General features: G+C 52.1%; 109 protein-coding genes and 2 pseudogenes (2 of these 111 running past the window's edge). 34 read left to right on the forward strand and 77 right to left on the reverse strand.

Going from position 1 to position 115,343, the window contains the following annotated elements:
• The 3 genes from gatA to DVH26_RS32235 all read right to left on the reverse strand — a co-directional run.
• Window positions 1–489, reverse strand: partial view of an Asp-tRNA(Asn)/Glu-tRNA(Gln) amidotransferase subunit GatA gene (gene gatA, locus DVH26_RS32225; RefSeq protein WP_239629533.1) — the start only. The gene continues 969 nt to the left of window position 1, outside the view; only the first 489 of its 1,458 coding nucleotides appear in the window; its start codon is at window positions 487–489; its stop codon lies off the left edge, out of view.
• 30 nt (window positions 490–519) lie between these two features.
• Window positions 520–807: an Asp-tRNA(Asn)/Glu-tRNA(Gln) amidotransferase subunit GatC gene (gene gatC / locus DVH26_RS32230; RefSeq protein ID WP_239629536.1), complete on the reverse strand. Its 288-nt coding sequence runs from the start codon at window positions 805–807 to the stop codon at window positions 520–522.
• 253 nt (window positions 808–1,060) lie between these two features.
• Window positions 1,061–1,441: an ATPase gene (locus DVH26_RS32235; protein ID WP_239629538.1), complete on the reverse strand. Its 381-nt coding sequence runs from the start codon at window positions 1,439–1,441 to the stop codon at window positions 1,061–1,063.
• Between the two features lie 198 nt (window positions 1,442–1,639).
• Here DVH26_RS32235 and DVH26_RS32240 point away from each other — a divergent pair, with 198 nt between their 5' ends.
• Window positions 1,640–2,638 carry a HupE/UreJ family protein gene (locus DVH26_RS32240; RefSeq protein WP_239629541.1) on the forward strand — a complete coding sequence of 333 codons (999 nt, stop codon included), beginning with the start codon at window positions 1,640–1,642 and terminating at the stop codon, window positions 2,636–2,638.
• 66 nt (window positions 2,639–2,704) lie between these two features.
• On the opposite strand, the gene DVH26_RS32245 is transcribed toward DVH26_RS32240, so the two are convergent.
• The 4 genes from DVH26_RS32245 to DVH26_RS32260 form a co-directional block, all read right to left on the reverse strand.
• Entirely contained in the window at window positions 2,705–3,085 is a 381-nt protein-coding gene (locus DVH26_RS32245) for a carboxymuconolactone decarboxylase family protein (RefSeq protein ID WP_239629543.1), read from the reverse strand.
• Between the two features lie 51 nt (window positions 3,086–3,136).
• Complete coding sequence (locus tag DVH26_RS32250; protein WP_239629547.1) at window positions 3,137–4,780, reverse strand: thiamine pyrophosphate-binding protein; 1,644 nt, start codon at window positions 4,778–4,780, stop codon at window positions 3,137–3,139.
• 7 nt (window positions 4,781–4,787) lie between these two features.
• A complete protein-coding gene (locus DVH26_RS32255) occupies window positions 4,788–7,034 on the reverse strand; it encodes an EAL domain-containing protein (RefSeq protein WP_239629549.1) in 2,247 nt (748 codons plus the stop codon).
• Window positions 7,035–7,223: 189 nt separating this feature from the next.
• A complete protein-coding gene (locus tag DVH26_RS32260; RefSeq protein WP_239629552.1) occupies window positions 7,224–8,285 on the reverse strand; it encodes a MerR family transcriptional regulator in 1,062 nt (353 codons plus the stop codon).
• Window positions 8,286–8,341: 56 nt separating this feature from the next.
• Here DVH26_RS32260 and DVH26_RS32265 point away from each other — a divergent pair, with 56 nt between their 5' ends.
• The gene (locus DVH26_RS32265; RefSeq protein ID WP_239629555.1) at window positions 8,342–8,671 is read left to right on the forward strand and encodes a hypothetical protein; all 330 of its coding nucleotides are present in this window, start codon (window positions 8,342–8,344) and stop codon (window positions 8,669–8,671) included.
• A 134-nt stretch (window positions 8,672–8,805) separates the two neighbouring features.
• Here the strand turns inward: DVH26_RS32265 and DVH26_RS32270 are convergent, their stop codons facing one another.
• The gene (locus DVH26_RS32270; protein WP_239629558.1) at window positions 8,806–11,319 is read right to left on the reverse strand and encodes an O-antigen ligase family protein; all 2,514 of its coding nucleotides are present in this window, start codon (window positions 11,317–11,319) and stop codon (window positions 8,806–8,808) included.
• A gap of 191 nt (window positions 11,320–11,510) precedes the next feature.
• Window positions 11,511–12,491, reverse strand: coding sequence for an ABC transporter substrate-binding protein (locus DVH26_RS32275; RefSeq protein ID WP_239629560.1), 981 nt, complete (start codon window positions 12,489–12,491; stop codon window positions 11,511–11,513).
• Between the two features lie 185 nt (window positions 12,492–12,676).
• On the opposite strand from DVH26_RS32275, the gene DVH26_RS32280 reads away from it, so the two are divergent.
• Together DVH26_RS32280 and DVH26_RS32285 are read left to right on the forward strand one after the other, a co-directional pair.
• Window positions 12,677–13,288, forward strand: a complete 612-nt coding sequence (locus DVH26_RS32280; protein ID WP_239629562.1) for a TetR/AcrR family transcriptional regulator — start codon at window positions 12,677–12,679, stop codon at window positions 13,286–13,288.
• A 27-nt stretch (window positions 13,289–13,315) separates the two neighbouring features.
• Window positions 13,316–14,548, forward strand: coding sequence for a cytochrome P450 family protein (locus tag DVH26_RS32285; RefSeq protein ID WP_239629564.1), 1,233 nt, complete (start codon window positions 13,316–13,318; stop codon window positions 14,546–14,548).
• A gap of 61 nt (window positions 14,549–14,609) precedes the next feature.
• Here DVH26_RS32285 and DVH26_RS32290 read toward each other — a convergent pair whose 3' ends face one another.
• Window positions 14,610–16,349 (reverse strand): CotH kinase family protein, encoded by a 1,740-nt coding sequence (locus DVH26_RS32290; RefSeq protein ID WP_239629566.1) that lies wholly within the window; start codon window positions 16,347–16,349, stop codon window positions 14,610–14,612.
• A 269-nt stretch (window positions 16,350–16,618) separates the two neighbouring features.
• On the opposite strand from DVH26_RS32290, the gene DVH26_RS32295 reads away from it, so the two are divergent.
• From DVH26_RS32295 to clpP, 3 genes are read left to right on the forward strand one after another with little or no spacing between them, the layout of a single operon-like run.
• Entirely contained in the window at window positions 16,619–17,230 is a 612-nt protein-coding gene (locus tag DVH26_RS32295) for a winged helix-turn-helix domain-containing protein (protein WP_239629569.1), read from the forward strand.
• Window positions 17,227–17,577, forward strand: coding sequence for a hypothetical protein (locus tag DVH26_RS32300; protein WP_239629571.1), 351 nt, complete (start codon window positions 17,227–17,229; stop codon window positions 17,575–17,577). Before DVH26_RS32295 ends, DVH26_RS32300 begins: the two co-directional genes overlap by 4 nt.
• A 32-nt stretch (window positions 17,578–17,609) precedes the next feature.
• Entirely contained in the window at window positions 17,610–18,197 is a 588-nt protein-coding gene (gene clpP, locus DVH26_RS32305; protein ID WP_239635559.1) for an ATP-dependent Clp endopeptidase proteolytic subunit ClpP, read from the forward strand.
• Between the two features lie 126 nt (window positions 18,198–18,323).
• Here the strand turns inward: clpP and DVH26_RS32310 are convergent, their stop codons facing one another.
• From DVH26_RS32310 to DVH26_RS32375, 14 genes are all read right to left on the reverse strand, one after another.
• The gene (locus DVH26_RS32310; RefSeq protein WP_239629574.1) at window positions 18,324–19,514 is read right to left on the reverse strand and encodes a M24 family metallopeptidase; all 1,191 of its coding nucleotides are present in this window, start codon (window positions 19,512–19,514) and stop codon (window positions 18,324–18,326) included.
• 13 nt (window positions 19,515–19,527) lie between these two features.
• Window positions 19,528–20,295 (reverse strand): alpha/beta hydrolase, encoded by a 768-nt coding sequence (locus DVH26_RS32315; protein ID WP_239629577.1) that lies wholly within the window; start codon window positions 20,293–20,295, stop codon window positions 19,528–19,530.
• Window positions 20,296–20,707: 412 nt separating this feature from the next.
• On the reverse strand, window positions 20,708–21,352 hold the full coding sequence (locus DVH26_RS32320) for an S-layer homology domain-containing protein (RefSeq protein ID WP_239629579.1): 645 nt from the start codon (window positions 21,350–21,352) through the stop codon (window positions 20,708–20,710).
• Window positions 21,353–21,384: 32 nt separating this feature from the next.
• Window positions 21,385–23,220: a hypothetical protein gene (locus DVH26_RS32325; RefSeq protein ID WP_239629581.1), complete on the reverse strand. Its 1,836-nt coding sequence runs from the start codon at window positions 23,218–23,220 to the stop codon at window positions 21,385–21,387.
• A 29-nt stretch (window positions 23,221–23,249) separates the two neighbouring features.
• On the reverse strand, window positions 23,250–23,744 hold the full coding sequence (locus DVH26_RS32330) for a hypothetical protein (protein ID WP_239629583.1): 495 nt from the start codon (window positions 23,742–23,744) through the stop codon (window positions 23,250–23,252).
• Between the two features lie 5 nt (window positions 23,745–23,749).
• Window positions 23,750–24,148 (reverse strand): hypothetical protein, encoded by a 399-nt coding sequence (locus DVH26_RS32335; RefSeq protein WP_239629585.1) that lies wholly within the window; start codon window positions 24,146–24,148, stop codon window positions 23,750–23,752.
• Window positions 24,145–24,387 (reverse strand): hypothetical protein, encoded by a 243-nt coding sequence (locus tag DVH26_RS32340; RefSeq protein ID WP_239629587.1) that lies wholly within the window; start codon window positions 24,385–24,387, stop codon window positions 24,145–24,147. Before DVH26_RS32340 ends, DVH26_RS32335 begins: the two co-directional genes overlap by 4 nt.
• Before the next feature lie 156 nt (window positions 24,388–24,543).
• Window positions 24,544–25,437, reverse strand: a complete 894-nt coding sequence (locus tag DVH26_RS32345; protein WP_239629589.1) for a hypothetical protein — start codon at window positions 25,435–25,437, stop codon at window positions 24,544–24,546.
• A gap of 23 nt (window positions 25,438–25,460) precedes the next feature.
• A complete protein-coding gene (locus DVH26_RS32350; protein ID WP_239629591.1) occupies window positions 25,461–26,456 on the reverse strand; it encodes a hypothetical protein in 996 nt (331 codons plus the stop codon).
• A 1-nt stretch (window position 26,457) separates the two neighbouring features.
• On the reverse strand, window positions 26,458–28,119 hold the full coding sequence (locus tag DVH26_RS32355) for an ATPase, T2SS/T4P/T4SS family (protein ID WP_239629593.1): 1,662 nt from the start codon (window positions 28,117–28,119) through the stop codon (window positions 26,458–26,460).
• A 5-nt stretch (window positions 28,120–28,124) separates the two neighbouring features.
• Window positions 28,125–29,468 (reverse strand): P-loop NTPase family protein, encoded by a 1,344-nt coding sequence (locus DVH26_RS32360; RefSeq protein WP_239629595.1) that lies wholly within the window; start codon window positions 29,466–29,468, stop codon window positions 28,125–28,127.
• A 25-nt stretch (window positions 29,469–29,493) separates the two neighbouring features.
• On the reverse strand, window positions 29,494–30,192 hold the full coding sequence (locus tag DVH26_RS32365; RefSeq protein WP_239629597.1) for an SAF domain-containing protein: 699 nt from the start codon (window positions 30,190–30,192) through the stop codon (window positions 29,494–29,496).
• An 18-nt stretch (window positions 30,193–30,210) separates the two neighbouring features.
• Window positions 30,211–31,854, reverse strand: a complete 1,644-nt coding sequence (locus DVH26_RS32370; protein ID WP_239629599.1) for a serine/threonine protein kinase — start codon at window positions 31,852–31,854, stop codon at window positions 30,211–30,213.
• A 263-nt stretch (window positions 31,855–32,117) separates the two neighbouring features.
• On the reverse strand, window positions 32,118–32,657 hold the full coding sequence (locus DVH26_RS32375) for an MOSC domain-containing protein (protein WP_239629601.1): 540 nt from the start codon (window positions 32,655–32,657) through the stop codon (window positions 32,118–32,120).
• Between the two features lie 329 nt (window positions 32,658–32,986).
• Between DVH26_RS32375 and DVH26_RS32380 the strand changes: the two genes are divergently transcribed.
• Complete coding sequence (locus DVH26_RS32380) at window positions 32,987–33,712, forward strand: polysaccharide deacetylase family protein (protein WP_481857627.1); 726 nt, start codon at window positions 32,987–32,989, stop codon at window positions 33,710–33,712.
• A 57-nt stretch (window positions 33,713–33,769) separates the two neighbouring features.
• Here DVH26_RS32380 and DVH26_RS32385 read toward each other — a convergent pair whose 3' ends face one another.
• Genes DVH26_RS32385 through DVH26_RS32395 form a run of 3 tightly spaced genes read right to left on the reverse strand, consistent with a single transcriptional unit; the run spans window position 33,770 to window position 36,717 of the window.
• Window positions 33,770–34,672, reverse strand: a complete 903-nt coding sequence (locus DVH26_RS32385; protein ID WP_239629605.1) for a glycine betaine ABC transporter substrate-binding protein — start codon at window positions 34,670–34,672, stop codon at window positions 33,770–33,772.
• Window position 34,673: 1 nt separating this feature from the next.
• Window positions 34,674–35,519 carry an ABC transporter permease gene (locus DVH26_RS32390; protein WP_239629607.1) on the reverse strand — a complete coding sequence of 282 codons (846 nt, stop codon included), beginning with the start codon at window positions 35,517–35,519 and terminating at the stop codon, window positions 34,674–34,676.
• On the reverse strand, window positions 35,491–36,717 hold the full coding sequence (locus DVH26_RS32395; protein WP_275590436.1) for a quaternary amine ABC transporter ATP-binding protein: 1,227 nt from the start codon (window positions 36,715–36,717) through the stop codon (window positions 35,491–35,493). Before DVH26_RS32395 ends, DVH26_RS32390 begins: the two co-directional genes overlap by 29 nt.
• A gap of 259 nt (window positions 36,718–36,976) precedes the next feature.
• Here DVH26_RS32395 and DVH26_RS32400 point away from each other — a divergent pair, with 259 nt between their 5' ends.
• Window positions 36,977–37,552 (forward strand): GbsR/MarR family transcriptional regulator, encoded by a 576-nt coding sequence (locus DVH26_RS32400; protein WP_239629610.1) that lies wholly within the window; start codon window positions 36,977–36,979, stop codon window positions 37,550–37,552.
• 88 nt (window positions 37,553–37,640) lie between these two features.
• Here the strand turns inward: DVH26_RS32400 and DVH26_RS32405 are convergent, their stop codons facing one another.
• Window positions 37,641–38,243 (reverse strand): TetR family transcriptional regulator, encoded by a 603-nt coding sequence (locus DVH26_RS32405; RefSeq protein ID WP_239629612.1) that lies wholly within the window; start codon window positions 38,241–38,243, stop codon window positions 37,641–37,643.
• A gap of 237 nt (window positions 38,244–38,480) precedes the next feature.
• Here DVH26_RS32405 and DVH26_RS32410 point away from each other — a divergent pair, with 237 nt between their 5' ends.
• Window positions 38,481–39,452: a hypothetical protein gene (locus DVH26_RS32410; RefSeq protein ID WP_239629614.1), complete on the forward strand. Its 972-nt coding sequence runs from the start codon at window positions 38,481–38,483 to the stop codon at window positions 39,450–39,452.
• A gap of 13 nt (window positions 39,453–39,465) precedes the next feature.
• Here DVH26_RS32410 and DVH26_RS32415 read toward each other — a convergent pair whose 3' ends face one another.
• Window positions 39,466–40,635, reverse strand: coding sequence for a YhgE/Pip domain-containing protein (locus tag DVH26_RS32415; protein ID WP_239629616.1), 1,170 nt, complete (start codon window positions 40,633–40,635; stop codon window positions 39,466–39,468).
• A 224-nt stretch (window positions 40,636–40,859) separates the two neighbouring features.
• Window positions 40,860–41,129: a hypothetical protein gene (locus DVH26_RS32420; RefSeq protein ID WP_239629618.1), complete on the reverse strand. Its 270-nt coding sequence runs from the start codon at window positions 41,127–41,129 to the stop codon at window positions 40,860–40,862.
• Window positions 41,130–41,470: 341 nt separating this feature from the next.
• Between DVH26_RS32420 and DVH26_RS32425 the strand changes: the two genes are divergently transcribed.
• Window positions 41,471–41,695: a hypothetical protein gene (locus DVH26_RS32425; RefSeq protein ID WP_239629621.1), complete on the forward strand. Its 225-nt coding sequence runs from the start codon at window positions 41,471–41,473 to the stop codon at window positions 41,693–41,695.
• A 129-nt stretch (window positions 41,696–41,824) separates the two neighbouring features.
• Here DVH26_RS32425 and DVH26_RS32430 read toward each other — a convergent pair whose 3' ends face one another.
• The 9 genes from DVH26_RS32430 to DVH26_RS32470 form a co-directional block, all read right to left on the reverse strand.
• On the reverse strand, window positions 41,825–43,066 hold the full coding sequence (locus tag DVH26_RS32430; RefSeq protein WP_239629623.1) for an anhydro-N-acetylmuramic acid kinase: 1,242 nt from the start codon (window positions 43,064–43,066) through the stop codon (window positions 41,825–41,827).
• The gene (nagZ, locus tag DVH26_RS32435; RefSeq protein WP_345774020.1) at window positions 43,063–44,694 is read right to left on the reverse strand and encodes a beta-N-acetylhexosaminidase; all 1,632 of its coding nucleotides are present in this window, start codon (window positions 44,692–44,694) and stop codon (window positions 43,063–43,065) included. The genes DVH26_RS32430 and nagZ overlap by 4 nt, the downstream gene beginning before the upstream one ends.
• A 2-nt stretch (window positions 44,695–44,696) precedes the next feature.
• Complete coding sequence (locus DVH26_RS32440; protein WP_239629625.1) at window positions 44,697–45,881, reverse strand: exo-beta-N-acetylmuramidase NamZ family protein; 1,185 nt, start codon at window positions 45,879–45,881, stop codon at window positions 44,697–44,699.
• 6 nt (window positions 45,882–45,887) lie between these two features.
• Window positions 45,888–46,598: a hypothetical protein gene (locus DVH26_RS32445; protein WP_239629627.1), complete on the reverse strand. Its 711-nt coding sequence runs from the start codon at window positions 46,596–46,598 to the stop codon at window positions 45,888–45,890.
• A 22-nt stretch (window positions 46,599–46,620) separates the two neighbouring features.
• A complete protein-coding gene (locus tag DVH26_RS32450; RefSeq protein ID WP_239629630.1) occupies window positions 46,621–47,739 on the reverse strand; it encodes an ABC transporter ATP-binding protein in 1,119 nt (372 codons plus the stop codon).
• 12 nt (window positions 47,740–47,751) lie between these two features.
• Complete coding sequence (locus DVH26_RS32455) at window positions 47,752–48,495, reverse strand: carbohydrate ABC transporter permease (RefSeq protein WP_379461345.1); 744 nt, start codon at window positions 48,493–48,495, stop codon at window positions 47,752–47,754.
• A gap of 101 nt (window positions 48,496–48,596) precedes the next feature.
• Window positions 48,597–49,532, reverse strand: coding sequence for a carbohydrate ABC transporter permease (locus DVH26_RS32460; RefSeq protein ID WP_239629635.1), 936 nt, complete (start codon window positions 49,530–49,532; stop codon window positions 48,597–48,599).
• Window positions 49,533–49,625: 93 nt separating this feature from the next.
• Window positions 49,626–51,002 carry an ABC transporter substrate-binding protein gene (locus DVH26_RS32465; protein WP_239629637.1) on the reverse strand — a complete coding sequence of 459 codons (1,377 nt, stop codon included), beginning with the start codon at window positions 51,000–51,002 and terminating at the stop codon, window positions 49,626–49,628.
• Window positions 51,003–51,026: 24 nt separating this feature from the next.
• A complete protein-coding gene (locus DVH26_RS32470; RefSeq protein WP_239629639.1) occupies window positions 51,027–51,896 on the reverse strand; it encodes a MurR/RpiR family transcriptional regulator in 870 nt (289 codons plus the stop codon).
• Between the two features lie 283 nt (window positions 51,897–52,179).
• Here DVH26_RS32470 and murQ point away from each other — a divergent pair, with 283 nt between their 5' ends.
• Window positions 52,180–53,118, forward strand: coding sequence for an N-acetylmuramic acid 6-phosphate etherase (murQ, locus tag DVH26_RS32475; protein ID WP_239629641.1), 939 nt, complete (start codon window positions 52,180–52,182; stop codon window positions 53,116–53,118).
• A 1-nt stretch (window position 53,119) separates the two neighbouring features.
• The gene (locus DVH26_RS32480; RefSeq protein WP_239629643.1) at window positions 53,120–54,262 is read left to right on the forward strand and encodes a GNAT family N-acetyltransferase; all 1,143 of its coding nucleotides are present in this window, start codon (window positions 53,120–53,122) and stop codon (window positions 54,260–54,262) included.
• Between the two features lie 460 nt (window positions 54,263–54,722).
• On the opposite strand, the gene DVH26_RS32485 is transcribed toward DVH26_RS32480, so the two are convergent.
• Window positions 54,723–54,986: a DUF6171 family protein gene (locus DVH26_RS32485; RefSeq protein WP_239629646.1), complete on the reverse strand. Its 264-nt coding sequence runs from the start codon at window positions 54,984–54,986 to the stop codon at window positions 54,723–54,725.
• A 5-nt stretch (window positions 54,987–54,991) separates the two neighbouring features.
• The gene (locus tag DVH26_RS32490; RefSeq protein WP_275590437.1) at window positions 54,992–56,488 is read right to left on the reverse strand and encodes an alpha-N-arabinofuranosidase; all 1,497 of its coding nucleotides are present in this window, start codon (window positions 56,486–56,488) and stop codon (window positions 54,992–54,994) included.
• A 222-nt stretch (window positions 56,489–56,710) separates the two neighbouring features.
• On the opposite strand from DVH26_RS32490, the gene DVH26_RS32495 reads away from it, so the two are divergent.
• Window positions 56,711–57,616 (forward strand): ArsR/SmtB family transcription factor, encoded by a 906-nt coding sequence (locus DVH26_RS32495; protein WP_239629651.1) that lies wholly within the window; start codon window positions 56,711–56,713, stop codon window positions 57,614–57,616.
• Window positions 57,617–57,763: 147 nt separating this feature from the next.
• Here DVH26_RS32495 and DVH26_RS32500 read toward each other — a convergent pair whose 3' ends face one another.
• On the reverse strand, window positions 57,764–58,180 hold the full coding sequence (locus DVH26_RS32500) for a GNAT family N-acetyltransferase (protein ID WP_239629653.1): 417 nt from the start codon (window positions 58,178–58,180) through the stop codon (window positions 57,764–57,766).
• A gap of 233 nt (window positions 58,181–58,413) precedes the next feature.
• Between DVH26_RS32500 and DVH26_RS32505 the strand changes: the two genes are divergently transcribed.
• Entirely contained in the window at window positions 58,414–59,454 is a 1,041-nt protein-coding gene (locus DVH26_RS32505) for a hypothetical protein (protein WP_239629655.1), read from the forward strand.
• Between the two features lie 33 nt (window positions 59,455–59,487).
• On the opposite strand, the gene DVH26_RS32510 is transcribed toward DVH26_RS32505, so the two are convergent.
• The 8 genes from DVH26_RS32510 to DVH26_RS32545 all read right to left on the reverse strand — a co-directional run bounded on the left by DVH26_RS32510 (window position 59,488) and on the right by DVH26_RS32545 (window position 68,933).
• Window positions 59,488–59,916 (reverse strand): NUDIX hydrolase, encoded by a 429-nt coding sequence (locus tag DVH26_RS32510; RefSeq protein ID WP_239629657.1) that lies wholly within the window; start codon window positions 59,914–59,916, stop codon window positions 59,488–59,490.
• 245 nt (window positions 59,917–60,161) lie between these two features.
• On the reverse strand, window positions 60,162–61,841 hold the full coding sequence (locus DVH26_RS32515) for an ABC transporter substrate-binding protein (protein WP_239629660.1): 1,680 nt from the start codon (window positions 61,839–61,841) through the stop codon (window positions 60,162–60,164).
• Between the two features lie 56 nt (window positions 61,842–61,897).
• Window positions 61,898–62,794, reverse strand: coding sequence for a carbohydrate ABC transporter permease (locus DVH26_RS32520; protein ID WP_239629662.1), 897 nt, complete (start codon window positions 62,792–62,794; stop codon window positions 61,898–61,900).
• Between the two features lie 24 nt (window positions 62,795–62,818).
• Window positions 62,819–63,793, reverse strand: a complete 975-nt coding sequence (locus tag DVH26_RS32525) for an ABC transporter permease (protein WP_239629664.1) — start codon at window positions 63,791–63,793, stop codon at window positions 62,819–62,821.
• A gap of 372 nt (window positions 63,794–64,165) precedes the next feature.
• The gene (locus DVH26_RS32530; RefSeq protein ID WP_239629666.1) at window positions 64,166–66,496 is read right to left on the reverse strand and encodes a helix-turn-helix domain-containing protein; all 2,331 of its coding nucleotides are present in this window, start codon (window positions 66,494–66,496) and stop codon (window positions 64,166–64,168) included.
• 260 nt (window positions 66,497–66,756) lie between these two features.
• Window positions 66,757–67,239 (reverse strand): NUDIX hydrolase, encoded by a 483-nt coding sequence (locus DVH26_RS32535; RefSeq protein ID WP_239629668.1) that lies wholly within the window; start codon window positions 67,237–67,239, stop codon window positions 66,757–66,759.
• Window positions 67,240–67,484: 245 nt separating this feature from the next.
• Window positions 67,485–67,805: a Dabb family protein gene (locus DVH26_RS32540; RefSeq protein ID WP_239629670.1), complete on the reverse strand. Its 321-nt coding sequence runs from the start codon at window positions 67,803–67,805 to the stop codon at window positions 67,485–67,487.
• Window positions 67,806–67,820: 15 nt separating this feature from the next.
• On the reverse strand, window positions 67,821–68,933 hold the full coding sequence (locus tag DVH26_RS32545; RefSeq protein ID WP_239629673.1) for a Gfo/Idh/MocA family protein: 1,113 nt from the start codon (window positions 68,931–68,933) through the stop codon (window positions 67,821–67,823).
• 295 nt (window positions 68,934–69,228) lie between these two features.
• Here DVH26_RS32545 and DVH26_RS32550 point away from each other — a divergent pair, with 295 nt between their 5' ends.
• Window positions 69,229–70,203, forward strand: coding sequence for an aldo/keto reductase (locus tag DVH26_RS32550; RefSeq protein ID WP_239629676.1), 975 nt, complete (start codon window positions 69,229–69,231; stop codon window positions 70,201–70,203).
• A gap of 53 nt (window positions 70,204–70,256) precedes the next feature.
• Here the strand turns inward: DVH26_RS32550 and DVH26_RS32555 are convergent, their stop codons facing one another.
• From DVH26_RS32555 to DVH26_RS32570, 4 genes are all read right to left on the reverse strand, one after another.
• A complete protein-coding gene (locus tag DVH26_RS32555; RefSeq protein WP_239629678.1) occupies window positions 70,257–71,498 on the reverse strand; it encodes an MFS transporter in 1,242 nt (413 codons plus the stop codon).
• A gap of 207 nt (window positions 71,499–71,705) precedes the next feature.
• Window positions 71,706–72,587, reverse strand: a complete 882-nt coding sequence (locus DVH26_RS32560) for a carbohydrate ABC transporter permease (protein ID WP_239629680.1) — start codon at window positions 72,585–72,587, stop codon at window positions 71,706–71,708.
• 40 nt (window positions 72,588–72,627) lie between these two features.
• Window positions 72,628–73,584, reverse strand: coding sequence for an ABC transporter permease (locus DVH26_RS32565; RefSeq protein WP_275590438.1), 957 nt, complete (start codon window positions 73,582–73,584; stop codon window positions 72,628–72,630).
• Between the two features lie 114 nt (window positions 73,585–73,698).
• Window positions 73,699–75,195, reverse strand: coding sequence for an extracellular solute-binding protein (locus DVH26_RS32570; protein ID WP_239635563.1), 1,497 nt, complete (start codon window positions 75,193–75,195; stop codon window positions 73,699–73,701).
• A 342-nt stretch (window positions 75,196–75,537) separates the two neighbouring features.
• Here DVH26_RS32570 and DVH26_RS32575 point away from each other — a divergent pair, with 342 nt between their 5' ends.
• From DVH26_RS32575 to DVH26_RS32585, 3 genes are all read left to right on the forward strand, one after another.
• A complete protein-coding gene (locus tag DVH26_RS32575) occupies window positions 75,538–77,037 on the forward strand; it encodes a spore germination protein (RefSeq protein WP_239629682.1) in 1,500 nt (499 codons plus the stop codon).
• Window positions 77,038–77,049: 12 nt separating this feature from the next.
• Complete coding sequence (locus tag DVH26_RS32580; RefSeq protein ID WP_239629685.1) at window positions 77,050–78,252, forward strand: Ger(x)C family spore germination protein; 1,203 nt, start codon at window positions 77,050–77,052, stop codon at window positions 78,250–78,252.
• Window positions 78,253–78,514: 262 nt separating this feature from the next.
• The gene (locus DVH26_RS32585) at window positions 78,515–79,618 is read left to right on the forward strand and encodes a GerAB/ArcD/ProY family transporter (protein WP_239629687.1); all 1,104 of its coding nucleotides are present in this window, start codon (window positions 78,515–78,517) and stop codon (window positions 79,616–79,618) included.
• On the opposite strand, the gene DVH26_RS32590 is transcribed toward DVH26_RS32585, so the two are convergent.
• The 3 genes from DVH26_RS32590 to DVH26_RS32600 form a co-directional block, all read right to left on the reverse strand.
• A complete protein-coding gene (locus DVH26_RS32590) occupies window positions 79,612–80,877 on the reverse strand; it encodes a hypothetical protein (RefSeq protein ID WP_239629690.1) in 1,266 nt (421 codons plus the stop codon). The genes DVH26_RS32585 and DVH26_RS32590 overlap by 7 nt on opposite strands.
• Window positions 80,861–81,454, reverse strand: coding sequence for an RNA polymerase sigma factor (locus tag DVH26_RS32595; protein WP_481857564.1), 594 nt, complete (start codon window positions 81,452–81,454; stop codon window positions 80,861–80,863). The genes DVH26_RS32590 and DVH26_RS32595 overlap by 17 nt, the downstream gene beginning before the upstream one ends.
• Window positions 81,455–81,595: 141 nt before the next feature.
• Window positions 81,596–83,131 carry an extracellular solute-binding protein gene (locus tag DVH26_RS32600; protein ID WP_239629696.1) on the reverse strand — a complete coding sequence of 512 codons (1,536 nt, stop codon included), beginning with the start codon at window positions 83,129–83,131 and terminating at the stop codon, window positions 81,596–81,598.
• A gap of 145 nt (window positions 83,132–83,276) precedes the next feature.
• Between DVH26_RS32600 and DVH26_RS32605 the strand changes: the two genes are divergently transcribed.
• Window positions 83,277–85,595 (forward strand): AraC family transcriptional regulator, encoded by a 2,319-nt coding sequence (locus tag DVH26_RS32605; protein WP_239629699.1) that lies wholly within the window; start codon window positions 83,277–83,279, stop codon window positions 85,593–85,595.
• 21 nt (window positions 85,596–85,616) lie between these two features.
• Here the strand turns inward: DVH26_RS32605 and DVH26_RS32610 are convergent, their stop codons facing one another.
• The 5 genes and pseudogenes from DVH26_RS32610 to uptA all read right to left on the reverse strand — a co-directional run.
• Window positions 85,617–86,375 (reverse strand): lipase family protein, encoded by a 759-nt coding sequence (locus DVH26_RS32610; protein WP_239629702.1) that lies wholly within the window; start codon window positions 86,373–86,375, stop codon window positions 85,617–85,619.
• Window positions 86,376–86,504: 129 nt separating this feature from the next.
• Window positions 86,505–87,140 (reverse strand): MBL fold metallo-hydrolase, encoded by a 636-nt coding sequence (locus tag DVH26_RS32615; protein WP_239629705.1) that lies wholly within the window; start codon window positions 87,138–87,140, stop codon window positions 86,505–86,507.
• Window positions 87,141–87,154: 14 nt separating this feature from the next.
• On the reverse strand, window positions 87,155–87,721 hold the full coding sequence (locus DVH26_RS32620) for a thioredoxin family protein (RefSeq protein ID WP_239629708.1): 567 nt from the start codon (window positions 87,719–87,721) through the stop codon (window positions 87,155–87,157).
• Between the two features lie 197 nt (window positions 87,722–87,918).
• Window positions 87,919–88,329: a nuclease-related domain-containing protein gene (locus DVH26_RS32625; RefSeq protein ID WP_239635564.1), complete on the reverse strand. Its 411-nt coding sequence runs from the start codon at window positions 88,327–88,329 to the stop codon at window positions 87,919–87,921.
• Window positions 88,330–88,410: 81 nt separating this feature from the next.
• A pseudogene (gene uptA / locus DVH26_RS32630) lies at window positions 88,411–89,001 on the reverse strand (undecaprenyl phosphate transporter UptA); the annotation flags it as partial.
• A gap of 180 nt (window positions 89,002–89,181) precedes the next feature.
• Between uptA and DVH26_RS32635 the strand changes: the two are divergent.
• Window positions 89,182–89,655, forward strand: a complete 474-nt coding sequence (locus DVH26_RS32635) for a cupredoxin domain-containing protein (RefSeq protein WP_239629711.1) — start codon at window positions 89,182–89,184, stop codon at window positions 89,653–89,655.
• Between the two features lie 127 nt (window positions 89,656–89,782).
• Entirely contained in the window at window positions 89,783–90,097 is a 315-nt protein-coding gene (locus DVH26_RS32640; protein WP_239629714.1) for a dehydrogenase, read from the forward strand.
• Window positions 90,098–90,456: 359 nt separating this feature from the next.
• Here DVH26_RS32640 and DVH26_RS32645 read toward each other — a convergent pair whose 3' ends face one another.
• Complete coding sequence (locus tag DVH26_RS32645; protein WP_239629717.1) at window positions 90,457–91,122, reverse strand: NAD(P)H-binding protein; 666 nt, start codon at window positions 91,120–91,122, stop codon at window positions 90,457–90,459.
• A gap of 156 nt (window positions 91,123–91,278) precedes the next feature.
• Between DVH26_RS32645 and DVH26_RS32650 the strand changes: the two genes are divergently transcribed.
• The 3 genes and pseudogenes from DVH26_RS32650 to DVH26_RS32660 form a co-directional block, all read left to right on the forward strand.
• The gene (locus DVH26_RS32650; RefSeq protein WP_239629719.1) at window positions 91,279–92,127 is read left to right on the forward strand and encodes a nucleotidyltransferase domain-containing protein; all 849 of its coding nucleotides are present in this window, start codon (window positions 91,279–91,281) and stop codon (window positions 92,125–92,127) included.
• 216 nt (window positions 92,128–92,343) lie between these two features.
• Window positions 92,344–92,661 carry a transposase gene (locus DVH26_RS32655; protein WP_239629721.1) on the forward strand — a complete coding sequence of 106 codons (318 nt, stop codon included), beginning with the start codon at window positions 92,344–92,346 and terminating at the stop codon, window positions 92,659–92,661.
• Window positions 92,649–93,533 (forward strand): annotated as a pseudogene (locus DVH26_RS32660) (IS3 family transposase); the annotation flags it as partial. The gene DVH26_RS32655 and the pseudogene DVH26_RS32660, both read left to right, overlap by 13 nt.
• Before the next feature lie 474 nt (window positions 93,534–94,007).
• Here DVH26_RS32660 and DVH26_RS32665 read toward each other — a convergent pair.
• Complete coding sequence (locus tag DVH26_RS32665; protein ID WP_239629724.1) at window positions 94,008–94,394, reverse strand: VOC family protein; 387 nt, start codon at window positions 94,392–94,394, stop codon at window positions 94,008–94,010.
• Window positions 94,395–94,570: 176 nt separating this feature from the next.
• Window positions 94,571–96,130: a sensor domain-containing diguanylate cyclase gene (locus DVH26_RS32670; RefSeq protein WP_239629726.1), complete on the reverse strand. Its 1,560-nt coding sequence runs from the start codon at window positions 96,128–96,130 to the stop codon at window positions 94,571–94,573.
• Between the two features lie 154 nt (window positions 96,131–96,284).
• On the opposite strand from DVH26_RS32670, the gene DVH26_RS32675 reads away from it, so the two are divergent.
• Window positions 96,285–97,049, forward strand: coding sequence for a sulfite exporter TauE/SafE family protein (locus tag DVH26_RS32675; protein ID WP_239629728.1), 765 nt, complete (start codon window positions 96,285–96,287; stop codon window positions 97,047–97,049).
• 198 nt (window positions 97,050–97,247) lie between these two features.
• Here the strand turns inward: DVH26_RS32675 and DVH26_RS32680 are convergent, their stop codons facing one another.
• Window positions 97,248–97,538, reverse strand: coding sequence for a hypothetical protein (locus DVH26_RS32680; RefSeq protein ID WP_239629730.1), 291 nt, complete (start codon window positions 97,536–97,538; stop codon window positions 97,248–97,250).
• 197 nt (window positions 97,539–97,735) lie between these two features.
• Between DVH26_RS32680 and DVH26_RS32685 the strand changes: the two genes are divergently transcribed.
• Entirely contained in the window at window positions 97,736–98,314 is a 579-nt protein-coding gene (locus tag DVH26_RS32685) for a TetR/AcrR family transcriptional regulator (protein ID WP_239629732.1), read from the forward strand.
• Window positions 98,315–98,470: 156 nt separating this feature from the next.
• Here the strand turns inward: DVH26_RS32685 and yyaC are convergent, their stop codons facing one another.
• Window positions 98,471–99,043, reverse strand: a complete 573-nt coding sequence (gene yyaC, locus DVH26_RS32690) for a spore protease YyaC (protein WP_239629734.1) — start codon at window positions 99,041–99,043, stop codon at window positions 98,471–98,473.
• Window positions 99,044–99,183: 140 nt separating this feature from the next.
• Between yyaC and DVH26_RS32695 the strand changes: the two genes are divergently transcribed.
• The 4 genes from DVH26_RS32695 to DVH26_RS32710 all read left to right on the forward strand — a co-directional run bounded on the left by DVH26_RS32695 (window position 99,184) and on the right by DVH26_RS32710 (window position 103,490).
• On the forward strand, window positions 99,184–100,410 hold the full coding sequence (locus tag DVH26_RS32695) for a glycosyltransferase family 2 protein (protein WP_239629736.1): 1,227 nt from the start codon (window positions 99,184–99,186) through the stop codon (window positions 100,408–100,410).
• A 432-nt stretch (window positions 100,411–100,842) separates the two neighbouring features.
• Window positions 100,843–101,523 carry a response regulator transcription factor gene (locus DVH26_RS32700; RefSeq protein ID WP_239629738.1) on the forward strand — a complete coding sequence of 227 codons (681 nt, stop codon included), beginning with the start codon at window positions 100,843–100,845 and terminating at the stop codon, window positions 101,521–101,523.
• The gene (locus DVH26_RS32705; protein WP_239629740.1) at window positions 101,520–102,902 is read left to right on the forward strand and encodes a sensor histidine kinase; all 1,383 of its coding nucleotides are present in this window, start codon (window positions 101,520–101,522) and stop codon (window positions 102,900–102,902) included. Before DVH26_RS32700 ends, DVH26_RS32705 begins: the two co-directional genes overlap by 4 nt.
• Before the next feature lie 141 nt (window positions 102,903–103,043).
• On the forward strand, window positions 103,044–103,490 hold the full coding sequence (locus tag DVH26_RS32710) for a hypothetical protein (protein WP_239629742.1): 447 nt from the start codon (window positions 103,044–103,046) through the stop codon (window positions 103,488–103,490).
• Here DVH26_RS32710 and DVH26_RS32715 read toward each other — a convergent pair.
• The 6 genes from DVH26_RS32715 to DVH26_RS32740 all read right to left on the reverse strand — a co-directional run bounded on the left by DVH26_RS32715 (window position 103,487) and on the right by DVH26_RS32740 (window position 108,950).
• Window positions 103,487–104,170: an aspartate/glutamate racemase family protein gene (locus DVH26_RS32715; RefSeq protein WP_239629744.1), complete on the reverse strand. Its 684-nt coding sequence runs from the start codon at window positions 104,168–104,170 to the stop codon at window positions 103,487–103,489. The genes DVH26_RS32710 and DVH26_RS32715 overlap by 4 nt on opposite strands.
• 29 nt (window positions 104,171–104,199) lie before the next feature.
• Window positions 104,200–105,612, reverse strand: coding sequence for an LCP family glycopolymer transferase (locus DVH26_RS32720; RefSeq protein ID WP_239629746.1), 1,413 nt, complete (start codon window positions 105,610–105,612; stop codon window positions 104,200–104,202).
• Between the two features lie 143 nt (window positions 105,613–105,755).
• Window positions 105,756–106,949, reverse strand: a complete 1,194-nt coding sequence (chrA, locus tag DVH26_RS32725; RefSeq protein WP_239629748.1) for a chromate efflux transporter — start codon at window positions 106,947–106,949, stop codon at window positions 105,756–105,758.
• Between the two features lie 96 nt (window positions 106,950–107,045).
• Complete coding sequence (locus tag DVH26_RS32730) at window positions 107,046–107,837, reverse strand: SDR family oxidoreductase (protein ID WP_239629751.1); 792 nt, start codon at window positions 107,835–107,837, stop codon at window positions 107,046–107,048.
• Window positions 107,838–108,034: 197 nt separating this feature from the next.
• Window positions 108,035–108,361: a hypothetical protein gene (locus tag DVH26_RS32735; RefSeq protein ID WP_239629754.1), complete on the reverse strand. Its 327-nt coding sequence runs from the start codon at window positions 108,359–108,361 to the stop codon at window positions 108,035–108,037.
• 85 nt (window positions 108,362–108,446) lie between these two features.
• The gene (locus DVH26_RS32740; protein WP_239629756.1) at window positions 108,447–108,950 is read right to left on the reverse strand and encodes a dihydrofolate reductase; all 504 of its coding nucleotides are present in this window, start codon (window positions 108,948–108,950) and stop codon (window positions 108,447–108,449) included.
• A gap of 675 nt (window positions 108,951–109,625) precedes the next feature.
• Between DVH26_RS32740 and DVH26_RS32745 the strand changes: the two genes are divergently transcribed.
• Window positions 109,626–110,540, forward strand: a complete 915-nt coding sequence (locus DVH26_RS32745) for a helix-turn-helix domain-containing protein (RefSeq protein WP_239629759.1) — start codon at window positions 109,626–109,628, stop codon at window positions 110,538–110,540.
• Between the two features lie 87 nt (window positions 110,541–110,627).
• On the opposite strand, the gene thyA is transcribed toward DVH26_RS32745, so the two are convergent.
• Window positions 110,628–111,422: a thymidylate synthase gene (gene thyA / locus DVH26_RS32750; protein WP_239629761.1), complete on the reverse strand. Its 795-nt coding sequence runs from the start codon at window positions 111,420–111,422 to the stop codon at window positions 110,628–110,630.
• A gap of 88 nt (window positions 111,423–111,510) precedes the next feature.
• Window positions 111,511–112,236, reverse strand: a complete 726-nt coding sequence (locus DVH26_RS32755; protein ID WP_239629763.1) for an SDR family NAD(P)-dependent oxidoreductase — start codon at window positions 112,234–112,236, stop codon at window positions 111,511–111,513.
• A gap of 159 nt (window positions 112,237–112,395) precedes the next feature.
• Between DVH26_RS32755 and DVH26_RS32760 the strand changes: the two genes are divergently transcribed.
• A complete protein-coding gene (locus tag DVH26_RS32760) occupies window positions 112,396–113,199 on the forward strand; it encodes a Cof-type HAD-IIB family hydrolase (protein ID WP_239629765.1) in 804 nt (267 codons plus the stop codon).
• Window positions 113,200–113,291: 92 nt separating this feature from the next.
• On the opposite strand, the gene DVH26_RS32765 is transcribed toward DVH26_RS32760, so the two are convergent.
• Both DVH26_RS32765 and DVH26_RS32770 read right to left on the reverse strand, forming a co-directional pair.
• A complete protein-coding gene (locus tag DVH26_RS32765) occupies window positions 113,292–113,963 on the reverse strand; it encodes an MBL fold metallo-hydrolase (RefSeq protein ID WP_239629768.1) in 672 nt (223 codons plus the stop codon).
• A 2-nt stretch (window positions 113,964–113,965) separates the two neighbouring features.
• Window positions 113,966–114,649 carry a TetR/AcrR family transcriptional regulator gene (locus DVH26_RS32770; RefSeq protein ID WP_239629770.1) on the reverse strand — a complete coding sequence of 228 codons (684 nt, stop codon included), beginning with the start codon at window positions 114,647–114,649 and terminating at the stop codon, window positions 113,966–113,968.
• A 274-nt stretch (window positions 114,650–114,923) separates the two neighbouring features.
• On the opposite strand from DVH26_RS32770, the gene DVH26_RS32775 reads away from it, so the two are divergent.
• Window positions 114,924–115,343, forward strand: partial view of a hypothetical protein gene (locus DVH26_RS32775; RefSeq protein ID WP_481857565.1) — the 5' portion only. The gene runs 999 nt beyond the window's last position; the window shows 420 of its 1,419 coding nt (coding positions 1–420); it begins with the start codon at window positions 114,924–114,926; its stop codon lies beyond the right edge, outside the window.

The raw sequence follows: 115,343 nt of genomic DNA on the forward strand, positions 1-115,343 counted from the left end.
AGCCACAGCTGCAGCGGAGCCGCCGCTGGAACCGCCCGGAACATATTCCAGGTTCCACGGGTTATGCGTCGCCTGGAAGCTGGAGTTCTCGTTCGAGCCGCCCATGGCGAACTCGTCCATGTTCAATTTGCCGATGCTGACGGCTTGCGCGTCTTTCAGCTTTTTCACAACCGTTGCGTCATAAACCGGATCGAAGTTGCGCAAAAATTGGCTGGCGCAAGTGGTTTTCACGCCTTCGGTAACGATGTTGTCTTTAATGCCGATAGGCAGGCCGAACAGCAAGCCTCTCGTATCGCTCTTGCCCAGCTGCTCGTCCAATGCTTTGGCAGCGGCGCGGGCGTTCTCCTCATCCAGCGTCAGAAACGCTTTCACCTTGTCTTCCACTTGGCCGATCCGCTCATAGGATGCGTTCACCAGGTCGGAGACGGATAGTTCTTTGGCGCTAAGCCGGTTATGTAATTCCTGCAATTTCAAATCAAATAAAGACAAAACAGCATCCTCCCTTCATATGAATGACAGCTATTCCAGTACGGCAGGCACCTTGATTTGCCCGTCCTCTTCGTCCGGCGCGTTTAGCAGCACCTTCTCGATCGGCAGGGAAGGCCGCGATACGTCCTCGCGCATAACGTTCGACAACGGCATCGGATGGCTCGTAGGCTCTACATCGTCTGTATTCAGCTCATTCAGTTTTTCCGCATATTTTAAGATGGCGTTCAATTGCCCGGTAAACGTCTCTTTTTCCTGCTCACTCAGTTCCAGTCTGGCCAGCTTGGCTACATGCTCAACATCTTTAATCGTAACGCTCATCGACTGCCCCCCGCTTCGTAATCGTCCTCATTTTCGACATCATAACCGAAAACTCATCCTTATATTATAGACCAGATGCATATTGAACTCAATTCCAATCCCCCAAAAAAGAAGTACCGTGCCCCGAGCGGCCGCACCTTGCCGGACCAACAGAAAAAAAGCCCGCTGCCGGGGCCAAAAGCTCCGAAAGGGGCTGTCCTGTATAGTGCTAATGCAGATGACATGCTGCCAAGCTGCCTGAAGCTGGCTCGGATTAGATCCAGGCCTTTAGATTGACTTGTTTGATGAAGTCCTCTTGAGACATCACTTCTTTGGCGGATTCTGTCGATTCCTCCGGCTCCTCGTCCCCGTTCATAATGCGGCGGAACAGCTCTTCGTTCCTGGTGGCAAGAGCGAAGTCGATCAATGCCTCCCGCTCCAAACGGTCAACCTCTTGTTGAATCAGTACTTCCTCCAGCTCAATATCATCGCCGGTTACGAAAAAGTGTTTATTTATTTTAGGAACACGCACGACATAATCAAATACATTATCCGCATTCCGATCATAAGCGATGATATAACCGTAATCTCCAACGGGCAAATTTTGCTCAAATTTGTCTGCGACGATATAAACCTTTTGTCCCAAACGAAGCATATGCCATTCCTCCCAAGACTAACGCGCCTATTTGATTCAAGCCCGAAATTCGTTATGATGTGTTAGTAATAACATCCTTACTAGAGGTATATGATGAGTCGAGCTATGAATGTCAACATACGTTTATGTTTAATTCTATTAATCTTAGCATTTTTTTGGTTCGTAAGCAATGATAGACAAGAGGTCTCCGCACATCCGTTGAATAACGGCTATTCCGAATTGACTGTCACCCGGGAAGAAGGCGTCCAATACGACTTGTTCATACCGGAACTCAGCCTCTCCAGGTTCGACACGAACGGCGACGGAAGCCTTTCCTCTCAAGAGCTGGAAGGACAGACTGGGCAAATCATGCGATATTTGCAGGACGGCATCCGGCTCCAGCAGAACATGGAGGATATGGGTTTCCACCTTCAATCCATGAACAAAAATGTGAAGGAATCAGTCCCGGGGGTCAGCTTTCAACTCTATTATACTAGCAGCCAGCCTATCACCGGCTTTACTATTCAATATAACCTGCTTTTTGACGATTCAGACCCGAACCATCTGAATTTTGCAATCATGGTGGACGGAAACGATTCGGATCAAACGGTATTCGACGCCTCTCACCGCAGTTACCATTTTGAATCGTCGCATGCCGCGTCACTTGGCACTACCCTATGGCGTTATTTTACGCTGGGAATCGAGCATTTCGCGACAGGCTACGATCACCTGCTCTTTCTCTTGTCCCTGCTTGTCATCGCAGACAGCTACAAGCGTATCGTTCAGATCGTCACTGCCTTTACGATTGCGCACAGCGTAACGCTTCTGTTAACCGCGCTGGGTTACGTTAACGTGAATCCAGTGTGGGTGGAAGCGGCAATCGCCTTGACGATAGGTTACGTAGCCATAGAAAATATAGTGTCGCCAAAGCATTCGCTTCGTTCGCTGCTGACTTTCCTATTCGGACTTGTTCACGGGATGGGATTCGCCGGGGCGCTGGGGGAAATCGGTCTGCCCGCCAACTATTTCGTCAGTTCGCTGGTGGCTTTTAATGCGGGAGTGGAGGCTGCACAGCTGATCCTCGTCATAACGATCATGCCGATGATCTTATGGCTGCGGAATAAAGCGGGATACAAAAGTATTGTCGTTGGAGGATCGGCAGTGATTGGAGTTCAAGCGCTTTGGTGGCTGTTAGAACGTACGGGGGTCATTGGATAGGATGGGTACTTGCGGACTGGCCGATACTTACGCAGGCTGTGGGAGAATCCCCCACAGCCCCCTTTTTCACAATTGGATTTCTCTCTCTTTAAAAATTCTCATCACAACATCCATCGAGCTAATCGCTTTCGGGAATCCTACGTAGCCGCTTAAATGCATGACCAGCTCTACAATTTCCACAGGTCTTACGCCTACATTCAACGCTGCATGGACATGAAAATTCAGTTGATCGATCGCTCCCTGAGTAATTAAGGAGGAGAGCGTGATCATTTCCCTCTGCTTATGGTCGAGCTCAGGACGGCAATATATATCGGCAAAGCCGTTCGTAACAATCATATTGGCGAAATCAGGGTAAAAGCTGCGGATCGCTTCAAGCGGCGGGAACTGCTCCCCTCCGACCATTTTCTTCAATACATCCATACCTTGCTCATAACGGTTGTCAGACATTCGAATTCATCGCTCCAGTCAAAATAGTTATCGGTATCGCTCCTGCCGGTGCTAATCGAGTGAAAGCAAACGGCTAAGAATCGGAGGCGTCTCCAGCGGATCTACCATAATCTCGATGACCGTAGGGACATCGGCCTTCACGGCGTCGGCCACGGCAGCCCGGATCTCCTCGCTTGTCCGGCAGCAGACTCCCTCCGCTCCCAATGAACGGGCAAACATCGCCGTGTCGAGAGGATTCCGATAGATAGCGCCTACGCTGCGGCCTGTATTATGGGACATCCCTTTATCAACCATATCAAGTCTTCCGTTGTTCAAGACGACAAAAATAACAGGAATCCGGTGGTTGACCGCCGTCGATATTTCCATTCCGTGCATCATGGCGCAGCCGTCACCGGTCAAGCAGACTATCGTACGGTCCGGCCGGGCCGCCTTCGCGCCGATCGCATAACCGATCGCATGGCCCATAGCTCCGAACACGTCGTCGAAGTGGAACGTGCCCGGCTCGACGATGTCGAAATGACGAATCGCGTAAAAGGTATGACTCCCGTCGTCCCCAAATACGACAGCGTCATCGGGCAATGCAGAGCGAAGCGCCTTCACGGCAAAAGCGGCGGATAGCTCGCCGAGCGCATTATACTCCGGCACAGCTGGGGGCGGAGATTCCAGTGTCGCGGCCGCTTCGTACATCCGGCTGCTTGCCTTGGCTGTTGCAATCAGCCGCTGCAGGTTCCCTTTGGCATCTCCAAGAACAGGGAGTGTCGGAACGTCGAGCGTTTTGCCAATGAAAGTAATGTCATAGTCGAAGTGAATGACCTGCTTCGGCATCATGTCCGCGGTGAACCCCGATAAGGTCATGTCGCTTAGCTTGGTGCCAACAGCAATAAGAAGATCGACGCCGGATTTCAAATAATCGCGCGCTTGCGCCGTCCCGCCCAAGCCGAAGTTGCCGAGGCACAGCGGATGCTTCGTAGGAAATACGCCTTTGCCGCCCGGCGTAGTGATGACGGGAATGTTCCAGTGCTCAGCCAGTATGCGTACCTCTTCGTACGCATCGGCTGCGTTGACTCCCTTCCCGAGGAACAGCACCGGTCTTTGGGCCGCGTTCAACAGCGGAATCGCCTCTTCCGCATTCGGGGAAATGGCTTGAGGGATGTTGATCGGCAGCGATAAAGCAAACGGCTCCACCTGGGACATTAAGATATCGAACGGAATGCACAGGTGCACAGGACCTTTGGGACCGGTCAATGCTCTTTCCAGCGCGTGGCGAAGATACATGGAGAGCAGGTCGGCCCTCTCCACCCGGGCGCTGAACAAAGTAACCGGCTCGAACATCTTCACCAGATCGGTACCGAAATAGCTTGAATCCTGCCCCAGCGCTTTGCCCGAATCACTTGCCGAAGGCTGGCCTGTAAGGATAAGAAGCGGCAAATTGTAAGCCTTGGCTTGACCTGCCGCCGTCAGCAAATTGGTGCCTCCCGGTCCCGACGTCCCGAGCGCGACTCCCAGCTTGCGGCTGCCCATCGCATACCCAGCAGCCGCAAATCCGGCTCCCGCCTCGTGACGTGTCAGGACAAACTCGATACCTTCACTGTCAAGGTCGAGCATCATAGGGGAAATCGGTTTCCCCGGTATGCCGAAAACACGATCGATGCCCCATGTCTTCATATTGGAAGCAAGAACTTGCGAAACTCTCATCACTCTTTCATCTCCACCCCATGATTGTTCTGTTCTTAAAATATTTCTCTTCCAGCTCTTCAGCTGTCAGCGGCTTACTGAAATAGTAGCCCTGAATCTCGTCACACTGCTGCTCCTTCAAGAAAGCAACCTGCTCTGCTGTCTCTACTCCCTCGGCTATAACGTTCAACCCCAGATGGTGTGCCATGGAAATGATAACTCCTACGATTCTTGCGTCGCTCTCGTCGCTTGTAATGTCCCGGACGAAAGAACGGTCGATTTTCAGACGGTGAATGGAGAACTTTTTCAAGTAATTCAACGAGCTGTAGCCCGTGCCGAAATCGTCTATGCTGATTTGAACTCCGAGCCGGCTAAGCTCGTCCAAAATCTGGCTTGACCTCTCCACATCCATAGTCATGGTTTCGGTAATTTCGAGCTCCAAATATTTCGGATCAAGCCCGGTTTCCGCCAGCACGTGTGCGACGGTCTGATCCAGATTTTTCTTCATAAACTGGGCCGTTGATAAATTGACCGCGACGCGTACCTGCGGATACCCTGCGTCCTGCCACTTTTTATTTTGCATGCACGCTTGCTTCAACGCCCACTCTCCAATAGGGACGATCAAACCCGTTTCCTCGGCAAGCGGAATAAACTCGGCAGGAGAAACCATCTTGAACTCCGGATGCAGCCACCGGATTAACGCCTCGACTCCGACCACTTCGCCTGTGCGGATGTCAATTTGAGGCTGATAATGAAGCACCCATTCCTCACGCTCAACGGCTCTGCGCAGCGAGCTGTCCAAGGCAAGCTTTTCATGCGACGACTGGTTCATGGACGGAACGTACAGCATATAGTTGTTTTTGCCCGTTTCCTTCGCTTTGTACAGCGCCGTATCCGCATGAATCATCAGCGTTTCCGCATCCTGGCCGTCGCTTGGATACAAGGAAATGCCGATGCTCGCCGTAATGTGAAAATCGTGCCCCTGAATCGTAAAGCTGCGCTTGAACTTCTGGATGATGGCATCGGCTATGGAGACGGCCACCTCCGGTCCCGAGGCGTCCGGCACGATAATCGTGAACTCGTCTCCGCCCATACGGGCCAGCATGCAATCCGTCTCCAGGCAGTTTTTCAGCCGTTCCGCGACTTCCTGCAGCAAAATGTCGCCGTTGCGGTGTCCCAACGTATCGTTGACCATTTTAAACCGGTCCAAATCGATGTACAGGATCGCGAACGAATTTTGATTTTGCTCCGCACCCTCGAACATTTCGTTGATTTGCTTGTAGAACAGCCTGCGGTTCGGCAAGCCGGTCAAATCGTCATGATAAGCCAGATGATTATATTTTTCCTCGGCCTCATACAGCTGCGTCACGTCCCGGAATTGGCCGAAGGCTCCAATGATATCGTAGTGCTCGTCATAAATTGGGAGAGCGTCGAACAAGCACACAAACTTGCTTTTGCCATTCTGCCGCTCGAACATGAGCTGAATGTTTTCGTATTTGCTGCCTTTTTCGATGACATCGGAAATATATTGGCCCATCGGCTTGAACTGGCGCACCGCCTGGTGGCGGATCAAGCCTTTTTTCAACCCGGTCAGCTGCTCGGCTACGTCGTTGAATTCAATAATGAAGCCTTCTTTATCGGTCATAATAATGCCGCTGCGGGTCGAATTGATCATGATCTGATTCAACACGTTCAGCTTCTGATTCTGCTTGACCAGGAGCAATTCCCTCTCAATGGAATCCACCGCCATCGTCAATAAAGTCAAGTAAAACGGATCGGCCAGTCCGACGGAGGTCATAATGGAGATGCTGCCCAGGAGGTTGTTTTTATCGGTATAATGGAACGGTACGGAGTAGCAAGCGCTGGAGAATAAGCAGGAATGGTAATGGTCGTCGCCGATCAGTTCGATGGGCACACATTGGGAAAGCGCCAAATTGATGACATTCGTGCCGCACGTCTCCTCCGTAAACCTAACGCCGACGCGAATTCCGAGCTGATTCACCGTTTGCTTGATCGTCTCGTCGCCCTCCATGTCCAGCACCACGCCGTTTTCGTCGGAGACGACTATAAGAATCGGGTTTCCTTTCAACGAATCCAGCAATTTTTTGACAAAAAATCGTACTACCTTCAGAACGTCCTCATATTCCGAAAACTTGCGCAATAGGTCTTTGTGCGACAAATTTTCTTCAAAAATCGGGATCGTATCCGGATCCAGGCAATATTCCCGGGACTTGTTATGCGAGTCCAAAATATATTGAGGTTTGGAGTTGGCCATGAATTCCCTCTCTTCTCACATCTTCTTCCTTTGATTATTCGGTTTGGCTGTCAGAAAATCCTTCTTCATCCAAAATAAAATACCCTTAACAATTAGGCCCCTCGGCCCATCGTTTGTCGAGATCTTCCCGGATAATTGAACCATTGTCAAATGAGATCGAATTTTCGCAAAGCTGTCGTTCTATGACAATTAATGCTTGCGTACCGCATAAACCATATGGATCCACTCGTTCAGCTGCTGCTGGATAGTAATAAAACCATGGCTTCGGAACCATTCGAGCAGCCCAGACCTGTCTGCAGGATACCGGCTCGTAAGCTCGGACAGCCGCTCCCGGTCTCCTTCACGTTCCAGCCTCGACATAAGAACTTCACGTGCTTCCGCATGCTCGAACATAAGACCCGTTATGACGATCCGGCCCTGCGGCCTCAACACCCGGTTCATCTCCTCCAAGGCTAGCCGCTGTTGACCCTCGTTCAAATGATGAAAGGCAAAGTGCGTCGCAATAAAATGAAATTCACCTTCAAAAAATGGCAGCGCCATAAAATTGCCCAGCTTGGATTGCACGTCCGGATAATTGCCGCGGCAGCGCGCGAGCATCTGTCTCGATTGCTCCACTGCGTACATGGCGGCTCCTTCCTGCTGAAGGCGCCCGGCCAAAACACCCGTTCCGGTGCCAACGTCCAATCCGGTCTCTCCCGGCTGAGGGGCTATCCACTGCACGGTAAAAGCAAGCGCCTGCTCATATTCGTCCGCCGTTGCCATAAAGCCTACGGGACTCATTCTCTGGCTCGACAAGCGGTCGAACCGTTCGGCAAGACCGTCGTAATCCCACCGGTCCTCCCAAGTGGACCGCGCATGCTTGAGCTGCCTAATGTTATCAGCCAGCTCGAACAGGTCGTCCAGCTGCAAAGGCTTTTGGCCGTCGGCCCGGTCAATCAGCCTGTCCAACGCGGCAAGCAGCTGCTTCCACTCCACCCACCGGGAGAACAGAACGGCCCGCTGCAGCTCCAAATAATGCCGGAACGTATCCCGGTCTCCGCTGTCCACATAAAGGAGCAGCTTGGCGATGGCTTCGATCCCGAATCCGATCTCCCGGAAAGCCGTAATGGTTTGCAGTCTCCATGCGTCATCCTCCGTGTAGAAGCGGTAGCCGTTATCCGCATAGCGCGGATGCAGCAGTCCTTTTTCCTCATAAAAACGAATCGCTCTAGGCGTTACGTCCAGCCGCCCTGCCAGCTCGTTGATTTTCATTCACTCGACCTCCGTAGCACTTATTGTAAACTATGACGTTAGGGAAAGGTACAGATGTGAACAAATTGTTGCAACTGGATGGGAAGATGCTCAGCCAATTGGATGGTTACGAATGGAGCGATTTGAGGTACAATAACTATGTCGATTATCAATGCCACATTAATGAAGGTGATGACATGAATCTTACCGTTCTTTATGTTCTTATTTTTATTGTCGCCATGTTCGGATTAACTGCGACTATCGCTGTCGGCGTTTCCCAGAAAAACAAAGAAGGAAACCCGACATACGATAAGAGCACGGGAAAAATCTTTCTGCGACTTGCGATATACTACGTAATCGCCATTGCAGGCGGTTATTTGGCTTATGTGCTATGGGCGTTCAGCTGATTACCTTCAGACCACCCCGCCCGCTGCGTATGCATTAACGGGAAGGCCGGCCCTTTTTCGAATTGTCTGGATTCGAAGAAGGGCTTTTTACTTTGCCTGTGTCTCTTTTAAGCGAATCGCAGCATAACGTGGCCTTACTTCGCTTGTCCGGCAGTCAAAGCGGCTAAAGCGGCTATGCTCTCCTTTTCCTCCGGGAACTTCGTTGTCAGCTGCGCATAAACGGCTGCATCGCTCTCTCCCTTCATCTGAAGGGCCGCGAGATACCACCGGGCAATCATCCGGTTGATCTCGATCCCATAGTCTGCCGAAACGTTGAGGCCCAGCGCGTCGGCCGCTCCTGCATAGTCTTTGTGCGCAAATTTCGCCTGGCCTATGAACAAGGACATGACCGGCGTTACACCGAACGGTTCTCCCTGCATTTGCCCTTTGGGCAGCAGCTTGAGCGATTCGGTTTTGGCCGTCACCGTATCATAAAGCGAATATGCCCGGCTCCAGTGGGCATTCGCCGAATCCGTCTGATTGGCTGCCCTTGCCCTGCTGCCTAATTCGTAGCAAAGAGCGATGGCGCGCTCGTACCAGTTCGGTCTTTCCTTATACACCGATACGCCCCACGGATTCAGCTCCAAGCTGCGCAATGCCACCTTCAACGCTTCATCCAGCCTGCCCGATTGGACATATTGGTCGTACTCCGTTTCCAGCCTTTCCTTATCGTAAGGCTCGTATTGGTCCAGCAAGGCCAGACTGCGGTTAGCTTCCTGCTCGAACGAAGCTTCTTTGGTTTGATTGTATGCCTGATGAAGCAGCTGAATTTTGAAATTTAAATAGTCCGGATGGCCCGGAGCATACTTTAGCGCCGCATCAAGCGGCTCCATTACTTCATCAAAGCTCGGCTTGGAGCTTGCGCGCACCAGTTCATTCGCCTGAATAAACAGCTGGTTCGACTTCAGCTGAACGGCAGCGGAGTAAAACAGATACACCGAAGCAACTCCTATAAGGACAGGGACAGCCCACCGGATACGCTTGCTTCCAGCCGAATCCGGCTTGAATAGAGCCATCGGCTTATCCGCTTGCGACGCCATTCCCCCGAGGCACAAAAATACGAGCGAAGCCAAATACACATAGCTCATCTCAAAATCCAGCATGCTGTGAATGAGGATACTAACCACCACGATATAAAAAATATGATGGCTCGCCCTGTCCTCCTGCCGGCTCCTGAAGTAATGCCGGATGTAGCCGTAGAGCACGCAGCCTAGCAAGCCTACCAAGCATAGCAAGCCAACCAGCCCTGTCTCTATCAAATATTGCAAAAAGAAATTATGCACCTGCTTTACCACGTACGGGTTGTTCTGATACTTCTGGTACATGCTGATCCAAGCTCCTCCTCCGGCTCCTGTTACCGGATAATCGGAGGCGATTTTCAAGGAATCCTTATACATGGTAAACCGTTCGAGAACGCTATGCTGCTGGAAATTAATCGATGACAGCCTTTGCTGCAGCGAGTCGGGAAGAAGCTTCGTGAGCGGCGTATTGCCGGATAGAACCGCCGCTCCGAGAATACAGGCTGCGATCATCAGCGCCGGAAGAAGCAGCGGCATGAACCGCTTGTCCAGCTTGTCCGCGTACCGTTTCTCCGTCCGCGGCACCAGCCAATAGTGGAGGCATACCAATAGCAGAGCCGTCAGCAGGGAAACCCCTCCCAGCAGCAGCCATCCGGAGATGGAATCCGGAGTAAAAAAGCCGATCCGCTGCTGCTCAGGCTCAGCACTCGAAACTACGCGGCGAACGATGGCTTCCGCTTTGCTTCGTATCGGCTCCAGGATGAGAAGAGAGCCTGCCGTTACGATGGCGAGGTAAACGAAAAAAGCGATTTGGCGGATCAGCGTAAAAAAGGGAAGGATCGCAAGCAATATCAGCGGTAGCACCACGATGCCTCCCCGCGATAGCGTCAATAGAAAGGACAGCATGATCGGAAGCAGCATGATGCCGTGCAAAAGCATCAAATACGGCTTGCGAGTATTCATGAACGTCCAAATGCATGACAACAAAAGCGCCAGTAAATACGCGGCATACGCGTTGGCATACTGGAACACGGACGTCAGCCGCAAGCCTTGGTCCGTCAGCATGACGGCGTCGCGGTAATATGCATTTCCGAACATATTCATGAAGCAGTAAACCACGATAATATAACCGGAGAAAACGATGCCCTGCTGCAAAATGCCCGCTGATGATTTGTTCGCGGCTAAGAAGACGGCTATAGCAAAAAATGCGGCATACATCATGTTCATTTCGATCATATTGGCTGAAAAATGAGAAGACGCTGCGGAAATCGAGGACAACGCATAGGAGAGCGGGATCGTCCATACGGCCAGCGCCAGCCAATCTCTCATTTGTTGAAAACGCCAATGATAGAAAGCATAGAAGCTTAGCAAAAGTAAAAGCACTCCGGACAGCATGACGGCGGAATGGATGTTCACCTCATATTGAACCGTATATCCGTAAAATAATGCAGCATGAAACGGCGCGACGACCATAAACAGCGTTATGCCTATCAGCATCAGGCCGCTGAGAATGGAATGCTTCTCTGCCGCCCTCTCCTCCAGCCTGCTCCTGCCGGCACCGTACACAGGTGCTCTCTGTCTAGTAATCATGTTCTAGCGAAACCTCCAATTACCAATTTTCACCCATCATCTCCTACATTAGGATTATACATCCAAAATTTAACAATGTCACTTTGTAGGATTTCAAATGATAGATTGGCATCGGAAAACAGCAAAGAACCCCTGTATAGACGTTATACCTCCAGGGGTTCTATTCGATAATAGCCGCAGCGGACATCCTTTTATTGGGACATACTGCTTACGACGTCGTCCATCACCTTGGTGCCGGCAATCAATCCGTTATACAGCCAGCTGCGGTTTCTGTCCATTTCGTATACACGGCCCGCTTTGACCGCCGGGATATTTTTCCACAACGGCTCCTCCAGATTGCCTGCCTGGCCCTTATCGCTATTGACCAGATAAATATAGTCGGCGTCGAGCTCCGCCAGCTTCTCGAGGGATATCGATACCCAGTTGGCTTTGGCCTCGGGCAGCACAGCCAAAATATTGGGCATCTTCAGGCCCAAATCGCCATAGAGCACGGCACCGCTGGCAATTTTTCCGTTGACGACATAAAAGGTTTTCTTGGTCACCCACAAGATAGCGACCTTCTTGTCCCCAAGCTTCGGACCCACCTTCTCTTTGGTTGCCTTCACTTTCTCTTCATAGCCGGCAAGCGCCTTTTCGGCAACATCGGATTTGTTCAGCAGCTCGGCGATTTTCCGCAATGTCTTGCGCCAGTCATTGTTAATTTCGCTTCCCAGCACGTAGGTGGGAGCTATTTTGGAGTATTGCTCGTACAGCCCTTTGGCAACCGCCGATTCATTGCCTATAAGCATGAGATCGGGAGCAAAGCTCAGCACCGTCTCCGGAGGCAGGTCCGAAGGGATCGTCGGCACACCGCTCAGCTCTTTCTCCAAATACTGCTGCGTGCCGCTGGCAACCGACCATTGGGCAACCGGCTTTTCGCCAAGTACAAGCAGCGGGTCCTCAAGATACGAGCCCAGAATCCGTTTCGGCTGCGCCGGAATGGTCACCTCGTGGCCCATCCCATCCTTGACGACTTTCTCCTTCGCCGTCGTACCGGACGAAGCCGGGGCCGAAGAATTGGCTTGCTCCCCCGTTTGGCCGTCAGGGCTCGAACCGCACGCCGAGAGCGCTAACGCTAATGCCGCGACGGCAGGCAGCAGCCATTTTCGCTTGTTCATTTGAATTTTTTTCATCTTTAATTTCCTCCATTGCTGCATAATTTCCGATAATGGTTCCGCTTAATGAATGATAATGAATATCATTTTCAAAGTCAACCCATCAACTCCATTTCAAATTAAACAGCGCATATTGACCATTCGGTCAGCATATATTATAATCTAGCTAACCGATCGGTCAGCATAATGGGAGGTGATGCTTTTTGCCGCTGCAGCTCTACGAAAAAGAAAAGATGCTGGAGGCCTGCTTGTCCTTGTTTGCACGCCACGGGTATAAACAGACTTCGACGGAAATGCTCGCGGAGGCGGCCGGCATTTCCAAAGCCTTGATCTTTCATCATTTCAAAAGCAAGAAAAAGCTGTATTTCAGCTTGCTTGAACACTGCTCCGAAAAAATCGGGGCCGAGCTGAAGATGGATTCGATTTTGAAGTACGATGATTTTTTTAAAGCCCTGGACGAGTTCGGCCGACTGGAGTTCAATTACTTTCGAAATTCACCCGATGAGTACAAATTAGTGTATGAGGCTTTTTATTTGACGCCGGACGAATTGATACCGGATATTGAGGCAAAGTATGGTGACGTTATCACATCGAGAAACAAATTGTGGAGAAGATTGTTTGACAAAGTTCCGCTTCGGGACGGGCTGGACCGCGATCAAGCATTTGAGCTGATCATGATTGCATTAGAGCACTTTGAGAAGAAGTTCCTGTTGGATGTCTCTCAAATTGAGGCTGTCGACGACGAGTATGTTCAGCACTATTTCGATAAAATGAACCGTTTTTGCAATATGATCCGCTTTGGTATTGAACAATAAAACGAGGTAATGGGAAGGGGTAAGAGCATGGAGAACATCACCAGCAGCGATTTTACTTCGCCGGAAACGATGCGAGATTTCTTTGCCTTCTATCATCGGCTTGTTGAACAACAGGAGCCGCTCTACCGTCTGGACGACTTTTTCGGTATGGGGGGCGCATGGATCGCCTTTCGGCACGACGATGCTGCCGCCGTATTGAAGGACCCCCGTTTTCTAAAAGATATGCGGAAGCTCATGCCGCAGCAGGATCAAGCGGGTTCAGCCGCGACGAATGCATCCGTCAATAAATTGATTGAATGGATGAAGCATATGCCCAACATGCTGTCGGTCGACCCGCCCGATCATACCCGCCTCCGCCGATTGGCGTCCAAAGCGTTCACGCCGCAAATGATCGAGGGGCTTCGCCCGCGCATTCAGCAAATTGCGGATGAGCTGCTGGATCGTGTAGAAGGCCAAGGCAGGATGGAGCTGGTCGCGGACTTTGCCTATCCCCTCCCCATTATGGTCATCTCCGAAATGCTGGGGATTCCCGCTTCAGACCAGAACCGGTTTCGGGAGTGGACGCAAAGACTCGGAAAAGCGGCATTGGATCCCCGCGATTCGGATGCAGTGACAACGGCTCTCGATGAGTTTATTCAGTATATTAAAGGTCTGCTCGACGATAAGCGGCGAAATCCCGGGAATGATGTGACAAGCGGCTTGGTTCAAGCCTTTGACGAAGGTGACCGGCTAAGCGAGAACGAGCTGCTCTCGACCATTTGGCTGCTCATTACCGCCGGTCACGAAACGACGGTCAACCTGATCGGCAACGGTGTGCTTGCTCTTTTGCAGCATCCCGAGCAAATGAATTTGCTTCGGGAAAATCCGTCCTTGCTCCCTTCCGCCGTCGAAGAGCTGCTGCGCTATGCCGGCCCTATCATGATCACGAGCCGTTTTGCCGGCGAGGATGTCATCATTCACGGCAAGACCATCCGCAAAGGGGAAATGGTGGTCGTCTCCATTGCCGGCGCCAATATCGATCCGCACAAGGTTGCCAATCCCGAGACGCTCGATATCACTAGAGAAGAGAACGAGCATCTGGCCTTTGGCAAAGGGATCCATCACTGCCTGGGGGCGCCGCTGGCCCGTTTGGAAGGACAAATCGCTTTCGGCACGCTGCTGCGGCGGCTTCCCAATCTGCAGCTCGCAACCGGCTCAGAGCCGCTGGAATATCATTTCAGCACCTTGAGATCACTTGTAAGATTGCCTGTGACTTTTTAAATGGAGCGTAAATAGGAAGAAGCCCCAAGCTCGGCTAACAGCGGCTTAGGGCTTTTTCACGTTAGTTTGCAGGTGCCGAAGTTGTCTGGCCGGCCGAATCGCTTCCTTGCTCCGTCTCGATTTGGTTGCCGCCATTCATCCCGTTCGGGAATCGGCCTGGCCCGCCTCCGAAGCCGTCTTTGCCGGGACCACCCTTGCCCATCCCGTTGCCCAGCTTCGACAGATCCACCGCAGAGGCATCGACCAGTGCGCTTGCGTCGGCTTTTTGCCCCTCGGTTGTTGAAGGGATTTCGCCTTTGAGCTGCCCTTGAATGCTCTCCGACCGAAGCGTGCCCAGCTTCGTTAACTCGGCAACCGCCGATTTGTATTCTTCGTAGGTGTTGAAGGCGCTCGGATCGTTTTGCACATGGCTGGAAATCAATTGATCGAGGTTCGCAACCGTTTGTTCAAATTTGCCGTCAGCAAAGTAACCATTCACGATTTCTTGCAGGTAGGCATGATACTTCTCCTTGTATTCCGGCACTTCGAGCAGCTTGCCAAGGATCGGACGATCCTGCAGGCTTACGCCGGAGAGCGGCGTGTCAATCGCCAGATTGACAACCTCGGATGCGTTACCCGCCTGAAATCCTCCGAACGCCATATTGTAATCCCAAGGCAGCATGCTGAGCTGACCGTCGTTTTCATAGAGGTAATAGTTATGCCCCATATTGGAGGTGTAGCTGTCCATGTTCACAACGACGGTATGCGCGGCAAAATATTTCAACACCGCGTCCACATCCACCGACGATGCCAGATCCGTGCCTGTGCTCAGATTTTTCAGCGCGGCGATAACGCGCTCGTAGTCGGTTTCATCCGTTTTCGTTTCAGCGTTATCAAAAATGGCGGAATAGCTGCTGGCCTTATCGTCCGTATACACGAGGGAAACGCCGTTCTGCGCGCTATTCATGCCTCCGCCTGGACCACGGTTCCCGATGCCGTCAGCCGGGGGCATGCCGGTTGGTGCCGTCACAGCGTCTCTCGCCGGTCTCTGCGGTGGCGAGCCTTCTGTGCCGGCATTCCCGGAAGCGCCCTGCGCACCGGCCGCCGCTGTGTCGCCGTTTGCGCCCGCCGGGACTCCGCGCATGTTGCCCATGCCCGCCATCATCTTGTCATCGTTGTTCGGTTTGTACAGCTCGCCCTCACCGTCTTTCGTTCTGTCGAGGTAGCTGCCGTCCATCACTTCAACGGCCAAGTAGAAGCCCCATGCCTCTCCGTTCACTTGGATATCCGCAAAAGCATACAGCGGAGCGTCGACTCCAATGTAGCTCATGATGTCATAGCTTAAATACTCTTTCATATAGCTGTTGTCGGACTGCATATTGTTGACGACGATTTTGTCGAGACCCATCCATGTTTGGCAGTCTACATACTCATCGAATTTGATTTTAAAACTGTAACGGTCTGTAGTATCATCTGCTACAACTTGCTTCAGACTGGAATTGCCTTTGGGCCGGATCCCGACATTCTTGATCGTCGTTCCGTTAATCGTTACATCGGCTGAAATGTATTCCTCTTCCGCTGCGGTTTCCAGCATCTCCTGCCACTTCGCTTCATCGACATTGATGGAGAACGTCATGATCTTGGTTTTATCCATTTCCTTGACGTACCCCAGCGTTTGCGTACTTGAAGCGATCGCTCCGTTCGTTGCTGCGGCTTCGGTCGACGTACCTGACGTTTGCGTCGTTCCTGGGCTGCATGCCGTCAGCAGGGCTGAGCACAATAACACATAGCTGGCTTGTTTGACTATCATTTTTATATTCATATCGGCATCTCCTTATCTATGCGGGTCGTTGCAAGATTAACTGTGACGTTCTTAGTTTAAGAAAGAAACCTTTAATGAAACTTAAACGGAGGCAGACCCGTGATAATTCGGCGTGGCTAACAGGCGTTCACTCAATGAGTGCACGCCTATTTACTTAAAAACCAATTTGTCACCTCAAAAAAAAGAGGCAAATGCCCTTTTGACAAAAAACAAAATACGTAATAAAATATTTTTACGTTAGTATAATGTTGTATGGAGGTCGGTATGGTGTGCAGCAACCTATAATGGAAAGCTGTCTCGTGCAATCGCCGGAGCAGGCGGTAGCTCTGCTTAATCCACTTCGGGCGGATATCGTGTCCCGGTTGGCCGAACCCGCTTCCGCCGCGGAGCTGGCCAGAATGCTTCACGAGCCGCCGCAGCGAATGAATTACCATATTAAGGCGCTGGAGAAGACGGGACTCATCCGCAAGGTCGGAACAAGACAAGTGCGCAATCTTGTTGAGGTTTTATACCAGGCCATAGCCAAAACCTTCGTTCTCGCCGAATCGCTCAGCTTATCGGAAGAGACCATCGAGCGTTTGAAGGAGCACGGTTCCTTAGCCCAGCTCATCACGACGGCCGAACAGATGAAAAAGGACGCCGTAACTCTCATGGACCATTCGGAGAAAGGCACGGAAATTCCAAGCGCCACCCTGCAGCTTCAAATCCCGCTCAAGGACCAGGATGCACGAGAGGCATTTATCGCCGATTACGTCGATACGATGAAGAAGCTGGTTGCGAAATACGCGAAGGCGGCTGAGGGCAGCGGAGACAACACCGCACAGTATCAGATTATGCTTGCCGTTTATCCTAAAGCTGCGGAAGGAGATCGATCCGAATGAGCAATGAGAAGAAGGAAACAGCAGCCCAAGAGCTGCGGAACAATGAATGCGCCGCCGGACAAGAGCAGATTCAGCCCGTTTCATCCCCTCTATTGGTTATAAGAAAGCAGGCTGATCGTGTGGCCGGAGCTTCATCAGCTGCCGGTAAAGAGCAGGTAGTGGATCTCGACGCCTATCGAGCCGGTCAAGAAAAGGCATCAGAGGTCGAAGAAACACTCGTCAATGAATGGCATCTAAGTCCTGGAAACACCGAACCGTTAATTAAGCTGATTATGGTGTCGTCCGGATTTGGAGGCAAAAGGGGCGTACGTCCTCGCAGCACCGATATTCAATGTCTTGCGGCATAACATTATAAATCCGTTTGGAGGGATATCAGATGATGAATTATGTTCCGGTTGTTATCGAACAGGACGGTCGCGGAGAGCGCTCCTATGATATTTATTCGCGTTTGTTGAAGGATCGCATCGTGTTTCTTGGATCCGAGGTCAACGATCAGGTGGCTAACAGCATCATTGCACAGCTGCTCTTTCTGGCCGCAGCCGATCCGGAGAAGGATATTCATCTGTACATTAACTCCCCGGGCGGTTCCACCACGGCAGGTTTGGCCATCTATGATACGATGCAGTTCATCCAGCCGGATGTTTCCACGATATGCGTCGGCTTCGCTGCGTCCATGGGCGCCATTCTGCTGACCGGCGGAGCCAAAGGCAAGCGGTATGCGCTGCCGAATTCGGAAATTATGATCCATCAGCCATGGGGCGGTACCCAAGGCCAGGCGTCGGATATTCAGATTCGTGCCAACAATATTATGAAAACCCGCCGTGTGCTATACGGGATCATCGCGGAAACGTCGGGCCAGCCGTACGAGAAGGTAGAACGCGACTCGGACCGCGATTATTTTATGACCGCTGCGGAAGCCAAAGAATACGGGCTGATCGATAAAGTGATCGAGCGCGTACAGGGCTGATGGTTACGGCATAGGCTGAATGCTTGCACGAGCTGTGCTCCGCATCGGCAGCCGATAACAATAAAGCCGATATGACGGCGCAATTCTCCGTCATATCGGCTTTTACTGTTATGCATTACGCTCTCGCTACACGACAATGAGCCCTTCCCTCGATACGGTCAGACGCTCAAAGCCTGAATCGGTGATCGCGTAGCTGTCTTCAATGCCGACCACGCCGCGCTGCGGAAATGTGAACTTGGGCTCGATAGCAATGACCATACCGGGCTGCAGCGGATAGCTGAAGCCTTTGGCCAATACCGGCAGCTCATCGATTTCGAGGCCGATGCCGTGGCCGAGGAACTTGACCTGATCGTCGCCATAGCCCATGAAATGGTCGCTTAGCCCTGCATCAAAGGCCAGCTGCAAAGAATGCATATACAGCCGCTCGCATATTTGGCCCGGCTTCAGCATCGCCTCTACGCTGCGCAGTATTTGTTCGGACGTATCATAGGCTCGAACCAGATCGTCAGGCAGCGTTCCTATAACCGCGGTACGTGTCTGGTCGATGACGTACCCGTCGATGCAGCAGCCGATATCGATTAAGATCGGCTCATTGGCTTGAATCGGGCGGCGGCTCACGCTTTGCGGCACGGCGGCACTCAAGCCTTGTCCACCAGCCGGACCATCAAAATAGGTCGGCATAGCGGCCGCCTCCCCGGCTCCAACCATCCCGGTGATGACCTCCTGATTGTAACCGCGCATCCGCATGACTCCGATGTGTCCGTGCCGGCGGATGAACAGCTCGATGCCGCTTATTAGCTCCAGCTCGGTCATGCCCGGCTTTAGCGCTGCTATCGCCTGTTCGAACGCCAGATCGATGATTCTCGCCGATTCACGAATAAGCTTGATCTCGGATGACGACTTGATCATGCGCAGCTCGCGAACGATCATCGAGCCGTCTACCCAGTCGACGTCCGGAAGCACCGTTTGCAGCCTCTGCAGCTGCTGCACCGGCAGTACGTCGAATTCGGCGGCCAGCTTCAGACGCCGCGATGCGGCCTGTCCGAATGGCGCAGCGAACATGGAGGCAAGCCGTTCTCCGAAGGTGCGAAACGAGCCCAGCGGCTCTACTTGGAGGGCCGATTCATCCTGAGCGCGCACGACGCTCCGCCGCACGAAAAATACCGCCTCGCCCTCGCTCGGAACAAATAAATACCCGGTTTGCATCGAACCGGTAAAATAATACAGATCTATGTTTTGCGTGATCATGCAGCCGTCCAACCGCTGCTGCACCAGCCGCTCCTGCAGCCGTTCCACCCTCTGTATGTATTCGCTCATGCTGTACTCCTTTCTATCTAACCGGCAGCCAATTCAAAACCGATTGGATTTTGCAGTCCCAATATGCCCAATCATGGCTCCCCGGCTCCTCCTCGTACGTCAGCTCCAGGTTCAAACTATGGCAGTGATCGCGAAAACGGACGTTCGCTTCATACAGAAAATCTTCCGTTCCGCAGCACTGATACAGCAGCGGTCTTGGGCCGTTATGACGACTGAGATCCTCCGCGAGACGGAACACATCGTGACGGCTGCCCTCCACCTGCTCCAAATCCCCGAATACGTGCTGAAACTCTTGTGAGCGCTGTCCGACGAACTGGGCCACATCCGTGACACCGGATAAGCTGGCTGCAGCGGCAAACCGTTCCGGATAAGTTAAAGCGAGCTTCAACGCACCATAACCACCCATCGAATTGCCTGCAACAAAGTTGTCTTCGCGCTCCTCGGATAACGGGAAAAAGGATCTCGCCAATGCTGGAACCTCTTCGCTAATAAAGGTCCAATACTTATACCCGTGAACCATATCCGTATAAAAGCTGCGGTTCACCGCCGGCATAACGACGGCCAAGCCGTGCTGCGAAGCAAAGCGTTCGATGGATGTCCTTCTTAGCCATATCGTATGATCGTCCGACAAGCCGTGAAGCAAAAACAAGGTAGGATGCTTGCTCTTCACACGTTGAGCGGTCATTCCGATCTGTCTTGTCGTCGGCTGCGGCAGGATCACATACATCGAGGCTGTGACCCCAAGCGTCTCTGAGAAAAAATGGCAATCTATAAAAGCCATTGCGTGTCACTCCCTTCCGTTTGCCTTGAAGCTTCGTCTCTTTTGTAAGAGTACCCCATCTCTCCACCGCTTTCAATATTGATATCCCAATGAGTAACGTTCCTTGACGGTGAATAAAACCGCTAAGTAAAAGCCTCTGCCAACCTTCACTAAAAAGCGACCGCATTAGAGGTAGTTTTTATCTCCCAATGTAATTTTGTATCCGATGAATCGGTTGTGATAAAAGAGAAAAGCCCTGTGCCGCGCTCCGGCGCGAAACTCAGGACTTCCTTCTGCTGCCTCACTTGTGTTTCCTACAATTACTATTATGGATGCTTCCATTTATACTCCATTCGCAGCACTTATCGCACCGACGATAAGGCTGCATTTTAAGCAGTTAATCCGATTCCAAAGATCCACAATCCAGCCGGCACTAGGCAGGATGTACGGCCTGCTGCAGACGCTGCAGCACAACTACGGCTTCCGCCCGTGTAACCGCACGGTCCGCCACCGCTTCTACCTCGCTCCCTCCATCGATTAGCCCTGCAGCCGCCGCTTTAGTCTTCTGATTATCGGGCTCTGGCTCGACCGCTGCAGGATCAAGAGCGGCAAGCGAGAGCCGAATCATCTCCGAGCGGTACAGCTCGCTGTCCAGCTTCTCGGCAGAAGCCCAAGCATCATCAATAATGCCAATATCTCGAAGAGACTGAAGATATGCCGATTGGACATTTTCGTCCGTCGTTTCCGCAGCGACGGGAATGTGCAGCGATGCTGCGAGCATCGCTGCAAACTGACCGCGGGTAACCGAACGGTCGGGCTGAAAGGATCCATCCTCATAGCCTGACACCATCCCTTCGGATAAAGCCTCCAATATCGGCTTTTCCGCCCAATGTCCCTCTATATCGCTGAAGCTGCTGTCTTTTGAGTCCGCATATGCGTGCTGGCTTACCTGAGGCATAGTGGTGAAAGGCAATGTAATGAATGCCAGTACGTATGCCGTCCGGCGAAGAACAACGATGAAGGCTGTGGCAAACATCAGTTTCACTTTATTTCTTTTTCTGCGTAATATCGGAAACATAGTGGTCAGATTCTCCTTTTCAAGCATTTCGTTTATTCAGCTTCATAGACTTTTAAGGTCCGGCCGCTCTCCCGGCGCTCTATGGACGTAACCGTCACGTATAGAGTACCTCCAGCGGATTTAAGGGGCAGCCTGCTAATGGTTGCTACAGACGAGCCTTCGCTAACGGTCGCTACAGCATCGGTACCGAGCAAAGTCTGCATCGGTGTCAGGCTCGTCGCATCCCAATAAATCTTGACCGTGTCACCGGCTTGAAGACCCAGAACCGACACTTCATCGCTGCCGCTCGTATCCGTGCTGTTCACTACTCGAATAAGATTCGCTGATACGGGGAGCGTAACCGGTTCTGCATTATAAATTTTGGGCGTTCGCGCGCTTTCTTCTTCAAGTGCCCGAGTAACCGTAACATATACAATCCCGTATCCGCTGCTTGGCAATGCAGTGCTGACAACCGCCGATGTAGAGCCGTTGGCCGCAACAGCGCTGCCTATCGCTCCGGATGCCGTCTCATCCGCATATACTTTCACTAGATCGCCTGGTTGAAGACCTGTTACGGTAACCGTATCATTCGCTCCGACCCCGTTGTTGACTCGAATATCCTCTCTGCTAGGTGCCGCGCTTGCCTGTTCGGCAGCGTACACCTTCATAGTGCGTCCGCTCTCGGTCTTTCCTTGGGAGGTGACGGTTACATACACATAGCCTGCCTCCCTCCCCAATTGGGATATCCGAATGACCGCCCTGGACGAATCGGCTCCTACGCTGGCTGATCCGATGACAAGCGAGTCGGTCGGACTGCCGTACACTTTGACAACGTCCCCGTACTGTAACCCTATGACTTCAATACGGTCCTCCGTCCCCGCTTCCTCATTCGTTACAACGATCGTTCCTGGGGCTACGGCGGATGTTACCGGCTCAAGGCGGTACTGCTTGGCTACCCGGCCGCTTTCGCGCAGCAGCGGGCTTGTCACGCTGACATATAGGCTTTGCTTGCCCGCGTCCGTCGAAGGAATAGCCACGGGTACGTCCGCTACCGTAGAACCTGGCGCAACCGTCTTTTGAGCCAACGGAGTGGCTGAACGGTCGGATTCATATACTTTGACCGTATCGCCCGGTTTCAATCCCGAAACGATGACACGGTCGCTCGATCCCCCCAGTTCGTTAACGACGTTGATTTGACTAATGAGCGGTTTAGCCGAAACTGCCTCTCCCTCGTAAGCTTTCTCCGTCGGCCTGCTCTCTCTCTTCCCCTGCTCGGTCACCGTTACGAAAATGACTCCGCCCGCAGAATCCAGCGGACTTACGGAAATAACGGTTCCATCGGTTGTAGCCCTCGATACTGTGCCTGAACCCAGCATGGTTCTTTTCGTAGAATCGGAGTACACTTTCACCTGATCCCCTGTATGCAGCCCAAGCACGGTCACCTGGTCACCGGAACCGCCTGCCTGATTGGACACGCGAATCGAAGTCGCTGCCGGCGCTGTCGATATCGGTTCGGCGGGGAACGATTTGACAATACGCCGGCTCTCCGAATAGGACGGCTGTGTCAGCGTCACATAGATGTGCCCTCCGAGGGCACCTAATTGATTAACAGATACTGTAGCACTCGTAGAGCCGGAGCTTACTGTGGCCGTTCCGAGCGGGGCGGCCGCCCCGCCGTCCGCATACACTTTGACGACATCTCCCGGCGATAAACCGCTAACGACTACCGTATCAACGGAAGGCGCCAGCTTATTGTCAACGCGAATAGCGCTTGGAGCGGGGGGGACGGACGAGGCCGCATAAGCTAAACCCGTGGGCAGTATCGGCAGCAGCAGCGTTCCGCTTAGCAGCAGCCGCACCAACGTTCGCTTACCTTGCATTCGTATCAAATCATTCACCTCTACTTTTCTATATCCGGTCATTCTAACGGATACTCATAGATAACGTTCTTGTAAACATCGCCAACATAAGACCAGGCATGAGTTCTGGGGAGCCTCACCTTCACTCTGTAAATGACGGCGGGGCCTTTCAGCACTTGGTATATGTGCTCGCTTTCACGTACATAGCTGAAGGGGAACGCTACTCCCGGCGTGCTGTCATCTACATAATCCTCGAACACAATGACGGGCTTCCACTGAAGAAGCGTACTAGCCCGGGGATTGCCGCTGGAATCCAGCTGCAAATTATGCTCCAGCCCTTTCTCAAACACCGCTCGCGCCAAACCGCGCTCGAATACAATGTCCCCCTCCGCCAGCCGTTCCTTGTCCACTTGCAGCGCCGCATCGTGAGCTCCCCGGTTCAGCGAGAATTTAAGCCGGTTGTGGGTCGTTGTGGTTACATAGCGGTCGGCTTCGTAGCCGGTTGTGTATAAAAACATCAGAACAACAAACATCAGCAAAAGCACACGATTCATTTACATCACCGGACCCACGCTTCGCTCATTTGCTTGGCATAGCGGACAATTTCCGGGGGGTCCCGGTCGGCGCTCCCGAACATGCTGCGAAACAGCCAACGGGGCGTGCTCTTGACCGCAAGCGTCCCTTCGATATATTCCCCGCGCGGGGTCAGCTCCGTAGTTCCGCTAAAACGGATATCGCTCTCGTCCAGCAAAAAGGTGTGCACGAGCGTCCCCCGCATTTCCTCAACGATTTCGGGTGTAAACCTGCCGTGATCCGAGCTCGCCGCTTTTTGAATCGCACTGTCGAGCACCATTTCCACGGCATTCGCCCGAGTCGAGTAAATATCGTGCAGCACCGGCTGAAACAGCAGCAGCATAAGGATGTACACGGTCAGCATCTCCACCAACGCCTGCTTCATGTAATTAACGTGCCGGTATCATTGCTTGAAGGGAGCGTGTCATTCTCAATAAGTCCGGCGTATTCCGGTGCCGTCTTCATCTGGTAATGGAAGCTTGTCGGGACGTTTGTATTGTTGAACAGATCGTCCATTTGCGTCTTCTTCTCCTTGATCGAGCTCCACAATGCAACAAAAATAAATATACCTATGGCGGCCAGTGTAGCCGCGATAATTAAAAACTTTTCCAATGCCGGTTTCATTATTGATTCGCTCCTCGTTTCCACATCGAATGGGATCAGTTTATTAATAAGATCGGGCTCAGCGCTATCACCACTCGCCTATCGCTTATATCTAATTGGTACCAATAGACGACCTACGATGCTTAAGCCTAGCCCCGGAACTACCAGTGAATCTTCTCAGCCAAAATGGTTCGTGCTCCGCGCCAAGTCCGTAACATATTGCTGAGCTATGTTCAGCGCATTCCACAAATAAATGAGCAGCGGGCTGAAGGCCGCCCCGTATGCTAAGCTTCCGAAAAATTTGCGCTGCCTTCGGCGGTTTTCCCGCAGCATCTGCGTGTAGCTCTCTTCCCTTGTATCGACTAAGGCGGATACATCCTCGGGGGGCGTGAGCTCCAAATCGGCAAGCAGCTTGCACAGCTCCCTGGCCTCCCTCGTTCCGATATCGTCGGCTATGACCTGAAGCGCGGTTTGCGCTCCCTCATCGAAGAGACGCAGCCCTTTATTCAAGGAAGGTCTAATACGAACCGTATAATCGCGCAGCTTCGTCAACAGCGTATGTAAATTCAGCCTTCGCCTTCCGTTGCTCTTCAGCTCGTCGGCAATCATGCTGTAGATCATGAACAGCTCCCTGTTTTTCTCGCCGTCATCGACTTCCTTCCATTTGCTCAGCGCATAGGTAAGCAGGGATGCCTTTGTATTGGTGGCAAGCAGCATAACGACCGGTCCCCAGAACGTAAGCACAATACCCGCTGCATCCAGCTCCTCCCAATTGGAAGCCGCATCGTACAAGCTGTTCATCATCCATACGAACGCGGTGCCGTAGCGAATCGATTGGATTTTCCAGGCATTCAGCCTAAGTGGATATCCCGTCTGCTCTAACCTTCGTTCAAGCTCGGGATGATGCAGCCACCGTCTCAGCTGCATATACTGCAGCCGGGTCATATGTTGAAGAGAAACCGGAGAACGGAGTCGACGGTGAACCAAATACGCCGCATAGGCGTAAATAAGACAGATCAGCACTCCTAACAATCCGCCTGCTATGGCATATAATTGCTGCTGCAGCTGCATGAAACGCATCACCTCACTTCCGGTCAATAATCATTGGGCGGACGGCGGAACCAAAGCGCAAGCAGCAGCGAGCCTCCGATGAAGCAGAGCGTAACCGTAAGCCAAAATCGCCCTTGCTCCGTCCCGAGCTGGTAATGAATCGTACTGTTATACCCCATAAAAATAATCATAATGACAATAAGCAGAGGAAACAGAATGACGTGCAGCCAGCTCAGCTGCAAAACCTCGGAGCTCGAATCTCCTTCGTCCCGGAGCATATCGATCTGCTTGTGAATGTTCCTGTCGATGGCGGTAAGAGTGCTCTCGACGTTCTCGCTGCGCAGCAACCCTTTGAGCACGGTCAGGCCCAGCTGCTTGGCGAACGACGTTTGGATGCTGTAGATGAATTCTTCAATCGCCTTCTCCATCTCCCGCGAATCTACATAATTCAGCTCCTCCCGAATCCAGTTCATAAAATGCCGCCGTATCGGCACAGAGGTGATCTCCAGACTCGCAAGCTGCAGCGCGTTTCGCATGTTGCCTCTGGTCACCTTGTACTTGCTGGATAAAATCCCGACCGCTTCCGCCAGATCGTAACCGCTCTGGATTTGGATATTACGCAGCTTCAGCCGGTAATACGCCCATGGTGCAGCAGCAACAAGTACGCTCAGAAAACAGCTGAACCGTAAGTCGGAAGTAACAAAAAACACGATGATGCCGGACGAGACGGCAGTGGATACATCCAGTAAAACAAAACGTTGGACCGTAAAATCGTGGAATCGCTCACCCTGCACAGCCTTCAGCAATAATTCCAGCTCCCTGTACATCCTGTGCCATAGGACAAGCATCCACCCGGGTTCATGAAGCTCTTCGCTCTGCTTGCGCAGGAGCCTCATTTCCGCTCTATGACGCCGCTCCGTGCGCTTCAACGCGCCCAGATAACGAAGAAGCGGCTGTAGCGTTTTGTACAAGCCATGGGTGAACAGCCATGCGGACAAGCCAAGCACGGTCATATGAACGAGCGGGTATACGGCCGTCATCCTATCCTCCCCCGCAGAACGCAGAATCTGCTGCTGGCTTAGCAGCAGACGCTTTATCCGCAAATGGCGCTTCGCGCATTCGCTCCAAAGTTACGCTTATACGATGGAGCGGGTCGGCATCCGCCGGATTATACACCGTGATCCCGACGTCATCCGGTATAGGTGAAGCTTGGGCCAATCGATTTAACGTCTTCTCCGTAATCTCGGCCCATTCTTGATGCACCTCGCGCATCTCGCTGCGCAAGCGGTCACTCAAATCCATACGGTACGACCACGTATCGTCCCTCTCGTTCCAGCGCATCAGCTCATGCGTGCTAATCTGGCCGTTCAGCCGGTTGTAGCGCAGCTCCATAACGCTTTTGATTCTTTTGCGGGTTCGTCCCGGATCCTGCGTCTGAACGATCAGGATATCGATATTTTCGGCGACCCGCTTCTCCTCTTCCTCGAATCTGACGCCGGGATTCAAGCCGCACAGCAGCCTTGCGAACTGGGAAGGCACCGTCTCGGGCTTCCATGTATGGAACGTGCTGCCGAACCCTTTGAGCAGCCGTTCGCAAGCGAGCATCGCCCCTTCCGCCTCTACCCGCCTCACTTCTCCGATAATGGCGTAATCGACATCGAAACGGAGCACCTGATCCATGGCATGATGGAACGTATTTTCGTGCGTGACGCGTTCAATCAGCTTTTTCTCAGGGAAATCGCGGCTTGCCGCCAGCTCGTAGTGCTTCTCAATAATCGCCCCCGTATAATAATCCGCCCGCTCGGCGATCAGAGCCTTGAGCGTAGTGGACTTACCCGTCCCTGGCGGGCCGATTACCAAAAAGTTGCAGTGTGTCTTGGAAATTCCCCTGAACAAGTCTGCCGCTTCCGGAGGAATCGTCCGGCGCCGGTCGTCGGCCAAATCGTCCACCGTCACTCTGCCGATCAAAAACCGGCGGAAAGTAATGACATCGTGGCGAACATCCGGTTTTACCGTAAGCGTCACCCGCTCCCCGGTGTACAGATCGACCTCCAACGTCGTATGGTACAGGTTAACGATGGCGTCTTCTTTTTGCCGGGTTAGGGCTCGGATAATTTTATCCACCTCCTGGGTGGAGGAAAACTGAAACGGCATCTTCCGGTGACGGCCGTTATGATGAATCCATATCGAGGTGCCGATAATCTGGGCCGCATAGCTGTCGGGGTACGTCTGCCAGTGGGCTAGCGCCTTGAAGCCGTATATTTCGTGAAACATCGCATGCGTAATATCGGAATAGCGCCTCTGTTCCTCCCTCGCATATTGCTTGAGGCCGATATAATAGTCGGGCAGCTCGACCTGGTACAAGCCGTTCTGATCGACGTACGATTGTATTTGCTCCATAATGGCCGATACGGTTTCCGGAACGCCGATAATCGCTTTGTTCTCCAGCTCGACGAATGCTTGCGCCTCATCCGTGCGAGCCTCGTCCGTCAACATTTCGCCCCGGTGCACGGCTCCTGCGAACCGTTCGCCGACCAGTTCCTTGTAAGCTCTGCACACCTGCTCGAATTGCGGCTTGCCTCCTTTGCCAGCCGATACGTCCGCCGAAGGCGGTGCCGGCACCGGAGGTGCTGGATCCGCTGCCGTGTCCAGATGAAATTGCCCGATATGAAATCGCCGCCGGTCGCCCATAGACAAAGCCACAGCTATCAAGCCCCCTTAACCGGCTTCATCCAGCGCAGCCATGACCCTTTGGGCGAATTCAGCGTAGCAGGAGCAAGTGCTTCCTTGCTCTGAACGGCCGCGAGCGGAACATCATAATAGTGCAGTATCGCTTTAGACACTTTTTGCAGCTCCTTCTCATATTCTGGCCACTGCTGCACCAACAGGCTTCGTTCCGTCTCGCACCGGTAAAAGCTCTCGACCTGAGGCAAGCTTCCGATATAAGGCATGTTCAGCTGACGCGAAAGCTGCTTCTCGTTCTCCATTTCCGGAGATCGGAGCATCCGGTTAAACACGAGCATAGTTTGCCGTTCCTCCAGATGGAACACCGGCTGCAAAATATGCTCAAGCATTCGATTCCACTGCTCTCTCGCCTGCAAGCTCTGATTCGTCTGCACGAGCAGGAGGTCGGCGGAGTGGATGCTTTGCGCCGCCAGCGCATGATCGGGATAGCTGCCCGCATCGAGCAGAACGAGGTCGAAGCACTCCCGGGCTTTCTCTATCAGCCAGGAGATCCCATCCGTATGATAATAGTAGAGCTTCTTCATATCCCGGTTGCCGGCCAAATAATGGACTCCAGTTGCAATTTGCTGCATTTTGCCGCGAAGCTCCCCGCCTTGCAGCTGCCGGCCCTGCAGGCCGCCCCACAGCTCGTCCAAATATTTGCCTGAATAGTTCAGCCCGCTATCCCCCGGATTCCAGCCGTTCAACCCCAAGATGCCGACTCGAATCCCCGACAATCGGGAGAGCGTCGTCCCAATGCGTAACAAACTGGAGGTCAGTCCCATTTGCGGCAGCATTCCTATCGCCGTTATCACTTTGCTTGTCCGCTGTTCCCGCGCAAAGCAGATAGACCCGACTTGACCTGCTACCTGCTCGGGCGTATGAAACGGCAGAACGTATCTTATGCCGTGGGCGGCACACAGGCTTTGCGTCGCCTTCATGGAATGGGAATCGGAATGGTTGCTTAACAAATACAGAAATTTATTGTTGAGAAAGCATAGGCGTAAAGCTACCGCCTCGTGAATATCGAGCTGTTCGTCGCTTACAACCCAGACATCACCCGGCGACATTACAGTCTCGGTCAAGCAGTCCTGCCCTGGAGTTCGATGCTCGCCGCCGCCATAGCGCAAAGCCTTCTCGGCCGTGCCTGCCGAGGTCTTAGCCGGCTGAGGATGTGCTTTCGAGCCGGCCGCTCCTCCCCGCTCCTCCGTTTCCAGGAGCAGAACGGCAATCATTTCCTTGGATACCGAAATGACCGCGCCGTAATCGCCGGACTGCTTCAGCGCTTCTATCAGCCTGCGGTCGGCGGATACTACATAAGCATTCAATGTTCAACGCCTCCTTCAAGATGGATCATCGATATACAATCAAAAACCGGTACCCCTTCGATCCGTATTTGCGGATCAGCTCCTTTTGCTCCTCGTTCACAATAATTTCCACCGTATTGACGACACCGGTTGTTTTCTTGCGGTCGTCGGAGGAAGACACCTCCTGGTTGTTCGTTCCTTTAGCGTAGCTAACGACCATTTTCTGCAGCTTCTTCTCCTCTTCGAACGGAATATTGAGCTGCTCCAGCTTCTCCCGGGTCAGCTCCTGGCCTGATTTATCGTCAGCCTTCTTGGCCTCCTCCTTCTGCACGAGCAGCAGGGAAATCCGGTCGCCGCGCAGCAGGCTGCCCGGAGGCTTGCCGAACATCCATTCTGCAGGCAGCGGCATGTTCCACTGGCCCGGAGCGGGGAGAAGATGCTCCGTATTCAGCATCGCATCCGTTATTTGCTCGTTCGCCCGGATGGCCCGGGTCGTTTCCTGCTGAAGGGCATCCGACAGACGAACGACGGCGCCGCCGACCAGCAGCTCTTTTTTCACCTTCACCGTCTTCAGGTCGGCTTCGGTTAGGCGGGCTCCCCGGTCAACGGTACGCGCCGCCTGAATGACGTCCACCGTACCCCAACGCGGCTCGATTCCCCACTTCCAGACTATTAACAGAGCAGGACCCGACAAACATAAACCGACAACCAGAACGTAATAAACGCATTTATACCAAAAATTCATCGTGCCCCTTCTTCCGTATTAACCGTTTTTCCAAAGCTTGCGCAGCGTTCGTTTGGCCCCGCCGGCATCGGCCGCATAAGCCTCGTGCGGCAGCCAGCTGCGCAGCCAAGGGTACACCGCCCGTGCCAGCTGCTGCTGAATGCCCGGCCGGTCCTGCACGAGCTGGCCGAGCCAGCTTGCCTCCGCGACCTTGAGCGCGTCGATTGCAGGCAGCAGACAGGCAGGCGGCTCCGGCAGGATGCCCAGCCACTGGCCCGTATGCTTCGACGCGACGGTCTTGTTGGCGATGCCGTGCACGCGTTTGCCTGCGGCCCGCAGCTCATGAAGCAGCTGCAGACGGCTGCGCGTCGCAGCAAGATCCAGCTTGTGGACCATCGGGTCCACAACGTATACCACCTCCGCCGCGACGCTGAGCAGCTCGCGGACGTCGTGCCTGTGCCACTCGTCGCCGATGTCGACGAGGACGAGCGGCCGCTCCAGCGCGAGCAGCTTTCGCAGCCAGCGCGCGGCTGCGGCTGCAGCGGGCTGCGCCGGAGCGCGCGCCGCTTCCGCGGCCGGGGCGGCCGGCAGCCACAGCGTGCAGCCGTCCGCCCACGCCGCCTCGCGCAGCGCGGGCTCGCCCGCTGCTTCGGTGTAGCAGCGGTAGCCCGCAGGCGCGTGCTTCTCGCCGAACAGCAGCGCGTACAGCTCCGGCTGCTGCTTCGGCGGCTCCGCCAGCGCGTGCGGCACGCCGAGCCCATGCAGCGCGCGGGCCAGGGCGAGCGCCGCGAACGTGGCGCCTGCGCCGGCGTACAGCGCGCCTACGGCGACGAGCAGCGGCTGCCGCTCCCGCCGCCGGCTGTCCTGCGCCCGCTGCTCCGTGAGCAGGCGCTGCAGCTCGCCGCGCACCTCCGCAGCGCTTTGGCAGCGCGAGTCGGGCTCGGCCTGCAGCAGCTTCTCCACCAGCTCCGCAAGGCCCGGAGGCAGCCCGGCATCGAGCTCGCGCAAATGCTTGCCAGCGGCGTGCCGGTATTGCCCGCCGCTCATCAGGTAATACATCAGCGCGCCAAGCCCGTATAAGTCGGTCCGCGCATCCGTCTGCCGTCCGGCAAATTGCTCCGGCGCGGCAAAGCCGATCGTACCGATCGGAACCGTATCGGCATCCTGCCCGATTCGATAGCTGCGCGCAATGCCAAAATCGATCAGCCACAACCGCTCATGCACATCGATCATCAAATTCGACGGCTTCAAGTCCCGATAAATGATCGGATCCTGCAAATGCCCGTGCAAATAGTCCAGCACATCACACAGCTGCAAAGCATATTCGCTCACTTGGCTTGCCGGCATACGCCGACCTTGCCGCTCGAATCGCTGCAGCAGCGTTTCCCCCTCGATATAATCCATCACCAAATAGTTAAAGCGGCCTTCCCGTTCCGCCCCGTAGTAGTCGACGATATCCGGCAGATTGGGATGGTTCAGCTTGACCAGCATATTGGCCTCGGCGAGGCTGGCGCGGACTCCCTCCTCCTGCCGGGATTGCTTGACGGCGCGCTTCTTGCCTGGCAAGCGCATATCCTCCGCCAAGTAAACGGTGCTCATTCCTCCTTGTCCGATAAGCGCCTCGATCCGGTATCGCCCTCCAAGCACATCGCCCGGCTTCAGCCTTTGCGGCAGTTCATCCATGCAGATCGCCTCCATCATGTTCTAGTTCCAGCCTTTGATTGTACGGATTCAGCCTGTTTACAGGCTGAACAACCATTTCTGAACAGCAAAAAAACCGCCCCTCCATGCGACATGCGCATGGCAGAGGCGGTTCTTCCGCTCACGTTTACCAAATGTTGTATATAAATTACCATATATTCCTTACAAATGCAATAAAAAACTCTTTCATGCCCACTGCCGTTCTTTCTCGGTCTTGCAGCAAGACAGCTAACCTGCCGCTTTGCTTATGTATAAATTCGGACGGTATCGCCCGCATTAACCGTTCCTTCCCGTTCTACGGAACAAACGATGCCCCGCTTCTTCTTGGCTGCCTTTACGAAGGCCGCGGCAATCTCAGGCTTGCCCGTCGTCCGTGCGATCGCTTCCCCCGGACCGATACAGGGCAAATTCTCCCCTTCGCAAATCAGTCCCGTCCCATCGGGGAATAAGAGCCTTGCTCCCTGAGGCAGCAGCGTTAACCCCTCGTACCCGCTTAGCAGCATATTGGCTCCAAGCCATTCCGGAAGCACCTGCTCAATCCCCAGAGCCTCCGCAATTTGGGCGCACTCTTCTGCGGAAACGATACTGATTTGCCTCCGGTTCGCAATCATCGTCCCCCGAGGATAAATGCGCTGTCTCGAATCTGCCGGCCGCAATAGCCCAAAGTGCCGGTCGCCGGGAATCCCTCCAAGCTCAATTGTAATCCGAGGCTCCCGCGACGTAATAAAATGATCGGTATCTCGTGCCGCCAATACCGCATCGGTAACCGCTTCATATACTTTCATTGGCTTCCCCTCCTTAACCATGCCTTTCAGTCGACAAGCATACGGATTCTGTTCCCCCAACGCCCCAACGCATAATTTAAGCTCCGTATTTGTATACCGAACCGGTCATCCCTCTATTATAACTTATCGAATCAGGACGATACTATCCAATGGTCAGTTCCGGATAAAGTTCTGCGAATGATCACTTTTTAGGAAATAATGGGAATTGGATGGATGGGTAATTTTATGCTATTAGGGAAGCCTATGAAGCAATGGAATGAGCACGAAATTACAGGAGGCCATGGGTTATGCATCGTTCAAAAGTGAAAGTATTCGTGCTTTCAAGCTGCATGCTGCTTGCTTTTGGGTCCGCTATAGCGGCGGCGCCGAGCAAAGGGAAAGGACGCCAGTATTACGAAAAAAGAGGCGAAGTCGTCTGGGAGGTTCCGACCGAAGAGAAAGTCATTGCTCTGACCTTTGACGACGGCCCCGATCCGGAGGATACGCCGTATATTCTGGATTTGCTGAAGGAATACGATGTCAAAGCGACCTTCTTCATCATCGGCAATAAAGCCGAAAGATACCCCGACTTGGTCAAGAGAGAAGCCGACGAAGGGCATGAGCTCGCCAATCATACGTACAGGCACTTGTATTTCAGCAACAAAGTATCCGAGCGGCAATTCAAAGAGGAATTGAGCAAGACGCAGGAGGCTATTTTTAAAGCAAGCGGGCTTAGACCTCATCTATTCCGGCCGCCTGGCGGGTACTACAACGACACGCTCGTACGAATCGCCAAAAAAGAAGGTTTCAAGGTCGTCATGTGGTCTTGGCATCAAAATACTAACGACTGGAACACGCCAGGCGTTGGCAAAATAACGTCCACCGTGCTCAACAATGCCCGCAATGGCGACATTGTCCTGTTCCATGATTATGTAGAAGGCAAAACGCAAACGATCCCTGCGTTGAAACAAATTTTGCCGGAGCTAAGAGACAGAGGCTACCGGTTCGTCACCATTTCCGAGCTTTTGACTTACAGCAAGCATACCCCTGTTAAGCAGGCCGACGATCTGAAATAATGGGCATAAAAGAGAGCAGCCGCCGAAAAAATCGGACAAGCTGCTCTTTTCTTCGTTTTATTTCGTTTTCAAATCTTCAATCGATTCGAGGTTCACATACGAAGGGACGACAAGACCAGTCTTGGTTCCGTTCAAGTTCGGGCCCAAATCTTCAAATTTTCCTTTATACTTGTCGTAATAGTCTTTATGCGTCGTCGGCAGCCAAGCCGCTACAATCGCGTCCGCATCGCCGTTTGAGACTCCGGCCCACATCGGTCCCGCTTCAACCTGAAGCAAATCCACCTTGTAGCCAAGCTTCGTTTCGAGCACCTGCTTGATCACATTCGTGCTTGCGATCTCCGAATCCCATGCGACGTAAGCGAGCTTCAGCTTTTTGCCGTCCGCTTTGGCCGCATCTTTGCTCCAGGCATCGACTTTGGCCGCGTTGCCTTTAACCCATTCCGCAGCCGCTTCCTCCGGCTTTTTCCCGTTCTGGATGTCCACCATCACTTTCGCCATATCCTCAGGCGTCCATTCGAACTTATCCAGCACGCTGTAGGCCGAAGGCTCATCCGTCTTAAGGCCGCTGCGCACAATCGTATGAATTTGCTCGTCTCCGCCGAACACGTTTTTCGGATCCTTTAAATATTTCAAATCGTATTTGCCGAACATCCAGTGCGGAGTCCAACCCGTGATGACAATCGGCTTTTTATCCTTGATCGCTTTGTCCAAAGCCGCCGTCATGGCTGCGCCCGAGCCCTCGACAAGCTTCCAGTCCTTTAGATCGTAATCCTTGAGCACCTGCGCCGTCGATTTCATAATTCCGGCTCCAGGGTCGATTCCGATAATTTCGTGCTTCACCTGATCTCCGACCGTTTGCGAGGCATTCGCATTCGAATTCGTACTTTTGGAACAACCGGATACAATAATAAGTGCAGAAATACTTAGTACTAATATCGATTTAATAGGTTTTATTTTCATATTACCCTCTCCCTTTTCTTTTTCTTTTCATTAAATGCTGTGTCATCCGGTCCAAAAAGATGGCCAAAATGACAATCGCCAGTCCGGCTTCAAACCCTTGCCCCGTTTTAATTTGCGTAACGGCCCTGTAGACGTCGGCGCCAATTCCTTGTGCTCCGATCATGGACGCAATGACGACCATGGATAGAGCAAGCATAAGCGTCTGATTGATGCCTGCCATGATGGAAGGCACCGCTAGCGGCAGCTGAACCTTGAACAGCATTTGCCCGGATGTCGAGCCAAATGCGTCGGCGGCTTCCACCAAATCGGCTGGAACCTGCCTTATACCCAGATTGGTCAGCCGGATCGTTGGCGGAACGGCGAAAATAACGGACGCGATCACTCCGGGTACGACCCCCAAGCCGAAAAAGGTAACGGCGGGAATCAAGTACACGAACGCCGGCATTGTCTGCATGAAATCGAGCACAGGCGTTAATATATTTTGTACTCTCTGGTCTTTGGCGCACAGGATTCCGCTAGGCACTCCAAGCGCTATCGAAATGAGAGCGGAAGTCAGCACCAACGCCAGCGTGTCCATCGTGTGCTCCCAGTAGCCCAGATTGACGATCAAATACATCCCGATCACGGTAAACAGCGCCAGCGGCAGCCTCCCGAACCAATAGGCCAATCCCCCCAGCAAAACTATCATGATAAGTGCCGGAGGCAGGTGCAGCAAGAAGGAGAAGCCTTCAACAATCCCTTCAATGCACCCCGAAACGCCGTCGAAGAAAAACGATAATGACGAGCCCAGCGCATCGACTCCGCTCTCCACCCATTCATCAAGAGGTAGCTTCGGCAGCATGCTCATCCGCCGTCACCTCCTTCACCGGTGAATATTGCCCTGCTAATGCCCCCAGCACGGCTCCGCGCACAATGACGCCGACAATACGGCCAGTCTCATTAATAACGGCAACGGGATATTTGGCCGTCCCGCTTATTTCAAACAATTCGTTCAGCAGCATCTCCGGCGCTACGGTAGGAACGTTCCGGATGACGATATCCTCCAGCGTCCGGCCTTCCCGCGCAGCCGCGGAAGCATCCTCCGCCGTAATAACGCCGATCAGCCGCTTGGACCGGTCAACGACGAACAAGTTCGATATGCCGCTTTCGCGCATAAGCTGAAGGGCAACGCGCGGCCCGCGGTCCAGAGCGATCGTTTCCGGTCTCCGCATGACGTGCGCCGCTGTCAGCACTTTCGACAAATCCACATCTTCGACGAACCGTTCCACGTATTCGTTGGCCGGATTGATCATAATCTCTTCCGGCGTGCCGATCTGTACGATGGCTCCGTCCTTCATAAGCGCGATCCGGTCTCCGATTCGCAGCGCTTCATCCAGATCGTGCGTAATGAAGACGATCGTTTTTTTCATCGTTTCCTGAAGCTCCAGCAGTTCGTCCTGCATATCCTTGCGAATAAGCGGATCCAACGCGCTGAACGCCTCATCCATGAACAAAATATCCGGGTCGTTGGCAAGCGCTCTCGCAAGACCGACCCTCTGCTGCATGCCTCCGCTCAACTGGTCGGGATAGCTGTGCTCCCAGCCCTTCAAGCCGACCAGCTCCAGCGACGCCATCGCCTTTTCCCTGCGGACCGCTTTGTCTATGCCCTGAACCTCCAGGCCGTATTCCGCATTTTCAACAACGGTGCGATGCGGGAACAAGGCGAATTTTTGAAATACCATACTGATCTGCTCTCTCCGTACCCGCCTTAGCTCCTCTTGATTCATCTTGACGATGTCTTTGCCGTGCACGGCAATCGATCCGGCCGTCGGCTCAATCAGACGGTTTAAGAGACGGATGAGCGTGGACTTCCCGCTTCCCGACAAGCCCATAATGACGAAGATCTCCCCGGGCTCGATCGTAAAGCTGACTTTGTTGACCCCTATCGTATGCTTCGTTTCTTTGTAAATCTGCTCTTTCGACTTCCCATTCGCAAGGTGCATCAGCGCACTTTCCGGATTAGGGCCGAACACCTTCGTTAGCTCCTTCACCTCGATAATGGCCAAGGTATCACCTCATTCCAGTTTGTTTCCAGTTCACTTAACTAAGTGTAAAGAAAGCAATCTGATGAGTCAACACTTTTTTTAGTTTATTTCGTACGTACAGAAAAAACTGTACAATGTTTTATTTCATTTCCTCCCGTATGCTCCGTTATGTTTGCTTAACGGCCGCTTTACAATCGTTGCATTGTTTTTTACAATAGTCGTGAGTTCTAATCAGGCGGGCGATCCGGATTTAGGACATCGACAGAGGAGAGTGTGCAATATGGACGGGCTCGAAGGAATGACACCCGAGCAGGAAATCGCGATTCAGAAAGCGCGTAAGCGCGTCATTGAGTCCATCGGCAAAAATATGGATTTGTACGGGATCACTCTGTCCCACGGACTTTTATACGGTTTGATGTTCTTCCAAAATAAACCGATGACGCTTGACGATATGGGCAAGGCCATGGAGATGAGCAAGACGAGCATGAGCATGGGGATTCGTACGCTGCTCGATCTGAAGATGGTCAATCAGGTGTGGGAAAAAGGATCGCGGAAAGATCTTTATGAGGTGGAATCGGACTGGTATCAAACCTTCGCCGATTATTTCGGAATCAAGTGGCGCAAAGCGGTGGAAATTAACCAGCAGTCGCTGCGCAAGTCATTGGCCGAGCTGCGCGATTTGACGGACCGTTATCCGGACGATGAATCGTTTCAAGCCCAGCTGGCCGCCGATACGCATAAAATCAAAGAAGCTCTTGCCTACTACGCTTGGCTCGGAAAGCTTATAGATTCGTTCGAATCCGGAGACATTTATCAGTTTATTCCCAAGGAAGCGCCCGACAACGACGGCAAATAAGCCAACCATAGAGCGACGTACTTCAAGAGTGAGGAAAAACAAAAAAGCCAAGCGATCGATAAGATCCTTGGCTTTCTATTTTACCGCATCAGCCCTCGCCGCCATCCGCCGCACCGAGCGCCCTCATGATAAACAGACAGGCGTATTCCGCCGTTTCCTCTACGGTAGCTTCCCGCCCGGCTAAGAGCGGCTGAAGCATGGTCGCTTTTTTCATCGACAAGGCCGTGCTTACAACGAAAATCAAAGTGTGGTCCAACGATTCATAGCGAAACCGTCCGGCCTGCTTTCCCTTTTCGAGCATCTCCCTTATTTTCATCCAGAAGGGTAACGTCCGCTCTTGAATTTGCGGCGCACGCTGCGAGTTCGCAGCAAACTCCTGCTGAATGATGGAAGCCAGCTCCGGGTCGTTCATGCAAAACCATACGATCTCCCGGATCAGCAGCCCTAGTCCTTTCACCGGCTCTCTTAGCTGCTCCTCCACCTCATGCAGGCGATGACCGACGAAAAAATAATCGAACAAGGCATGGAACACTTTTTCCTTGCCGCCAAAATAGTACGAAACCAGCGCTACATTCGCGCCCGCTTCTTCACAAATTTGCCGGACGCTTGTTCCGTCAAACCCTTGCAGAGCAAACAGCTTTTTGGCTGCCAGCAAAATGCGTATTTTCATATCCGATTCCGCGTGTGCCATTGGTATCTCCTTACATATTCCTTTATGAGAGCTCCCAGCTGCAAGCCATGCTCTTTTCTTATTGCTGCATTTCTTCTATTATGAAACTTTATTGGGCGGAGCGCAAGCGATTGCAAAGCAGCTCCATTCACTCCCGTACGGTACTTATTTATCCTAATTGATGCAACAATAACCGCCCGTTCGTCGTCGATCATTCCGGGAGAGGTAATCCCATCATTGTAGAGAGGACCATGCATTGTGTACGACATAGCGATTTTAAGTTATACCGGTATTGTCATTCAGACCGTAGCGCTTATCGGGCTCTATTTCATCTACCGGAAACGGGAACACCTGGAAAATGGATTTGCCTTGAAGCTGTTAGGCTATTTTATGCTCGGCTGCTTCTCCTTCAGCTGGAACTCTCTGTCCATCCCGCTTGGAATAGCGGCATATTTGTTGTGTTTCCGCCCGGTATTGAATCCGGCTCCGAAACGCAAAGCCGTATTTGTCGGCTTCCTGGTGTTTTTGAGCGGCTTCGTCTATCATCTGCTGCCGGACCATTATGTGTCCAGCCACCAAGTGGACGTTCCTGCATCCGACTCGAACATTTACCAGATGAACTGGAAGAGCGACTGGAACGAAATATCCCGCTACACCGGAACCGATGCCATCGTACAGGACGTCCGCGTCAACTTCGAGCCTGACGGGACGCTCGAGCAGTTAAACATGAATCTGGTCCGCGATTCGAATACGGATCATGCCGTTTACTATGCCATCACACTTGACCCGGATCAATCCGAATATCGTATTCAGTACAGCCAGACGCACCCTAAAGATCCGAGGAAGCCTTCCGTCTCAACGAACGGCGGCACAGGCCCGTCTCGTCCGCTCTCCGTTCAGCATGTACGAATGGCTTCCCTGATCCAAACGTTGACCGATCATTCCGTTAAAGACCTGCTGCCTCCCGGGCAAGCCGATGGAGACGGATTCGGCATTTCGGTAGACGGGCAGCTTTGGAGCAGCCATGTCCCCGGTCCGTCCGAAACGGCTTTTGCGATCGACAAAAAAAAGATCCAGCCGCTGGAATCCGGACAGCCGGTTCCGCTGCCTTCTTTTTACCGGATTCTCTTTTACCGTATGGTGAAAGACCCGCCGCAATATACCAAAGACGGATCATACACAGTGAGCAGCCGCAGCGAGCAGACCCGTCATTGCTACGTTGCTCCTTAATCCGGCGGGCGGGTTAGGCTCGGGATAATTCCGGCCGGGAAGGAGCGGTACGTGCGCCCGTTTCCTTGCGCAAGCCGACTGCCGCGGTAGCCAGCCCCCCGCATACCAGAGCGATGATCGCCAGCGCCCCTGCATCGGAGCCTGCTCCCGGTCCACCGAACAAGATGTTCATCATTCCTTCGACGGCATACGTAGCAGGCAAATAATCGCTAAGCGTCAAATAGAAGCTCGACAGCAGCTCCCGCGGCACCATCGCTCCCGAAGAGACGAGCTGAACGGACAGCATCGCTATGTTAAACAGCATTCCCGCCATGCCGAAAGCAAGCAGGAACAGCTGGGAGAACAGCATAAACGTGAACAAAAATAACGTCTGGAACAGCCACATCGCCACAAAACCCCCGGCCGATTCGCCTCCAAGCGCCATCACAAGCGAGCAGCCTACCAATGCAATTACGACGGATGAAGCGATGTTGATGATCATTCTCGCACCAAATTTACCCCATTTGCCCGTCAATTCGGTGGATGGGATCGATAGCGTCGACTGCTGCAAATTCATCCCCATAATCATTGTGCCGACGAAGGAAGCTAGCACCAGCATCATAGGAATCATTTGATTCGCCATATTGCGGACCGGATGCGTATATTCGATGGCCCCCTGCACTTTGTCCGCGATCCCCTGAGCGATCCCTTGGGCTTGCTGCGGAGCCATATTCGTTTGCGCCAAAACAGCCTGCGCTCCCGCCGCTGCAGCTTCTTTGTTCACCGTCGTGGTGATGCCATTGGCGACACCTTGCATGATGCTTTTGATTAAAGCAGGATTGGATTCGTTGATCGTGTAGCCGATCTGCCCTTTTTGTCCGGCGGATTGAAGCTGCCGGGTAAAATCGGCCGGTATGTGAAGCACCATTTGCACGTCTCTCCGTTCCAATTGGGCCAGCGCTTCCGTATGGGACGCTTCCTCACGGATCTCGAAAGGCAGGCTTGCCTTTACTTTCTCAGCGATGGTACGACCCATTCCGCTGTCCTCGTTCACTACAGCAATTTTCAGATGCCTGGTATTGTCCGTAACCCCTGCGTATCCGGTCATCCAGATGACGCTAAAAATAATTTGGAACATCATGGCCGTAACGATCCCTATGATCGTCGTCGGTCTTTTCAAATACTCGCGCAGCGCAGGCAGCATGTATGAATCTCTCCTCTATGTAGGTCTTAAACGTTTATTTTAATTAAACGTTTGTTTAAATTATAAAAGCTATATGTCGGTCCTGTCAACAGCTTCTCGGTTTCATGGCTCGCCGCCGCCGAAGGCCACCCGCGAAAGGCTCCCCACCCCCACCCGAAAGAGTAAGGAGCCTTCCCATCATGGCAGTAGCAGCGCGTTAATCAGCACGCGCATTACCTACTGTGTCATTTTAAGCCGCAGCGCAAGATGATCACGAGCAGAATGAACAGAACCAGAATTGTTCCTGCTGATGATACCCCGCCTACATGGCAACCATGATGGTGATGTTTTTTCGGCCCGTAAATGTTGATTTCTTCGTAGCTGGCATGAACATTAACCGGTCCCATAGGGTAAGACATTGGCGCAGTCATTGGTGCAGATATTGGCGCAGGACCCATAGGCATTTGCATCGCAGGGGAAGTCATTGGCATTGGCATCGGTTTGTATTTTTCCATGAGGACACCTCCGTAATTTGTAGGGCGTGCTCCTATCGAACACACCAACAGTCTATGGCAATACACCTACTTGGAACACGGCTATTCACCCATATCCCGAAAAATTAGACGCTAGCCCTTGAAAAAGCGGTACAAACGCAGTTTCGTACAAGCAACTTTTGGGAATAAAATGCGTCAAAATAGTTAATAAATATTTCCACAGATGGAAAAGCGCTAGCAAGCTTGTCCCCTTTTCCTCTGGAGGCTAAGCATCATGCTTTCGAAGTAAGTTTTGCTCCTCGCAAAACTCAGTAATGCTTTCGAAGCCAGCTTTCCTTCGGAAAGCTCTTAGGAGGGATCCCATGAAAAAAACGCACGAAACCAAGCCGGAGCCGGCACGAACCGATTCCGAAGCCGAATACGTCAATCCTCTAATGCTGGATATGCAAAAAATCGAAGGCGGCGGAACGCCGAAAAAGGCCGACTTGGATTCCATGCCATCCCCAATCCGATATTTCGGCTACTTTTTCTTTGCCTCGGCAACCATCATGCTGATCGTCGGGTTATGGATGCAATTTATGAAGTAAAGCGGCTGCAGCAGCTTGATTGAAGCCTTAAGCGTTAGCATCATTTATAAGTCAAAGCCTGAACGACATGCGAAATATGCGCAAAAAGCAGGGAAGCCCGCACTGCCGCGGACTTCCCTGTAAGCGCTTTTATAGCGTTAAATGGCCCAATATCACTTGCTTATCCGCACCCGTCACCGCCGGCAAATTGCCGGGCTTGCCCATCAGCGACTGGTGCCCCAGCACGGCAAAGGCAATCGCCTCGCGCGCATCGTCCTGCATGCCGTGTTCGGCAGTGGTCGAAAGCTTCGTGCTGTCCGGGAGCATGCTGCGCATCATGGAGAGCATCGTCTTATTATGCGCGCCTCCGCCCGAAACAATCACTTCCCCGATCCCCGTTGCCGGAAAAACAAATTGCTCGTACGACTGTACGATCGATCGGGCCGTCAACGCGGTCGCCGAGGCGGCAATATCTTCAAAGCGGAGCTGCCTGCGTCTGCCTTCCGCCAAAAAACGTGCAGCGTAATCGGAGCCGTATACTTCCCTGCCCGTGCTTTTGGGAGGAACCCGCCGATAAAACTCGTCGCTGTCGTAAAACAACGCAACCAGCTCCTCGCAAACCTCGCCCGAGGCGGCAATGGCTCCGCCTTCATCGTACTGCAGCCTGCCTCCGCTCTCTTCACGGACCAATGCGTCGACGACCATATTGCCCGGCCCGGTATCGTAAGCGTACACCTCTTCACCGGTTGAACGTGCCGGAATGACGGTGGCGTTGCCGATGCCGCCGATATTTTGCACGATGCGCCCCTCACCCGGATGCCCGAACAGCAGGCTGTCCAGATATGGAGCCAGCGGTGCTCCTTCACCTCCCGCAGCCATATCGCGGGCACGCAGATTGCCAATGACGTGGATGCCCGTTCGTTCGGCGACCACGGCGGTTTCGCCAATCTGCAGCGTCGAGCGGACAGCTACAGGTCCGGTCGGACCCGGGAAATCGCTCCGCTCCGGCGCATGCCAAATCGTCTGGCCATGCATGCTTATCGCATCGACCTCCGACGGCTTCATCCCCGCCGATTGCAATAGAAGCTGAACCGCATGGGCATACCATTCGGACACCCCGAAGTGGGCCGTTACAAGCTCATCCAACCTAGCGGTGTCGACCGCGCACAAGCGGATGAGCCTATCGCGAAGCTCCTTAGAGAACGGAACGTATTGGAATGCTGCCATGGTTAAAGACTTGATAGTGCCTCCTGAATCAGCACCGGTATCCGTATCGATTTGAACCAAAGCCGCATCCACACCGTCCAGCGATGTTCCGGACATAATGCCGATAACAAAATGCCGTTGTTTGGCTCTATATGACGCCCACATCGGAAAACTGCCTTCCCTCACAACCGACTCCCTCCCCATCCTGCTTGGTATTCGGGGCCGAGCGTTACAGGCAGCCGGCCTTTGGCCGGAATAACCCCGGTCAAGCATCTAGCGATGCTTTGCAATGCCAGCGGCCGCGATTCATAGGCGGCGAGATACGTTGATATATCCGGGAATTGTTTTATATCGTAAGGATTACGAAGAGCTACAACAATCAGCCGTTTCCCCGTCCTCTGCAGCTCCTTGACCAGCTGTACTTGACCGGGATGGAACGATGCATTGTAGGTGCCGACGACGATTTGCTCGAAGCGTTCCGCCAGCTCGTGCAAGACTTCAAGCTCTTCGCCTGCTTTCGAGGCGGGAATCATCCGTTCTTCGGTCCGAATTCCGGCGGCCGATAACGCTCTGCCCAAGGTCAGCGGCATATGAAGCGTTTCGTCGACAACGGACGAAACCGCCGCCTCCATCTGGATCACCAGCGTATCCGCATGCTGCAAGGGCAAATAGCCGTTGTCGTCCTTCACTAGAGTCATGCTGGCCTCACTTATCACTCTTGCCTTCTCCCTGTGCTCCCAGCTCCCTACCTGCTCGATCGCCATAGAGGCAGTCGCCTCTGCGAGCCGTTTTCTCTTTAGTGCCAGCAGCCGTTCTACAGAGCGGTCGATCCGCTCCTCGCTGATTATTCCGGACTCCACCGCCGCAACAATCGCTTCGATAGCGCCTATCTGCAGCTCGTAGCGATGGCTGATCAAGATGCTGTCGGCCCCCGCCTCCACGGCCATGACGGCCGCCTGCACCGTTCCGAAATGGTCCGAAATCGCCTGCATTTCCATGCAATCCGTGACGATGACGCCGCCAAACCCCAGCTCCTCCCTCAGCAAGCCGGTTAATACGGCAGGCGACAGCGTGGCCGGAAGCTTACTCGATTCGAAGGCCGGAAAAACGATGTGCGAGGACATAATCGCCTCCACGCCGGCATCTATCGCCTCATGGAACGGCAGCAGCTCCACCTGATCAATCCGTTCCCGCGGGTGGCTGATCGTCGGCAGATCGAGATGCGAGTCGACATTCGTGTCCCCGTGCCCCGGGAAATGCTTGGCGACAGCCACAACACCGGCATCCCGATAACCTCGTATTGCCTCAGCTCCAAAGTCAGCCACTGACTGCGGAGACTCGCCGAACGAGCGAACACCGATAACCGGATTGTCCGGATTGACGTTCACGTCCAAATCCGGCGCAAAATTCATATTAATCCCAAGCGTCCTTAGCTCTTGGCCGCATAGATTCGCCGCATCGTATGCCGCACCCGGATCGCCGCCCGCCGATATCGCCATTTGACCCGGCATCAAGGCGACTCCTTCGGTAATCCGCGCTACCATGCCGCCTTCCTGATCGATAGAGATCCACAGCGGGATGTGGCCGGAGTTTAAGGCAGCCTGTTGAAGCTTATCCGTCAAAGCTGCGACCTGGTTCACGTCTTGAACGTTGCGGGCGAACAATATGACCCCGCCCAAGTGATGCTTTTCGATCAGCTCTATTATTTCCTTGCTTGGCTCCAAGCCGTCGAAGCCGGCCTGAATCATTTGTCCGACCTTTTGCCTCAAGTCCATTGCAGCCAATGCCGTACTGGTAATATGAGCCTTTTCCACCACTATGCATCCACTCCATATAAAAGATAGGGCTGCCGGGTTCGCTCCCATTCGCCAGCTTGACTGTCCCATGCAGAGATGATGCCCTTAAGCCCCTCCGGCTTATGGATAGCGGTCCGAACCGCGTCGCTTCCCGACAAATAATCGATGAAAGGTTTGCGCCCTTCCTTGAACGGAGCGATCCATTCAAACTCCGTCGGGTGCATGTCGATCACCGTATGCAAAAGATACAGCGCGCTCATTACGGACCGGTACGAGCCCGGAGAAGTCACGAATGCCTGAACCCCGCCACACAGCTGCCCTTGATGCTTGGAGAACATCGGCGTAAATGTTACCGGATGGTAATGCACGCCGGGAAGCTGCAGACGGCTCATACGCTCGCACAGACGGCGGCCGTCGATCCATGGCGCTCCGATCAATTCGAAAGGACGCGTCGTTCCTCTGCCTTCCGAAACGTTCGTTCCCTCGAACAAGCAATGCCCGGCATACACTCTTACCGTATCCATCGTCGGCATATTAGGCGAGGGCATCAGCCACGGCAAGCCCGTTGCAGGATATTCCATCCCGCGCCGCCAGTTCAGCATCGGGATGACCTGCAGCTCACAAGGCTTCTCGAGCCGCGAATTGAAATAACGGGCGAACTCGCCGATGGTCAAGCCCGTGCGAAACGGAACGGGCCCGGCGCCTACCATCGACTCGAACCCCGGCTGAAGCAGCCCGCCCTCACAGACGATGCCGCCGAGCGGATTCGGGCGATCCAGCACAACGAGACGCTTGTCATACTGCGCACATGCCTCCATCATATAAGCAAGCGTGGTCACATACGTATAAAAACGCACGCCCAAATCTTGAATGTCAAAAATGACGGCGTCGACCGTGCTCATCATTTCTTCGGTCGGCTTTTTGTTCGTTCCGTACAGGCTGAACACGGGGATGCCGAGCAGCGGATCCGTCTCATCCTCGAACAGCACCCCGGCCTGCTTCTCTCCGCGGATTCCATGCTCGCAAGCGAACAACGCTGTCAACACGGCAGAAGACGCGCTTCCGCATACATCGATGAGCGATTCGAACCGGCTCGTTATTCCGGTAGGATTGGTCAGCAATCCGATCCTTAGCCCGCCGATGACCTCCTTTTCCAGCGACAGAAGCCGGTCTGCCCCTGTCACTACCTCGCAAGTGTACGTCATACAGCACTATCCCTCCCTGGGAAACAGCTTCGAGGCGTCGGCAGACAGCCTGCCGTTCTCGCTCCCGACGGCTTCGGCTTCCTTGCCTGGCAGCACGTTAGCCGTAATTTGATTCAGGAACATGCCGAGCATGCCCAAGTACAGGCAGCCGAAGCCGATTACGGTAAGCCCCAGCAGCAGCGCCATGCTGACCGCCTGAATGAAGGCGCCGATCGTATACATGGGGTGGGCGACGAATAGCTTCATGCTCCTGCCCATAGCGGTAAATATGCCCGCCTTCTCCTGTACAACCAGTGGAAGCACATACAGCTGCGATACGAAAAACATCGCGACAAAATACGTCTGAAACACAGCCAGGGTCAAATACAGCGTGCCGTTTTTGCTGCCGTAATACCACCAGGACGATACGAGGATCAGCACGAATAAAGCGCAGACGAGCCCGAACAGCAGGGAAGGAAGATAATATTTCCCGGCTCCGGCCAGCATCGCACGAATTCCCGCCCGCTCCCCCTGCAGCTTGCGGTGACAGGCGTAAATGACGCCGGTGCATAAAGGAACATACAGAACAATAAGCGCGATGAAGGCGAAAGCGACAGGGAGCAGCAGCACAACCGGAACAAGCACGGCCGAGCTGATCATGCTGAGAAGAAAGACGAATATGATTTCGCGATATACCTGCACCCCGGTTCGGGCTACCATTTCGCTAAGCTTACGCATACCGGACACTCCTTTCTAGCGCTTAAGGCAATTTGCCGATGATAATTCTCGCTTCCGTCTCCGGATCGAAAAAATGCAGCTTGTTGCGATCGAACGCGAACAGCTTCATTTGTCCTACGGCGGCGTCCGTTTCCGGATGTACCCGGGCCGTGACCATACGCTGGCCGACTTTGAAATAAAGCAAGTTTTCCGCGCCCAAATTTTCCACAACCTGTACGACGGCGCGGATTTTATGCTCGCTTGCCGATGGCGGGGCGAACTCTTCGCCGTAAACATGCTCGGGACGTATACCCATAACGATGCTTTTCCCTTCATAGGCTTTCAAGCCTTTTGCCAGCTCGTCACTCAGAGCGAACGAAGTTCCCTCTACATGCGCTTTGCCGTTATCGATCCGCGCATCTATGAAATTCATCGCGGGCGAACCGATAAACCCTGCGACGAACATATTGTTCGGTTCATTATACAGCACCGTAGGCGATGCGACTTGCTGAATCAAGCCCTGATTCATGACGACAATCCGCTCGCCGAGCGTCATCGCCTCGACCTGATCGTGCGTCACGTACACAATCGTCGCTCCCAGCCTTTTGTGAAGCTCCGCCAGCTCCACCCGCATTTGAATACGCAGCTTCGCGTCCAGATTGGACAGCGGCTCGTCGAACAGGAATACCTGCGGATCACGCACGATCGCCCGTCCGACCGCGACCCTCTGCCGCTGGCCGCCGCTTAATTCCTTCGGCTTGCGATCGAGCAGCGCATCCAGACCGAGAATCGTTGACGCCTCATTCACTTTGCGTTCGATCTCGTCCTTGGGACGCTTCAAATTCCGCAGCCCGAACGATAAATTTTCCTTGATCGTCATATGCGGGTACAGGGCGTAATCCTGAAACACCATGGCAATATCCCGGTCTTTGGGATGCATTTGGTTGACGACCCGGTCTCCGATGTAAATATCTCCGCTCGTCTGCTTTTCCAATCCTGCAATCATGCGAAGCGAGGTCGTTTTTCCGCAGCCGGAAGGGCCGACGAAGACGACGAATTCTTTATCTTCAATGACGAAATTCGAATCGGCTACCGCTGTGAAGCTTCCTCTTTTTTCATCTACATATTCTTTGCGGACGTTTTTGAACACCACTTGTGCCATCGTTTCCTCCCCCTAGCCTTTCACAGCTCCGATAGTAATGCCTTGCAAGAAATATTTTTGCAGCGAGAAAAACAAGATGATCATCGGCAGCGCCCCGATGGTAGCTCCCGCCATGATTGCGCCGTAATCCGTCGATTCCGCAAATTTGAAGCTGGCCAAACCTACCTGAATCGTCCTCATATCGTTGCTTCGGGTAACCAGGAAAGGCCAGAAAAAGTCGTTCCAGTTGGCGACAAACGTGAAAATCGCAAGAACCGCAAGCCCGGGCTTAGCCATAGGCAGGATCACCTTCGAGAAAATACCGAATTCGCTGCAGGCATCGATTCGGGCAGCATGAATGAGCGACGTAGGCAAGGTGGACATATACTGCTTCATCAGAAAAATATTCCCTACGCTGACGAGCGTCGGCACAATCATCGCCGTATACGTATCCGCCAGATCGAAGACGTTAATGACAAGAACATAAAGCGGAATCAAGGTCACCTGCGCCGGAATCATCATCGTGCCGAGCAGTACCCAGAAGATCGCATTGCTGCCCGGAAACTTCAGCTTGGCGAAGGCATATCCCGCAAGAGATGCGAACAGCAGGTTCGATACCGTCAGCACCGAGGAGACGAACAACGAGTTCAACAGCCATTTGATCGCCATCGTCTTGGAAAAGAACCGCTCGTAAGGAGCGATCGACCATATGTCCGGGATCATCTGGGGCTTGAACGAGGCGGAAGCCATGGAATCCTGAAATGAACCGATAACCATCCAGTACAGAGGGACGATCGTAATGAACGCCCAGAACGAGAGCACGCAGACGGTAATGCTTATGAAAATCACTTTGGCTTTGGTACTCAATGCGTCACCCCCTAGTACTCAATGTCCGATGAGAAATATTTGAACTGCACGATGGATATGAGAATGATGATGGCAGCGAGCACGAACGATTGAGCCGACGCCAATCCGAAATCGTAGAACACAAACGCGGTTTGGTAAATCAAATACGCAATCGTCGTCGTGGCAAAGTTCGGACCGCCCTGCGTCATCAAATAGACGCTAATGAACACCTGGAACGATGTAATGACCCCTGTCACGAGCAAATAAAGCGTCGTCGGCTTCAAGAGAGGCCAAGTAATCTTGGTAAACTTCGCCCAGCCGCTGGCATGGTCGATATCCGCCGCTTCATACAGCGATTTCGGAATGCCTCCCATAGCTGCCAAATATAAAATGATCCCGCCCCCGTGGGAGCCGAGGTAAGTCATCAGCATGAGCGAAAACAGGGCGCTGTTCGACTTTCCCAGCCAAATGACCGGATCGAGTCCGAACCAGCTTAATACGGTATTCATAAGCCCCGTAGGGGTCGGATCGAAGATGGCCAGCCAGACGAGCGAGATCGTAACGCCGGAAGCGACTCCCGGCAAATAGAGCGCCGCTTTGAAGAACGTCTGCCACGACTGCTTCATCTGAAAAATAAAGAAGGCCAGCCCGAAGGTAATGATAATATTAACCGGAACGGTGCCTACCGTGAAAATAACGGTGTTTTTCAGCGACTTCCAAAACACCTCGTCCATGAACATATACCGGTAATTGTCCAGTCCCACCCATGTCGTCTTCATGACCGTGTGCTTTTGGAAGCTCATCATAAACGCCGAAATGACCGGGTAGAGCGTAAAGATGAGAAACAGCAGCACCGGGACAAGAATGAACAAATAAGCCCAGCCGTATTCCCTTATAAACTGCCTGACGGGAGAAGCCGTTCGTTGGTCCTTGACGGAGCGATTCGGTACCGGATGTGAATTGTGCATCGCCATTCTCCTTATTCCTTATTTCTTGTAAGCCACCCCTTGCACAGGGAAAAAAGGAGCCCCATATGAGCTCATATAGGGCCGCCGGATTTCTTACTGACCAAAAATTTGTTTCCCTTTCGCCTTGAATTCCTCGGCAATCTGCTCAGGCTTCTTCTCGCCTGCGAACAATGCCTGGAACGCCGGCTTCTGCACCTGCTCTTGGAACTGCTTCAGCTTCGTCGATTTGTCGACATCCAGCTCGCTCTCGATGGAAGTAACCGTGCTCTTGGTAAAGTTTTGCGCTGCTGCCCAGTTGTGAGGCGTCGCCTTGCTTTTGCCCTCGAACAGTTTGGCTTGGGATTTGCGGACGAACGGCAGATTCAGCTCGTTAGAGGAATTGCCGGCCTTCGCTCCGCTAAGTGCCTCCATGACGAGGAAGGCGTTTTTGGCGTGCTGCTCGCCTTTATCGTTCTTCTGTTTAAACATCACGTAGCCTTCGCCCATGACGTACGTTTTGCCCGGAGCGCTCTCATGGTGAGGAACCGGCAGGTAAATGTAGTCGATCTTCTCGCCCTTCACTTTGCCTGCGTCGATATCCTTGTTGCGGTTCGCAATGATCGTATCGTAATAAGGCAGCGCCTTGCTGATGACAGCCGCTTTGCCGTCATACAGCATTTGCGTTCTTTGTTGCGGAGACAATGCGCCGGTTTCCTTCGGCATGATGCCTTCCTTCATCAGCGTATCGATGAATTTCAAGGAATCGAGGATTTTATTGTCGTTCCAAATAAAGTTGCCTTTGGCATCAACAACTTCGACCAGTCCGGCATTTTTCGTAATCATTTGGCTGAAGTCGAGACTCGTGCCGTCGGTAGCAAGCCCATATTGCATCGATCCGTCAGGGAGCTTCTTCGTCAGCTTTTTGCCGATTTCAATAAACTCCGACCAGGTCCAGCCCTTCTCCTGAATCTTCTTCCAATCGACTCCTGCTTCCTCCAGAATTCGCTTGTTGCCGCCCCAAGCCCATTGTCCCTGCGTCAAAGGCAGACCGTATTGCTTGCCTTGAATTTTACCGAGTTCGAGAGTGCCGGGCAGGTAGTCGTCCTTAATTTCCTGAGTCAAATACTTGTCGAGCTGGATAGCCAAGCCCGTATTCACGTAATGGCCGGATACGGCATGATAATACAGATCCGGCGGATCTCCGGCGTTCAGCGCCACGTCGAACTTCTTCGGTCCTTCCGCCCAGGAGAGCATTTCCGTTTCCACCTTGATGTGCGGATACTGTTTATTGAAATCGGCAACCAATTCCTTCAAGTCTTTCTCATAATCCAAATGAACGGGATAAGTCCATACCTTAACTACGTCAGGCTTGTTGTCGTCCTTGGCCGGCGGAGCCGCCGTATCGCCCTTCGGCTGTTCCGTCTTTGAGCAAGCGGATACGACTACAAGACTCCCGGCGAGCGTTAGTGCCAATAATTTACTAACCTTCATACGTCCATCCCCCAGTACATGGTTTTATTTATGATATTTCGTAAAACCGTTCTCCAGCTCGCGTATCGCCTGACGACTTCTATCCAGGAACATGACGGACTTCTCGTAATTGTCGCTGGCTACGGCGAGATACAAAATGTCGATGACATTCAGCTGAGTCATTCTTGATGCCATAGCTCCGCTGCGGATTTCGTTCTCCGTGGACGAAATGCATAGCGGAATATCCGTGAACGCTCCGAGCGTCGTGGCGCCGTATTTGGAAATGCTAATGGTCGTCGCTCCATTCTGCTTCGCGGCTCGGAGTGAAGCAATGACCTCCCGCGTCTCTCCCGAGTAGCTGATGCCTACGGCGACATCGTCCTCTGTCAGCGTTACCGCCGAGGTCAACTGCACGTGCGGATCGGCAAAGCAGAAGCACATCTTGTTGATGCGCAAAAACTTTTGCTGCGCGTCCTGGCCTATCAGATTGGAAGCTCCTATTCCGTAAAAATAAATGCGTTTGGCTCGACGGAGCGCTTCAACAGCGCGGCTTACCTGATTCAGATCCAAAATTTTGACCGTATCGCGTATCGATTGGATGTTGTTGTTAGATACGTTGTGCACAATAGTTTCGATGGAATCGTTCGAACGAATTTCTTGATAGCCGTGACTTTCCGCGGCGGCCTCCCGCAGATCTCCCGCAACCTTAAGCTTCAAATCCTGATAGCCTTTGACACCCATCGATTTGCATAGTCTGACGATGGCCGCCTGGGAGGCGCCGCTGAATTCGGCAAGCTGTGCGACCGACAGCTCGATCATGCTGCCCGGGTGCTCCAAAATATATTCCGCTACCTTCTTCTCTGAAGGGGTCAGATGCTCTATGATTTCCCGTAACCGGACAAGCCCCCCATTCAAAACTCACACCCTCTTTCATGTTATATTAAATTACATAATACGTATTGTTTTTGTAGGTCTCTGTTATTGATTACGTTTTCAATGAGTCGATTATACAATACATAAAATTTTATATCAATACAATTTTATTTTCATGAAATTTTATTTTACAAACCTAAATTCTTACTTTATACTCTAAATCAAAACTATGCGGGCTCTTTGTCCCCGGTCGAGAGAAGCGGCTGCTGTTTACAGTCGACAGTCCTTTCATTGGACCCTAACCTATTTATAAAGGAGCAAACTTATGTCCAATTTATTGAGCGAACTCACGACGGAACAACGCAATGAACATACGACCCACATCGACAGGCTCTCGTCCGAGCAGATCGTTGCCCTCATCAATGAAGAAGATAAGAACGTGACCATTGCCATTGAGCAAATAACGCCTTTCATCGCCAAAGCTGTGGATATCATTGTTGGCGCTTTCAAACGGGAAGGAAGATTGTTTTATGTCGGAGCCGGAACAAGCGGCCGTCTCGGCATCCTCGACGCATCGGAATGTCCGCCTACATACGGGACGATCCCGTCCATGGTGCAGGGTATTATTGCAGGCGGCGACCAGGCGATAAAGGAATCGGTCGAAGGCGCTGAGGATAACCCGGAACTGGGAGCGCGGGACATGGATACCTACGGCGTCACCTCCCTGGATGTCGTAGTCGGCATAGCCGCCAGCGGCAGAACTCCCTATGTGCTCGGCGCAATGAAGCGCGCGAAAGAAATCGGTGCCAAAGTGATCGGCTTATGCAATAATGAACATACACCTATGGTACAGACCGCGGATTTAATGCTGGAGGCTGTTGTCGGACCGGAAGTCATTCTTGGCTCTACCCGTATGAAATCAGGCTCCGCTCAGAAGCAGATTCTGAACATTTTGACTACCGCCTCTATGATTCAAATGGGAAAAGTGTACGAGAATCTTATGGTCGACGTCATGCCTTCGAACGAAAAGCTCGTCTTCCGCGCTAAACGAATCATCAGCATGGCGACCGGAGCGTCGGAGGAAGCTGTCCATCAAGCGTTCGTCCAATCCGGCGGCCATGTGAAAACGGCTATCGTCATGATTTTGGCGCAGGTGGATTTTAACGGGGCGAAACAGCTGCTGGAGCAAACCAATGGTTTCGTACGCCTGGCACTATTGCAGGCAGAAATGGAAGCAACGGAGCACATTAAGGGAGGAATGTAGGATGTTGGAAATTCGGACGGTCCGTCCGGAAGAGATGAACGATGCCATTGCATTGTCGGATGCCGTATTCCGGGATTCGGAGCAGGTGTCCATGGGAACCGCGTTCCCGGACGTGTTCTCCACAAGCTTGGGACAATCGTACGGCGCGTTCGATAACGGAAAGCTTGTTTCCTTCATGGGCCTTGTGCCCGGTGTCATTCGTATCGGGCAAGCCCGCGTCAACGTGTATTTGCTGGGCTCGGTATGCACGCACACCGAACACCGCGGCCAAGGCTACGCCAGCCAAATTCTCGAGCGCATCTTCGAGCATATCGATAAAGCGGGAGCTTCCCTGCTGCTCGTATCCGGGGGACGCTCCTTGTACACTCGCGTCCATTGCCTTCCCTACGGGCAAATTCAGCGCTTCTCGCTGAATGCCGAGTCGACGGGGGAGCTGCAGGACAGCTCCGGACAGCTGACGCTGCGCGAGCTTGCGCCGACGGATTGGCTGCACCTGCACAAGCTGGCCGCAGCCCGGACCGCAGCCTTCGAGCAAAGCGTCTTTGATATCGCCAAGCTGATACAGAGCGAGGCGATCGTCAGCTGCATCAAGATGAAGCATCGCGTAGTGGTTGCCCAGAAAGCAGGCGTCCCTGTCGCCTACGCGGTCATTGCCGTTCCGAATCCGCCTTACACAAACAAGCGGACTCCGTTCGTTGTCGAGCATGCCGGTGATGCGCAAGCGATCGCCATGCTTGCAGACTATGCGCGTGAGCGATATGGATTGAGCGAAATTCGCGTCGCCGTATCCCCGCATGAAACCGGGCTGTTGGAAGCAATGGCGCCATTCGAATCGAAAACGGAGAAAAACCAGGGAACGGTCAAGATCGTCAGCCTTCCACGCTTACTCGAGCAATTGCAGCCCTATTGGCAGAGCCATCCTGGAGCGGCGCAAGCTCTGCAATCGTTGTCGGCAGAAGCTCTGGAGGAGGACATGATCCGTCTTACCGTACACGGACAGTCCTTCACGCTGAATCCGCAGCAGGTCATCTCGCTCGTATTCGAAGGCGAACTCCCATCGGAAGCCGATTCCCAGGCTGCTGCAGCGCTGTCAGCCCTGTTCCCGGTTCCGTTTCCTTTCACGGATGGGCTTAATTACGTGTAAACGTATTTCTCGCACGTTCGCTCGGTTGGTTAACATCAATAGCCATTAAAAAAAACAGCCGGAGACATGAGTATCATGTTCCGGCTCAGGCTGTTGATAAACCTGGCTTACCCGTTGTTTAGTTGCAACGGACCGTAGATCCTTTATTTTACCCAAAATGGCTCAGTATGCAGGGTGATCGGACTCTAGATCCCTTATTTCGTGAAAATACACATGTTTCTCAGGTAAAACTAGCAAATAACGGACTCTCGGTCCGATCGCATTCCAAAAGCAGCATCATTTCAGGAAATAACGGATCTCCTGTCCGATCGATCTTCGTAAGGCTTGACTGGAGAGTGCCTCCACCAACCGAAATATATAATCAAAACACGAGTACCTAGGTATCTCAACAAGCCCAACCGGAGACATGAGTATCATGTTGTTCCGGCTTTTTCTATTCTTGTCTTGGCAGGTCCGACAATCATACCGCCCATCTCGAACCTCCTGGATAAGGGCACCCTCGTTCCTTAAGCAGCGCCCGGACCTGCACGAAGCATCCGCAATGGCGGCATGTGTGCGAATCAAGCAGCGATTCACACTCCCGGCAGCGTACCAATCTTTGCTCGTACACATCGTCCGGCACGCAATCGGATGGCGTGCGCCGCACGACGTCGGTCAGGCGGACGATTTGCTCCGCCGTGACTTCCATGGCGCCGGGACAGCCGCGGCACGGTGGCGTCGCCATAGCCATCAACCTAGGGTCAGCAGGACCACGGACATCGGCGGCAGCACTGCGATTACCGCTCCGTTCCTCAGCTCCGCGCCCGTGAATTCCACCGCTTGCACGGCCGCCGGCTCCGCAAACGTGTTATGCGCGTTCATGCGCTCCGCCGTGACGATCCGCCCGGCAACATCCGACCCCGTACCGGCATCGGTCTCCGCTCCCCGCAGCTCCAACCGGACGGAGGCTTCCGCCTCATGATCGACGTTGCACAGCGTAATCCGCGTCCGCCCGTCCGTTCCTTTCGAAGCCGAGACGCTGATTTGCGGCAGCGTCGCCCCTTCATACGTATACGGCTCCGATTCCAGCACCCGTACATCCAGCAGCTCCGCATCCTGATGACCTTGGAACAGGTCGAACACATGATAGGTCGGCGTTGTCACCATAGCTCCGCCTTCCGTCAAAATCATCGCCTGAAGCACGTTGACCGTCTGGGCGATGTTGGCCATCTGCACCCGGTCGCAGTGATTGTTGAAAATATTCAGCGTCACCCCGGCGACCAATGCATCGCGCAGCGTATTTTGCTGGTACAGGAAGCCCGGATTCGTTCCCGGCTCAGGGTCGAACCAGGTGCCCCATTCGTCGACGATCATGCCGACCCGCTTCTCCGGATCATATTTGTCCATGATCGTCGCATGCTTCGTAACCAGCTCATTCATCGCCTGCGCTTTGCGGATGGTCGTGAACCATTCGTGGACCTCGAAGTCGGTCGCCGAGCCCTTCTTCTGCCACACTCCCGGAACCGTGTAATAGTGCAGGCTCAAGCCGTGCATATGCCGGCCCGCCTCGCGCATGAGCACCTCGGTCCAGTTGTAATTAAAATCGTTCGCCCCGCCCGCGATTTTGTACACCTTGTTCTCGCCGAAATTGCGCACATACGTCTGAAACTGCCGGTATACGTCCGCATAATATTCCGGCCTCATGCTGCCGCCGCAGCCCCAGTTCTCATTGCCTACGCCAAAATATTTCAGCTTCCACGGCTTTTCCCGCCCGTTTCTTCTACGCCAATCGGCCATGGGCGACTCTCCGTCGAAGGTCATGTATTCGATCCATTCCTGCATTTCCTGCACCGTTCCGCTGCCCACGTTGCCGCAAATATACGGCTCGCAGTCCAGCAGCTCGCACAACCGCATAAATTCGTGAGTTCCGAAATGGTTGTTCTCAACCAGTCCGCCCCAATGCGTGTTGACCATGCGCTTGCGGGTTTCCTTCGGCCCTACGCCGTCCTTCCAATGGTACTCGTCCGCGAAGCAGCCTCCCGGCCAACGAAGAGCCGGAATATTGACCTTCTTAAGCGCTTCCAGCACGTCGTTGCGGAAGCCTTCCGTATTCGGAATCGGCGAATCCTCCCCTACCCAAATACCTTCGTAAATGCATCGCCCGAGATGCTCGGCGAAATGGCCGTAAATATTTTTGTTAATGGTGCCCCGGGTGATGTCCGTGTTAATAACGATGCGAGTTGTCACGAGAATCGTCCCTTTCTCCATGGTTTGCATACCAGAGTTTAATTAGATTAATAAATATGTAAATTTAAATAACGAAAACATTAACAACTAATAGTTAATCATACACGAAACCCTTTGACAAGTCTCTTTTGGCTTAACAATGTTGACTTTGTTGAATTTATGTTTATATTAATTACATAGACAAGGTTTCATTTCTAGCCGAATGGGAAGAAGGAGCATCTTATGCTAAAAGCTACAACAGACTCTGTTTATTTGCCCCTGTACGAGGCGCTGGCAAGCGAGGTTAGGCTTCGCATTGTGCAAATGCTGGCGGTACAGCCTATGAATATAAAAGAAATCGCCCATGAGCTCAAGCTGAGCAGCGCGATCATCACGATGCATATCCGCAAGCTGGAGGCGGGCGGGCTCATCCGGACGCAGCTCGTCCGCAAAGAGGGCGGTACTCATAAAATGTGCTCCTTAGCCATAGAGCGCATCCAGATCGACCTTCCGCACAGCGGTACTCCGCAGCGGCATGTGTACGAAAGCGTCATTCCCATCGGGCACTACACGGAGTTCGACATTCATCCGACCTGCGGTCTTGCGACCAAGGAGAAGGTGATAGGGCAGTTCGACGATCCGCGGTATTTTATGGAGCCGGAACGGATGCATGCGCATATCCTCTGGTTCGGCAAAGGGTATGTAGAGTACCGCATTCCGAATTATCTGCTTCCCGGTCAGCAGCTGGAGGAGATCGAAATTACGATGGAGCTGGGCTCGGAAGCGCCGGGCGCGAACGACAATTGGCCGTCGGACATACGCTTTTACTTGAACAATGTGCCCCTCGGTCAATGGACCAGCCCCGGAGATTACGGAAGCAGCAGGGGACGGTATGCGCCGGACTGGTGGTGGACGGGACTGAATCAGTACGGACTCTTGAAGGTGATTCGCATTCAAGAGGACGGAACCTTCATCGACGGGCAGCTAATGTCGGAAACCGGCTTGGCCGACCTGCCGCTCGACCGCAATCATTGGACGTTGAGGCTTGCGGTGGAGGAGGATTCTACGCACGTCGGAGGCTTGACGATATACGGCGAAGGCTTCGGCAACTACAGCCAGGATCTGCTGTACCGCGTGTATTATCGCTGAGCATAGTCGGCTGCGGCTACGGATTCAGCTGTAGGTTCAACAACAAACAGCGCCGGGAAAGAACATGAATTCATGTCCGTTCCTGACGCTGTCTTTTCATTCTATGATCTTTCGATAGAGTGCTCTATATGCTTTTACGTCTTCCGTCTATACGTCTATCGAATACACGTAAAACCCGCTTCTTTTCTCCCAGCCTACCGACGACCAGAAGCCGTTCCCTGCCGCATTATCTTCTAGAACGAACAAGTGGCACTTGTCGATCCCTTCTTTGCGCAGCTGCTCCAGGCTCGTTTGCACCAGCTTGTTGCCGAGCTGCTGTTTCCGGCAATCCGGATGTACAGCCACGTGATAGATGTACCCTCTTCTGCCGTCATGCCCGCACAGAATGGTTCCGACAATTTGATGATCCTGCTCGCCAACGTAGCTTAAGCCCTTGTTTCTGTCTAAATAGCTCTCGATATTGTCCCGGGAGTCGGCATTGCTTAACGCTAGCCCCTCAATGCTTTTCCAAAGCTCTATCATTTGCTCGTAGTCGCGGATGGTCATTTCTCTGATCGTGATCATAACGGTTGTTCCCCTCTAGGTGATGTATACCATGCCTTTGCTGTGAAAAAAAAGCCGCCTATCCAATCGCGGAAGTCTCATTCCGCCGCAGGCTGCTCGATGTACACTCTTTTGTATCCCTACAGTTATCATACTGCAAAATTCATGCCAATAACAGACTGGTAATTAATTTCTTATCGCCGATAATGGGTATATGTCCGAACAAAACAAAAGTTGGAAGCGGAGGTATGAAAATGAAAGTCGGAACTGCACGCACAATGGCGACAGAATGGGTTATACGGCAGGCCAGCCGGGAGGCAGGATTTATCGGGGCCTATTTCAGCGGATCGACGACAGGACTGCCCGATGATGCGGAGCTGTCGGCCTCCTCCGATATCGATGTCATGATCGTCACGGATCAAACCGAACCCCCGCTCAAGCTCGGGAAGTTTACGTACCGAGGCACGCTTGTAGAAGCAACGTACTTGTCGTTGAAAGAGCTCTCCTCTACTCAGGAGGTGCTCTCATCCCATCATTTGGCGAGCAGCCTTCGTCTCGATACGATCATCGCCGACCCGACAGGACAGCTGCGCAGCCTGCAAAGCGAGGTATCGCGCCATTTTGCCGAGTCGGTCTGGGTGCGGCGACGGTGTGTGAATGTGCTGCACAAAATCGAAAGCGGACTGCGTAACACGGATAATTCCGCGCCTCTGCACGATCAAGTGACGTCATGGCTATTCCCAACGGGAATCACCACGCATGTGCTCCTGTTAGCCGCACTACGCAATCCAACGGTAAGACTCCGCTACCTCGCCGCACGTAATGTGCTGCAAGAGTACGGCTTGGACAGCGTATACCCGGAGCTGCTGGGGCTGCTCGGCTGCGCCCATCTGACACCGAAGCGCATAGAGCAGCATGTCGACGGGCTCGCCCGAACCTTCGATGCCGCTGCGGCCGCAGCCAAGACGCCTTTCTTTTTCAGCACGGACATCTCCCCGGTATCTCGGCCCATCGCTATCGACGGGAGCTACGAGCTGATTCGGGCCGGCAACCATCGCGAGGCGATATTCTGGATCGTCGCCACCTACGCGCGCTGCCACAAAATATTGGCCGCCGATGCGCCGCATTTGCAGCATGAGCTCGCTCCGGCATTCGAAGCCGTCATCGCCGATCTTGGCATTGCCACAAGCGATGCACGTAAACGCCGAGCCGACGAAGTCATCCGTTTCCTTCCCAAGCTGCGGGAAACTGCTGAGGCGATTATGCTGGCCAACCCGGACATCGTGAACAAGTAATAAGGACTCGACACGCATGCTAAATCGCGTTCCTTACACCCTCCCGTGATAGTGATAAGGGACGGTGCCGCCCGGTTTTATTTTCAATGTATCAGGCAGGTAAGGCATGAGTTCATTGGCCGTATGCAGATCCATCCACCTCACTTCTTCAATGTCGTTGTCCGGATCCAAAATGCTCATGTCCCCGCCTACGATATTAGCCAAGAAAGTAAACATGATCGCGTGATGTCCCCTCTCTTCGAACAACGCCTCTCTGACCGAATACAGACCGGCGATCTCAATATCATAGCCGGACTCTTCCTTTGCTTCACGTATGGCGGCTTGCTCCAGCGTCTCTCCTTCCTCTACAGCGCCGCCCGGGATGCTCCAATAGGAGGAGTCTCCTTTTTGATTTCTCACCATTAGTATTTTTTCATTGGACGAATCGAATATTAATGCGCATGCCACATTCACTCTAATCACCTGGCGCACCTCCAAAAATAATGACGACACAAAACAAACATAAGCAGACTGCCGCAGCAGCCCGTCCGTTACATAATCGACCGGTTATTTTATCGTACCATAAAGCTCCGCCCGAGTGCTCCCTGCTTTTCATATTTCCGCATGCCAAGCACAATGCTTACAAAAGAAAAAATCCGGGGATAGGTTCCCGCGGATTTTCCTAGAAGCGCTGCGGTTCGTCAGCGCAGCGGTATGGACTTAATCTCTTACTTCTTCATCTTAGCGTCATAAGCTGTTTGATAGATTTCCAAATAGCGCTTCAAATTCATATTTTCCAGGTTTTTCAGGTAACCGTCCCAGTCTTTATCCAAGTTTGCATCCCCGATGATGAAACGGGCGATCATTTCCTGAACATGGTCCGTTATCGTTTTCTCCAGATCTGCGAGCTCCATGGCCTGATCATTGGTGAAGAACATTTGCGGCAGAACGGTATTCAAATTCTGTTTGTAAGGCTCATAGTTCTGTTTGGTTTGGTTATACAGGATCGTCTCTTGCGGATTTTTTGGATCAGCAACCTGGCCTAACCGCAAATCATTGGTTCTGAGCGTCGGTGCGGTTTGCGACCAGGAGACATTTTGTACCGTCGGCAGGATGACATCGGTCTTTTTCCAAATGGCCGGTTTTCCGTTAATGCCCAGCTCGCTTTTATCGGCGTATTTCCACTCAACATCCAGTCGGCCAATCGTTTCACGCATTGTCATTTCTTCATTGTACAGCAAATCTGCAAGCCGGAACGCGGCTTCCGGGTTTTTACTAGCTTTTGTAATAATAAAACGTCCTTGTCCCACGCTGTTGTTAAGCGGTGTAATTTGCACCCCTTTAGGTCCCTTAAGCGGCGGAACCGCAACTACATCAAGCCATCTGCCGCTAGGTCCGTTAAATGTCGTGAATACCCCGTTATGCTGAGCGATGGCCGCTCCTAGAATGTTGATGTCAGGATTTTCCCCCATCTGTCTCGCCTGATCTCTATCCTGCGTGAACGATTGCGGAGCGATCAGTCCTTCGACATACAGCTTGTGCAAGTAGGCCAAGCCATCTTTCCACTCCGGCTTATTGTAAGGGACATCCACTTTCCCATTGTTTACAAACAGCCGGTTCCAGTTGTTTTGTCCGACCCCGTTGGCGCTCGAGTCCAGAATAAAAGCATTCATAATAAATGAATCGATATTTACGTTAGGACCTACAGCCGCCCCTGCCATAGGAATCTCATCCGCCTTGCCGTTGCCGTTGGGATCCTTGGTCTTGAACGCTTTCAGCACTTCGTACAGCTCGTCGGTCGTCTTAGGTACAGCCAGTCCCAGTTTGTCCAGCCACGGCTTGTAGATCCACAGCTTCTGCGACATGGAGCAGTGGAAGCATTCGTTGACCATTGGCAGTGCATAAATCTTTCCTCCCGGCGCCGTAATGGCTTCTTTAACGCCCGAAACCTTTTCGAACATTTTCTTCGTCTCGACTCCATATTTGTCGATGTAAGGAGTAAGGTCAAGGAAATCCCCTTGAGTTCCATAGATGAGCTGCTGAGTAGGAGAAACTCCGAAGCCCATAATCACATCAGGCAAATCTCCGCTTCCCAGTACGAGATTCAGCTTCTCTGTAGCCGATTTCTCCGGAGCAACATCCCATTCGATATGAATGTTCGTCTTCTCTTCAAGAAACTTGGTAAATTCATTTTTGGAGAAATCCTCTACGAACGGACTTCCCTTCACAAGAACCTTTATCGTCGTCTTTTCATTCGTGATCGGCAGCTGTCCGGCCGGATTCACCGTTACCTGCTGTGATTTCCCTGAAGCTTCTTTGGAATCTCCTTTATCCGCACAACCGCTTAGCAGCGTCGTGGTAGCTACCGCCAAGCCCAAGCCTACCGAAACCCATTTTTTCATCTGCATGCTGTTAATCCCCCTTTGAATTTTGCCAATCCATGACCACGTCATCATATAGCGTCTTAGCCTTTTAACGAACCGATCATAACACCCTTCACAAAATGCTTTTGTACAAACGGATATACCACAAGCAGCGGAACCGATGATACTACAATGAGCGAGTATTTTAACAAAGACCGCAATCCTTCCCGGCTCGCTTGATCCTCTAAGTTGGATAACATGCTTACATCCACCTCGTTTTGTACGAGAATCTCCCTTAACACGAGCTGAAGCGGATACAAAGACGGCTGTTTCAAGTAAATCAAGGCATTAAAATATTGGTTCCAATACCCTACGGCCGAGTAGAGCATAATGACGGCAATAATCGGACCCGATAGCGGGATGACGATTTGCCATACGAATTTGAAATCATTGCAGCCGTCCAATTGGGCAGCCTCCAGCAATTCATCCGGTATCGTCGTCTTGAAATACGTACGCGCAATAATGACATTGAACACACTCAGGGCGCTAGGCAAAATCATGGCCCACACCGTATTTAACATGCCTAAATCTTTTACCAGAATATAGCTTGGAATCAATCCGCCGGAAAATATCGTAGTAAATACGAATAACAGCATGAAAGCGTTCTTACCGAACAAGTCTCTTCGCGCCAACGGATAAGCAGCCATAACCGTCAAGACAACATTGATCAAGGTTCCTGCAACCGTATAAAATACGGAGTTCCGAAACGAGCTCCAAATGAGCTTGTGCTTGAAAACCGCAGCATAGCCTTCAAGGCTTGGCTCAACGGGCCACAGCCATACTCGTCCCGAGGTCACCGCATTCGGGCTGCTGAATGATGCGCTTACAATAAATAGAAGCGGATACAGCACCGTGATGAGGAATAGCGCAAGGATGACATAATTGATGATGTTAAACCAACGGTCGGTTCTGCCTTCTTTTATATTGATGTAATCCATCTCGGTTTCCTCCCCTCTTCGGATCTACCATAGGCTCTCCTGCTTCGCTCTTCTGGCGATGGAGTTGACCGTCACCAGCAGTACCAAGCCTACAACCGATTTGAATAAATTGATCGCCGTTGAGTAAGAGTAATTCATCGCTTGGGAAGCAAGCCCCACCTTGTACACGAACGTATCAATAACTTCGGATGTCCGTACGTTCAGTGAATTTTGCATCAACAGTACCTTCTCGAAGCCGAGATCAAGAATGTGCCCCGTATTCATAATCAGCAATATAATCATGACCGGGATAATACTCGGAAGGTCGATATGGAACATCCGTTGAAATTTGTTGGCGCCGTCAATGACAGCCGCTTCGTGTTGAGCCGGGTCTACTCCGGCAAGGGCGGCCAAGTAAATGATGCAGGAGAAGCCCACGTTCTGCCAAATGCCGGACCAAACATAGATCGAGCTGAAATATTCCGGAATCGCCATGAAATTGATCGGTTCAAAGCCCAGCTGGACCAGCAGCAGATTCACAAGCCCTTTGCGCGGGTCAAGCAGCTCCAGAATGATGCCTACCATAACAACCACGGAAATAAAATGCGGTGCGTAGGTAATCATTTGTACTGTTTTTTTGAAAAACTGGTTTTTTACATAATTCAACGATAACGCCAAAATGATTGGAAACGGGATCCCGGCAAGCAAGCTATATATGCTAATGATCAGCGTATTTTTCATCAGCTTTCCAAACTCATAGGAATTGAAAAACCGGATAAAATGCTTGAAGCCTACCCACTCGCTTCCCGTAATTCCCTTGGATGCAATATAATCCTTAAACGCGATTTGCGCTCCATACATAGGATAATACTTGAATACAAGGACGTAGATAACCGGAAGTGCGAGCAAAGTGTACAATTGCCAGCTTCGCTTCAGCTGCTTCCAGCGGGAAACCTGCTGACTTCTGGTCTTTGTTACACTGCCGTTTTCCGCCTTTACCGTTGCAACCGCTTTCGTCATGCGTTTGTCTCCTTTCTTTTCTGAATACGTTCATCATAAGAGGAACGGCCCGAAGACGGTAGAAGAAAGCGTTTAAATGCTGTGCAATAGTTAGGATTTTACCTTTTGCACTTCGATATTTTCTATACAAAAGTAAAGAAAAACGGCTTATTCAGCCGTGAGGGTGTTGAGAAACCAATGAAAATCGAAATTTATTATATACTCCGGTGGGATATGCCCCTCCAGCCGCTGTTGAAACCTGTGATTCTGATTAGAATAAGCGGTATTTTCACAGGTTTCAAAGGCGGACGTAAACTCCTCCGAGGCATATTCCCACCTACCTATTACAAAAATTTTGAGAAAGTAAGGCTTCTCAGCAGTCTGCCGGCTTATTCAGCCGTGTTTTTCAAGTATCAGCTTCTTATAAACGGTAGGACTAACCCCATGCAGCCGTTTGAACGCTCTGCTAAACGTACTGTGTGAGCTGTAGCCGACATGCTCGGAAATCTCGTTTACCGTCTGACCTGTCGAATGAAGCAGCACTTTGGCCTGCTCCATACGAAGATTCTCTAAATAATCCGAGAAATTAATGCCGGTTTGCTCTTTGAAAAATTGGGATAAATACACTTTGGATATCCGCATTTGATCGGCTACTTTGTCAAGACAAAGCTCGCTGTCCATATACGAGTTTTGAAGCAAGGAAATTATCGTCTCGATCAGCTCTACATTTTGACTCTTCTTATTTTCGTTCGCGTTGTCACATACCCATTGGAACGTAGCTTTAATCGATTCAAAATTTTTGCACATGCTGTCGTAGGAATCGTTGCTGCCATGCAGCGCAGTCATTTGGTTGTACACGTTCTGAAGATCGAGCTCCATCTGCGGCAGCAGCTTTACCAGGCAGCCCCACATTTCGAACAGAAACAGCTTCATAACCGATATCGACAGATGCCGGTGCTCGAAGTTTTCGCGGTATAGCTCGTCCAGCACATAGTTGACCTCGGTTTGATCGCCTGCTTTTGCCAAGTGAATTAATCGAGTCTCGACATCCTGAGGAAAGTAGTAATGGTTCATATCGGTAGGGAGCTCGTCATACCATAGTCCCCCTTCTTTGTTGTTCCATATTTGCGCATTTAACGCTTCACGTGCCTGCTCATAAGACCGGGAAATCCCTGTGAGACTGTCACACACCCCGCCCATGCCATAGACAGGCACAAGCTTGAGCTGTTCGGCAATGTTCTCTTTCGTTTCCTTCAGCTTCTGCTCGACATAATCTTTGTAGAACCCGACTTGCTCCTCTTTATAAATAAAAAGCACGGCAAATTGATCATCGGCTATATCATAAACGAAGCCATCGTAATCCATTGATTTGCGCAGAGTCTCTTTGGCCAACACCCGCTTCATATCGAGCTCCTCAAGCAGATCGCTGCTGTAGCCATTATCGAAGCCTCGTAAATGAACGATCGTTACCATATAGGACATCCCTTGCAAATCCAGTCCGACATGCTTTAGCAGCACATCCGCATCGCGTGCAGAGACGAATTGACCGTTAAGAAGCCGTTGAAAATACGCCGCCCGCAAAAGAGGAACCTGTTGTGAGATCTCGGCTTGGAGCCGATGATTATTTTGAAACAGACCGCTGACCGTTTCACCTATAAACCCTAAGGCATCCCGCTGCTGTGAAAGCGCATCCGTTTTTTCCAATATCATATTCACAATCTTCCGAAGCGGACGGCTGTTGCGGTATGCTAATACATAAGCGATGAAAATCCCTGCAACGAGGAACACACAGGCGAAAGTAAAAATAATTTTTTGGATATAGCGAACCTTGGCTAATACGACAGACGTCGGCTGCCCGACCAAATAAGTCCATCCGTTATAGCTGGATTTCGTATAGGTAACCATCATCGGTTTGGCATCCAGCTCTTGTTCTATTACTCCTTTGGAGCCCGTCAGCTGTTTGATATCAAAGGGGAGATCCGTTCCCGTTCCGGCAGACAAGGAACTAATAATTTTACCTTCATTGTCTAATATATAAGCCCAACCGCCCTCCGAAATATGAATCCCTTGAAACAGCTTCTGAATCTCCCTCTGATCGATCATTACGGCGATAACCCCCTGAGGACTCCCCGGGTACCCAATCGATTGGAGATAGGTGAGCATCGAATACGGTATCCCTTGCAGCGTTACGTCTTGGGCGGGCAGCATATGCCGCGTATGGAATTGATTAGCGATTAGGGAGGACCACTTTTTAGCATCGATTTCATTATAGTTGGCAACCGTTTTAAAAAAATGCTCATACGTGTAGCTTGCCCCCGGGGTAAACACCATTTCGCTGTTTTTAAACAAGACGTAATAATTAAAGACGAAGTTGTTGGACAGCTTATAATCGTATAGGCTCTTGTTCATGTCCATAATTCGGTAAGTATTCGTCCCGATAAACGGGTTGACGACCGGTTGAAACTGAATGATTCGCGTATCTGCCGCGAGCTGCTGGGTAATGGAAGCCAGCTCCTCCAGCCTTCGATCCAGCACATCCTTACTTTGTTCAAGCAGGTTCATATGACTCTCAGTCGCTTCTCTCTCTATCAATACAATCGTCTTCTGATAGATCATCCAGCCGATCAACATGGCAAATATAAGAAATACAAGATATGGAATGAGAAGACGGGCAAAGAGACGGTGCCTTCCCTTGGCACGTATTGCATCGCTTTTTATAAGCAACGGAGATACCCCCAATTCAAATGGACTCCAGCTTGATGAGCTGCTGCCGGACCCTGGAGCTCGCTAGTATTTTAGACTCATTTTCAAAATGTAAGTGCTTCCTTTCACACATTATACCATATCTTCCTGTCGAAAATTGACGTTAAATAATCTTTTAAGATGGTTTACTAGAGTGAACAAAAAAAGAGCTTCACCTTATTCAGATGAAGCCCTTAAAGAAATATTCCTTATGTATAAAAGATCAGCCGCACTCTCTGCTCCTAAATCCTTCTCGCCAGCTTCAGAACAAACTCCGGCTTCGTAACATAATCCATATAATGGATAGCGCCTTTGAAATCCAAATAGGCTTGATATCGCGTCCGGATAGCCGATGACGTAATCATATCGAGAACGTGCTCCTTAGAAACCCAGCGGCTTTCCGATGTTTCCTCCGACGTGCACAGCTGTCCTCCCACGGGCTTGCAAATGAAATCGAGCATGACTTTTGTCGGAACGTCGGTAACGCCGTCATGCCATTTGTAGCCGGAAGTATTCGAGTACACTCCGATCAGCTGTTCAACAACCGTATCGATCCCGCTCTCTTCTTTGATCTCTCTGCATAATGCATCGATCAGATTTTCTCCCGCCTCCACCTGCCCGCCGGGATATACCCAGCCTTCATTGTGGGTTTTGACCAGCAAAATTTCTCCTTGCCCGTTCTCTACAATCCCTCCGACCGCTACAATATGAGTTGGCATTGCCATGGTCATTACCTCCTAGAATTAGTTTGTTTGAGACGTTTTCCACCTACCTTCTATATTTGTATATATTTCCACCTGCATCAATGGGCGGCTCCTGATAACTGCCTCACTTTGATTCTATGAGCTTGGCGGGCTATCTTCACAAAAAAAGCGGCAGCAGAGTGAACGTTCCCGCTGCGCGCTTGCACACAAACAAGGGCCGCCAATCGGCAGCCCTTAACCTCAATATTTTCTTCCGAACCTCTGACCTAATTCCTCTCTTGAGCCAGCGCCTGAAAATCGATTTCCAGAAACCGCGTCACTTCCGTCTCCCAACGATCCCGGACGAAGCTGACATGCGCCGGGTGCGCGTTATACGCCTCATAGGCCGCCTGATCAGCAAACTCCATGGAGAAGCCGAAATCATAATCGTTCTTCGCGCTGACCTGTCTCAGCACTTCAAATTGCTCCACTTGCGGAATCGAGGTGAGAATCGACTGGCCATCCGCTAAAAACTTCTCCTCTTCCCGCGAGCCGCGCTCATGCCGGAGGCAGAAAATAACCATATGACGAATTCGTTGCCGGTCCATATCGATCGCTCCTTATTAAATATAATTGCTTTTCGTATCAAAAATGTGCGGGTCGAGCTTGTTCCAAGGCTCAAAGGTCGTCGTCAGGGTGCAGCGCTGCCCGCTTTCGGCCGACTGGTAGGCCGCGAACATGATTTCATGCACGTGCAGCTGCAGACGTCCGGACGGCTTCGGCTGCTCGCCTGTGCGCAAGCAGTGGACGAAGTGACTCATGATGTCGCGCTCGGAATCGATGGATGGCAGCAGCTTCGGCGCATAGCAATCCGAATAGCCGCGCCAGGTAACCGATTCTGCGTCCGGGATCGGCGCTAGAGGGGAATGCACCACGAGCGGGAACCCGCCGTCGTTGACCGCAATCGTTCCTTTACGGCCGTAAATGAGCGTGTTGTTCTGCTTGATGGAGGTCCCCCACAATGTCCGGATGACCGCGTGCTGCCCTCCCGTGAACGTCAGGATAACGGTAGCGTTATCGTCTACGTCGCTTTGAATTTGCTTGCCGCCGTTCACAATCCGCTTCGGGATGATTGTGTTCACTTCCGCCATAACGCTTTGCGCCGGACCCAGCATGGAGATCAGCCTGCTTATGGGATAAACCATGCAATCGAGAATGGCTCCGCCGTGCGAGATTTCCTTGTTATAATACCAGTTGTCCCTTCCCGGTCCGGGAATGTTCAGCTGTGCTTCAGCTCCCGTAATTTTGCCAATAACCTCTTCACTGACATAAGGTATGGCCGACATAAAGCTTGGGTTCAGATCATAGGGCAAGTTCATCAATGTTTTATTGTTGGCTTCGGCCAGCTCCACCATTCGTTTGCAGTCCTCGAAAGTGGTAGCCATCGGCTTTTCATTGAGAACGTGAAGCCCTCTTTCCAGTGCGGCCATGACCACTTCGGCATGTACCGAGTGAGGGGTCGTGACGACAACCGCATCGAGCTCCTCCTCGTCCATCATGCGAAGGTAATCGTCATACCAGCGCGGTATGCCATAGACTTTAGCCTTCTTCTCCGCATTGTCCAAATGTCTGGCGCAGGTTGCCACGAAGGATACCTGCTCGAGCTTCGCCGCCTGTTCAAAAAAGCGGTTGCTGATATCCCCGCTTCCTACCATCCCTAATTTGATCGGTTTCATGCCGCATCCTCCCCTTGTAGTTACTGCCGGTAAAAGGTCCGGCCGATGCACTTTCACGCACCATCCTGCGATATCTCGTCTCATTATAAGCGACTTTACGAAGGGTGGAAATGACTGAATATTTCGTAAGTTAGTATCTTCTTGTAAAGTGCCTCCGTCGGTACACCTTACCTTTTGTATACTTATGCAATCTGATGTAACTGCTTACAAATGAACTCCCGTTTCCTTATAATTAGAAAAAGGACAACCCGCATTATCGGATTGGGAGAACCTACAGAACAGGAGCTGATTCACGATGAAAAGCAGAACCATTACAGGAACGGATTTGTCGCCTTCCGTCATTTGTCTGGGCACGGCCAACTTCGGCGAAACGGTAAGCCGCGAGCTCTCCTTCGAGCTTATGGACCGTTATCTGGATCGGGGCGGAAATTTCCTCGATACCGCCAAAGTATACAGCGACTGGGTACCGGGAGAGCGGAGCCGAAGCGAAAAGGTCATTGGTGAGTGGATGAAATTGCGCGGCAATCGCAGCCGTATCGTTCTCGCGACCAAAGGGGCGCATCCCGAGCTGGATACGATGCATATTCCGCGAATGAGCAAGGAAGAAATCGTTTCCGATCTGGAGCATAGCCTGCAGCATTTGCAGACGGATTATATCGATTTGTACTGGCTGCATCGCGATGACCCCGAGACACCGGTGGAAGTAATTATCGATGTGTTGAACGACCAGGTACGGCAGGGCAAAATCCGCTGCTTCGGCTGCTCCAATTGGCGCTCGGAGCGAATAGAAGCCGCTCAGCAATATGCGAGAGACAAAGGCCTTCAAGGATTTGCAGCCAGCCAAACCAAATGGAGCCTTGCGTCATACAGTGCCGGCAACGATCCTACGCTGGTGGCCATGGACGAGAAGGAGCTGGCGTACCATGAGCGCACCGGCTTGGCGGCAATTCCTTATAACTCGCAGGCGAACGGATTTTTCAGCGGACGGTATACCCTCGACATGCTGAAGGAGCCGAGCGAGGCGAACAAAAAGGTGTGGAAGCTGTGCAACGAAGAGAACCTTCGCAAATTGAAGCTCGTTGAAGAAATCGCACAGCGGAGCGGTCTTACAATGACCCAAGTCGCGCTGGGGTATTTGCTGGCCCATCCGTTCCCCGTCTTCCCGATCTCCGGCTGTAAAACCGCCGCCCAGCTGGACGATTCCTGCGCCGCCGGCGATGTCACGCTCGATCCGGAAGCGTTCGAGGCGCTGCGGGGGATTCGGGCTTAAGTATCTCTTAAACACTAGGCTGCCGCGAGGCAGTCTTTTGCTTATGTAGCGCGCTATATCAGCTCCTTGCGGGATTTTAAATAACTGTACAGCATAACGCCGAAGACCGCACAGAGCAAAGCGCATACACCAATAAACACGTAGCCGGCCTGAAGTCCGCGCAGCAGCCCCAATTCCGTCCCGGCACCGTAGGCGTTTTTGAATCCGTTGGTAATGGCACCAATGGCATAATTTCCGATGACGCTCCCTACTCCCATCAACGTAACGATAAACGTAATGGCCGTGTCGCTGCCGTGCGGGTACCTTTTGGCTATTAGCGCCATGACGGTAGGATACACAGGCGCTATGCCTATGCCGGCGGCAGCGAACAAATAGGCCAGCGATTCCCCTCCGACGATAGCGATCAAGGTACAAATCCCGGAGAAGCAGGAAAAAATGATGAGCGACAACGTAAATCCTATTTTATCGGTCACCGGGCCTAGAACGAGCCTCGCTGCGGAGAAACAGAGGAAGAAGGCCGACAGCATCCCTGAAGCCGATACGCTGTCCCATTGATATGCTTTTTCCAAGAAATTGACCAGCCATCCTCCTACAGCCATTTCCGATACGACCCCGAACGAAAGAACGAGCACCAGCAGCCATAAAGCCGGATCACGCAGCAATTGCTTCAGTGGAATCCGATCCTCGTGCGACGTGTGATCCCCCGGAAAGGTGCTCATGAAAGCAGGAATCATAGGCAGTACGGCCAATGACAGCATGATCAGATACATCCCGCGCCAATCGAACACATGCCCGAACCAGCTTACCGTCATCATGCCGGATGCTATGATGGGAGCGACAATAGAGCTCAACCCGTAGAAGAAATGGGACAGATTCATCATGGTGCCCGTATTGCGTACAAAAATGCGCGCCCCGAGAATAGCCAGGCCGATCTCAAGCATCCCGTTTCCTATATACAGGATAAAATACGAGGAAGTAAACACCGGATAGCTATGGGAGAAGAAAATAAGAACTCCCGACAAGACCATCGATCCGAATGCAATCATGCTGACCGCCTTGATCCCCCATATCCGCGTTAGGTAGGCGGTAAAGGAGCAAGCGATCAAATAACCGAGCGAATTGAGCGACAAAAGGGTTCCCAGCTGCTGTTCATCCAGCCCGAAGTCGTATTGAATTCGCGGAATGGCGGGACCTTTAATGTTTTCCGATAATCCAAAAATAATGAATCCGAGAAAAATCGTCGCCAACTGCATCGCATACCTATATTTCTTCGATTCTACGGCGATTTTGTTCATTGAAAATGACTCCTTGCATCGTTAATACCCGGCGCTTTCATATTGGGAACAATTAACCCTATTTTCATGGCAAAGCTTACCATGGTTTTTCCGTCCGCGCAATGGTCATTACGATGCTTACGGCAAAAAAAGCCCTAGCCCGATTAAGGCTTCGGACTAAGGCTGATGCGCCAAGGAAATCGGCGGCAATGTCTTCTCAAGCGTGCATTACCCTTTTACGGATCCGACCAATGCGCCTTTGGCGAAATATTTTTGCAGGAACGGATACACAATCAGGATCGGGATCGTCGATACCATGATGACCGCCATTTTGATCGTCTGCTCCGGCGGCTTGACGAAATCGTCCCCGAAGCCGGATGTATCGGCGCTGAAGGCGCTCGCCACGATAACGATTTGACGCAGCAGCACCTGAATCGGCCATTTGGCTGCATCGTTCAAATAAATGATCGCATTGAAATAGGTGTTCCAATAATTCACCGCATAAAACAGCGAGATCGTAGCGATAGCCGGCATGGACAGCGGGATGACGATTTTGAACAAAATGCCGAAGTCGTTGCAGCCGTCCATTTTGGCCGATTCTTCAATGCCGTCGGGCAAGTTCATGAAGAAGCTGCGCATGATGATCAGGTTGAAGGCGTTGACCGCCGTAGGAAGAATAAGCGACCAATAAGAGTCGACCAGGCCCAGCTCCTTGACGACGAGGAACGTAGGGATCAGCCCCCCGTTGAACAGCATGGTGAACACGACGAGAAACATGAGCACCCTGCGTCCGTCCAAATCTCTTCTAGTCAAGCCGTACGCCATAAGGCAGGTCAACAACATGCTCACCAGCGTCCCCACTAGAGTCACGCCGATGGATACCCCCAAAGCTTTATAAATCGCATTCGTAGACAAAATATATTGATACGCTTTGACGGTAAACTCCGTCGGAATCAGCACGAACGGCTTTCTTGCCATCTCCTCCTCCGTTGTGAAGGACGCCATGACCACGTGCAGGAACGGGAGGAAGGTTACCAGCGCAACGATTGCCAGCAGCACAATATTGCACAGATCGAACATTCTGCCGCCCAGCGTTTTATCTTTCACCATGATGAGCTCTCCTTTTCTCCTGTGAGTCGCAAATTACAAATTAGTAGATGCCTTCCTCACCGAATTTTTTGGCCAGTTTGTTCGACAGAACGACCAGGAACAGACCGACGAACGATTTGAAAAAGCCTACCGCCGTACTAAAGCTGAATTGTCCCTGCTTCAGACCGACCGTATATACGTACGTATCCAATATTTCCGCAATTGGACGGTTCATCGAGTTAAGCAGCAAGTACACATGCTCGAAACTGAGATCGAGAACGTTGCCTATCCGAAGAATAAGCAGAACGATAATTACACTCCGGATCGAAGGAAGCGTAATATGCCAGATTTGCCGGAACCGGCCCGCTCCGTCCATTCTTGCCGCTTCATACAGTTGTGGGTCTATAGAGGCAATGGCAGCCAGATAGACAATCGTTCCCCAGCCCGCTTCTCTCCAGATGACCTGGATAATGTACATCGGATGGAACCATGTAGGATCGAGCAGGAAGTTCACTTTCGGAAGCCCGAAATAAACGAGCAATTCGTTGATGATCCCGCCGTCCATCGTCAGCATCACGTAAGAAATCGAAACGATAATAACCCAGGACAAGAAGTGAGGAATATAGACGATCGTTTGTACCAGACGTTTGAAGAAAGCATTGGCCACTTCATTCAGCATGATGGCCAATATGATCGGCACAGGGAAATAAAACAAAATGTTATACAGGAACAAAATCAGCGTGTTCTTAAAAATGTTCCAAAACTCGCCGTCCGTGAACAGCTTCTCGAAATGCTTCAAGCCGACCCATTCACTGCCCATGATGCCCTTGTACGGCATATAATCCTGGAAGGAAATGACGAGCCCGTACATTGGGAAATATTTAAAGATGATAAAGTAAACGAGCCCCGGAATAATCATCATATACATGTAGCGGTTCCGGAGCATGCGTTTCCATAAATCGCTGCTGGATTTGGGACGAGCCTCCATTACTTTAGGCCGGGCGATCGTGTTGTTCATCGCGTATAACTTCCTTTCTTTCCGTAAAATCTTCTATGCTCCGCACGAGCGCCGGAGGAAAGGGAAAGGCGCCTGACGGAACCAGGCAGCCTCCCTGTAACCGGATCCAAACTATTATTTGCCGCCGCTTGCTTTGAACGATGCATTGTATTCTTCGATAATTTTGGCTCCGCCGTCATCCTGCCATTTCTTAATCGCAGCCTGGAAGCCCGCCTCATCGATATTGCCGAGCATGAACTTATAGGAAGCATCCTTGATAATGTCCTGCAGTCTTGCACCCTTCTCGTTATATGTCTTAGAGTCCAATGGAACAGTAGGGTCTTGAAGGGCGAATTTCACCGCATCGTTGGACAGGTTCACCGCTTTTTCCTGCGCCTTCAGCGTGTACAAAGACGGCAAAATGTTCGTCGTATCCGCCAGTGCTACGGTCAAATAAGGCTTCTGCTCCTTCTCCTTCATCTTCTCGTCGGTTCCCGGCTGTACTTTGCCGTCCTGCAGCGTATAGTGCTGGCCTTCCACACCGTATTTCAGCAGGTTCGCGATTTCCGGAGTGTAAAACTTGTCATAGAACGCCAAAATTTGCTTCAGCTCGCCCTCTGTCTTAACCGCCGATTTCGGGAATACAACCAAGGTTCCGTAGCCCGGAATACCCCATGTCGTAGGCTTGGCGTTGCTTGGGCTGGTAATTTGGTTCACCACTTCGAATTGAGCGTCTTTATTGTTCTTGGACGTTTTGTCCTGAATCGTGAGCACATCCTGCATCGAACCGATATACATGCCGGCTTTGCCCGTATACATCATGTTTTGCTGGTCCGTTTTGCTCGTAACCGGGAAGTCCTGGTTGATTAAGCCTTCGTCACGCAGCTTTTTAATAAACTTCATCGTATCCATGTAGCCCTTGGTCATGAACTCAGGCACCAGCTTGCCGTCGACGGCTCCCCAGCCATTCGGAGTGCCGAAGTACGAGGACAGCGTCTTGAACGCTCCGTAAACAAGATCGTTGCGGTCAGCCAAGCCCAGCGTTTTACCGCCGCCCGCAAAATCCGCTTCTTTGAACTTTTTCAGCATATTGTAGATGTCATCGGTTGTTTTCGGTTCGGATAAGCCCAGCTTATCGGCCCAGTCCTTGCGATAGATGATCCCTTGGCGGGCGATCGGTCTTTCCTGATACAACGTATAGATTTTGCCTTCCACCGCGGTATTCTTCAATACGTCCGGGTTCAGCTTGCTCAAGTTCGGATAATCCTTCAAGTACGGGCCGATTTCCCAGAATTGGCCGTTTTTGATCGCATCGCGCAGCAGCACGAAGGAAGACTGATTCTTCAAGTAAGCCGCTTGCGGAAGAGAGCCTGTAGCGAACGCTGCCTGGAACTTCTCGTCATAGGAGCCGTCCGGCACCCATTGGAATTCGATTTGGCTGTTCGTTTTCTCTTCCAGCAGCTTTTCGATTTTGTCCGATGGAACTTCAGGCGTACTCAAGTTAGCCATGATCGTAATTTTCAAAGGCCCTTGATTCGCCTGGCTGCCATTAGCCGTCCCCTTACTTTCCGTCTTCGAGTCTCCGCAGCCTGCCAGAATCGTCGTTACGGCCAATACAGCGGCGCAAACCATACTCGTTTTTTGAGCGATCTTCTGATTCTTTTTCAAATGCATTCGACCTCCGTTTTTTGTTTTGCCTTTTGGATTTGCAGGTTGTCTAAGTTTTCGGTGCTGGCCTAATCATATATCGCCGGTACGCATTACAACTACAATCATTGACTCACAACAACCACGAAAAACCCCGTCATATCAACGTTTTTGCGCGATAATCAGGGGCAGGTTAAATTCTGCATATCACAGGATATGGATAAAACGTCTCATCGACGCCCTCAATTGAATTTACTAATTATGCATAAATAAGGATTTACTACAAAAAATAACAATCAGCCTATTTTATTGAAACAGGGGGTCCGTATGGCAGATCAGAGTGAACTCATGACGGAGCTAAGCCGCAGTCTTGCCGACAACCTGCTGCAGCTCGAGAAGGAGCTAGGTCGCAGCGGCGATGTTGCTGTCCGGCAATTTCAAATCGACATCGGCCCGGAGCGTTTCGTTCAAGCCGCTGTCGTCTATGTAGACGGCCTCTCCAATCTCAACAGCATGATCGATTCTCTGATCGCTTACTTCGAGAGGAACGGGCCACTGCCGCCTCATTCCGAACAGCTGCTGGACCGCTGCAAACAAATCGCCGTCTCATCCGGTACGGTAAAGGATATCGTCCAGTTCGAAGAGCTGTATGATTTGCTGCTGTCCGGCAGCAGCATTCTGATGCTGGATGGCAGTTCGCGTGGGCTTGCTATCGGGACGAAGGAGCTGACCGCCCGAACGGTAGAAGAACCGAATGTACAGTCCGTAGTTCGGGGACCGAGGGAAGGCTTTACCGAGGTGCTGCGCTGGAATACCGCCATGCTGCGCCGCAGAATTAAGGACCGGCATTTATGGATGGAAACGATGAATATAGGCAGAGTAACGAAAACCGAGGTTGCCGTTGCATATATCAGCAATATTGTGTCAGAGCAATTATTGAATGAAGTCAAGCAAAGATTGTCTGCCATAGACATCGACGCCATTCTCGAAAGCAACTACATCGAAGAGGAGCTGAAGGAGAAGCGCTACACTCCTTTTCCGACATTGTTCAATTCAGAGCGTCCGGATGTTATCGCTGCCGGGTTATTGGAAGGAAGAGTGGCCATTCTGGTCGACGGAACGCCGTTTGCGCTCCTGGTACCGGCTCTATTCACCCAATTTTTCCAATCGAGCGAGGATTACTATCAATCGGCGGACTTTTCGACACTAATACGGATGCTTCGGTATTTGTCCTTTGCTTTGGCGCTGTTAACTCCATCTTTTTATATCGCTATATCTACATTTCATCAAGAGATGCTGCCAACCACGCTGCTATACAATTTAGCGAGCCAGAGGGAAGGCGTACCTTTCCCCGCTTTCATTGAGGCTATCTTGATGGAAGTGACTTTCGAAATTTTGCGGGAAGCCAGCGTACGGATGCCAAGAACGGTAGGACAATCGATTTCTATCGTGGGAACGCTTGTTGTAGGGCAGGCGGCAGTAGAGGCCGGCTTGGTTAGTGCAGCCATGGTCATCGTAGTATCCATTACGGCCATATCTAACTTCGTTCTCCCGGCGTTCAACCTCGGTATTACGATTCGGATGATCCGCTTTGTTCTCATGATTCTTGCCGCATCGTTCGGCTTATTCGGGATATTTATGGGCATCATTGCCCTTGTAGTCCATATGTGCGGCTTGTCTTCATTCGGCGTCCCTTACATGGCTCCGCTGGCTCCGTTTCATCTTACAGACCAGAAGGATGGGGTGTTCCGCTTTTCGTTTCCCAACATGATAACCCGGCCCAAAACACTCCGGCCTAAAAATCTCGTTCGGCAAAAGCGCAGATGAGGAGGAGCATTCGTGAACCATAGGTTGTCCAAAGGCCTGATTCTCCTTCTCCTTCCGCTGATGCTAAGCAGCTGCTGGAGCCATCATGAGTTGAACGATATGAGCATTGTTGTAGGGATGGGCATCGATAGAGTGGATAACCAGTACATCATTTCCATTCAAACGGTGAATCCGGGGCAAGTATCGGTAAAAAAAGGGCCCTCCAGCAGCGCCGCTCCGGTAATCACTTATGAGGAAACCGGCATGACGATTCCGGAAGCATTAACCAGAATGACCGTTAAAGCTCCAAGACATTTATATTTTGCCCATTTAAGAATGGTAGTGATCAGCGAGAAAGCCGCACAAGACGGAATTGCCAAGTCCCTTGACTATTTATCCAGAAATAATGAAATGCGGACGGATTTTTATTTCATTATAGCCAAACAGGCGAAAGCTTCCGATGTACTAAAAGTGTTCAGCGTTATGGATCCGATTCCTGCCAACAACATGTTCACCAAGCTGGAAACTTCCGATAATTACTGGGCCGCTACGGGCAGCATGAATTTAAACAGGCTTCTTCAAGAGCTTGGCATGCGCGGCAAATCCCCTACGATGACCGGGGTTGAAATTAGCGGGAACAGGAAGCTTGGCCAAACGACGGCGAATGGACATCGTATTGATCCGCCTGCTTTAATCAAATATGCCGGGATGGCCGCCTTCAAATCGGACCGTTTCGTCGGATGGCTGGATGAGAACGATACGAAGGCATTAAATTACGTACAAGATTCCGTTATTCAAACCTTAGGCCAATTCCCTTGTCCTGACGGAGACGGGAGGATTTCCATGCAGGTCATCCGTTCCAAAAGCACCATTAAAGCTGCACTTCGAAACGGGCAGCCGGAATTTGATGTGTACTTAAGGGTAGAGCAGGATTTAGCCGCAGCCGAATGCAAGGCAGATCTGTCTAAATCATCCATTGTTGCCGAACTGAAGAAAGCATCGGACAAGAAGCTGGAAGCTTTACTCGGTAACTCGATTAAAAAAATTCAGAAGCAATATGGAACCGATATTTATGGCTTCGGCGAAGCAATACATCGGAGCTTTCCCGAAACATGGCATCAAATCAAGGATTGGGATCAAGCGTTTGCGAAGGCTCCTGTTCGCATCCATGCGAATACGGTTCTTCGTCGAGTAGGGACCATTCTGCAGCCGATAGACACCATTACCAAACAATAAAAGGAGTAGCGAATGTGGATATTAGCAGGAATTGCCCTTATGCTAGGCTGGACTTTGTGGAAAGAGTATCCTGCCCTATGGAAAGGCCGGAAAATCAAGGAGTTGATCCTATTGTCCGCTATCACTCTGGTTGTAACCGCACTATGCTTGGCACATGGCCTGAGTATAAGCTTACCTAATCCCCTTAACTGGATAGAGGCGGCATTGAGTGCATATCCCGCTGCGGTTTACTCGATATTTCAATAAAAAGGAGTCTGGTGTCATGGAGAATAAGGAGATCATCAACATGCGTACCTTTACGATACTGGTTGCTTTCTTTACGGTCGGTACCTCCATTCTCATTACACCCTCAGGACTCGCTCATGAAGCCAAGCAGGATGCATGGCTGGCTTGTATTGCAGGAATTGCTGCAAATCTTCTGCTCGCCTATCTGTATATCGTTCTGGGGAAGCGGTCGGGAGGGTTGACCTTGGTTCAGTTCAGCGAGCATGTACTAGGAAAGTGGATCGGCAAAGCGGTGAGCCTTGTCTTTATTTTGTTCTTCTACCTGCTGGCCTCGCTGATGGTCGGGGACTTAGGGTACTTCTTAACATCGCAAATTTTGCAGGAAACCCCTATCGAGGTTTTGCAACTGCTGTTCATCCTCATCGTCGTGGTCACCGTGCGTTCCGGGTTTATCGTTTATACGCGCGCGGCGGTTTTCTTTTTTCCGTGGATGATTGCTTTATTTCTGCTGCTTATTCTTCCGCTCATCCCCAAGGTTAACGTGAAGCAATTTTTGCCGGTCCTCGAATTCGGGGTGAAGCCGATTGCTCGCGGGGGCTTTACCTTTCAAGGCTTGCAGGAAACCGTCGTGCTGTTCATGTTTTATCCGTATGTGCACAAGCTGAAAGGGCATTGGAACGGCTTCATCTCAGGTGTACTGATAGGCGGAGCAATTCTGCTCGCAACTACGATAGGAAGCATTGCCGTCTTGGGCGTATCGCTCACCGCCAACCAGCTGTTTCCAGCGTACACGCTTGCAAAAACAATGAGTATCGGCCATTTCCTCGAACGGGTAGAAGGCATCATGATTTTGATTTGGGTTCTATCGATATTTTTCAAAATTGTCCTTACGTTTCACGCTGCGCTATCCGGGCTGGCCCAGTTAGCAAATGTGAAAGACGAAAAGCCGTTCGTCGTCCCGTTAGCGTTAGGTTTGGTGGTGCTATCTTTGATGTGCTACCCCAATACGATTTATATTAACGAGTATTTGTCCAAAAACTGGTCGCCCTTCTCACTGATCTTTACCCTGCTCCTCCCGCTGCTGCTTCTCGCTGCATCTTGGTTCAGAGGGCGTGCTCACGGTAAATCCAATGCTCAATAGCTGAGCAGCTTTTTGCCCGAATCCTTCCACATGCCGATGAACGGCTCGTCGACCGCCCACTGGATCATGACAACGGATTCATTCGGTGCCAGAGGCACGGTGGCAAGAGGCTTCCTCCCCATCGTTCCGTCGAACGGATACACGGCGATTTCGTCGTCCGATACGATTCCGACCAGTTCATTCCTAGGCGAAGAAAAAGCGTCCTTGGCGTCCGCACGAACGCTGCGGATTTCATTCCAGCCGACGGCAAGCCGATCGTAGGAGACGACGGAATCCGGCAAAGTAAGCGAGACATCGCTCAGCTGATAACGATACGCATCCTTGCTGCCGTATAACGCCAGCTGCGGAACCCATTGACCCTGCTTGCGGACGATGGCCCAGCTCTCGCCAAGGTCGTCCTGCGGCACCTTCGCCGCTTCTCCATTCGAAAATAACGGCTTGCCGGCGGCAACGGCGTTCAAGTCAGGCTGCACCGAGTCCCCATATAGCTTTTTTAACGAGACGTGGGGCTCCGAGGCAGGCTGCATCGTAAGCTTGGATGGGCTCTGTACGACATCCTGGATCTCCTTAACCCATACGTAGTCGTAAGGCACTTCCTTTCCCTGCTCGTTTTTACGGACCGTTTGGGACACGGATATATAGCGATTCCCTGCGAACAGCAGCTTCTCCGACACCTTCAGCGATACGGCAGGCCGAGGAGCCGCCGTGCGCAATTTATTCGAGCTCGAAGCGACCGAGGCGTTAAGCACCCAAGACGGCTCGGTCGTCCCCGTCTGGTTCTGGGGGACAATTTTCATGAATTCCGTCTTGTAAGGCATCAGGATCCCGTCCCCTTCGGCAACCTTTTGCAGCTTGCCCTGGTTGCCCGCCAGCAAGAGCGTCCTGTACGAGCTGTACTCGGGAACTCCGGCGATGGGACTATGATCCGCTCTCAGTCCGATCAGCACCGCTGAACGAATCTCCACCTCCGGTTGACCTTCGGTTTGCTGCGCCGGAGTAGCGGCAATCGATTCCTCCTGTTTCCCCGGCAATACATCGGGCAGGTGCCCCTGACTATTCATCCATCCGACATACAAGAACAGGGAAGCGGCAACGAGCGAAGCGCTGACCGCGCTAAACCAAGGCAGCCATCTTCTGCTCTTGGCCTCCCTTTCGTCCAAACGTTCGCCTATTCTTTTTTTCAATGCATCAGAGAACCCGTTGCGGGTAAGCGGTTCGCTGGCCAAGCCTTTTTTCAACTCGTCATCGATCGGCTCCATCACTCTGACTCTCCTTTATCTTCTTCATTTTGTTGCGGGCGTGAAATAACCGCGATTTGACCGTTCCTTCGGTTACTCCCAGCACTTGAGCCATTTCCTTCATAGACAATTCGTAATGAGCGAATAATATCAGTACTTCACGATATTTGGCAGGCAGCTTCAGCACCATCCTCCACATGTCGTTCGTGGCCAGCCGGTTCATGACTTCCTGTTCCGTCGAGGGGGCCTCAGCCGAAGGGGCGAGGAAATCCATTAAAGTCACCTTGCGGTAAAATGCTGCGCGCCGATAATCAAGCGTCATATTGCGCGTTATGGTAAGAATCCACGTTTTTACAGAAGATTCGCTCCGAAACGTATACAGGTTCCGGTACACCTTCAAAAAAACCTCTTGCGTGATGTCATCCGCCTGATCCCATTTCCGCGTCATGCTGTACGCATAGTTCCATACGTCCTTCCCGTAAGCGACCATCAGCTGCTCCAAGATGGCCTTCTTATCGGAGGTTTCTGACAAATATTTTAAGTATTCGAAATTTAATTTGGATTCCAAAACTGCCACCTCGATTATTTGACGACCCATCTTCAATATAAGTTCAAACTTCGCTGCATTCGTCCTTATTTGGTAATTTCATTGTAGCATTGATGGGACGAATCGGGCCAACTAAGATTTCTCATCGCAAAAAAACAGCCGTCAAGCAAGGTTGACGGCTGCAGTTATTATTTATTTGTTCCTGCCGGCCTGATAAGCCTCGTTATACTCCCTAATAATGCTGGCTCCGCCCCGCTTCTCCCACGTGGCGATTTCATTGCGGAACTGTGCCAGGTCAATTTTGCCCAATATGTAGTTATAGGTCGCGTTCGTAATTACTTCCGCCAGCTCCCCGCCTATGACCTCATTTGTAGTAGAGGTTAAGGACAGCGTCTGATCGCGGATCAATATGCTCTCATTATCTTTTGTCAGCTGATCGGCTTTTACCGCCAATGGGTCCTCCCGCTCTTGCTTGGATTTCATCAAATTCGGGTTGCTCATTCCTGCAATAACGAACGAGGTCAGCGGCAGTACTTCCGAATCGTAAAGCTGATCCATCTCTGCGGTGACGACGATTTGCCCGTCCACCGTCTTGTAATGCTTTCCTTCGATTCCGAAATTCAGCAGTTTGCTCACATTCTGATCCATACTCCGGTCGAAGAAAGCAAGAATGCGCCGCAATTCCTGCTCGTTGGCTATAGCCTTCTTGGAAAACAGGAATAGGCCGCCGAATCCGGGATTGGCCCATACGCCTTCCCCTTTCGGGCCGCGAATCCGGTTGATCAGGGTCAACTGCGCGTTCGGCTCGAACTTCTGGAGCTCGCGGAGCAGTCTCGGGGCATCCTCCATACTGCCGATAAAGCCTCCCGCTTTGCCGCTGATCAGCATATATCTTTGAATTTGCTTGCTGGTGACGGCAAAATCCTTATTCATGCTGCCTTCGCTCACCAGCTTTTTCATATAGTTCATCGTATCGACGTATTCGGCAGTCATGAAATCCGGCACGAGCTTGCCATCTCTGACGCCCCAATTGTTAGGCGTACCGAAGTAGGAGCTTAACGTCTTGAACGCCCCGTAGGTAAGGTCCCCGCGGTCTGCCAGCCCTATTGTGTCCTGAGCCCCGTTCCCGTTCGGATCGTTATACGTAAACTGCCTCAGCACTTCATACAGCTCATCCACTGTCGTCGGCTCCTTAAGCTTCAGCCGGTCGAGCCAATCTTTGCGCAGAATGACGCCTTGGCGGGATAACGGCCTCTCCGTATAGAGACCGTATAGCTTCTCCTGCACCGCCGTTTCCTTAAGAATTTCTTTGTTCAGCTTTTTCAAGTTCGGATAAAACTCGAGATAAGGGCCGATTTCCCAGAACATATCGGAGCGGAGGGCATTTTTCACAATGCCGTAATCCGTCTGGTTCACGTAGGTGACCTGCTTCAACGAATTCGTTTGCAGAGCATTGATCAGCTTGTCTTTATAATTATCGTTCGGAATCCAGTCCACTTCGAGCTTGGCTTGAGCCGCCCGCTCTACGGCTGTCATCATTTCAGCGGGAGGAGCCTGATTCTGATGCAGCGGGATCATGATGCCGATGGGCTTGGCCGTTTCGTCCGCAGCATTCGCGCCGCCCGGCAGCTGCTCCCTGGTACATCCGCCCAGCAGAACGGCCAGCACCGCCGTGAGCACGAAAGCGATTACAGCTATATGCGGTTTTGTGTACGGATTATGTCCCATCTTAACCCGCTCCTCCTCCGATATATTGGTGTATTTCATTATACACGATTGTGTAATTGGATGAAATCGTTGCTCGTCCGGCTGCGGATTGATACAATTAACTTTGTCTTGTAACGTCGAAAATAGTCGGAAACGGAGGTCCGAGATGCAAAGAACCAGCTATCTAACCAGACTCATACTATTCGGATGCATCCTATGCACGGTTCCCGTAATATTTTTCGGCATCCTGTCGTATCTCCAGTCGTCCAATGAAATTCAAAAGCAGGTCAACCGGGGGCAAATCCAGCTGCTGACACAGATGAACTCCAATGTGGAGCAAATCCTCCGGACGATCAACCATGCATTCGACCAGCTCGTCAATTCCCCCTTGATGGCCAAGGTGCTAAGCGAGCCCTTCACCTCGTACGATTTCATGCTGTACAAGGATTTGCGCAAGGAAATCAGCAATACCCAATCGTTTTATACCAAAGTGGATGATGTCGTTATCGTCAATCTCAAGCAGGATTGGATGATCAAAAACTCCGGCTTCTATACGTTTTCGAATTATATACACCGCTTTCAAATCGCCAACCAGATGCTTTTGCCCAATACGATCTCATGGGTGATGAACCCGAGCGTCTGGTTTTACAGCGAGGAAAAGGCGAATGCCGCAGCCTGTCCGTATACGATCAGCCTCGTCAAGAAGCTTCCTGACCAAAGCCTCGACAAATACGGGCTGGCCTTTACGAATTTGACGACCTGCAGCCTGGCCGAGCTGTTGAATTATACGCCGAGAGAATCGGAGACGGTCATGATCCTGGACGATCAGGAGCGCATCCTGTTCCACTCGGATCCCTCTATGATAGGCAAATACGCCATCAATACGGAATTCATTCGCGACCCGTCCATTTTCACGCAAGCTTCGGGGCAGTTCCAGACCGAAGTGAACGACCAGCTGTATACGGCCACCTATCTCCGGTCGTCGTATAACAACTGGATTTACTTGTCCATTATTTCTATCGACAGTCTGACCCAGGATTCCAAAAAAATCGGAAGATACACGATCTTCGTGTGCCTTATTATCGTCGCCGTCTTCTTGCTTATCGCGTGGCTCGGGTCCCGCAAAATGTACAACCCGATCGAGCGGCTGATGAAAGAAATCGGCGGAGGAAAAGTCCCGAGCGGGGAAAAGCGGCTCAGCAATGAGTTTGATTTCATCAGCGCCCAGGTGCAGACGCTGTTTCAGTCGAAATCGCAGCTGGAAACCGAGATGCACCGGCATCTCCAGCAAGCGCTGACCTATTTCCTGATCAAGGTGTTTCAGGGGAAGGTACGGCGCGACGAGATGATGGAACGGATGGAGCTGTTCGGCTTGAGCGGCATGCTATCGGAGTGGCGGATGCATTCGGTCATTACTCTGCAGATCGATACGCTGGACAACACGCGTTACGGCAAGGAGGATATGGAGCTCCTGCTGTTCGCAATCAATAACATTATCGAGGAAATCATTCCGTCCGACGTCCGGCTCCCGCCGGTCTTCATCGAGCAGACGCAGGTCACTTTGATCGGAAGCAGGGATCCGTCACCGGACGCTTTCAAAAGCTATATGTATACCGTAACCGAGACGATACAGCAAACCGTGCAGCGGGTTCTCGGCCTGGAAATCAGCATCGGCATCAGCCTGCCCTTCGACGATTTGAAGCAAGCCTCCGTCGCTTACCGCGAAGGACTGGAAGCTTTGAAGCAGCGCATTCATCTGGGCGGCCGCGTCATCATTTCATATGCCAATATTAACGAAGGGAAGCATCAGCTGCATCTGGATTACCCCTTCCTGACCGAAAGCGAGCTGCTCGACGCCATCCTGCTTGCCGATGAGGACAATGCCCAGCGGCTGCTCAGCCAGTTTATGAAAATTATTTTCAAGCATGAAATGGCGCCTCAGGAATATCAGATCCCGATGGTCCGCCTGTTTACGAGCTTGATGGTCGCGATGCAGGAATCGGGCGTTACCTTGAACCAGCTTCTGCCCAAGGGCGGCTCGCTGTATGAGGAGCTGAACAAGCTGCAAATGAGCAGGGAAATCGAGGAATGGTTCTGGACGCGGGTCATCTCGCCTTTGATCGGCATTTACAAGGACCGGCAAAACTCGCAGTACCAGAGCATCTCCGAGAAAATCATCGATATGATTCACAAGCAGTACGATACCGATCTGACGATCGAGCAGTGTGCTTCCCAGCTGCATTATAACGCAAACTATTTGAGCGGCATTTTCCGCAAGGAAACCAGCACGACGTTTAGCGATTACTTGTCGGCTTACCGTTTCGCCATGGCGAAGAAGTGGCTTACCGAGACGGATATGACGATCAAGGATATCGCCGAAAAGCTGCAATATATGAACTCGCAAAACTTCATCCGTTCTTTCCGCAAGCAGGAAGGCGTTACGCCGGGACAATACCGCGAATCTTTCCGCAAAAGAGGCCAGTGACAGCCGGATCTGCTCCGGCGCTTAGGTTTCGGGACAATAGCCCGGATTGAGCTGCTGCAGACGCCGGCTGTAGCCGGTATCGAGCTTCGCGAGCTCTTGGTAGTAGCTGCGGATCGTATGGTTGCCAATGATCGTAGACCGGCTGAACCGCAGCCGAAAGGCGCCCTTCACATGCCGATAATTCGCATAACTCAAGGAGGGGGGGAGAACGGGAACCAGGTCGGATTCATTTACGACCCGAACGCTGTGGCGAATCTTGCGTCCAAAAGCGGAGGCGAAAACGGCGTCACCCGTTTTCGGGGCAGCGTACGTATACAGCTTCGGCTGCTTGAACTTGCTGTTGACGGCTGTATCGAGAGCGCACATGGCAGCTATCGCGCCGCCGAGACTGTGGCCGGCAATCCAAAGGGCCTTGTCTCCGGACTGCTTGCGCAGGCAGCGCATGATGCTGTCCCGTGCCGCTTGCTCGTACAGCCTCGTGAACCCGCGATGCGTTCTGCCCGCCGACGGAACAAACGGGAACCGAACCTGCTGCATATCCGTGTTGGTAAGCAGCTCGGCTGCGCTCTCCGTGCCCCGGAAGACGATGATCACTGTCGTTGCGGACTGGAGAATCATGCCCAAATACGGGTCCTTTTTGCCGCCCAGCACGGCTACTTTGCGATAGCCCTTGGGCAGGATGCATTTTCCCCCGTTCTTATATTGCTGAACCGCCTGGTAGACGGCCGCTGCCAGAAATATCGCCCGGTCCGTGACCGCCTTCGCTGCCTTACCGCTCATCTCCTTCTCCCCCTGGGACGCTCGCGCGCTGCTTGTACTGTTCATACATCCTATGCAGCAGACAAGCAAAAGCTCCTCCGCTATCGCCATAACAGGCCATAACGGAGGAGCTTTTATGTAGGGGAATCGTTAGACGTACGGGTTATTTTCCTTTTCGTAGCCGATGGTCGTCTTGACTCCGTGTCCCGGATAGACGATCGTCTCGTCAGGCAGCTCGAACAGCTTCATATGGATTGAATCCATGAGCGTTTCGGTGCGGCCTCCCGGCAGATCGGTCCGGCCGACGGACAAGCGGAACAGCACGTCACCGCCGAACAAATGCGGGCCGAGCAGGAAGCTTACGCTTCCCGGCGAATGACCGGGCGTATGCATCACCTTCAGCTCAAGGCCAAGCAGCTTCAATACTTGCCCCTCGTCGAGCGCATATTCCGCCGGATCGGTCACGATAGGCGCTCCCAGCTCCGGCCATCGGGCCGAGCCGTTCAGCTTCGGATTCGTCAGCCATTCGGCCTCCGCATCGTGCAGGTACACCGGACAGCCTTTCAGCTTACGGATTTCGTCCACACCGCCGATATGATCGAAATGGGCATGGGTAAGCAAAATCGCCTCGATCTCCATCCCTTCGATGCGCTTGATCAACGGCTTCGGATTCATGCCGGGATCGATAATAATGCCTTTGTTCTCCGCGGGTCTGGACAGCAGGTATGCGTTCGTTCCTAGCGGCCCCAAGGAAAACGGTTCAATCTTCAAGCCTTCCAAGCTCATTCTCTCACTCCACCTTAGAACGTAGAGAGAAGGTCGCGCAGTTCTTTGACAATCGTCGCATGATAGCCTGTGCCTTCTCCGTACTGACGGCCCATTTCCTGGCGCGCCACCTTGATTTTTTCATCATAATCCGGAGCCGTGCGATCCGGGTTCTCTTGCTTGAATTGCGTCATAACCGCTTGAACGTTGCTCGGACGAGGTCCCCAATGTCCCAGCACGTGTCCGCTGAAATCGGTGAAAATAACGATTGGAATCGCTTCTCCGCCGCCCGTCAAAAATTGAGCCATCACGTCAGGATGCTCTTCTTTGATCAGTACTTCTACCGGAATACCGGAATTTTCGAGCGCACGAAACACAACAGGTACGTTACGGACTACATCGCCGCACCAGTCAGCCATCAAAATCAAGCAGCGCAGGTCGTCGCGGTTGTTCAGCGACTCGAAGAACTCCTTATCTTCATCGTTCTGCCAAGCAAAGCTGTCGTACCATTCCTGAAACTTCTCCTGGTTCTTCGTCATCCCGTCGATGAATTGCTGCGGAGTCAAGCCGGTTTTAATTTTACTCGCCAGATTCGCTGCCATATCGTAAAGCCCTCCTTTAGGGTGGTATATATTTCATTGTATATAAAAAGGGACGGCTAGGCAATGCAGGATGCAGCGGCGTGCGGCCGACTATGACATGTTCTAAACTTGAAGAAGGACGATTTTACAAAAAATTTAAAAAAGTAAGTTCAATTAATATTAAAGCCCCGCTCCGATAAGGAACGAGGCTGTTCGTATTAATTGCCGCTGTTTTCCAGAATCAGCCGTTCAATAGCATCAACTTCTGAGGAAGCAAGCAATGGTTTTTTAGGCTTGTACGATTGAATGAAGGATACGAGCTGATCAAGCTTCAGCGCCGTGAATGCCGGGCTTTTGCCGGTCATGTTGCTGTTCGGATGCGTAAGACAGAGAACTCCGGTCAACTCGGGATTCAGCTCAGCCGAACGGAACAGCTCCTTCAGCACATGCTCATACCGGTACAGCTGGGCGGTCATATCGTTTTTGCTCCCAGAATGACTGGACTCGTTCCATTGAATGTAATTTTGCCCGTGCTTAGCGTCGATATAGAATACGCCGTTCGGTCCGATCACAACGTAGTCCAGCTTCTGGTCGCTCGTTCCCGCCTGCACGCGACGCTCTTTCAGCACGCGATACTCCTTGCCTACGGTTTGCAGCAGCTGCGCCAGCTGCTTCTCTCCGTCTGCTCCGCCGCTGCCGTGGCTGACATTTTTCTTGCGCCTGATCAGCTTGAACAGCACATAGAGCACCGTCAGCGTCACCGAAGCGATAATAAACGGCGTCACGTAAGGCGCCGCCTTCTCGTCGATTTGCTCCCAATTCGCGCCAAGCGTCAATCCAAGATAAATGAACAAAATAGACCATGGAATAACCGCTAACGTAGTATAAAGAGTAAACAGGCTGAGGGGCATTCTAGCCATCCCTGCCGGAATGGAAATCGCATGGCGAACTACCGGAATAAACCGGGCTGTAAAAATAACGCCGGTACCGTAGCGGTTAAACCAGTTTTCCGCGACATCGATATGGTGCTTATTTATCAAAATGAATTTGCCGTACCGTTCCAGAAACGGTCTGCCGCCGTAACGGCCGATCCAATATACGAAAATTTGGGCAATCGTTCCTCCGATGGTACCGAAAATAACCGCGACAAGAAATGAAACTTCCCCTTTGGCAACCAAGTAACCGCCGAATGCCAGCACGATTTCACTTGGAATGACTTCCAGCATGAGCCCAAGCATGATTCCCCATGCACCAAGACTTTCAATAAACATCAATGCGCTGTGAACCAGATCTTTTAACATTCTTCTCCAGCCTCTTCCTCTCTTCCCGGGCAAGCCCGACTTGTTCGCAATCGTTCCTATTCTATCATATTTCCATTCGGTTCAACCACCCGCAGGAGAATGAAGAGACAAGCAGGAGCATACATTTAGTACAAACTGTCGGGAGCATTGGAATCCAGCCCGATGGAAGGAGTGAGCACCGTGGCCAAAATATTCGTAGTCAGCAACAGACAGCTTCGCCGCTGGTTCCTGCTCGGACTGATGGCGCTAGTGACTTTGGGTGCCGCGTGGTACTGGGGATTTAGCGAAGCGTCTACGACCAGCGGTTTGCCGGATGCCTCAGGACAAGGGGAAGCCCGGACGATCCAGCTCGTTACCGGCGAGTTCAAGTCTACGGGAGCCGACGGCAAAGAAATCGAAGCTTACCGCTGGGATCCGGGAACGATCTATGTCAAAAAAGGAGAGCGCATCAATCTCTCGATTTACGGGGTTAACGGGACCAGTCATCCGTTCATTATCGACGGCTTGAATGTGAAGGGCGAAGTGAAAAAAGGAAAAGAAACCGTCGTGTCGTTCCGTGCCGACAAGCCGGGAATATACCGGATCATTTGCCTGACGCACCCCGATATCGCCCATAACGGACCGATGGTCGGTTATATCGTTGTCGACGACTGATCCGTGCGCAATAGCTGGAATAAGCCCTCTCGCCCGCCGGCGTCAGGGCTTTTTTCGTTTCTTTGATTCAGGTGCAACGCGCCCTCCTCCCGCATACGATATCGTAGAAGAGGAAGGTGAACTGTCCATGAATCCTGGGAATCAATTGAAACATAACCAGTCTTACCCCAGCGCTCGCAAAATACGCCGGGCCTGCGCAAAGGAAATGTACCGTGCCCGCAAAAAAGTCGGCAAATGGATCGCGCCCGATTTGGTGGAAAAAGCGGATGAGCTGTATTACAAAAAGGTGATGCTCAACCTGCAATGGGTCGTAGAAAATTCAAGCAATCGCAAGGCGCTCGCCGATTGGTGGGAAGAGAACGTATGCCCCGAGATCGCGGAGCTGTGGGGTGTGGAGCCTGCGGTGCTGGAGAAGGCATTTAGGGACTCCTTCGGAGGGTGACGCCGTGATGCGTCGGCCTCCGGTGGGTGTTGGAAAGATAAAAACAGCTTAGAACGCGGGGTAGTTCCAGGGATGGGGGTATCTGCCTATGGCCGCTGTTGTTCTCGGGAAATTCAGAATAGATTACGATGATAGGTTATTTCCCGAGAACAAAGGCGGACGCTGACGCTCCTCCGGGGGATACCACCACCCTTCCACTGCGCGTTCGCAGGCACACCAAGCCCCACCCGCCGATCACGGCGGCGGGTGGGGGGGTATCGCTAACCAATCGCGGTACTCGATGGTTGGAGCAAGCACCACCATCCCGCATTGGCGGATGCTGAAGGGCAAGAGCCGCCATCCGCTGCGGGAGCGGATGGTCAAGCCCGGTCCACGAGGTCGGCGATATCGCCCGACTCGTAGACCGTGACTCCGCGGCGGCCCCTGCGTGCCGCGAGAAGCATCCCTTCGGCGACGGTGTCCGCCGGGATCGGTTTGTATTTACGGAGCGGTCCCGTAAATACAAACGACAACGCCCGCGCTGCGGCCTCGACCGCACGCTCGCCGAAGCGGAACTCCTCCCGTTCGCCTGTAAGCAGCGACGGGCGGAGGATGGACAAGCCGGGAAGCGCCAGCTGACGGAGTCTTGCCTCCGTCTCGCCTTTGACCCGGCTGTAGAAAAACATCGACCTCGTGTCCGAGCCCATCGCGGTCACGATGACGTACTGCTCCGCCCCGTGTGCGGCTGCCAGCTCCGCCAGCTTCACTGGATACGCGAAGTCCACTTTGTGAAACTGCTCCCGGCTTCCCGCTTTCTTAATCGTCGTTCCGAGTGTGCAGAATACGTCCGCACCTTCAAGTACCGGACGATCCGGCTCCAGACGATCGAAATCGACGACCATTTCCGTCAGCTTGGGATGGCTCCGCCCCGTGGATTTTCGGACCAATATATACACACGTTCATACTGATCGTCAGCCAAAAGCTTCCCGAGCAGCGCTTTGCCTACGAGCCCCGTAGCTCCTGCCAGGACGGCTTGTTTTCCCATGGTCAACATCCTTTCGTTCACTCAACATGATCTCATTATATTATATTCATTTTTCGTTCCCTTTGGGGATCAATTGAACATTAGACATACCATGATCCGACCATATAGAGTATTATGAGGTTGTTGGATATACGATAAAAATCGAGGTGTTGTTATATGGACGCTGCTGCTTTCGTTATCGAAAAGCTGGCTGCCAAACTGAAAACCGTACAGGGCATTCAAGCCATCGTCCTGGGAGGCTCGCGGGCATCCGGAACCCATACCGAGCAGTCAGATATCGACATCGGCTTGTATTACGATCCGGAAGTCCCTATCGATCTGCCTGCTCTTGAGCAGCTCGCTTCTGAGGTCGACGACGACAGACGCTCCGGCTTGATTACCCCCATCGGCGAATGGGGCCCCTGGATAAACGGCGGAGGCTGGCTCCAGGTGGACGGGCTCGCGGTAGACTTTCTGTACCGCGACTTGAATAAGGTGAACAGCGTGATGGCCGATTGCCTCCAAGGGCGCGTAACAATCGATTATCAGCCGGGGCATCCTCATGGATTCATCAACGCGATGTATATGGCCGAAGCCGCCCGCTGCCTTCCTTTATGGGATCCTTCGGGAGTTATAACGAAGCTGAAGTCTCAAACGGCACCCTATCCTCCGGAGCTTGCGGCGGCGCTAATCCGGACCTTTTTGTGGGAGGCCGGCTTCTCTGTATCGGCCGCCTACAAAGGGGCAGCCAAGCAGGATGTGTCCTACGCCGCAGGCTGCTGCTTCCGTGCCGTTTCCTGCCTGAACCAGGTACTGTTCGCGCTGAACGGCCAATACTGGATGAACGAGAAAGGCGCCGTACAGCTCGCCGGCCGCTTTCCCGTGACCATAACTGACTACAAGAGCAGAATCAACGGCGTATTCACCGGGCTGACATCCGATCCGGATGAGCTTCATGCTGCAATTCAAATGCTGGAGACTATCGTGCAGGAAACAGAGCGTTTGTCCGGCAGTATATCCCCATGACACCATGAGTCGAGGCAATTAGCGATTCCAAACGTTCAGTGCCCCTGTCCGTTGGAAAGCGTTGCCCAAGCTGTTACGGACCGTGGATCCGTTATTTCACCGAAAATGGCTCTATTTGTGGAGTGATCGGACTACATGCACCTAGAATAAAAAGTGGACACAATGGTAAGAGACGAGGTAAGCGGAATACACTTAACCAAGAAAGAAGTGTCCATTATGGGAGAATACCGCCAAAGATATAATGAAGAGTTTAAACAACAGACTGTAAAGTACATCCAAGAACAAACGAAGTCCGTAACGGAAATCTGTGATGAGTTGAACATTCCAAAAAGCACGGTTCATCAATGGATTGCACAGTTTCGACAGTTTGAGAACGAAGCCGTAGCTGCACCGGAAAAAGCCCGCGAACTAGAGCAACTCTTAAAGGAAAAGGAACGAGAAAATCGTCAAAAAGAGCGTGAAATCGAAGACTTGAAAGAAGAACTCGCCATCTTAAAAAAGGCGCTGCACATCTTCAGCAAGCCACGGAACTAAAGTTCCAGTTCATCGAAGAACATTGCTCCGAGTTTCGAGTGGAGAAGATGTGCGTAGTCATGCGTGTTTCCCGGAGCGGATATTACAAATGGAAAACAGCAGTACCAAGTCAACAAGAGCTTCGGAAAAAGAAAGTGCAGGAGCGAATTACCTACCATTTCTACGATACCGAACAGCGGTACGGAAGTCCCAAGATTACCCATCTACTCCGGCAAGAAGGCTACCAGATAAGCGAACGGACCGTAAGTAAGTACATGAAGGAGTTGGGATTACGCTCCTGTGTTTCACGCAAATATAAAGTCATGACAACCGATTCGAATCACGATCTTCCTATTGCCCCCAACGAGCTAAACCAACATTTCAAAGTTTCTGAACCAAACAAGGTCTGGGTGGCTGACATCACCTATGTTCCGTGCCGTGAGGGCCGGTTGTATTTAGCCAGTATCTTGGACCTGTGTACGCGGGAAATCGTAGGTTGGCGATTAGGGACACGAATGGCCACGGCACTGGTTCTTGGTGCTCTAGAAGATGCTTACTTGGTAAAAAAACCGAAGCCAGGGCTTATCCATCATTCCGATCGTGGAACGCAGTATGCATCGAATGAATACCGCAGGATGCTGGTCACATTCAAAATGAAGGCGAGCATGAGTCGAAAAGGCAACTGCTACGACAACGCCGTCATCGAGTCTTTTCACAGTCTTATTAAGAAAGAACTGATTTATTGTAGAAAGTTTAAAACCCAACAACAGGCGTACAATGAGATATTTAGGTACATCGAATTCTTCTATAACCGAAAAAGGATCCACAGTTCTCTAGGTTTCTTGTCCCCTGTCCAATACGCAATGCACTTCGAAAAGAAACGGGCTTCCTAACGAGGAGTATGTATCTCAACGTACTGTAATGTATGCTACAAGCGGTTTTATATGGAGGGATGGGCATGATAGGCTGATTATTGCTATGGCGATGACCAGGGTTTCCAGGACATCGCCGCATCGCCGATCATCATGCCCATAGAGGCTCCATGTCAAGCCGCGGCTCTGACATACGCTTAGTTATTTTATTATATTTTGTGTCCACTTTCTTGACAGAGGTCCAACAGATCCTTTATTTCGTGAAAACACACCGTCTGTCCAGGTAAAATGAGCAAATAACGTACTCATAGTCTATGTGCAGGATGGCAATGGGGAGATCCGAGTGGACGGCGAGGACTTCGGCAAAGTGTCTAAAAACGAAAAACCCGCCTGGCGGCAAATAGGGCATGCCGAGGCGGGTTTTTCGCATATTTTCTTTAAAAGTGAGAGGTGACGAATTTGGTCGTCCGCAGAACACTACGTCTTCGCGGTCTATTACTTCGCTGCCGGCTGGAAAAACTCCAGACGCTCTCCGTCCGGTCCGAAGAAAAAGGCGATTTGGTCTCCTTGCAAAATCGTCCGCGGAGTTTCGTCCATCAGCTTCACGCCGAAGCTTTTCAGCCGATCGATTTCCGCTTGGATGTCGCTGACGGTGAACGCGATATGATGGACGATCCCGTTGTCCGGCAATCCGTCATGTCCGCGTCCAATCAGCTCGATTTCGATGTTGTCCGATCCCGGGAACGACAAGAAGCTAAGCTCCGCACCGTCTGCCAGCGCAACGCGCTTCACGAGATTCAGCCCCAATACCTCCGTATAAAAGCGGATGGACGCATCCATATCCTTGACCATAACTCCGATATGCTCCAGCTTGTGAATCATTCCGAATCCACCTTTCCGACCGTTAGGTCCTCAACTTTACTAGAATGGAAAAAACCGTTTACGCATGAAGAATATCACGGACAAGCCGTTTGTGCAATCGCTTCATTTAAGGATTAGTCGCGACCCGGCTTCTGATAGCTCGTTAACCCTCATGTGCACTGGATCGTGCCGCTCTGCTAGCCTTCTCCCCGAATTACCTCCACCCGGTTCCGCCCGAGCTTTTTGGCCATGTACAGCGCCCGGTCGGCGGCATCCGCAAGCTCATAAAATCCTCTATCCTCTCCCGCTTCCCACGATGCCTCAATAGATGCCGCCCCAATGCTTACGGTGAGCGGAATGAGCAGCCCCTCATCCGAATAAGGGGCGGCCTCCACTTGCCGCCGAATCGCTTCTCCCTGGCGCATCGCTTCTTCCAGCCCGATTTTCGGCAGCAGGAGGATGAACTCCTCGCCTCCGTACCGGGCAAGCAAGTCGCCCTGCTGCATCGTTTGCTTCAAAATATCGGCCACATAATGCAGCACGCGGTCTCCCGTCGAATGACCGAACGAGTCGTTCACTTTTTTGAAATGATCGACGTCGATCATCAGCAAGGAACAGGGCTGGTGAAGCTTCAAACAGGCGTCCACCAGATGCATCCCTTCCTGCTGCATATATCTCCGGTTATGAAGCTCGGTCAGCGCATCGATTCGGGCGTGCTCCTCCAGCAGCTGTACCGTGCTTCTCAGCTTCCGGCTCATCAGATTGAATGTATCGCACAGCTCCCTAAGCTCTATCGGGGCATACTTGAACACGCTGCGGTTAATCCAGTAGTCGTATTGCCCTTCCTTGATCACCTTCGTTCCCTGCAGCAAAAAGGCAAGCGGCACCTCCATCCGGCGGGTGACCACTATAATGCCGTATAAGCTGATGGTAAGGACGAATAAAGTAATGACAACGATCACGAACACGGAATTGTACAAAGGCCCGAGCACCGCAATGCGCTCCACTTCCGCCACGACAATCCAACGCCGATCCTCGGTCCATTGATATGCCCCGAATACAGCGTCTCCTTTGTAATTGATATAGACCGATCGCTCCTCATGGTCGCTCTTAGCCCGCTTAACGATGCTGAGGTTGCTTTCTGCTCGAAACTCTTTTTGCTGATCGGGACTCAGCTTGGTAATAAACATGCCGTCGCGGTCCAGCACATACTGTTCCCCCATCCCACGGAGATGCACCGACTGCAAAATATCATGAATCGTGTCGAGCTTAACCTTCCCGATGACGACCCCGTTCGCCTCCCCCCAATCGGTGAGGATCGGAACGGCCAACAGGATAACGGGTTCGGTCGGCTCCAGAACGACGCCTGACACGTATTCCTTCCCGCTCATGCCTGCTTGAAAATATAGCGTATCTTTTATATCGTCGCTCCAATACGGGATCGCGGTTCCGTTCACGACAATTCCTTCCCGGTTCACGAAGGAAATCTCGCTAAAATCATGCTGGTTGATATAAAATCTCTCAAGCTCGCTGCCAATGGAGGACTTGTCCAACGATTTTACGCGGTCACTCCCGGCTAGAGACCATAGATCAGACAACCGTTCCTGCGTCCACCGGTTTACAAACTTCGTCTGCAAATTGAGCTTTTCCTCGATTTGGGCGCGAACGGCCCGTTCCGTCTCCTGTTTCCCCATCCAATAGACCGTCATATTAATGACGAGGCCAAGAACTACAACTATCAATGTGATCCAAAACATTAACTGCTGTTGGAGCGTGTATAATCGAAGCCATCGAAGAAGGATGCGAATCACCTGCTTTTGGTAAAGAAATTAGTATTGTAGAATCGTGTCGATTTTTATATACTAAGCCTATTCTGTCTTGGGGTATCGGGAAAAAGGAGACTTATAGTTTATGGAATGGCCTGCTACGGATATGCTAGTATTTTTGATTATTGCCGGCTTTGTTGCAGCCTTTATCGACTCGGTAGTCGGCGGCGGAGGCTTGATTTCGGTCCCCGCCTTGATGCTTACGGGGCTGCCTCCGAGCATGATGCTCGGAACGAACAAGCTTGGCGGTACTTTATCATCGGCAACAAGTACCATTTCTTTTATATTCTCGGGCAAAATAAACGGAAAGCTCGTTCTTGCCTTATTTCCGCTTTCTTTCATAGGCTCGGTGCTAGGCACGTATTCGGTTCATTTGCTGCCCTCGGCATTTCTGCAGCCGTTGGTTGTAAGCCTTCTCGTCATAGTCTTAATCTACACTTTATTCAAAAAAAACTGGGGAGCCGAAGCCACTCCCCGCCCTTTGAGCACAACCGGCAAAACAATAGCTGCCGTCAGCGCCTTTATTCTTGGCTATTACGACGGCTTCTTCGGTCCCGGAACCGGGTCGTTCCTGCTGTTCCTGTTCCTGCTGCTCGGCTTCGATTTCGTAGGAGCTTCCGCCAACGCCAAGGTGCTGAACCTGGCTAGCAACATCGCTAGTCTAGCTTCCTTTTTTATTCTCGGCTCGGTGCATGTCGGATACGGGCTTCCAATGGGCATTGCGATGATCGCAGGAGCCTTCGTCGGCTCCCGGGTCGCCATTCGCCACGGCTCCCGCTATGTTAAGCCTTTGTTCATCGGCGTTACCACGATTTTAATAGGCAAACAGCTATGGGATCTATTGCATTAACAAAAATAATAACGTTTTTTTCGATAAATATCGTCATAAACCTTCTAAATTCGACACAATCCTTTGTAACTTTTGCTTCTCTATCCTCTCATCGGCACTACTTTTTCAGGCAACAAAAAAACGGCTCAACGGACTCCTTCAAGCAAGGACCGGTCCGAGGGCCGTTTTTCTATTAAAAGCTTGCTCGCCATTTTCATATCAATTAGCGGCAAACCATACAAGAGAGCTCATATAATTGGAGCTGACGTGACGAACCTGATTGCGGAAAAACTCTTTGGTCGGGTCAAGAACGATGAACGGCTCGCTCACATTGCGCGAATCCTCCCATACGCACTCGACGCCGCGGCCGTCAGCTGTGCCCGCAAACATGCTGCAGCCTTTGCAAAACTGCTCGCGCTGCTGATCGTCCAGCTTCACGACTTTATTTCGCAAACAGCAATACACTTGCCCTTCCTGATCCATGTAATTAATATGGTTAACGGTTTTCACCTAAGTCCACCCCTCGATTTGTAAGATATGAATGTAATATTTATTATATAAACCGATTGTTAAATGTATGAACCCTTTTTATTAACCTTTTTTAAAATTGGGCGGCCAAGTGTAAACTTGAATTCATCCAAAAAATCATATAGTATAAACTTGCCTAATGATTGTTAGTTTCTTCTTGTGAAAGGATGCTGCTCTCATTGACAGTCACCAAAATTAAAGAAGCCGCATTGCGGCTGTTCGCACAATACGGCTATGAAGGCACGGCATTAGCGGAAATTGCCAAAGCGGTCGGCATTAAGGCTCCTTCTCTCTATGCCCATTTCAAAAGCAAGGAAGAGCTGTTTCTGGTCATCTTTGACGAAGTCCTGCAGGCTCATTTGGACCGTGCCGCAGCGCTCGAATCGTTGATCCAGGGCAAATCCGTTCACGATAAGCTGTACACGATTCTTCAGGACGCCTGCCAAACCTACCTGCTGAGCGAGGAGCACATCACGTTCCTGAAGCGGGCGATGCTGTTTCCGCCTGGATCGCTGCAGCAGGAGCTGAGAAGGCGGTTCGCCGGCTCCGAAACCGGGCTGTCCGAAGTGCTGCTTGCCATATTCGAAGAGGGGATGAGAGACGGCATCCTCCGCCCCGAGAACAAGGAGGATCTGCTCGCCTCCTATTACTGCCTGCTGGACGGCTCGTTCATTCAGCAATTTTATTACGCCCGCCACGATTTCGAATCGCGGATCCGCAGCGTCTGGCGGTTGTATTGGCAGGGCATTACTTTGTAGAATAGAAAAGACAGGACCTCCCGGTATCTCGTTCGAAGGCGATTTCGCACGAAATGTACCGAAGAATCCTGTCTTTTTTGTTACTCGTTAAACAACCCACTAGTAAGCCAAAAGCTGCGGATGGAAGCCTCTTGCCAGCCCACCGAATACCGAAGGCTATCGGCCTTCCTCCGGGTGCAACCCGGTCCGCACGCCAGCTTCCACAGGAAACGCCGCTTGAATGGCGGCTGCAATCTGTTTGGCCATCGTCATCACCCTGTACAGCGAAGTGCTCTGCAGGGTCGAATACTTTTGTCCCCCGTCTACATTGACGATCCCCGCAATCGAGTAATCCCCTACGGCAGGCAATTGCTTGCCCATCGATTTGCCCGGCTCCATCGGCTGATTGGATACTTGGAAGCAGCTAACGGATGCCGGCTGTCCCAGGCAAGCGTCTATCGCCATCACTTTGAGCCCCTGCGGGATTTCCGCCAGCCGCTCGGTCATATTGCTCGCATCCAAAGGATACTGCAGCGTTCCGACGATATGCGGGTAGCCCGCCTCCTCCAGCATCGTCCCGACCAAAGGACCAAGCGAATCCCCTGTCGACCGGTCCGTGCCTATACATAGAAACAGCAGCTTCTCAGCGCCGCTAACCGACTGCCGTATCTGCAGAAGCCAATCGGCCAGCTCGGGACCCTTTACTTTTTTGCGAATCACCGGAGCCTGTTCTTGTTTGTTCCCGTCCATGACCTCATCGCCTCCTCTTCCACTGTCCGTATAGCCTCAACGTTTTCCTTATTGTAGCACAGCATCGGAAAGATTTGTTGTTCTGCGGGCGCCCATGATATAATGCCGTAAAAACGGATTGCCAAGAGGACGGGTCCGCCATGCTCATCATCAAGCTTCTTGCCATCATTACCCTTATATATTGGATCGTCATGCTTATGGATACGATACGGGCGCGAAAAAGCATGCTCCATTTGCCTCATGCGCCGGAAGGCATCGCCTCTATGAGCGCCGCAGGCAAAAAGCCGGAAGGTCTCGCAGCGGACAAGCAGGAGCTTCCGCTCGTTTCGGTCATCATTGCCGCCAAAGAAGAAGAGGCATCGATCACGGAAACGGTGAAGCATCTGCTGAACCAGACGTATCCGCGGCTCGAAATTATCGCCGTCAACGACCGCTCGCAGGACGGGACCGGCCGCAAGCTCGAGGAGCTGCGCAAATGGTCGGAGGGTCGCAGACATATTGCCGTCCCGCTGACCGTGATTCATGTAACCTCGCTTCCCGGCGGCTGGCTGGGTAAAAATCATGCGCTTTATCAAGGCTACAAGCAGGCCAGGGGACAGTATATTCTATTCACCGACGCCGATGTGCTGTTCGAGCCGAATACGGTTACCGATGCGGTTCACTTCATGAAGCAGCACGATGTCGATCATTTGGCTCTCGCGCCCGATATGGCCGTGAGCGGCTTCTGGCTCAGAGCGTTCGTCGCGTATTTCTTCTTCACCTTAAGCCTGTATGTCCGCCCGTGGAGGGCGAACGTCGATACCCAGCACAAGCACGGGATGGGAGTCGGCGCCTTCAACATGCTGACCCGGCGGGCATACGAGCAGATCGGCACGCACAAGGCCTTTGCGCTGCGGCCGGACGACGACCTCGTTCTCGGTATGCGGGTCAAGCAAGCGCAGCTGCGGCAGCGCCTGGCTTCCGGCAAAGACCATATTGCCGTAGAGTGGTACACCAGCTTGAAGGAAGCCGTGCGCGGACTGGAGAAAAACTTGTTCTCCGGCTTCCACTACCGAATCGGTCTCGCCGCCGCTGCCGTTGCCGGACAGCTTGCGCTCTTTTTGTTTCCATTTATAGCGGTGTTTGCCGTCGGCGGCTGGCCGCGTTGGATTTACGCCCTATCGATACCGGTCATGCTATTCGTTTATTTCAGGCTGGTCCGCTCGTTAACGAGCTTCAGCGGGAGAGAAGCGTCAGCCTTTCCGCTGACTGTCTGCCTGCTCAGTTATATCGTGGTTCGCTCGGTATGGTTGACGCTTCGCCAGGACGGCATCTATTGGCGGGGCACCTTTTATTCGCTGGACGAGCTGAGGAAAATGCAGCGTTAGCTTTTCCAGCCATCATTTACGAAATTTTTACACAAGCTTTAGTTATGTTATTATATGATAAAAACATAAGGGCGTTTTCGAAAGCTTGATCGAAGCCTACCCGGCTCATCGATCACGGCAGCCGGCGCTGAAATAAAGGGGAGCTGACCATGAATTTATCGATCAGGCAATTCACTTATGTAACGGTCGTCACCGTGCTTACTTTTCTTCTTGTTGCAGCCTATCAGTGTACCACTTTGAACAGCTGAGCTTGGTTTATACAATAGATAAATCTATAGATGAATGACCGACACGGGCGCACCGTGTCTTATTTGTTTTTCAGGCCCATTAGGCATAAGGCTGCACCTATTTGAATCTCCACCCCATTTCTCGTTATAGTAACGGTATATCCATCCGCAACAAGGATAAGTCCAAGAAGAAGGTGTACGATTCATGAGAATGCATCTGTTAGTTGCCGACGACGATCCCCATATCCGCGAGCTGCTCCGTTTTCATCTCGATAAGGAGGGCTATGTGGTCCACGAGGCGGAGGACGGCGAGCAGGCTTCACATCGATTAGAAAACGAGCCCATCCATCTTGCCGTCGTCGATATTATGATGCCTTTCAAAAACGGTCTGGAGCTGTGTGAGGAAATCCGTTCCCATTACGATATACCCGTTATTATGTTGACGGCCAAAGGCTCCATGGAGGATAAGGAACAAGGCTTCCTGTCCGGCACGGACGATTACCTCGTGAAGCCTTTCGAGCCGCGGGAGCTTCTATTCCGGATCAAGGCGCTACTGCGCCGGTATCAAATGGTTTCGTCGGAGATCATCAAGCTGCGCAATACGACGATTGACCGCAAAAGCTACGAAATCCGGATTGACGACGAGCTCTATACGATTCCGCTAAAGGAATTCGAGCTGCTGTCGCATTTGGCCAGCAATCCGGGACGGATTTACACCCGGGAGCAGCTGCTCCGGCATATTTGGGGCGCCGATTACGAAGGGGACAGCCGCACCATCGATGTGCATATCAAAAGGCTGCGCGACCGTTTTTACGATAAAACGGACGACTTTGTCATTACGACGATAAGGGGACTCGGCTATAAGCTTGAGGTGCAGGAAGGATGAGGACGCTCTATACGCGCATCGTCCTAACCTTTATTCTTGTGGCCATGGTCAGCAGTATCATTGCGCTGCTTGTGACGAACGTTTATTACACGGCCCAAATCCGCGAATACAATGAGGACAAAATCGTCCGCATTGCCCAGGAAATTCGCTCTTTGCTGGAAGAGACGCCCGATACGAGGATGGAAGCATTGCTGCCCCGCATCGCCAACATGGGCTTTCAAATCTACGCTGTCGACAGCGGGCTTCGCGGCACCTTCTACGGAGCTCCGTTCAAGCATCAAGCCTTCGATATGGACATAGCCCGGCGGGTGCTGGCAGGGGAAACGTACCGCGGGCTAGAGGAAGAGCGGCATTGGCTTATGGTGACCGGCTTCTTCGAGAACAGCCTGCGAAACACCGCCGGCATCCCCCTGCAATCGGGCGGGCAAGCCTATGCATTGTTCATCCGTCCGAATCTGGAGGAGCAGATCGGCGAGGTTCGTATCCTTATGGGGCTGCTCTTAGGCTTGACCTTCCTGTTCAGCATCGGACTGATCATTCTGCTGACCCGCTATATCGTAAAGCCGCTGCAGCTGCTGACGGGCGCAACGAACAAGATCGTCGGCGGCAATTATAATATCGAGATCGATATGTCGAGGAAAGACGAGATCGGCAATTTGGCCCGGCATTTTACGCACATGGCCGGTTCCCTGAAGCGGCTCGAGCAAATGCGCCAGGAGTTCGTCGCCAACGTGTCGCACGAGATTCAGTCTCCGCTGACATCCATTCAAGGATTCGCCCAAACGATGCTTCAAAAGGAAACGTCGCCCGAGGAAGAGGCGAAATATTTGAAAATCATCGAGGAGGAGAGCCGGCGCCTGTCTTCCTTAAGCCAGCAGCTGCTCACTCTGGCATCGCTCGATAAAGAAGAAACCGTGCTGAAGCTGTCGTCCTATCGGCTGGATGAACAAATCCGTCAGGCGTTTCTGCTGCTGGAGTGGCAGTGGAGCGAGAAGGAGCTGCACATTGAGCTCGATTTGCCCGATGTCGTCATTCAAGCCGACGAGCAGCTGCTGTATCAAGTATGGCTGAATCTGCTCGGCAATAGCATCAAGTTCAGCCGCAAAGGCGATTCGCTTCGCGTCGCCATGACGGTCGAGGGGCGGCATATCGCCGTCACGGTCAGCGATACGGGCGTCGGTATTCCGGCAAGCGAAGTCCCCTATGTGTTCGACCGTTTCTACAAGGCGGATAAAGCAAGAAACCGCACCCGTTCGGGCAGCGGCCTCGGCTTGTCCATCGTCAAAAAAATCGTCGAGCTGCACAACGGCACGGTCGAGGTTTCATCCAGCGAGCCTGGAAAAGGGACTGTCGTAACGGTCCGGCTCCCGTTTCTGTAACATTCCGTTCATCGTCCATTCATATTGGTGTCCTACAATTTCACTTGTGAGAGGGACGATATGGTGTGACGATGAGCTGCTGCTCCATCGCATTCCCTAGGCGTCCATCAGGCTTACTCGACAAAAAAGGGAGTGGATTCGATGTTTGGTTTTATGCTGTTTTTACATTTAACCGGATTATTCGTTTGGCTGGGCTCATTGCTCGCCGTTATCGTTGTACTGCCGCTGCTGCAAAAGCAAACCAGCCCGGATACGGGCGGCTTCGTGATGAAGCGGTTGATCCGGGTGTTCAGCTGGCTATCTCATCCGAGCGCCGTCGTTGTGCTTGGAAGCGGAGTCTATATGATCGTGCAGATGGGCATAGGATCGGAAAAGCCGCTATGGCTTAACGCGATGGAAAAAGGCGGCGGCATGATCATCGTGCTCGCGCTTCTTGTCACCGGCATCCTGAGCGGCAATGTGAAGAAAAGGCTGGATCAGGGACACCATCAAGCCGCGGCAGTCCCGCTGTCCGGATACATTACAACGTTATCCGTCTTTATGGTCCTGATCGTATCGATAGTGTTCATTGTAAGTATGAAACTTTAACTTGTCCGGGGGCGCGGCTTCAGCTGCAGCCCCTTTTCCATGTATCGGGATAGCTCGGACAATGGATCACCGATGCGGACCCCGGCAGCCTCTTCCGCTCTCCCGGCTGCGCCCGCCATCGACAGCTGAGCCGCCCACAGCTGATGGTCCGGGTGCTCTGCCGCCAAATTCATCAGCCCCTCCGTAACCTTGCTCAGGTACGTCTCTTTGTCCCCCCGCATCAGTATATCGAAGGTACCTTCCAGCAAATGAGTCCTAACGGGAAGCTCCATCCCTCTTCCCTCTGCATATTGAATCAAACGACGGACCGTCCCGTCCACGGTTGCGGGATTCGTGAACACAAGCAGCGGCGGACGCCCTTCAGCACATATCGCTTCGAACAAAGGATCGTCGATTCTAACGACGGGAATGGAGACAGGGAGTGCATCGCTGTCGGGCATATGAGCCGTAAAAAAGGTGCAGGTTACCAGAATCGCATCCACATGGGCGGATTCGACCCATACCAGCGTATCCTGTATTCGAGCTTGCGCCGTTTCGACCGGGAAAGCCGCATCCGACTTGCGCCGGTCAAATCCCGGATCGACGAAATGCACCAGCTCGACGTCGAAGGGCTCCATGGCCTGCTGAATATAGTCTATATTCGAATAATGGGCATGATAGCATCCTATGGTCCGTGTCATGTAGTGTCCTCCGTCCGTGTGAATCTAGACTATCGGTTCGAATCCGATGATGCCGGTGCCTGTTTAGAGTCCGTGGAATCGGATGCTGGCTTGCGCCCCTCCTTCTGATCCTGCGATGAATCTTGTGATGCCGGATTGCGGTTCACGCCTGATGAACCCGGCTGCTGATTTTTATCCGACGAGGTTCGATTGCCGGTCGTCATACCCGGCTCCTGATCGCGGTCAGCTGTTTCCTTTTGCTGCGTGCCATTGACGGAAGACGGCTTTTTGCCGCTATCCGTCTGCGGCTTTCCGGCCGTCCCGGAGGAAGTCTTGCTGCCGGTCGAGCTTTTGGTCGCAGAGGAACCGTAAGTGGACTGGCTTACGCTGGATTTGCCTGTCGTCGTTGATTTGGGAGGAGTCGTAACACCGCTCGATTTCGAGCTCCCTGGTGCCGGTTTGACGGTGCCGTATGTACTGGTGTTTGTCGTATCCTCTTTCTCTTCAAACGAATCTTCCTTCGTTGGCGGCGAAACGGTTTCCCCCAGCTCCAGCTTCAAGGCGTTGCTTGCCTGCTCTATGTCTTCTTTTTTGACGATGACATACGGGCTTTCCCACACACCCTCAAGATGGATGTAATCGACGTTCGACGGATTCATGTTGAAGTAGGTGCTGATCAAATCGCGAATTTGCGAGGCCGGCACATCCGTGCGCATATGATTGCCTACCGTCCCAATGATTTGCGACAGCTTCGTGATCCCTCCGGCGCTCTTCAACGAGTCGAGCATGACTCCGAGTACCTGCTGCTGCCTCTGGTTGCGTTCCAAATCGCTGGAATCCTGCGTATCGCGGTTCGACTTGCGGTACCTGACAAAATCAAGCACCTGCTTGCCGTTCAGCTTGGATACGCCTTTCTTCAAATTGATATTCGTGCCGTCTTCGTCGTCGACATAGCGCATATCCATATCGACATCGATCGTCAAGCCTCCGAGAATGTCTACGGTTTGACGGAAGCCGTCGAAATCTATCGTCATGGCATAATCGATCGGGATGCCCAGCAGCTCCTGGAACACCTTTTTCGTATTGGCAAAAGCCGTATCTTTGTCTGAATTGTAGAAGTATGGATAATAGTAGTTCGCTTTGCGTTCAGGCAACCCTTTCGGATCAAGCTGCATATCCCGCGGAATGGAGACAAGTGTGGCGGACTGATCGTTCGGATTGACTGTAACGACCATCATGACATCGGAATTCAAGCTGCCCGACTCTACACGATGATCGATTCCCATAAGAAGAAATGTAAGCGGTTTTACTTTAGCGGATTCGGCTACCGCGACCTGCTCCGGCGTGCCAATTTTTTCTATGACTTCATTCGTATCCTGAACTAAGCTGTAGGCGTAGACGCCGACTGTAGCGGCACCGACGAGGAGACAAGACAGTGCGATCTTGACAATTCTTTTAACCATTCGTATCGTATCCCTCATTTCACAAAAAAACATGGTTACGATTATAAACGTTAAACATTAAAATAACATGACAAAAACATTAAAATTTCGCGAGTTTGTCTATCGTTGTCCAAATCGTGTCGTATTGCGCTGCTTCCCCGCCGCTACAGCAGCGGAAGAAACAGGCCTCCCAGCGCCGCAGCAGCGACAACAAGCCAAGGCGGCAGCTTCCAAAAAACCAAGCCGCCGAACAGGACAAGCGCTAGGCCGAAATCGGCCGGCGATTCCACGGCGCTCGTCCATACCGGGTCGTACAGCGCTGCGAGCAATATGCCGACGACAGCCGCATGAACGCCGGTTAACGCCGCCCTTACCGCCGGCTGCGACCGCAGCCGTTCCCAGAACGGAAGCACGCCGATGACCAATAGGAAGGCGGGCAAGAAGATCGCGAGCGTCGCCATAACCGCACCCGGCCATCCGCCGATGACCATGCCCAAATAGGCGGCGAACGTGAACAATGGTCCCGGAACAGCCTGAGTTGCTCCATATCCCGCAAGAAACTGCTCCCGGCTCATCCAGCCGGACGGGACCACTTCCTTCTCCAGCAGCGGCAGCACGACGTGCCCGCCGCCGAATACCAGCGAGCCGGACCGGTAGAAGCTGTCCGCTATAGCAATAAGCTGGGAGCCGGTGCCGGCGTTCAGAAGCGGAAGCCCGATAAGCAGAAGCGCAAACGCCAATAATGCGCTTACCGCCAATTTCATGCCGGGAACACGGCCTTCCCCCTGGATAGTCTGCTTCGGACCGGACTCCTGTCCGCCGGTATGCCGATACAACAGCCATCCTGCTATAGCCGACGCGACGATGACGCTCAATTGCGCGGCGGCGGAAGACCACATCAGCAAAATGACGGCAGATAGGACGGCAACAGCCGCTTTCCATCTGTCCGTTACGAACGATTTGCCCATCCCCCATACCGCTTGCGCAACTATCGCAACCGCTGCCAGCTTCAGTCCGTGAATCCACCCGGAAGCACCGGGATCGACGGCCTGGTACAATGCAGCGAACAGCGCTAACGCAAGCGCCGACGGAAGCGTGAAGCCAAGCCATGCTATGAGACCGCCCAGCATTCCGCCGCGGTAGTAGCCGATTCCGATGCCAACCTGGCTGCTGGCAGGCCCGGGAAGAAACTGGCATAATGCTACCAGATCGGCGTAGCTTTGCTCATCCATCCATCGCTTTCTCTGCACGTACTCGTCGCGGAAATAGCCCAAATGAGCGACAGGGCCACCGAAGGACGTAAGCCCGAGCCGCAAAGATACCTTTCCTATTTCAAGCCAAGCCCTCCAACGATTCACCGCAAGCTCCCGCCTTTTCCCGTAGGTTCCGATTGGGTATATTCTCCTATTCAGATTACCATTCAATCGACACGAGGTAAACAGAGAAATCGACAATTAATCGCGAAAGCCCCCGTCGGAATGAATGATTTGTCCCGTGATCCATTCCGCCTCGCTGCTGGCAAGAAAAGCGACCAGTCGCGCCGCATCCTCCGGTCTGCCGAGACGGCCCATCGGAAATTTGGGACGCAGCAGCGTTTTCAACTCATCCGTCATCCAGCCGGAGTCGGTTGGCCCCGGATCCACCGCATTGACTGTAATGTTCAATGGTGCCACCTCCGCTGCCAGCGATACGGTGAAGGCCGAGATCGCTCCCTTGGACGCGACATAAGCCAGCTCTCCAGTCATCGGGCCTTTATCCTGACCCGAGATCATATTGATGATCCGTCCCCCGCCGCCGGAAGACGGGTCGAAACGCTGTGCGAATACCGCGCTCAGAAGGCAGGCGGCCCGCACATTGACGGCGTAATGCGCATCCAGAATGTCGGCGCTTAGTTGCTGATATCCGTCTCTCGTGGAATGCGCCGCGTTATTGACAAGGACGGTCGGATTCCCGAGCTTCCCGGCGGCTGTATCCAAGATCCGGTACGGCGAATCCGGCGACGACATGTCGATCTCCAAATGCTCCGCCTTCACACCGGACGCTCGGAGTTCCTCGCACAGCTTCTCCGGCCAATGCTCTGCCGCTCCCCACTCCATCGTCCTATCATAGGCACGCCAATGGGTGAACAGCACATCGGCTCCATCCTGCGCCAGAGCGCGGCATATTGCTGTACCGATGCCGAGCGGCCGGCTCACTCCCGTAACGATCGCCACATGCCCTTTCAATCTTTCAGCCTTTGAAGTCATAGCTCTCATCCTTTCCAGTTAACATAAGGTTTCTTTCATTATGAAAGAGAACTGCTTCTCCGTAAAAGAGCTTATTTGGCTAGCAACGAAATTCGCCGCTTCTATTCAAAGAAAAAACAGCCCGAATACCGGTCGCAACCGGGCTTCGGACTGTTATTTCATTCTATTGGTCTTCCAGCAGCTTAGGCTCGCTGCTTTTATCGCATCTGCCGCGGCTGCAGCGTATTGGCATTGGTAATCTCAACGGTTTGCATGGCTTGCGTCAGCTGCTCCTGCACCTGCTTGAGCTCCTGCTCATGCTGATGATGATGCTCGCTGATCTGTGCGTCGAGCTGGCTTTGAGCCTGCTCTACGGCTCGCTGCGCCGTCTCCAGCTGCTGAATGGCGGTGGCGAGCTTTCGCGGGTTCGATTCCTGCTGGGCGTGGCGGACCGCCATCTCGGCATCCTTCGCAACCTGAATGGCTTTCTCGGCATTATCGACGACATGACGAAGCGGCATTTGATGCTGGTTTACCTCTGTCACAGGACGCACTTCCTCTCGGTTGAAGTCTTTGAAGTCTCAACCTTAAGATGCTCCGAAACGCCGGACTTCATTCCTGTGAGCCGGTCTATACGGACCGCTGCCGCTCGTAAATCACAAATTCGTAATCGTAAGGATTTTTCTCATCGCGCGGCCCTTTTTCCCGTGAGAGCACGCGCCATTCAGAAGCATCGACCGGATCCAAAAACGTATCGGCCTCAAACGTATGTGCGATTTCCGTTATGTACAGTTTGTCGGCATGCGGCATAAACATCCGGAACACTTCAGCGCCTCCGATAACGAACAGTTCTCCGCTTTCCGCCTCTGAGCCGTACCGTTCAAGCGCTTCCTCCACGGAATGTACCATTTCGCAGCCTTCCGCCGCAAATCCACGGTCCCTCGTCATGACGACATTGCGCCGCTTGGGAAGAGGTCTTCCGATGGATTCATAGGTTTTGCGCCCCATAAGGATCGTATGTCCGGTCGTAACTCTTTTGAAAAATGCCAGGTCCGCAGGCAAATGCCAAGGCAGTTTGTTGTTGACGCCAATGCCGCGGCGCTCGTCCATGGCAACTATAAAAGAAATAATCATCGTCAGCCTCTATTCCTTGGAAAGTACTTGTATGGTCTAAACTTCCTGTATCATACCATACTCTACTCCCCTGCACTATAAAGACGCCGTTGCGCCCGCTTCATACATCTCGGTTTTGTTGGCGTTTTCATAAAGCTTCAGCTTTTTATAAATGTAATAGTGTCTTGAACAGTATCCCTTGGATACGGCGTGTCCCTTACAATTGATCCATTGGCACTGCTTAGGCTCTTTTTTTGTTTTTTTACGGATTATGTTAGGATTTCCGTTGCGCAGAAGCCGTTGATGATGCGTCGAGCACAAGCCTTTTGCTTTTAACGCCCGGTCGCATCCTTCGATCATACATCGTTTCACGGTAGATTCCACTCCTTTGTCATTGTTAGTTTCGAAGCTCTTTGGAATGGAGCGGAAATGATTCATATTTTATTATACGAATAAATCTTTTATCATAAAAATCGTTTAGTTGGTTAAGAATCGGTAACAGCAGCCCGTTATTGTCCAATTGATTCTATTCATGGCGAATCTGTTAATCGAGGTTAAATTATTAACTTATTATGCGAAAAGTCCCTTTGGGCCAAGGATCATTATAAAATGGTAACTATAGGCTCTTGTTTGTTGCACGATATCATTTGTATACTGGTACACGTCTCTTAACTTACACAGCAGGAGAGGGTTATTTTGCTAACCGTTGAAGCTTTGGTCCGTATAATCAAGAAGCCTATGGGAATCATTCGGATAGAGGCCAACAAGCTCTCTTTCGTGGAAATAAACGAACCTTTATGCAATATTTCGGGCTATTCCAAAGAGGAATTAATGCAGATGGACCCGAGCCGTCTGCTCATTAAAAAATACGATACACCGCCCGCGGTTCAATTATACCGGCTTCCGCACGGCTTTTTCGTCAAATCGGAGACGTCCGTGCTGTCCAAATGCAATATCGAGGTGTTTTTCGAAACCGAGGCATATCGCGTCGATGACGGCAATGATAAGCTGCTGGTCGTGTTCATAAATAATATCAGCGCAAAAAAATGGATCGAAAAGCAAATCGCCGCTCAGCCGATCCTCTGTTCCGGAATTATTAACCATAACTATATCATTCAGCATTACGATATTTATTTCGATCCGATCGTCCGGCATCAGAGCAAGTACATGAACATCTCTATCTTCGAAACAATCGCCGCGGAGCAGCATGAGCTGGTACGGCAAGCGTTAAAGGAAATCTCGGATACGAGGCACACGAAACAATTGATTCTGCGTACGACGAAGCTGGACGATCAAATCGAGCTGGAGATGAAAATTACCATCCATCCTCTCTTTGACGGCTTCGGCAATTTGCAGGAGATTGCGTTTGTCATCAGCCACTTGAAGCCATTCGACGAAACCGAGGATCCTTCCGTCCGGTTGAAAATTATTATGGCTCAGCGCAACATTACCGCCCAATGGCTGTCCGAGGCTACCGGCATTACGATTCAGACGATCTCCAAACTGCGCAACGGCAAAATCAAAAAGCCGCAGCAGCTGACCGCCAAGCTGATCGCTTCGGAGCTGGGCGTCTCCGTATCCGATATTTGGTCGGAAACTAGGCGGGGATAACTTCCGGGCTTGCTTTATAGACAAAATAAAAAATCGGTCCTCCCCCAGGAGAGACCGATTTTTTTGCTGCTATGCTGCAGCCCGAGCTTAAATCGCTATTGGCGCCTTAATACCAGGATGAGCCTGGTAGCCTGTGAACTCGAAATCTTCGAACCGGTAGTCGAAAATCGATTCCGGCTTCCGGTGGATGACGAGCTTCGGCTGCGGGAACGGCTCCCTGGTCAACTGCAGCTTCACCTGCTCCAGATGATTCAAATAAATGTGGACGTCGCCGCCGGTCCATACCAGCTCTCCGACCTCCAGGTCGCATTGCTGCGCCACCATATGGGTCAACAAGGCATAGGACGCCAAATTAAACGGCAGACCGAGGAACGTATCCACCGATCGCATTTGAAACATGCACGACAACCGGCCGTTCGCTACATAGAACTGAAACGCATAGTGACATGGAGGCAAAGCCATGCCGTCTACCTCCGCAGGATTCCATGCGCTGACCAGATGGCGCCGCGAGTCCGGATTGGAGCGGATCTGGGCAATCAGATTCGTAATCTGATCGACGACCTGTCCGTTCGGCCCCTGCCATGTACGCCACTGGGCTCCGTATACGCGGCCCAAATTCCCTTCCGCATCCGCCCATTCATCCCAGATGGTAACCCCGTTGTCACGCAAATATTGAATGTTCGTGTTCCCGCTCAAAAACCACAGCAGTTCATGAACGATGGATCTCATATGGAGTTTTTTGGTCGTTAACAGCGGGAAGCCCTGCTGCAGATCGAATCTCATCTGCCTCCCGAATACGGAAATCGTTCCGGTTCCGGTACGATCCCCCTTTTGCACGCCGTTGTCCAATATATCTTGAAGTAAAGTTAGATAAGATTTCATTTGCCACCTCAATTTACGGAATCATCTATCCATTATAGCAAAGGACGGGCCAAAATAGCAGTCCTTATTCCGACTAAGGTACCGCTCGTTATGTGCCGTATAGGTCTTCCACTACCGGATCGTCTCCGAACGCATCGCTCAGCAGCAGCCGGATCAGGCGCTCTGCAGCTTCTTCGGGAGTTTTGAGCCATCCTTTGGTTTTATACATGGCGAACGTGTCCGCCGCCGCAAACCGGCTTACATCCTGCGTCCTCGCCTCCTCCTGCAGCGCCGTATCGATCAGTCCGGGCCATGCCGAGACGATTCGAACATTCTCCAGAGCGACGGTGCGGGTAAACGTGTCCAGCCCAGCCTTCGCCGCCGAATAACAGCTCATCCCCAGGCACAAATATTTGACGGAAGCCGACGATATGTTAAGAATACGCTTTTCCGCAGGGTAGCGGCCCATATGGTTCATCAAGCTGGCGGTCAGCAGCATCGGAGCCAGCAAATTCACATGCACATTCGCAGCAATGACATCCGGCTCACAATGACCGATGGCAGCTAGCGGCTCGACCACGGCCGCATTGTTAATTAAGTGCACGGTCTCCGTTTGCTGCGGATCCACTGCTGCCGCAATGCCCTTCATCAGCCCGTCCAGCCCGTTGCTGCAGCTTAGATCGAATGGCACATAGTGAACGTTGCCGTACTTTCGCACCAACGCTTCATTGACGGTTCTCGATATGCAAAATAGGGTATGGCCGGCAGAGGCAAGACGTTCCGCCATGGCTTGTCCTATTCCGCGCGATGCGCCTGTTATGATGAACACTTTCATTGCCGTTCCTCCCATGGCTCATGCATTTTTTAGTACCAACTACTAATACTTAATATTAAATTACTCTCTTATATGGCAGACGTCAATTCCTTCTATACCTCCTCCTCTCAGTTCTGAGGTATAATGATAGCCATAGACAGATAACGGGAGTGGATAACCATGTATAAAATGCTGGCGATCGATATCGACGATACGCTCATCAATGATGCCAAAGAAGTAACCGAAGGAACGAAGCAGGCTTTGGCGGACGCCATCGCGCACGGGGTTACGGTAACGCTCGCGACCGGGCGCATGTACGCTTCGGCCAAGCAGCTGGCCGCCCAGCTGGAGCTGAATGTGCCGCTCATTACTTATAACGGCTCGCTTGTCAAAAATTCCGTGGACGGGCGCGTCCTATATGAGCAATCGGTTCCGATGGAGGCGGCGCGGACGATTTTCGATTATTGCGAACGCAACGGACTGCACCTGCAAACTTACAACGATGACGTGCTGTATGTAAAAGAAGACAACGACAAGATTAAAGCTTATTCGGAATTATCCAAAATTCCTTATACCGTATATCCATCATTTTCCGAGTTGGTCAACAGGCCTTCCAGCAAGCTGTTGATCATCGACGATCCAGCCAAGCTGGATGAAGTGGCTGTCGAGCTGCGCAGCCTGATCGTAGGACAAGTGCATATTACGAAATCGAAGCCGAACTTCCTGGAGATCATCCACCATCAAGGTACGAAAGGCGATGCGCTCCGTTACCTGGCCGGACAATTCGGCTACGACATGTCCCAGGTCATTGCCGTCGGCGACGGCTCGAACGACCGCGAAATGCTGGAGGCCGCCGGACTTGGCGTAGCGATGGGCAATGCTTCGGCAGCGCTGAAGCAAATAGCCAACTACGTTACGCTGAGCAATAACGAAGACGGAGTCAAGCACGTAGTGGATAAGTTCGTCCTGCAAACCGTTTCATAAAAGGCGCATCGCTCATAAATAGACAAAAAAATAAGCAGCTCGCGGGATTCGATCTCCGCGGCTGCTTATTTTTTGTAAATGTATAATAGCTATTATGGCTTGCTGTTGCCCGCCGCCGAGCGCGCATAGGCTTCGTATTGCTGCTTTGCATCCGTAATGACGACATCGCCTCCGTGGCATACGCTGACCAATCGCGGATTGACCTCGGTTATGACGGAGCCGCTCTCAACCGCCTGCGCCATATCGGCCGTAAACATCGGCATCGGCCGGTTCAGCCTGCCTTTCTTGGAGGTGAACAGGTCGCCCGCCAGCAGCACGCGATCTTGTTCGTGGAAATAAGCGACATGCCCCGGGGAATGTCCCGGCGTATGGAGAACCGTCAGCCCGGCTGTTGCAGCGATTTGACTATCGATGCTTTGAACGAGCCCCGGCTCCGTAAGGTGCTCTGCTTTTTTCCTGCCAGGGTAGGGAAGCCGCCCCTCCATATACGGAATCTCCGTCTCGTGAGCATAGACGGGAACGGGGAGAGCTTCGCGGATTTTGCGGATGCCTCCGGTATGATCCGAATGGCCGTGGGTCAGCAGGATGCGCTTAAGAGGAGCGTTCAGTTCACGGAAGCATCTTTGCAAGCCTCCCGCCATCATCGAAATGCCGGTATCGACCAGTGTCAGCCCTTCATCGGATTTGACAACCCATACGTTTACAGGAATGATCATCCAAATGCTGCATCTCCACACATGCTCAGATATTTGTTCGATTTTCATCGTTATTTCCTCCCCGTTTTGTCTTTCGGCTTCTTGCCCTGCTTTGCATCCTGCTTTCGCTTCTTCTCGATACCGAATACCACGATCTCTATCCCTTGATCCAGTATCGGAACGAGTCTTGCATACAGCGGCTCGATTTCCTCTTCGTTCCCGATGTAGGTCGTAACCATGCCATGCAGCATATAAAAGAAAATCCGCGTATAATTCGTCTTCTCTTCCTCCGCATCCGCTTCGATGACCCGATTCAACGCGTCCGCCAAATACCGGAACACTTGATTGCGATGTTTGTTCACTTCGCTCTCAGGGTCCGCCTCGTCCACACGAACGGATTTCACGCTAATTATGACGGTTACCATACTCTTGTGGGATAGGCAGAACAGAAGAAACTGCCGGCTGATCTCCTTCAGCGCCTCCATTGGCGGCAGCTCCGTCCGTTCCGTAACGGCCCGCATCGCCTCTTCCAAGCTTAGCAGCGGCGGCAGCGCCAGCTGCTCAAGCATGGCTTCCTTATCCTTGTAGTACAAATAAATGGTCGTATGCGAGCAGCCCGCCTCCTTGGCGATCTCTCTCATCGTTACCGAATCGTATCCCTTCGACGTGAACAGGTTGCCTGCAGCCTCCCGGATACGATTCCTCGTCTCCTCGGAACGAAGCTCCTGACGTGACTTCCCGGTCTTTGTGTCCATCTATGATATCCTCCCGCGCTCAATTATAACCAACGGTTACTAACCTATGGTTATAATATAACCAATGGTTATGTTTATTGCAAGCCTATTTTTATTTTTTAACGCTCATTATTTTCGATGCATGTTCGATTCCAGCCCAAGATAGATTTCCATCCATTTTTTTTCAGGGACTTATCAATCGTTATGCGCTTGAAATAATTCGTTCCGCCGGCTTTCTCTTCCGTCACCAACGCTCCGCCTATGCATATCGTGTAGTATCCGGAAGCTTGGGCTTATGCCCTGGGAGGCGATAGGTTTGGACGTTGCTATTGTGTCGTTGCATTGGGTTTATCTGCTTTTTATTGTTCTGATCATCGGATTCATGGTATTTCGCCGCGATACGTCGATTTTATGTATTGCCGGCATTCTCGTGCTGGGGTTGATTTCAACGGGATCGCTGAGCCAGTCGATCAGCGGCGTGTTCAACAGCTTCATCTTTGCAATCAAGGAGCTCATGGGAACGATCCTGATCATCTCGATCATCGTATCCATGAGCAAGGTGCTCACTCAGACCGGAATCAACGAATCGATGATCTCGCCCTTCGCCCGGTTCATCCGTACACCGGCGCTCGCCTTCTGGATTATCGGCGGCTTGATGATGGTCATCTCGTGGTTTTTCTGGCCCTCCCCCGCCGTTGCATTGATGGGCGCGGTG

The sequence above is a fragment of the Paenibacillus sp. H1-7 genome (assembly GCF_022354825.1).
Classification (GTDB): Bacteria; Bacillota; Bacilli; order Paenibacillales; family NBRC-103111; genus Paenibacillus_S.

Bases quoted from the DNA above. Each gene is read 5' to 3' on its own strand.
- gatC (WP_239629536.1), bottom strand. From the start codon at position 807: ATGAGCGTTACGATTAAAGATGTTGAGCATGTAGCCAAGCTGGCCAGA.
- DVH26_RS32235 (WP_239629538.1), bottom strand. From the start codon at position 1,441: ATGCTTCGTTTGGGACAAAAGGTTTATATCGTCGCAGACAAATTTGAG.
- DVH26_RS32245 (WP_239629543.1), bottom strand. From the start codon at position 3,085: ATGTCTGACAACCGTTATGAGCAAGGTATGGATGTATTGAAGAAAATG.
- DVH26_RS32250 (WP_239629547.1), bottom strand. From the start codon at position 4,780: ATGAGAGTTTCGCAAGTTCTTGCTTCCAATATGAAGACATGGGGCATC.
- DVH26_RS32255 (WP_239629549.1), bottom strand. From the start codon at position 7,034: ATGGCCAACTCCAAACCTCAATATATTTTGGACTCGCATAACAAGTCC.
- DVH26_RS32260 (WP_239629552.1), bottom strand. From the start codon at position 8,285: ATGAAAATCAACGAGCTGGCAGGGCGGCTGGACGTAACGCCTAGAGCG.
- DVH26_RS32270 (WP_239629558.1), bottom strand. From the start codon at position 11,319: ATGATTACTAGACAGAGAGCACCTGTGTACGGTGCCGGCAGGAGCAGG.
- DVH26_RS32275 (WP_239629560.1), bottom strand. From the start codon at position 12,491: ATGAAAAAAATTCAAATGAACAAGCGAAAATGGCTGCTGCCTGCCGTC.
- DVH26_RS32285 (WP_239629564.1), top strand. From the start codon at position 13,316: ATGGAGAACATCACCAGCAGCGATTTTACTTCGCCGGAAACGATGCGA.
- DVH26_RS32290 (WP_239629566.1), bottom strand. From the start codon at position 16,349: ATGAATATAAAAATGATAGTCAAACAAGCCAGCTATGTGTTATTGTGC.
- DVH26_RS32300 (WP_239629571.1), top strand. From the start codon at position 17,227: ATGAGCAATGAGAAGAAGGAAACAGCAGCCCAAGAGCTGCGGAACAAT.
- clpP (WP_239635559.1), top strand. From the start codon at position 17,610: ATGAATTATGTTCCGGTTGTTATCGAACAGGACGGTCGCGGAGAGCGC.
- DVH26_RS32310 (WP_239629574.1), bottom strand. From the start codon at position 19,514: ATGAGCGAATACATACAGAGGGTGGAACGGCTGCAGGAGCGGCTGGTG.
- DVH26_RS32315 (WP_239629577.1), bottom strand. From the start codon at position 20,295: ATGGCTTTTATAGATTGCCATTTTTTCTCAGAGACGCTTGGGGTCACA.
- DVH26_RS32320 (WP_239629579.1), bottom strand. From the start codon at position 21,352: ATGTTTCCGATATTACGCAGAAAAAGAAATAAAGTGAAACTGATGTTT.
- DVH26_RS32330 (WP_239629583.1), bottom strand. From the start codon at position 23,744: ATGAATCGTGTGCTTTTGCTGATGTTTGTTGTTCTGATGTTTTTATAC.
- DVH26_RS32335 (WP_239629585.1), bottom strand. From the start codon at position 24,148: ATGAAGCAGGCGTTGGTGGAGATGCTGACCGTGTACATCCTTATGCTG.
- DVH26_RS32340 (WP_239629587.1), bottom strand. From the start codon at position 24,387: ATGAAACCGGCATTGGAAAAGTTTTTAATTATCGCGGCTACACTGGCC.
- DVH26_RS32345 (WP_239629589.1), bottom strand. From the start codon at position 25,437: ATGCAGCTGCAGCAGCAATTATATGCCATAGCAGGCGGATTGTTAGGA.
- DVH26_RS32350 (WP_239629591.1), bottom strand. From the start codon at position 26,456: ATGACGGCCGTATACCCGCTCGTTCATATGACCGTGCTTGGCTTGTCC.
- DVH26_RS32365 (WP_239629597.1), bottom strand. From the start codon at position 30,192: ATGAATTTTTGGTATAAATGCGTTTATTACGTTCTGGTTGTCGGTTTA.
- DVH26_RS32370 (WP_239629599.1), bottom strand. From the start codon at position 31,854: ATGGATGAACTGCCGCAAAGGCTGAAGCCGGGCGATGTGCTTGGAGGG.
- DVH26_RS32375 (WP_239629601.1), bottom strand. From the start codon at position 32,657: ATGAAAGTATATGAAGCGGTTACCGATGCGGTATTGGCGGCACGAGAT.
- DVH26_RS32380 (WP_481857627.1), top strand. From the start codon at position 32,987: ATGCTGCTTGCTTTTGGGTCCGCTATAGCGGCGGCGCCGAGCAAAGGG.
- DVH26_RS32385 (WP_239629605.1), bottom strand. From the start codon at position 34,672: ATGAAAATAAAACCTATTAAATCGATATTAGTACTAAGTATTTCTGCA.
- DVH26_RS32390 (WP_239629607.1), bottom strand. From the start codon at position 35,519: ATGAGCATGCTGCCGAAGCTACCTCTTGATGAATGGGTGGAGAGCGGA.
- DVH26_RS32400 (WP_239629610.1), top strand. From the start codon at position 36,977: ATGGACGGGCTCGAAGGAATGACACCCGAGCAGGAAATCGCGATTCAG.
- DVH26_RS32405 (WP_239629612.1), bottom strand. From the start codon at position 38,243: ATGGCACACGCGGAATCGGATATGAAAATACGCATTTTGCTGGCAGCC.
- DVH26_RS32415 (WP_239629616.1), bottom strand. From the start codon at position 40,635: ATGCTGCCTGCGCTGCGCGAGTATTTGAAAAGACCGACGACGATCATA.
- DVH26_RS32420 (WP_239629618.1), bottom strand. From the start codon at position 41,129: ATGGAAAAATACAAACCGATGCCAATGCCAATGACTTCCCCTGCGATG.
- DVH26_RS32425 (WP_239629621.1), top strand. From the start codon at position 41,471: ATGAAAAAAACGCACGAAACCAAGCCGGAGCCGGCACGAACCGATTCC.
- DVH26_RS32440 (WP_239629625.1), bottom strand. From the start codon at position 45,881: ATGACGTACACTTGCGAGGTAGTGACAGGGGCAGACCGGCTTCTGTCG.
- DVH26_RS32445 (WP_239629627.1), bottom strand. From the start codon at position 46,598: ATGCGTAAGCTTAGCGAAATGGTAGCCCGAACCGGGGTGCAGGTATAT.
- DVH26_RS32450 (WP_239629630.1), bottom strand. From the start codon at position 47,739: ATGGCACAAGTGGTGTTCAAAAACGTCCGCAAAGAATATGTAGATGAA.
- DVH26_RS32455 (WP_379461345.1), bottom strand. From the start codon at position 48,495: ATGGTTATCGGTTCATTTCAGGATTCCATGGCTTCCGCCTCGTTCAAG.
- DVH26_RS32460 (WP_239629635.1), bottom strand. From the start codon at position 49,532: ATGCACAATTCACATCCGGTACCGAATCGCTCCGTCAAGGACCAACGA.
- DVH26_RS32465 (WP_239629637.1), bottom strand. From the start codon at position 51,002: ATGAAGGTTAGTAAATTATTGGCACTAACGCTCGCCGGGAGTCTTGTA.
- murQ (WP_239629641.1), top strand. From the start codon at position 52,180: ATGTCCAATTTATTGAGCGAACTCACGACGGAACAACGCAATGAACAT.
- DVH26_RS32480 (WP_239629643.1), top strand. From the start codon at position 53,120: ATGTTGGAAATTCGGACGGTCCGTCCGGAAGAGATGAACGATGCCATT.
- DVH26_RS32485 (WP_239629646.1), bottom strand. From the start codon at position 54,986: ATGGCGACGCCACCGTGCCGCGGCTGTCCCGGCGCCATGGAAGTCACG.
- DVH26_RS32495 (WP_239629651.1), top strand. From the start codon at position 56,711: ATGCTAAAAGCTACAACAGACTCTGTTTATTTGCCCCTGTACGAGGCG.
- DVH26_RS32500 (WP_239629653.1), bottom strand. From the start codon at position 58,180: ATGATCACGATCAGAGAAATGACCATCCGCGACTACGAGCAAATGATA.
- DVH26_RS32505 (WP_239629655.1), top strand. From the start codon at position 58,414: ATGAAAGTCGGAACTGCACGCACAATGGCGACAGAATGGGTTATACGG.
- DVH26_RS32515 (WP_239629660.1), bottom strand. From the start codon at position 61,841: ATGCAGATGAAAAAATGGGTTTCGGTAGGCTTGGGCTTGGCGGTAGCT.
- DVH26_RS32520 (WP_239629662.1), bottom strand. From the start codon at position 62,794: ATGGATTACATCAATATAAAAGAAGGCAGAACCGACCGTTGGTTTAAC.
- DVH26_RS32525 (WP_239629664.1), bottom strand. From the start codon at position 63,793: ATGACGAAAGCGGTTGCAACGGTAAAGGCGGAAAACGGCAGTGTAACA.
- DVH26_RS32535 (WP_239629668.1), bottom strand. From the start codon at position 67,239: ATGGCAATGCCAACTCATATTGTAGCGGTCGGAGGGATTGTAGAGAAC.
- DVH26_RS32540 (WP_239629670.1), bottom strand. From the start codon at position 67,805: ATGGACCGGCAACGAATTCGTCATATGGTTATTTTCTGCCTCCGGCAT.
- DVH26_RS32545 (WP_239629673.1), bottom strand. From the start codon at position 68,933: ATGAAACCGATCAAATTAGGGATGGTAGGAAGCGGGGATATCAGCAAC.
- DVH26_RS32550 (WP_239629676.1), top strand. From the start codon at position 69,229: ATGAAAAGCAGAACCATTACAGGAACGGATTTGTCGCCTTCCGTCATT.
- DVH26_RS32555 (WP_239629678.1), bottom strand. From the start codon at position 71,498: ATGAACAAAATCGCCGTAGAATCGAAGAAATATAGGTATGCGATGCAG.
- DVH26_RS32560 (WP_239629680.1), bottom strand. From the start codon at position 72,587: ATGGTGAAAGATAAAACGCTGGGCGGCAGAATGTTCGATCTGTGCAAT.
- DVH26_RS32565 (WP_275590438.1), bottom strand. From the start codon at position 73,584: ATGAACAACACGATCGCCCGGCCTAAAGTAATGGAGGCTCGTCCCAAA.
- DVH26_RS32570 (WP_239635563.1), bottom strand. From the start codon at position 75,195: ATGGTTTGCGCCGCTGTATTGGCCGTAACGACGATTCTGGCAGGCTGC.
- DVH26_RS32575 (WP_239629682.1), top strand. From the start codon at position 75,538: ATGGCAGATCAGAGTGAACTCATGACGGAGCTAAGCCGCAGTCTTGCC.
- DVH26_RS32585 (WP_239629687.1), top strand. From the start codon at position 78,515: ATGGAGAATAAGGAGATCATCAACATGCGTACCTTTACGATACTGGTT.
- DVH26_RS32590 (WP_239629690.1), bottom strand. From the start codon at position 80,877: ATGGAGCCGATCGATGACGAGTTGAAAAAAGGCTTGGCCAGCGAACCG.
- DVH26_RS32595 (WP_481857564.1), bottom strand. From the start codon at position 81,454: ATGGGTCGTCAAATAATCGAGGTGGCAGTTTTGGAATCCAAATTAAAT.
- DVH26_RS32600 (WP_239629696.1), bottom strand. From the start codon at position 83,131: ATGGGACATAATCCGTACACAAAACCGCATATAGCTGTAATCGCTTTC.
- DVH26_RS32605 (WP_239629699.1), top strand. From the start codon at position 83,277: ATGCAAAGAACCAGCTATCTAACCAGACTCATACTATTCGGATGCATC.
- DVH26_RS32610 (WP_239629702.1), bottom strand. From the start codon at position 86,375: ATGAGCGGTAAGGCAGCGAAGGCGGTCACGGACCGGGCGATATTTCTG.
- DVH26_RS32615 (WP_239629705.1), bottom strand. From the start codon at position 87,140: ATGAGCTTGGAAGGCTTGAAGATTGAACCGTTTTCCTTGGGGCCGCTA.
- DVH26_RS32620 (WP_239629708.1), bottom strand. From the start codon at position 87,721: ATGGCAGCGAATCTGGCGAGTAAAATTAAAACCGGCTTGACTCCGCAG.
- DVH26_RS32640 (WP_239629714.1), top strand. From the start codon at position 89,783: ATGAATCCTGGGAATCAATTGAAACATAACCAGTCTTACCCCAGCGCT.
- DVH26_RS32645 (WP_239629717.1), bottom strand. From the start codon at position 91,122: ATGGGAAAACAAGCCGTCCTGGCAGGAGCTACGGGGCTCGTAGGCAAA.
- DVH26_RS32650 (WP_239629719.1), top strand. From the start codon at position 91,279: ATGGACGCTGCTGCTTTCGTTATCGAAAAGCTGGCTGCCAAACTGAAA.
- DVH26_RS32655 (WP_239629721.1), top strand. From the start codon at position 92,344: ATGGGAGAATACCGCCAAAGATATAATGAAGAGTTTAAACAACAGACT.
- DVH26_RS32665 (WP_239629724.1), bottom strand. From the start codon at position 94,394: ATGATTCACAAGCTGGAGCATATCGGAGTTATGGTCAAGGATATGGAT.
- DVH26_RS32670 (WP_239629726.1), bottom strand. From the start codon at position 96,130: ATGTTTTGGATCACATTGATAGTTGTAGTTCTTGGCCTCGTCATTAAT.
- DVH26_RS32675 (WP_239629728.1), top strand. From the start codon at position 96,285: ATGGAATGGCCTGCTACGGATATGCTAGTATTTTTGATTATTGCCGGC.
- yyaC (WP_239629734.1), bottom strand. From the start codon at position 99,043: ATGGACGGGAACAAACAAGAACAGGCTCCGGTGATTCGCAAAAAAGTA.
- DVH26_RS32695 (WP_239629736.1), top strand. From the start codon at position 99,184: ATGCTCATCATCAAGCTTCTTGCCATCATTACCCTTATATATTGGATC.
- DVH26_RS32700 (WP_239629738.1), top strand. From the start codon at position 100,843: ATGAGAATGCATCTGTTAGTTGCCGACGACGATCCCCATATCCGCGAG.
- DVH26_RS32705 (WP_239629740.1), top strand. From the start codon at position 101,520: ATGAGGACGCTCTATACGCGCATCGTCCTAACCTTTATTCTTGTGGCC.
- DVH26_RS32710 (WP_239629742.1), top strand. From the start codon at position 103,044: ATGTTTGGTTTTATGCTGTTTTTACATTTAACCGGATTATTCGTTTGG.
- DVH26_RS32715 (WP_239629744.1), bottom strand. From the start codon at position 104,170: ATGACACGGACCATAGGATGCTATCATGCCCATTATTCGAATATAGAC.
- DVH26_RS32720 (WP_239629746.1), bottom strand. From the start codon at position 105,612: ATGGTTAAAAGAATTGTCAAGATCGCACTGTCTTGTCTCCTCGTCGGT.
- DVH26_RS32730 (WP_239629751.1), bottom strand. From the start codon at position 107,837: ATGACTTCAAAGGCTGAAAGATTGAAAGGGCATGTGGCGATCGTTACG.
- DVH26_RS32740 (WP_239629756.1), bottom strand. From the start codon at position 108,950: ATGATTATTTCTTTTATAGTTGCCATGGACGAGCGCCGCGGCATTGGC.
- thyA (WP_239629761.1), bottom strand. From the start codon at position 111,422: ATGAAATCTTATCTAACTTTACTTCAAGATATATTGGACAACGGCGTG.
- DVH26_RS32755 (WP_239629763.1), bottom strand. From the start codon at position 112,236: ATGAAAGTGTTCATCATAACAGGCGCATCGCGCGGAATAGGACAAGCC.
- DVH26_RS32760 (WP_239629765.1), top strand. From the start codon at position 112,396: ATGTATAAAATGCTGGCGATCGATATCGACGATACGCTCATCAATGAT.
- DVH26_RS32765 (WP_239629768.1), bottom strand. From the start codon at position 113,963: ATGAAAATCGAACAAATATCTGAGCATGTGTGGAGATGCAGCATTTGG.
- DVH26_RS32770 (WP_239629770.1), bottom strand. From the start codon at position 114,649: ATGGACACAAAGACCGGGAAGTCACGTCAGGAGCTTCGTTCCGAGGAG.